The 115343-nt window shown below is 36.2% G+C and carries 100 protein-coding genes (2 of these 100 only partly in view); 38 read left to right on the top strand and 62 right to left on the bottom strand.

Annotated features, from left to right (window positions below):
* The 3 genes from ACM9HF_RS10620 to ACM9HF_RS10630 form a co-directional block, all read left to right on the top strand.
* Nucleotides 1-340: the end of a CvfB family protein gene (locus tag ACM9HF_RS10620; RefSeq protein WP_473607545.1), read on the top strand. It extends 491 nt beyond the left edge of the window; only the last 340 of its 831 coding nucleotides appear in the window; its start codon lies off the left edge, out of view; its stop codon occupies nt 338-340.
* Between the two features lie 33 nt (nt 341-373).
* Nucleotides 374-1279 (top strand): mechanosensitive ion channel family protein, encoded by a 906-nt coding sequence (locus ACM9HF_RS10625; protein WP_473607549.1) that lies wholly within the window; start codon nt 374-376, stop codon nt 1277-1279.
* 150 nt (nt 1280-1429) lie between these two features.
* Nucleotides 1430-2752 carry an IS4 family transposase gene (locus ACM9HF_RS10630; RefSeq protein WP_473607552.1) on the top strand — a complete coding sequence of 441 codons (1323 nt, stop codon included), beginning with the start codon at nt 1430-1432 and terminating at the stop codon, nt 2750-2752.
* 52 nt (nt 2753-2804) lie between these two features.
* Here ACM9HF_RS10630 and tldD read toward each other — a convergent pair whose 3' ends face one another.
* The 31 genes from tldD to ACM9HF_RS10785 all read right to left on the bottom strand — a co-directional run bounded on the left by tldD (nt 2805) and on the right by ACM9HF_RS10785 (nt 34153).
* Nucleotides 2805-4244, bottom strand: coding sequence for a metalloprotease TldD (tldD, locus tag ACM9HF_RS10635; RefSeq protein WP_473607555.1), 1440 nt, complete (start codon nt 4242-4244; stop codon nt 2805-2807).
* Entirely contained in the window at nt 4237-5106 is an 870-nt protein-coding gene (locus ACM9HF_RS10640) for a carbon-nitrogen hydrolase family protein (protein WP_473607557.1), read from the bottom strand. Before ACM9HF_RS10640 ends, tldD begins: the two co-directional genes overlap by 8 nt.
* Complete coding sequence (locus ACM9HF_RS10645) at nt 5099-9124, bottom strand: YhdP family protein (protein WP_473607561.1); 4026 nt, start codon at nt 9122-9124, stop codon at nt 5099-5101. Before ACM9HF_RS10645 ends, ACM9HF_RS10640 begins: the two co-directional genes overlap by 8 nt.
* A gap of 345 nt (nt 9125-9469) precedes the next feature.
* The gene (rng, locus tag ACM9HF_RS10650) at nt 9470-10948 is read right to left on the bottom strand and encodes a ribonuclease G (protein ID WP_473607565.1); all 1479 of its coding nucleotides are present in this window, start codon (nt 10946-10948) and stop codon (nt 9470-9472) included.
* Nucleotides 10945-11559 carry a Maf family protein gene (locus ACM9HF_RS10655; protein ID WP_473607567.1) on the bottom strand — a complete coding sequence of 205 codons (615 nt, stop codon included), beginning with the start codon at nt 11557-11559 and terminating at the stop codon, nt 10945-10947. Before ACM9HF_RS10655 ends, rng begins: the two co-directional genes overlap by 4 nt.
* A 23-nt stretch (nt 11560-11582) precedes the next feature.
* Nucleotides 11583-12062, bottom strand: coding sequence for a rod shape-determining protein MreD (mreD, locus tag ACM9HF_RS10660; RefSeq protein ID WP_473607572.1), 480 nt, complete (start codon nt 12060-12062; stop codon nt 11583-11585).
* Nucleotides 12062-12922: a rod shape-determining protein MreC gene (mreC, locus tag ACM9HF_RS10665; RefSeq protein ID WP_473607576.1), complete on the bottom strand. Its 861-nt coding sequence runs from the start codon at nt 12920-12922 to the stop codon at nt 12062-12064. The genes mreD and mreC overlap by 1 nt, the downstream gene beginning before the upstream one ends.
* A gap of 61 nt (nt 12923-12983) precedes the next feature.
* A complete protein-coding gene (locus ACM9HF_RS10670; protein ID WP_473607579.1) occupies nt 12984-14027 on the bottom strand; it encodes a rod shape-determining protein in 1044 nt (347 codons plus the stop codon).
* 322 nt (nt 14028-14349) lie between these two features.
* Entirely contained in the window at nt 14350-14784 is a 435-nt protein-coding gene (locus ACM9HF_RS10675) for a pilus assembly PilX family protein (protein WP_473607582.1), read from the bottom strand.
* Nucleotides 14774-15655, bottom strand: coding sequence for a PilW family protein (locus ACM9HF_RS10680; protein ID WP_473607586.1), 882 nt, complete (start codon nt 15653-15655; stop codon nt 14774-14776). Before ACM9HF_RS10680 ends, ACM9HF_RS10675 begins: the two co-directional genes overlap by 11 nt.
* Entirely contained in the window at nt 15655-16224 is a 570-nt protein-coding gene (locus tag ACM9HF_RS10685) for a prepilin-type N-terminal cleavage/methylation domain-containing protein (protein WP_473607590.1), read from the bottom strand. Before ACM9HF_RS10685 ends, ACM9HF_RS10680 begins: the two co-directional genes overlap by 1 nt.
* Nucleotides 16214-16744, bottom strand: a complete 531-nt coding sequence (locus tag ACM9HF_RS10690) for a type II secretion system protein (protein WP_473607594.1) — start codon at nt 16742-16744, stop codon at nt 16214-16216. Before ACM9HF_RS10690 ends, ACM9HF_RS10685 begins: the two co-directional genes overlap by 11 nt.
* 152 nt (nt 16745-16896) lie before the next feature.
* Nucleotides 16897-17424, bottom strand: coding sequence for a prepilin-type N-terminal cleavage/methylation domain-containing protein (locus ACM9HF_RS10695; protein ID WP_473607598.1), 528 nt, complete (start codon nt 17422-17424; stop codon nt 16897-16899).
* A gap of 33 nt (nt 17425-17457) precedes the next feature.
* Nucleotides 17458-18081: a prepilin-type N-terminal cleavage/methylation domain-containing protein gene (locus tag ACM9HF_RS10700; protein ID WP_473607601.1), complete on the bottom strand. Its 624-nt coding sequence runs from the start codon at nt 18079-18081 to the stop codon at nt 17458-17460.
* Nucleotides 18082-18184: 103 nt separating this feature from the next.
* A complete protein-coding gene (locus tag ACM9HF_RS10705; RefSeq protein ID WP_473607605.1) occupies nt 18185-18685 on the bottom strand; it encodes a hypothetical protein in 501 nt (166 codons plus the stop codon).
* 36 nt (nt 18686-18721) lie between these two features.
* Nucleotides 18722-19960, bottom strand: coding sequence for a type II secretion system F family protein (locus ACM9HF_RS10710; protein ID WP_473607609.1), 1239 nt, complete (start codon nt 19958-19960; stop codon nt 18722-18724).
* A gap of 8 nt (nt 19961-19968) precedes the next feature.
* Nucleotides 19969-21684, bottom strand: coding sequence for a GspE/PulE family protein (locus ACM9HF_RS10715; protein ID WP_473607613.1), 1716 nt, complete (start codon nt 21682-21684; stop codon nt 19969-19971).
* A gap of 2 nt (nt 21685-21686) precedes the next feature.
* Nucleotides 21687-22889 carry a tetratricopeptide repeat protein gene (locus tag ACM9HF_RS10720; protein WP_473607617.1) on the bottom strand — a complete coding sequence of 401 codons (1203 nt, stop codon included), beginning with the start codon at nt 22887-22889 and terminating at the stop codon, nt 21687-21689.
* Entirely contained in the window at nt 22886-23788 is a 903-nt protein-coding gene (locus ACM9HF_RS10725) for an ExeA family protein (protein WP_473607621.1), read from the bottom strand. Before ACM9HF_RS10725 ends, ACM9HF_RS10720 begins: the two co-directional genes overlap by 4 nt.
* A gap of 2 nt (nt 23789-23790) precedes the next feature.
* Nucleotides 23791-25512, bottom strand: a complete 1722-nt coding sequence (gene mshL / locus ACM9HF_RS10730; RefSeq protein ID WP_473607625.1) for a pilus (MSHA type) biogenesis protein MshL — start codon at nt 25510-25512, stop codon at nt 23791-23793.
* A 20-nt stretch (nt 25513-25532) separates the two neighbouring features.
* Nucleotides 25533-25844 (bottom strand): hypothetical protein, encoded by a 312-nt coding sequence (locus ACM9HF_RS10735; protein WP_473607629.1) that lies wholly within the window; start codon nt 25842-25844, stop codon nt 25533-25535.
* The gene (locus ACM9HF_RS10740) at nt 25837-26544 is read right to left on the bottom strand and encodes a hypothetical protein (protein ID WP_473607632.1); all 708 of its coding nucleotides are present in this window, start codon (nt 26542-26544) and stop codon (nt 25837-25839) included. Before ACM9HF_RS10740 ends, ACM9HF_RS10735 begins: the two co-directional genes overlap by 8 nt.
* Nucleotides 26537-27160: a PilN domain-containing protein gene (locus ACM9HF_RS10745; protein ID WP_473607636.1), complete on the bottom strand. Its 624-nt coding sequence runs from the start codon at nt 27158-27160 to the stop codon at nt 26537-26539. The genes ACM9HF_RS10740 and ACM9HF_RS10745 overlap by 8 nt, the downstream gene beginning before the upstream one ends.
* On the bottom strand, nt 27157-28056 hold the full coding sequence (locus ACM9HF_RS10750; RefSeq protein ID WP_473607640.1) for a hypothetical protein: 900 nt from the start codon (nt 28054-28056) through the stop codon (nt 27157-27159). Before ACM9HF_RS10750 ends, ACM9HF_RS10745 begins: the two co-directional genes overlap by 4 nt.
* Nucleotides 28057-28416: 360 nt before the next feature.
* The gene (rplI, locus tag ACM9HF_RS10755) at nt 28417-28869 is read right to left on the bottom strand and encodes a 50S ribosomal protein L9 (protein WP_473607644.1); all 453 of its coding nucleotides are present in this window, start codon (nt 28867-28869) and stop codon (nt 28417-28419) included.
* A 20-nt stretch (nt 28870-28889) separates the two neighbouring features.
* Entirely contained in the window at nt 28890-29117 is a 228-nt protein-coding gene (rpsR, locus tag ACM9HF_RS10760) for a 30S ribosomal protein S18 (RefSeq protein WP_076417170.1), read from the bottom strand.
* 9 nt (nt 29118-29126) lie between these two features.
* Nucleotides 29127-29447, bottom strand: a complete 321-nt coding sequence (gene priB / locus ACM9HF_RS10765) for a primosomal replication protein N (RefSeq protein WP_473607650.1) — start codon at nt 29445-29447, stop codon at nt 29127-29129.
* 6 nt (nt 29448-29453) lie between these two features.
* Entirely contained in the window at nt 29454-29864 is a 411-nt protein-coding gene (gene rpsF, locus ACM9HF_RS10770) for a 30S ribosomal protein S6 (RefSeq protein ID WP_473607653.1), read from the bottom strand.
* A 339-nt stretch (nt 29865-30203) separates the two neighbouring features.
* Complete coding sequence (gene rlmB / locus ACM9HF_RS10775) at nt 30204-30965, bottom strand: 23S rRNA (guanosine(2251)-2'-O)-methyltransferase RlmB (protein ID WP_473607657.1); 762 nt, start codon at nt 30963-30965, stop codon at nt 30204-30206.
* Between the two features lie 59 nt (nt 30966-31024).
* Nucleotides 31025-33433: a ribonuclease R gene (gene rnr / locus ACM9HF_RS10780; RefSeq protein ID WP_473607659.1), complete on the bottom strand. Its 2409-nt coding sequence runs from the start codon at nt 33431-33433 to the stop codon at nt 31025-31027.
* Nucleotides 33434-33535: 102 nt separating this feature from the next.
* The gene (locus tag ACM9HF_RS10785; RefSeq protein WP_473607663.1) at nt 33536-34153 is read right to left on the bottom strand and encodes a tetratricopeptide repeat protein; all 618 of its coding nucleotides are present in this window, start codon (nt 34151-34153) and stop codon (nt 33536-33538) included.
* A 220-nt stretch (nt 34154-34373) separates the two neighbouring features.
* On the opposite strand from ACM9HF_RS10785, the gene ACM9HF_RS10790 reads away from it, so the two are divergent.
* The gene (locus tag ACM9HF_RS10790; RefSeq protein ID WP_473607667.1) at nt 34374-35390 is read left to right on the top strand and encodes a DUF484 family protein; all 1017 of its coding nucleotides are present in this window, start codon (nt 34374-34376) and stop codon (nt 35388-35390) included.
* Between the two features lie 89 nt (nt 35391-35479).
* On the opposite strand, the gene ACM9HF_RS10795 is transcribed toward ACM9HF_RS10790, so the two are convergent.
* The 3 genes from ACM9HF_RS10795 to ACM9HF_RS10805 form a co-directional block, all read right to left on the bottom strand.
* Nucleotides 35480-36877, bottom strand: a complete 1398-nt coding sequence (locus ACM9HF_RS10795) for a M20/M25/M40 family metallo-hydrolase (protein ID WP_473607671.1) — start codon at nt 36875-36877, stop codon at nt 35480-35482.
* A gap of 496 nt (nt 36878-37373) precedes the next feature.
* Nucleotides 37374-37715 carry an iron-sulfur cluster insertion protein ErpA gene (gene erpA, locus ACM9HF_RS10800; protein WP_076417178.1) on the bottom strand — a complete coding sequence of 114 codons (342 nt, stop codon included), beginning with the start codon at nt 37713-37715 and terminating at the stop codon, nt 37374-37376.
* A 54-nt stretch (nt 37716-37769) separates the two neighbouring features.
* The gene (locus tag ACM9HF_RS10805) at nt 37770-38525 is read right to left on the bottom strand and encodes a DUF6776 family protein (RefSeq protein ID WP_473607678.1); all 756 of its coding nucleotides are present in this window, start codon (nt 38523-38525) and stop codon (nt 37770-37772) included.
* A 195-nt stretch (nt 38526-38720) separates the two neighbouring features.
* Between ACM9HF_RS10805 and ACM9HF_RS10810 the strand changes: the two genes are divergently transcribed.
* From ACM9HF_RS10810 to hemL, 4 genes are all read left to right on the top strand, one after another.
* Entirely contained in the window at nt 38721-40346 is a 1626-nt protein-coding gene (locus ACM9HF_RS10810) for a chloride channel protein (protein WP_473607683.1), read from the top strand.
* The gene (locus tag ACM9HF_RS10815; protein ID WP_473607688.1) at nt 40346-40777 is read left to right on the top strand and encodes a CopD family protein; all 432 of its coding nucleotides are present in this window, start codon (nt 40346-40348) and stop codon (nt 40775-40777) included. Before ACM9HF_RS10810 ends, ACM9HF_RS10815 begins: the two co-directional genes overlap by 1 nt.
* A 131-nt stretch (nt 40778-40908) precedes the next feature.
* Complete coding sequence (locus tag ACM9HF_RS10820) at nt 40909-41916, top strand: aspartate carbamoyltransferase (RefSeq protein WP_473607692.1); 1008 nt, start codon at nt 40909-40911, stop codon at nt 41914-41916.
* A gap of 16 nt (nt 41917-41932) precedes the next feature.
* Complete coding sequence (gene hemL / locus ACM9HF_RS10825; protein WP_473607694.1) at nt 41933-43216, top strand: glutamate-1-semialdehyde 2,1-aminomutase; 1284 nt, start codon at nt 41933-41935, stop codon at nt 43214-43216.
* 129 nt (nt 43217-43345) lie between these two features.
* Here the strand turns inward: hemL and ACM9HF_RS10830 are convergent, their stop codons facing one another.
* Together ACM9HF_RS10830 and mrcB are read right to left on the bottom strand one after the other, a co-directional pair.
* Nucleotides 43346-43759, bottom strand: a complete 414-nt coding sequence (locus ACM9HF_RS10830; protein ID WP_473607697.1) for a hypothetical protein — start codon at nt 43757-43759, stop codon at nt 43346-43348.
* Nucleotides 43760-44115: 356 nt separating this feature from the next.
* A complete protein-coding gene (gene mrcB, locus ACM9HF_RS10835) occupies nt 44116-46446 on the bottom strand; it encodes a penicillin-binding protein 1B (protein ID WP_473607701.1) in 2331 nt (776 codons plus the stop codon).
* Nucleotides 46447-46590: 144 nt separating this feature from the next.
* Between mrcB and miaA the strand changes: the two genes are divergently transcribed.
* Nucleotides 46591-47496: a tRNA (adenosine(37)-N6)-dimethylallyltransferase MiaA gene (gene miaA / locus ACM9HF_RS10840; protein WP_473607704.1), complete on the top strand. Its 906-nt coding sequence runs from the start codon at nt 46591-46593 to the stop codon at nt 47494-47496.
* Between the two features lie 6 nt (nt 47497-47502).
* Here the strand turns inward: miaA and hrpB are convergent, their stop codons facing one another.
* Nucleotides 47503-50163: an ATP-dependent helicase HrpB gene (gene hrpB, locus ACM9HF_RS10845; protein ID WP_473607707.1), complete on the bottom strand. Its 2661-nt coding sequence runs from the start codon at nt 50161-50163 to the stop codon at nt 47503-47505.
* Between the two features lie 257 nt (nt 50164-50420).
* Between hrpB and ACM9HF_RS10850 the strand changes: the two genes are divergently transcribed.
* The 11 genes from ACM9HF_RS10850 to panC all read left to right on the top strand — a co-directional run bounded on the left by ACM9HF_RS10850 (nt 50421) and on the right by panC (nt 63000).
* A complete protein-coding gene (locus ACM9HF_RS10850; RefSeq protein ID WP_473607712.1) occupies nt 50421-51086 on the top strand; it encodes an RNA polymerase sigma factor in 666 nt (221 codons plus the stop codon).
* Nucleotides 51087-51105: 19 nt separating this feature from the next.
* Nucleotides 51106-52158, top strand: a complete 1053-nt coding sequence (locus ACM9HF_RS10855; protein ID WP_473607715.1) for a FecR family protein — start codon at nt 51106-51108, stop codon at nt 52156-52158.
* A gap of 237 nt (nt 52159-52395) precedes the next feature.
* Nucleotides 52396-54885 carry a TonB-dependent receptor gene (locus tag ACM9HF_RS10860; RefSeq protein ID WP_473607720.1) on the top strand — a complete coding sequence of 830 codons (2490 nt, stop codon included), beginning with the start codon at nt 52396-52398 and terminating at the stop codon, nt 54883-54885.
* Between the two features lie 167 nt (nt 54886-55052).
* Nucleotides 55053-56537, top strand: a complete 1485-nt coding sequence (locus ACM9HF_RS10865) for a purple acid phosphatase family protein (protein ID WP_473607724.1) — start codon at nt 55053-55055, stop codon at nt 56535-56537.
* Nucleotides 56538-56793: 256 nt separating this feature from the next.
* Nucleotides 56794-57474, top strand: coding sequence for a DNA/RNA nuclease SfsA (gene sfsA, locus ACM9HF_RS10870; protein WP_473607728.1), 681 nt, complete (start codon nt 56794-56796; stop codon nt 57472-57474).
* 393 nt (nt 57475-57867) lie between these two features.
* Nucleotides 57868-58314 carry an RNA polymerase-binding protein DksA gene (gene dksA / locus ACM9HF_RS10875; protein ID WP_473607732.1) on the top strand — a complete coding sequence of 149 codons (447 nt, stop codon included), beginning with the start codon at nt 57868-57870 and terminating at the stop codon, nt 58312-58314.
* Between the two features lie 38 nt (nt 58315-58352).
* Nucleotides 58353-59252: a tRNA glutamyl-Q(34) synthetase GluQRS gene (gene gluQRS / locus ACM9HF_RS10880; protein WP_473607736.1), complete on the top strand. Its 900-nt coding sequence runs from the start codon at nt 58353-58355 to the stop codon at nt 59250-59252.
* Between the two features lie 124 nt (nt 59253-59376).
* Nucleotides 59377-60804, top strand: a complete 1428-nt coding sequence (pcnB, locus tag ACM9HF_RS10885) for a polynucleotide adenylyltransferase PcnB (RefSeq protein WP_473618288.1) — start codon at nt 59377-59379, stop codon at nt 60802-60804.
* A complete protein-coding gene (folK, locus tag ACM9HF_RS10890) occupies nt 60805-61296 on the top strand; it encodes a 2-amino-4-hydroxy-6-hydroxymethyldihydropteridine diphosphokinase (RefSeq protein ID WP_473607739.1) in 492 nt (163 codons plus the stop codon).
* A 42-nt stretch (nt 61297-61338) separates the two neighbouring features.
* Nucleotides 61339-62133: a 3-methyl-2-oxobutanoate hydroxymethyltransferase gene (gene panB / locus ACM9HF_RS10895; protein ID WP_473607742.1), complete on the top strand. Its 795-nt coding sequence runs from the start codon at nt 61339-61341 to the stop codon at nt 62131-62133.
* A 12-nt stretch (nt 62134-62145) separates the two neighbouring features.
* Complete coding sequence (panC, locus tag ACM9HF_RS10900; RefSeq protein WP_473607746.1) at nt 62146-63000, top strand: pantoate--beta-alanine ligase; 855 nt, start codon at nt 62146-62148, stop codon at nt 62998-63000.
* 455 nt (nt 63001-63455) lie between these two features.
* Here the strand turns inward: panC and ACM9HF_RS10905 are convergent, their stop codons facing one another.
* The 6 genes from ACM9HF_RS10905 to ACM9HF_RS10930 all read right to left on the bottom strand — a co-directional run bounded on the left by ACM9HF_RS10905 (nt 63456) and on the right by ACM9HF_RS10930 (nt 68751).
* Nucleotides 63456-63605 carry a hypothetical protein gene (locus ACM9HF_RS10905; protein WP_473607750.1) on the bottom strand — a complete coding sequence of 50 codons (150 nt, stop codon included), beginning with the start codon at nt 63603-63605 and terminating at the stop codon, nt 63456-63458.
* Between the two features lie 248 nt (nt 63606-63853).
* Nucleotides 63854-65485, bottom strand: coding sequence for a pyridoxal-dependent aspartate 1-decarboxylase PanP (panP, locus tag ACM9HF_RS10910; RefSeq protein ID WP_473607754.1), 1632 nt, complete (start codon nt 65483-65485; stop codon nt 63854-63856).
* A 423-nt stretch (nt 65486-65908) separates the two neighbouring features.
* Nucleotides 65909-66604: a tRNA (guanine(46)-N(7))-methyltransferase TrmB gene (gene trmB, locus ACM9HF_RS10915; protein ID WP_473607758.1), complete on the bottom strand. Its 696-nt coding sequence runs from the start codon at nt 66602-66604 to the stop codon at nt 65909-65911.
* Nucleotides 66605-66619: 15 nt separating this feature from the next.
* Entirely contained in the window at nt 66620-67393 is a 774-nt protein-coding gene (locus ACM9HF_RS10920) for an ABC transporter permease (RefSeq protein ID WP_473607762.1), read from the bottom strand.
* Nucleotide 67394: 1 nt separating this feature from the next.
* Nucleotides 67395-68342, bottom strand: coding sequence for an ABC transporter ATP-binding protein (locus ACM9HF_RS10925; protein ID WP_473607765.1), 948 nt, complete (start codon nt 68340-68342; stop codon nt 67395-67397).
* A gap of 76 nt (nt 68343-68418) precedes the next feature.
* On the bottom strand, nt 68419-68751 hold the full coding sequence (locus ACM9HF_RS10930) for a DUF2956 domain-containing protein (RefSeq protein ID WP_473607768.1): 333 nt from the start codon (nt 68749-68751) through the stop codon (nt 68419-68421).
* Nucleotides 68752-68882: 131 nt separating this feature from the next.
* Here ACM9HF_RS10930 and ACM9HF_RS10935 point away from each other — a divergent pair, with 131 nt between their 5' ends.
* Both ACM9HF_RS10935 and ACM9HF_RS10940 read left to right on the top strand, forming a co-directional pair.
* The gene (locus ACM9HF_RS10935) at nt 68883-69512 is read left to right on the top strand and encodes a dUTP diphosphatase (protein ID WP_473607772.1); all 630 of its coding nucleotides are present in this window, start codon (nt 68883-68885) and stop codon (nt 69510-69512) included.
* Nucleotides 69513-69708: 196 nt separating this feature from the next.
* Nucleotides 69709-70365: a response regulator gene (locus ACM9HF_RS10940; RefSeq protein ID WP_473618289.1), complete on the top strand. Its 657-nt coding sequence runs from the start codon at nt 69709-69711 to the stop codon at nt 70363-70365.
* Nucleotides 70366-70389: 24 nt separating this feature from the next.
* Here the strand turns inward: ACM9HF_RS10940 and ACM9HF_RS10945 are convergent, their stop codons facing one another.
* The 10 genes from ACM9HF_RS10945 to ACM9HF_RS10990 form a co-directional block, all read right to left on the bottom strand.
* Complete coding sequence (locus ACM9HF_RS10945; RefSeq protein ID WP_473607776.1) at nt 70390-73827, bottom strand: hybrid sensor histidine kinase/response regulator; 3438 nt, start codon at nt 73825-73827, stop codon at nt 70390-70392.
* 129 nt (nt 73828-73956) lie between these two features.
* Complete coding sequence (locus tag ACM9HF_RS10950) at nt 73957-74397, bottom strand: hypothetical protein (protein WP_473607780.1); 441 nt, start codon at nt 74395-74397, stop codon at nt 73957-73959.
* A gap of 99 nt (nt 74398-74496) precedes the next feature.
* Entirely contained in the window at nt 74497-76236 is a 1740-nt protein-coding gene (locus ACM9HF_RS10955; protein ID WP_473607784.1) for a sodium:solute symporter family protein, read from the bottom strand.
* Nucleotides 76236-76487, bottom strand: a complete 252-nt coding sequence (locus ACM9HF_RS10960) for a DUF4212 domain-containing protein (RefSeq protein WP_473618290.1) — start codon at nt 76485-76487, stop codon at nt 76236-76238. The genes ACM9HF_RS10955 and ACM9HF_RS10960 overlap by 1 nt, the downstream gene beginning before the upstream one ends.
* Before the next feature lie 427 nt (nt 76488-76914).
* On the bottom strand, nt 76915-77805 hold the full coding sequence (gene cyoE / locus ACM9HF_RS10965) for a heme o synthase (protein ID WP_473607786.1): 891 nt from the start codon (nt 77803-77805) through the stop codon (nt 76915-76917).
* A 136-nt stretch (nt 77806-77941) separates the two neighbouring features.
* Nucleotides 77942-78286: a cytochrome o ubiquinol oxidase subunit IV gene (gene cyoD / locus ACM9HF_RS10970; RefSeq protein WP_473607790.1), complete on the bottom strand. Its 345-nt coding sequence runs from the start codon at nt 78284-78286 to the stop codon at nt 77942-77944.
* Nucleotides 78286-78924, bottom strand: coding sequence for a cytochrome o ubiquinol oxidase subunit III (cyoC, locus tag ACM9HF_RS10975; protein ID WP_473607793.1), 639 nt, complete (start codon nt 78922-78924; stop codon nt 78286-78288). The genes cyoD and cyoC overlap by 1 nt, the downstream gene beginning before the upstream one ends.
* Nucleotides 78921-80909 carry a cytochrome o ubiquinol oxidase subunit I gene (gene cyoB / locus ACM9HF_RS10980; protein WP_473607797.1) on the bottom strand — a complete coding sequence of 663 codons (1989 nt, stop codon included), beginning with the start codon at nt 80907-80909 and terminating at the stop codon, nt 78921-78923. The genes cyoC and cyoB overlap by 4 nt, the downstream gene beginning before the upstream one ends.
* A gap of 2 nt (nt 80910-80911) precedes the next feature.
* Nucleotides 80912-81886 carry a ubiquinol oxidase subunit II gene (gene cyoA, locus ACM9HF_RS10985; protein WP_473607800.1) on the bottom strand — a complete coding sequence of 325 codons (975 nt, stop codon included), beginning with the start codon at nt 81884-81886 and terminating at the stop codon, nt 80912-80914.
* A gap of 294 nt (nt 81887-82180) precedes the next feature.
* A complete protein-coding gene (locus tag ACM9HF_RS10990; protein ID WP_473607804.1) occupies nt 82181-82594 on the bottom strand; it encodes a hypothetical protein in 414 nt (137 codons plus the stop codon).
* 504 nt (nt 82595-83098) lie between these two features.
* On the opposite strand from ACM9HF_RS10990, the gene ACM9HF_RS10995 reads away from it, so the two are divergent.
* The 4 genes from ACM9HF_RS10995 to ACM9HF_RS11010 all read left to right on the top strand — a co-directional run bounded on the left by ACM9HF_RS10995 (nt 83099) and on the right by ACM9HF_RS11010 (nt 88907).
* Nucleotides 83099-84943 carry a putative nucleotidyltransferase substrate binding domain-containing protein gene (locus tag ACM9HF_RS10995; protein WP_473607807.1) on the top strand — a complete coding sequence of 615 codons (1845 nt, stop codon included), beginning with the start codon at nt 83099-83101 and terminating at the stop codon, nt 84941-84943.
* A gap of 12 nt (nt 84944-84955) precedes the next feature.
* A complete protein-coding gene (locus ACM9HF_RS11000) occupies nt 84956-85645 on the top strand; it encodes an exonuclease domain-containing protein (protein WP_473607809.1) in 690 nt (229 codons plus the stop codon).
* Between the two features lie 154 nt (nt 85646-85799).
* The gene (gene acs, locus ACM9HF_RS11005) at nt 85800-87698 is read left to right on the top strand and encodes an acetate--CoA ligase (protein WP_473607813.1); all 1899 of its coding nucleotides are present in this window, start codon (nt 85800-85802) and stop codon (nt 87696-87698) included.
* Between the two features lie 144 nt (nt 87699-87842).
* Complete coding sequence (locus ACM9HF_RS11010; protein ID WP_473607816.1) at nt 87843-88907, top strand: DcaP family trimeric outer membrane transporter; 1065 nt, start codon at nt 87843-87845, stop codon at nt 88905-88907.
* A gap of 120 nt (nt 88908-89027) precedes the next feature.
* Here the strand turns inward: ACM9HF_RS11010 and ACM9HF_RS11015 are convergent, their stop codons facing one another.
* Nucleotides 89028-89663, bottom strand: a complete 636-nt coding sequence (locus tag ACM9HF_RS11015) for a hypothetical protein (protein ID WP_473607819.1) — start codon at nt 89661-89663, stop codon at nt 89028-89030.
* Nucleotides 89664-89828: 165 nt separating this feature from the next.
* Between ACM9HF_RS11015 and ACM9HF_RS11020 the strand changes: the two genes are divergently transcribed.
* The 5 genes from ACM9HF_RS11020 to ACM9HF_RS11040 all read left to right on the top strand — a co-directional run bounded on the left by ACM9HF_RS11020 (nt 89829) and on the right by ACM9HF_RS11040 (nt 94611).
* The gene (locus ACM9HF_RS11020) at nt 89829-90494 is read left to right on the top strand and encodes a DUF2726 domain-containing protein (protein ID WP_473607822.1); all 666 of its coding nucleotides are present in this window, start codon (nt 89829-89831) and stop codon (nt 90492-90494) included.
* Between the two features lie 203 nt (nt 90495-90697).
* A complete protein-coding gene (gene mtnN, locus ACM9HF_RS11025; RefSeq protein WP_473607825.1) occupies nt 90698-91423 on the top strand; it encodes a 5'-methylthioadenosine/S-adenosylhomocysteine nucleosidase in 726 nt (241 codons plus the stop codon).
* Between the two features lie 122 nt (nt 91424-91545).
* Complete coding sequence (locus ACM9HF_RS11030; RefSeq protein WP_473607829.1) at nt 91546-92409, top strand: cobalamin biosynthesis protein CobD/CbiB; 864 nt, start codon at nt 91546-91548, stop codon at nt 92407-92409.
* A 401-nt stretch (nt 92410-92810) separates the two neighbouring features.
* Complete coding sequence (locus ACM9HF_RS11035) at nt 92811-94061, top strand: glycoside hydrolase family 16 protein (RefSeq protein WP_473607831.1); 1251 nt, start codon at nt 92811-92813, stop codon at nt 94059-94061.
* A gap of 154 nt (nt 94062-94215) precedes the next feature.
* Nucleotides 94216-94611: a rhodanese-like domain-containing protein gene (locus ACM9HF_RS11040; RefSeq protein ID WP_473607835.1), complete on the top strand. Its 396-nt coding sequence runs from the start codon at nt 94216-94218 to the stop codon at nt 94609-94611.
* 63 nt (nt 94612-94674) lie between these two features.
* Here the strand turns inward: ACM9HF_RS11040 and ACM9HF_RS11045 are convergent, their stop codons facing one another.
* Entirely contained in the window at nt 94675-95265 is a 591-nt protein-coding gene (locus ACM9HF_RS11045; protein WP_473607839.1) for an outer membrane beta-barrel protein, read from the bottom strand.
* Between the two features lie 391 nt (nt 95266-95656).
* Here ACM9HF_RS11045 and ACM9HF_RS11050 point away from each other — a divergent pair, with 391 nt between their 5' ends.
* The 3 genes from ACM9HF_RS11050 to ACM9HF_RS11060 are packed head-to-tail and all read left to right on the top strand — an operon-like array spanning nt 95657 to nt 99752.
* A complete protein-coding gene (locus ACM9HF_RS11050; RefSeq protein WP_473607842.1) occupies nt 95657-96106 on the top strand; it encodes a hypothetical protein in 450 nt (149 codons plus the stop codon).
* On the top strand, nt 96084-97283 hold the full coding sequence (locus ACM9HF_RS11055; protein WP_473607846.1) for a hypothetical protein: 1200 nt from the start codon (nt 96084-96086) through the stop codon (nt 97281-97283). The genes ACM9HF_RS11050 and ACM9HF_RS11055 overlap by 23 nt, the downstream gene beginning before the upstream one ends.
* A 48-nt stretch (nt 97284-97331) precedes the next feature.
* On the top strand, nt 97332-99752 hold the full coding sequence (locus ACM9HF_RS11060; protein ID WP_473607850.1) for a putative bifunctional diguanylate cyclase/phosphodiesterase: 2421 nt from the start codon (nt 97332-97334) through the stop codon (nt 99750-99752).
* Nucleotides 99753-99894: 142 nt separating this feature from the next.
* On the opposite strand, the gene ACM9HF_RS11065 is transcribed toward ACM9HF_RS11060, so the two are convergent.
* Complete coding sequence (locus ACM9HF_RS11065; RefSeq protein WP_473607853.1) at nt 99895-100500, bottom strand: nitroreductase family protein; 606 nt, start codon at nt 100498-100500, stop codon at nt 99895-99897.
* Nucleotides 100501-100627: 127 nt separating this feature from the next.
* Here ACM9HF_RS11065 and ACM9HF_RS11070 point away from each other — a divergent pair, with 127 nt between their 5' ends.
* Complete coding sequence (locus ACM9HF_RS11070; RefSeq protein ID WP_473607857.1) at nt 100628-101524, top strand: LysR family transcriptional regulator; 897 nt, start codon at nt 100628-100630, stop codon at nt 101522-101524.
* A gap of 7 nt (nt 101525-101531) precedes the next feature.
* Here ACM9HF_RS11070 and ACM9HF_RS11075 read toward each other — a convergent pair whose 3' ends face one another.
* Nucleotides 101532-101855, bottom strand: coding sequence for a ribonuclease E inhibitor RraB (locus ACM9HF_RS11075; protein WP_473607860.1), 324 nt, complete (start codon nt 101853-101855; stop codon nt 101532-101534).
* 93 nt (nt 101856-101948) lie between these two features.
* Complete coding sequence (locus ACM9HF_RS11080; RefSeq protein ID WP_473607864.1) at nt 101949-102521, bottom strand: TetR/AcrR family transcriptional regulator; 573 nt, start codon at nt 102519-102521, stop codon at nt 101949-101951.
* Between the two features lie 135 nt (nt 102522-102656).
* Between ACM9HF_RS11080 and ACM9HF_RS11085 the strand changes: the two genes are divergently transcribed.
* Complete coding sequence (locus ACM9HF_RS11085; protein WP_473607868.1) at nt 102657-103301, top strand: peroxiredoxin-like family protein; 645 nt, start codon at nt 102657-102659, stop codon at nt 103299-103301.
* Nucleotides 103302-103473: 172 nt separating this feature from the next.
* Entirely contained in the window at nt 103474-104679 is a 1206-nt protein-coding gene (locus ACM9HF_RS11090) for a hypothetical protein (protein WP_473607872.1), read from the top strand.
* Between the two features lie 260 nt (nt 104680-104939).
* Here ACM9HF_RS11090 and ACM9HF_RS11095 read toward each other — a convergent pair whose 3' ends face one another.
* Nucleotides 104940-106451 carry a tryptophan halogenase family protein gene (locus ACM9HF_RS11095; protein ID WP_473607876.1) on the bottom strand — a complete coding sequence of 504 codons (1512 nt, stop codon included), beginning with the start codon at nt 106449-106451 and terminating at the stop codon, nt 104940-104942.
* A 119-nt stretch (nt 106452-106570) separates the two neighbouring features.
* Entirely contained in the window at nt 106571-109429 is a 2859-nt protein-coding gene (locus ACM9HF_RS11100) for a TonB-dependent receptor (RefSeq protein WP_473607880.1), read from the bottom strand.
* Nucleotides 109430-109909: 480 nt separating this feature from the next.
* On the opposite strand from ACM9HF_RS11100, the gene pulA reads away from it, so the two are divergent.
* A complete protein-coding gene (gene pulA / locus ACM9HF_RS11105) occupies nt 109910-112687 on the top strand; it encodes a pullulanase-type alpha-1,6-glucosidase (RefSeq protein WP_473607884.1) in 2778 nt (925 codons plus the stop codon).
* Nucleotides 112688-112977: 290 nt separating this feature from the next.
* Here pulA and ACM9HF_RS11110 read toward each other — a convergent pair whose 3' ends face one another.
* Complete coding sequence (locus tag ACM9HF_RS11110) at nt 112978-113658, bottom strand: Fe2+-dependent dioxygenase (RefSeq protein ID WP_473607888.1); 681 nt, start codon at nt 113656-113658, stop codon at nt 112978-112980.
* Nucleotides 113659-113672: 14 nt separating this feature from the next.
* Nucleotides 113673-115343: the 3' portion of a TonB-dependent receptor gene (locus tag ACM9HF_RS11115; RefSeq protein ID WP_473607892.1), read on the bottom strand. Its footprint extends 678 nt past the window's final position; the window shows 1671 of its 2349 coding nt (coding positions 679-2349); its start codon lies beyond the right edge, outside the window; the stop codon is at nt 113673-113675.

The raw sequence follows: 115343 nt of genomic DNA on the forward strand, positions 1-115343 counted from the left end.
TATTAATAATTTACATTGGGGTTTATTGTACGATAACGAAATTTTTCAGCCATTAAGAATTGGTAAAAAAATTACCGGTTATATCAAACAAGTACGTGAAGATGAACGTATTGATTTAAGCTTATCTCGTCCTGGCGAAGGCAAAGTAAAAGACTTTAGCCAAAAGCTTTTAGATTATATTGCTGAGCATAATGGTATAAGCCCGTTACACGATAAAAGCGCCCCTGAAGACATTCAAAAAGCATTGGGCGTCAGTAAAAAAACCTTTAAAGCAACCGTAGGTAATTTACTTAAAAAAGGTAAAGTAAAAATTACACCTGAAGGCATAACCCTTATTTAAATAGACCCCTAGTAACTGAAATAGACATAAATAATGACAGAACAAGTAACCGATACAGCAAGCACATCACAAAAAGTGGTAGAAGTTATTAATCCCGCTAATTTATTAAAAAATGAAATAGATCAAATGGCGCATATTTATCAAATCGTCATTGATTTCTTTACGAATTATAGCTTCCAAATAGTGGGCGCTATCATCATTTTTATTATCGGCTATATTTTAGCGGGTAAAGTAGCAGGCATGCTTTTACGCGTGTGCGAACGTCATAATCTTGATGTAACACTAAGCCGTTTTATTGCGAATAGTAGCCGTATGATACTTGTACTCATGATTGCTATTATCGCCTTAGGTAAATTAGGTATAAGTGTTACACCATTTATAGCCGCTATTGGTGCTGTGTCTTTAGGTGCAGGATTAGCGTTACAAGGTTTACTATCAAATTATGCAGCTGGGTTTAATATTATTATTACGCGCCCTTTTGTAGTTGGCGATACCATTATTGTAAAAGGTGTTACAGGCGTTGTTAAAGAAGTACTGCTCGCGCATACCATTATTTATGATGAAGATAATGTAAGAATAACGATCCCTAACAAACATATTGTAGGCGAAATATTACAAAACTCGCTTCATGATTCGTTATTAGAATTAAACGTAGGCATTGCCTATAGCGAAAATCCTATTGAAGTTATTGAGTTACTAAATAAAGTCATTTTATCTACAGGTGTCGTGAGTGAAACACGTGAACCACAAATAGGGATTGATGAATTTGCCGATAGCGCTATTAATATTTCTATTCGTTTATGGACACCTACAGTCAACTTATACACAGCCAAGTTTACCGCTTACAAAGCTATTTACTTAGCCCTTGATGAAGCTAACATTCAAATACCGTTCCCACAACGCGATGTTCATATGATTCAACCTGAAACTAAGGTTTAAGGCTTACCTAAAGTTGTTTTGTATTAAAATAATTCATTAAAAAAGGCGCTTTGGCGTAATGCCGATCAGTTAAGAAATGTTTAACGATCCATTGACCGATCTTCTGGTTAGTATATAAAGGCTTCTGAATTTATTCAGGAGCCTTTTCTTTTGCAACTCTCTACCGCCTTATCACAAGTTTCACAAAATAGTTTTACTGAATTTACAGGATTAAGTGAATTATTAGACCCAAGCATCGTTGATGAAGCGTTGGCTCAGTCAGGTATTGCGACCATAAGGAAGCGCAAGCTTCCTATGGAGCAAATGGTGTGGGCTGTTATTGGTATGGCTTTATTTCGTAAAATGTCTATCCGCCAATTAGTTAATCAGCTTGATATCATTCTACCTAACGGTGACCCCTATGTTGCACCTAGTGCCGTAACACAAGCAAGAAAGAAACTTGGTCATAAAGCAATAGAATCTATTTTTAATAAAACACAATCGCTATGGCATGAGGAGTCTACTCACCCAACATGGTGTGGGTTGACACTATTAGGTGTTGATGGCGTTGTATGGCGAACACCTGACTCAAAAGAAAATAATGAATATTTTGCACGTACAGGAAACTCTCATGGCAAGGCAAGTTACCCCCAAGTGCGCATGGTATGCCAGATGGAATTAACAAGTCATTTATTAACACAAAGTGCTTTTGATAGTGTTGATATTAACGAAATGAAATTAGCTGGCTCGCTAGTTGAAACAACACCAGATCATAGCTTGACACTATTTGATAGAGGCTTCTACTCGCTTGGATTACTTTATCGTTGGCAATCCACGGGAATATCACGTCATTGGCTGATACCGCTAAAAAAGAACGTACAATATGACATTGTTCGTTCATTAGGACGCCAAGATAAAATAGTTCGTTTAACCGCCTGTCCCCAAGCACGAAAGAAGTTTCCTGAATTACCTGAATCAATTGAAGCTCGATTAGTATCGAGAAAGGTTAATGGTAAAGCGTGCGAAGTGTTAACGTCTATGACGGATGCAATGAAGTTTCCTGTCGCTGATATTGTCGATTTATACGGACATCGGTGGGAGATAGAACTTGGTTTTAGAGAAATGAAGCAGTCACTACTTGATAGCCAATTTACCTTGCGTAGTAATCAACCTGAGCTTATAAAACAAGAGTTGTGGGGGATATTACTCGCTTATAATCTGATCCGTTATCAAATGGTATTAATGGCGAAGTCACTCGATTCAATACATCCAAACCAATTAAGTTTTCATGGTGCTTCAATGCACATAATTTATCAACTGACTATGTTGCCATTTTGTTCGCCAGGAAATGTGTCAAAATTTGTTATGGATATAACCAAAAGTGCCAAACAGTTTGTATTGCCAGCACGTAGAGAGCGGAGTTATCCGCGAGAATTGAAGTGTTCTAAGAATAGGTACCCTGTTAAAAAAAGAAATGCCGCTCACCTTAAGTGAACGGCATTACGCTTTGGCGCCTTTTTGTTATCTATAACTCAAGTTAATCGTATTACTGAGTTCCACCAACTGTCATTTCATCAACCTTTAATGTAGGTTGACCAACACCAACGGGTATACTTTGTCCGTCTTTACCACACACACCAACACCTGCATCAATAGCTAAGTCATTACCTACCATACTCACTTTCTTCATAGCTTCTGGTCCACTACCTATTAACGTTGCGCCTTTAACAGGAGAAGTAATTTCACCATTTTCAATTAAGTAAGCTTCTGAGCTGGTAAATACAAATTTACCTGAAGTAATATCTACTTGTCCGCCAGCAAAGTGTGGTGCATAAATCCCTCTTTTAACTGACTTAATAATATCTTTTGGATCATGCTCTCCGGCAAGCATATAAGTATTTGTCATTCTAGGCATAGGTAAGTGAGCGTATGACTCTCTTCGTCCGTTACCAGTAGGTTTAACACCCATGAGTGATGCATTATGCTTGTCTTGCATGTAACCTTTTAAAATGCCCTTTTCAATAAGCACATTATACTGACCTGGTGTACCCTCATCATCTATGTTGATAGATCCACGGCGATTAGCCATCGTGCCATCATCAACAATAGTACAATGCTCAGATGCTACTTTCTGTCCTACTTTGCCAGAAAATGCTGACGATCCTTTACGGTTAAAATCACCTTCTAAACCATGACCAACTGCTTCATGTAATAATACGCCCGGCCAACCTGCACCTAATACCACAGGGAAGTTTCCAGCTGGTGCTTCTAATGCTACAAGGTTAACTAAAGCTTGGCGTACGGCTTCTTCAGCATAATTTAAGTATCTAGCTTGTTTCCCTTCCACTTCAAAAAAGTAGCTATAATCGGTTCTTGCTCCGCCGCCAGAACTTGCTCGTTCGCGCTTACCGTTGTCTTCAACCAACACAGAGCAGTTAAGACGAATTAATGGGCGAATATCGGTTGCATAAGTACCGTCTGTTGCTGCAACAAGAATTTTTTCAAACACACCAGACAAGCTAACAATAACTTGTTTTACACGTTGGTCAATTGAACGCGCATGGGCTTCAACTTCGTGCAATAAATTGATTTTTTGCTCTTGCCCTAAGCTATCTAAAGGATCTACACCTAGATAAATTTCAGGTTGAGTTTGACGGCTAAAGGCTTTTACTGAGCCGCTTTGTTCTGCTTTAGTAATGCCTTTTGCGGCATCAGCTGCTTTTGTAAGAGCAGCGGGTGAAATATCATCAGAATAAGCAAAACCTGTTTTTTCACCTGAAATAGCTCTAACACCTACACCACGCTCTATATTGTAAGAACCTTCTTTTACAATACCGTCTTCTAACATCCAAGATTCGTGTCGACTTGATTGAAAGTATAAATCGGCAAAATCAACGTTTCGTTGCACCATGTTATGTAATGTTTGATTTAAAAAATCGGTGTCTATTTGGCTATCTGCCAAGAGCTCGCGCTCAATATTATTCATATGGGGTCAACTTAGATGTAAATTTATTATGTTCGGTTACTGGCATAGCTTGTCGCACTTTTGCCAGCGCTTCTGGTGAATAGGTTGTGGTAATTACGCCCTCACCATCAGGTGCACACGCTTGAATTTCACCCCAAGGTGAAATAATCATACTGTGCCCCCATGTTTCTCTTCCGTTTTCATGTGTACCTTGCTGACCTGCAGCAATAATATACACTTGATTTTCAATTGCTCTCGCTTGTAACAAGGCTTGCCAATGTGCTTTACCTGTAGTGGCAGTAAAAGCACTCGGCACAGTAATAATATCAGCGCCCAGTAATCTTAATTGGCGATATAATTCAGGAAAACGTAAATCATAGCAAATACTTAAACCAATATTAGCGTTTTTAGTTGCAGCAATGCTTAGTTTATCACCACCTTGAGTATGTGTTGACTCTAAATATTGCTTTTGACCATCGCTAACTTTCGCATCAAATAAATGGATTTTATCGTAACGTTGAATAAGCTCTCCTTCTGGAGAAAAGACCAAACAAGAGTTAGTGAATTTTTCGCTACTGCTGTTTTGCTTTTTGTTGTCCGAAATATCATTATCAACTAGCAGGGGTAAACTGCCAGCAACAAGACAAACATGATATTTTTTAGCTAAAGCTGATAAGCCATTTACGGCAAAGTTACTAATGTGATTTTCTTTAGCAAGGTTTAATTGATCTTTCTCTGTACCACCAAAAAACAAACAACATTCAGGTAATACCACAATATGCTCATCTGACTCAGGTAAGGCTTTAAGAAAAGCGTCAATTGTATTTAAATTATTTTCTACATTAGGTTTGGAGCATAACTGTATAGCTGACAAACTAACCATCTATTTCACTCTTTTTTGGTAATTCGCTCGATTCGGAATTGTTGTTTTGTGTTTCACTTGTAGGAGTAACGATAACATCTTCAACTATTTGAGGTGGTGTTGTTTTTCCAACACTGATATTGCGAGTTTTACGATTTACGTCTTTAAAAATAGGTTGAGACATGTTGCCTGTTAATTCAAAGTTCATTTCGTAATACACTTTTGAGGTGATCACTTCTTCAAGCGCAATACCCGCTAAAAATGCAACAGGGTTTAATGTAGCTATCCACGCAAGCGCTGGTAAGCTGGAAGTAACATTAGGTTTATAAGACATACGAAGATCAAGTAACTCTTTGCCTAAATCGGTATTTCCTTTAACTTCTAAATCTCCTGCTGCACCTTTCATAAACAAATTGTCGGTATACATAATACCGTCTTTGAGCTGAAAATCCCCGCTAATACTGCTGTAGAACATACCATCAGAAAAAATATCTCTAAAATCGAAGCTTAGTTTTCGTACCAATGATTGCAAACTCAATACCGAGAAAACCCTTGCTTGATCAGGTACTTCCGCTAAATAGCCATCGTCTAATTTTGCATTAAACTGGCCATTTAATTTGGCAACATCAAACTCGTAAGGACTTGCTTGCCAATTAAAAGCAAACTCGCTACGTAAACCACTGTCTTTAATTGTTGGAGTATAGCCAAGCTTTTCGGTTTCTTGTTCAAGATCTTTTGTATCAATAAAACCAGTAAAGCTACTTGTATCTATACCGTTTTTTTGACTCCAAGCCCCGTTTAACTCGATAGCAAATTTATCTCTTGATGCCTCAAATTTATTCAATAAAATTTGGTTTTCGCTATTTCGCTCAATAGCAAAGCTCACTTTGCCTAAATCTATATTATCAATAATACAGCTACCACACTGAAGCATCAGTGGAGGTAATTGTGTATACATTTTTTGGTTAAATAAATTGGCGTCTTGTTGCTCTGCTTGCAGTGTATCTTCAGAAGTTAGACTAGCTGCATCAAGGTTATCATCAGGTTCTTCTTTAGTGAGTTTAGCTAAGTGAATAAAGTCAGCATTTACCTCTATGCCTTTTTCAGCTATATCATTATGAATAGTGACCTGAGTTCTGACTTCTTTAGAATTAATATCGAGTAACCAAGACGTTTCATTACTATCTAAGTTAAAAATCATACTAGATAAAGAATAATCACCGTAAAGTAACGAACCTATTTCCCCTCTTATGCGCTCAGGTTTTTCTAATAAAGGCACTTTTTGAGGTTTACTATTATCGCTAACAGTATTCGCTACATTACCGGTTAATTTAATATCATCAGATGTATTAATCGATTCTATAATGTCAAAAATAAAAGGTTGCCACTCCTCAACATCAGCTTGAGCTAACTTAGTCGTGATATGAAAACCTTGAGTAGGTAAAAGCATTTCTTCAGCACCTAATACTAAATGCGCCTTTGAAAAAGAAATATTGTCATGATTAAGTACACCATAAAACTGCAACTGTTCGCCAACTGAAGCATTAATCGTCGTATTATATGTTTGACCTGTTACATGAGTTTTTAGCGCAAGCACTTCCCCTGCTTTTTTTGTATAAGGCGAAGGTAAATTAAGTTCTGTTTTATCTAAAGTTGAATTAATATCCAAATCATAAGTAAACCCACCTTCATGGTACATGTTTAGCGATAACAAGCCTTGCCACGCCAAATTACCCGAACCATATTCCTGCAAGACTTCAGGTAATTGTTTTAACCATTCTTTACTTTCCCAATTAGCTTCAAGACTAATATTGGTATCAAAAAACATAGCTTTATCTTTTGCATTAACGTCTAACTTTAAAGGCATACCACGCCACAACAAGGTTACGTTGTCAGCATTTATTTTATCGTTGTTATAGGCTAACTGGCCATTAACTTGAGTAAATAACATATTAGGTGTTTGTAAGTTAACGGTATTGTTTTTGAATTTAACCGTCCCTTTTGCCACCGCATTTTCAGGTTTATTTAAAGGTAAATCTAATGAAAACTCTCCTGAAATAGGTTTACTTATTACTAGTCGGTTTAAAGTATTGCCTACCGTTTTCTTAAGGGGACTTTTATTCATTAAACGAGTCACTAACCCCGGATTTGTTTGATTAAACGCGGCCTTTACCTTTAATACTTGTTCGTGTGATAAATCTTCAATTTGGGCTGTTACGCCTTTAACATCAATCCCATCTAAATCCCCTTTACGACCTGTAATGAGCATACTGTTATTATTAAAAGTTAGATTGGCATTAAAGTTTTTAATTGCGGGCCAGTAAGGATCAAACTTAAACTCGGCCTCACTTAATTCAGCATCTACATTAAAAACACCTTCATTGTTTTTAAAAGGAAACTTATTAAGAGGACCATTAAATAGCACTTGCGCTTGATCAATCTTGCCATTAACAATTGCTCCATTAAGATAATTAACTAAATCTTCTCCCATTAAAATATTCGGAAAATAATGATTCGCTAATTCAGCTTTACCATTAATAATACTGGCTAAAAGCGACATTTTGGTGTCTTCTTCTGGGGTTTTATCAACACTTATAGCCGCTGATAATGTTAGTTCATCTGAGGAAAACTCAATATTATCACTTTCTAGGTTCCATGCTCCTTCCCCAAAGTTAAACATTAAGTCGGTAGAAAGTACGCTATAAGGAATAGGTTTAATAAAATGTTCAGCAAAATCAAGTGCACCATTTTCAGACAGTAAACTCAGCTGAGTAGTATTGTTTTTAAAAACAAGTTCGCCATTTATATTTGAAACACCAGGAATTCCAACAAAGGGATGAGTCGTTATTCCTTTAATGTCTGCGACAACAGCTTGATTATTTTTTGACACCTGTAAAAATAGATCTTTAATAACGCCTACAGGGCTTGTTTGTTCTAATAATTGAGCAACATTTTTGTCGCTAGTAAATAAGGGCGCAATATCAGTTAACCCTTCGATACTCAAATCACTGATATAACCGCTTAAAATACCAGATACTTTTGAAAATTGAAGTTGAGTAGGTTGCCAAGACTTTTTATTAGTAATAAAAGTTAACGGGCTAGAAAGAATATTAAAGGCTTTCAAACCTTTATTATCTTGCTCTTTAACAAAGCGCGTTAATATTTGCCCTTGGTTAACACTAAAAAATTGATGCTGCTTACTATGAGTCCAACTGATTTCGTTATTGCCTAACGACACTTGTAATTCTGTAGGGAATCCATTATCAATGGTTAACCATCCATCAAAATTAATAGCTGAATGCGTGTCTTTATTATCGATAGCAAAAATAGTATCTAACCAAGGTGTTATATTTAACTGATTCGCTTGTAAGTACACTTGCCCATCAAGTTCTTCAATTTCGTCACCATGTAGATCTAATATCACTTTAATATTGTTAGAGGTTAGTCCATCAACAATAACGTAGCCTTTACCTCTATGGCTATCGCCTTCGTTTAGCCAATCAAGTTGATTGATAAGTAACAATTTTTCCGTTTGACTGGTTTGAAAAACAATTTGGCTATTCAATAAAGAAAATCTACCGATCCTATCTAAAAAGATTTCGGCTATTCGAGCAACAAGGGGAGCATCTTTATCTTCGTTTTTTGTTTTTGCTGAAGTGTTAAAATTTTTAATAAAAACTTGAGCACCATCGAGGGTTACATCTTGGGTGATAATTCGACCTTTAGCTAGGCTTTGCCAAAAATCTAAATGCACATGAATTTTATCGATGAAGATATCTGTAGACTGGGTTTCGAGCAGACTGACTTGTTTTATTACGATAGACGGACCCAGTTTTTCCCAGTCCATACTAAGTTCACCAATGGTTATTTGGCTATCATTAGTGGTGTTAATTAAATTTTGAACGTGCTCTCTATAATTATGTGCATAAGGTAATAACAAGCGAAAAGCACTAATTAATACAGCAAAAAGCACCAACAAAATGGCAATGCTTTTATAAACTCTGTTTAACCAACGGTTAATGACGCGAGAAGTACTCATTAATTTTTACAATATCACTTATTAATTAAATCATTATATACCCGTAACCATTCAAGATGCAGGTTTCAGTGGGAACTAAAAACAATTTAGGCGAGGCATTAAGTTTATGTCATGGTTATTCCCTTACTAAAGTTAATAACGCTGCATACATTGTTTTTAGACCCATCGAAGAAGCACTTGAGCAAAATCACTTCTTCGTTAATGCTTTTTATAAGGGAGCGACCATTATTACAAAGCATTGCCTTGAATTGATATCGCTCAAGTGCTCTGAAATAGCCTCTTGATTGGTAACGGGTATAAACCTGAACGTGTAACGGATTAATTCATTTCAATTAACCCAAAAACCTACATCATCACAACATCAAACTGTTCTTGATTATACATAAGTTCTGTTTGTATTTTAATGTCTTTACCAATAAAGACTTCAAGCTCAGCTAAATTATGATATTCATCATTAATTAACGCTTCGCTTACCGCTTTAGATGCATAAACAATAAATTTATCCGCATCATGCGCTCTGTTGACTCGCACTATTTCTCGTAATATTTCATAACATACACTTTCGCATGTTTTTAAATGACCACGTCCTGCACATACGGAACATTCGCCACATAAAATATGTTCAAGGCTTTCTCGTGTTCGCTTACGGGTCATTTCAACTAGGCCTAAAGCAGAAAAGCCACTGATGCTAAACTTAACGTTATCTTTCGCCATGGCGTGTTCTAAACTTGTTAATACACGACGTTGATGGTCTTTATCATTCATGTCGATAAAATCAACAATAATAATGCCACCTAAGTTTCTTAATCGTAACTGTCTTGCTATAGATTGCGTTGCTTCAATGTTGGTATTAAATATTGTTTCTTCGAGATTACGATGCCCTACAAAAGCTCCTGTATTAATATCAATTGTAGTCATAGCTTCAGTTTGATCAATAATTAAATAACCACCTGACTTCAAGTTGATTCTACGATGCAGCGCTCTTTGTATTTCGTTTTCAACATCAAACAGATCAAAAATAGGACGTTCGCCTGGATAGTACTCAAGTCCATGACTCAAATTAGGTGCAAACTCTTCAGTAAATTCAACAACTTGATCATAGGTTAATTTTGAATCAATGCGAATGCGCTCAAGATCAGTTCCAACAAAGTCTCTTAACACTCTAAAAATCAATGATAAATCTTGATATATTGCGGTTTTAGTTACTTTTCTTTTTTTTCTTTTTATAACTTTAGACCATACTCTACGTAAAAATTCAGCATCTTGCTTTAATTCTTGTTCGTCGGCACCTTCGGCAGCCGTTCTGACAATAAAACCATGCTCTTCATCGCAAAATGGCGAAATGATACGTTTTAGTCGGTTACGTTCTTTATCATCTTCAATACGTTGTGAAATACCAGCACGAGCAGCATTAGGCATTAAAACTAAATAGCGTGCAGCTATGGTAATATCTGTGGTTAATCTTGCCCCTTTCGTACCTAAAGGATCTTTCACCACTTGTACCATTAAATATTGACCTTCTCGTACTAAGGTTCGAATGTCAGGCACTTGATCATTTGACGAATCTTTTGTCGATTCATCTTCATTGAGAATAAGTTTAGAGTTAATATCGGAAGCATGAAGAAAAGCAGCTTTGTCTAAGCTAATGTCAACAAAAGCGGCTTGCATACCAGGTAATACTCTGATGATTTTTCCTAGGTAAATGTTACCCACAATGCCACGTTTTGCTTCGCGCTCTACATGCACTTCTTGTAGTGTGCCATTCTCAATTAACGCAACCCGAGTTTCGCTAGGTGTTACATTAACCAGTAATTCACCGCTCATAAATTTTCCTTCGAGTTAAGTTGTATTGGCGTATTAACCCCAAATTTTGAAAGTAATTGCGCAGTCTCGAACAAAGGTAAACCAACAACGGCTGAATAACTACCCATTATTTTAGTTACAAACTGCCCTGCAATTCCTTGAATACCGTAAGAACCTGCTTTATCTTGAGGTTCGCCCGTTTCCCAGTATCGCGTGATTTCGTCTAATGTAAGTGTTTTAAATGTAACTTCTGTTGTCACGACTTCAGATAAAACTCTATCTTTATCTATTACCGCTATAGATGTTAACACTTGATGAGTCTGTCCAGATAACATTTGCAGCTGAGCTATGCATTCATCGAGGTTAGCGGGCTTGCCTAAAATACAATGGTTATAAACCACACTAGTATCGGAACCAAGTACAACGACATCATTATTTTGAGGTGCCCCAATAGAGTGATACGTAACTTGTGCCTTTTCAATCGCTAATCTTTGTACGTAATCAACCGCACTTTCATTTTCTTTAATATCTTCATTGATATTGGCAGGTTTACAGGAAAAGACATAACCAATTTGAGCAAGTAACTCTTGCCTACGGGGCGATTGTGAAGCTAAAACCAAAGATAATGTCATAAAAATGCTTTTTTAATATAGGATTATTTAATTTGAAAATGCCGACGTATTTTTCTTAATAATAGCAATGCCCAAGGCCACAAAATAATAGTGGTAATTACAGGGTATAAATAACTAGGTAAAAACACCACGTCGCTTATAAAGCGCTGCATCCAAAAGACAAGCAAATGATATAAAGCGGCAAGTACTCCAACAATAATAGATTGTTGCCAAATAGAAAAGTTTCTAATTTTCTGAAAGTTTTCAGCAATAATAAAAACAGATATAGCTAAGGCTGCAGCATGCACACCCAATATAGAACCTAACAATACATCGAGTATGAAACCAATAACCCATGCAGTAATAACATTAACACGAGACGGTAATGCCAAACACCAGTAAATTAACACCACTAAAACCCAATCAGGTCGAAAAGCATCAACACTTAATGGCATAGGAATAATGGTTGCTATTAACGCTAACAATAAGGTTAATAAAATAATAATACCATTATGAGCTAACACTATTGTTGCTCCTCTTCATGAACAATAGGCTTAACATTCTTTGTGTTGGGCCATAAGAGTAACAAATAGCGTAAACGATCTATTTTTGCTACAGGTTCACTAATTACTTGAGCAAAAGCTCTTGATTCATCTTGATTAACTTTCAATATGGTTGAAACAGGATAACCTTCAGGGTATTTACCACCTAAACCTGAAGTCACTAGTACATCTCCAGGTACAACATCAGTACTATGCGGAACAAAGTTATTCACGAGCCTATCTATTTGCCCAGTACCTGTGGCAATCATTCTGATACCATTACGACTTACTCTTACTGGCACAGCATGAGTAACATCAGTAATCAAAATAACTCGACTACTTATTGTACCTACATGTTGAATTTGTCCTACAATACCTTGGTCATCTAAAACTGCTTGCCCTTCATAAACGCCATCATTCGCGCCTCTGTTAATCACTATTTGGTGAGTATAAGGATCACTATCAACAGCGATAACTTCTGCTACCATCTTCTTCGTTTCTTCACGTAAAGGAGAGGATAATAAAGAGCGTAGTCGATTATTTTCTTTTTCCAGATCAGAAAGATGCATTAACTGTTCGTGTAAAAGCAATTCATTAACTTTATAACTTTGATTTTGTTCGATTAAATCTTGGCGTGAGGTAAGGTTTTCAGCCGTCCAAATCATCATTCGTTTTGGTGCTGTCGCTAAGTACTGTAGTGGGCTTACAAAAGATTGAAGGTAGCCTCGAGCGGTTTCAAAACTGCCTATATGGTGGTCAAAAAAAATTAAAAGCACAGAACAAAACAGCACCAACAAGAGTCGGTGCTGTGCAGACGGGCCGTGTTTAAATATTGGGCTCATAAATATAGCTTTATTATTATCTAATGCTGCTTAATATTAAGGGGCTAGAATAATATAAATATTATTCGTAAGAAAATAAATCACCGCCGTGCATATCAATCATTTCTAATGCTTTTCCGCCGCCACGTGCAACACATGTTAGAGGATCATCAGCAACAACCACAGGAATACCTGTTTCTTCCATTAACAAACGGTCTAGATCTTTTAATAAAGCCCCGCCGCCTGTTAGTACCATACCTCTTTCTGAGATATCTGATGCTAATTCAGGTGGTGATTGCTCTAAGGCAACCATAATAGCACTTACAATTCCTGTTAAAGGCTCTTGTAGTGCTTCTAAAATTTCATTGCTGTTTAAGGTAAAACTACGTGGAACGCCTTCAGCTAAGTTGCGGCCTCTAACTTCTATTTCAATTAACTCTTCACCTGGGTAAGCTGAGCCAATTTCGTGTTTAATGCGCTCAGCCGTTGCTTCACCAATTAAGCTACCAAAATTACGACGTACGTAGTTGATAATAGCTTCATCAAATTTATCACCACCAATACGAACTGACGATGAATAAACAACACCATTTAGAGAAATAATACCAACTTCTGTCGTACCACCACCTATATCAACAACCATAGAGCCAGTAGCTTCTGATACAGGCATACCCGCACCAATTGCCGCAGCCATAGGTTCGTCGATTAAATACACTTCACGAGCACCAGCGCCTTCTGCTGACTCTTTAATTGCTCTACGCTCAACTTGTGTTGAACCACATGGAACACAAACCAGAACTCTTGGGCTTGGACGTAAAAAGTTATTACTGTGAATTTGTTTTATAAAATATTGCAACATCTTTTCAGTTACAAAGAAATTTGCAATAACTCCGTCTTTCATTGGACGAATAGCTTCTATATTACCAGGTGTTCTTCCTAGCATTTGTTTTGCAGCAGCACCTACTGCAGCAACACTTTTTGATCCACCGGATCTATCTTGTCTAATCGCAACAACTGACGGCTCGTTTAGCACGATGCCCTGATCTTTAACATATATCAGCGTGTTAGCTGTTCCCAGGTCTATTGATAAATCATTAGAAAACATGCCGCGTAATTTTTTAAACATACGATGAAAATGTCCTTTACAAATCGCATAAGAAAATACTTATGCCGTATTTACGTTTGTATTTTTAAACTCATATAAACATAAACAAATAGAATTAAATTTTTAGCTGCTAATCATACCGCAGTATAAGAGAAAGTGTCTTACCTTTTGTGAAAAAAACAGTATATTTTTACTTTTTTATAATATTTAAAAAGAGCTAGAGCTAAAACGGTAAAGATGATGTTTAAAAAGAGGAAGATAGTTACTATTTTTCACATCACATGTTAGATAAATCAAATTAGGTTAAATAATTGTTTTATGATTAGAACGATTAAAACCCAAATTAATTCATACTTTTCGCTTGTACTTCAACGACTCTAGAAGTCACCTCACCGTTGATTTCACATTGTCCTGTGCTGGTGATAGTAAAATAACTTACATTGTCATGTTTTACTTCTAAACAATCAACTTCCACTGAGCAGTAATCTAAACCTTCAATATTAGCCAAAGAAAAAGTATCGCCGATAGTACACATAGTACTATCTAGTCCAGTATTTAATGGAAAAAGTTGTTGTAATTTCCGTTGTGCACCTGTTTGTGCAGCATTATAGGCTCGAGTACCTAGCACTTCATAAGCGTAAGTTTCTTCATTAGTCGTCATCATTCTAAGTAAAGCGGCTCCAAGTAAAGACATAACCACTAAAATAAAAATAGCTAGAACGAGTGAGCTACCTTTCTGTGTATTTTTAGCTATTAAAAATTTTTGTTTAAGGAGCATTAGGAATATGAACCTCACTATTGAAAACAACAACTTCTTCGTTTTTGTTAAATCTTAACTTGATTAACGCTGTCGCATTTCTAAATTGGGTTGCTTGCGATACCTTAAAAGGAAAGTCATTACCTGAAAAATTCGTGGGGGTATAAGATAAATCTTCAGCCATTAATACACCGTCATCCCTAAATACAGCTATAGCACTGCTTAAATTATTTTGATCATTAGGATTGTCACCAACAAAACGTTTTAATTCATCTCCCTGTACACAATAACTCACTTTTGTATCAATAAAATATAATCTAGCTGTTGGTGAATCCGTAGGAAATGAAACATCATTAGTAAAGTTGATATCCCATCGGTTATTTGTTGGCGGAGTAACATGCGTAGTATTGTCGATAGTCGCATTTTCTAATGTTCTTATTCTTATATTTTGATATACATGATTGAGGCTAGTAGGATAAACCGCTACGCGATAATCAACTAAACCATTTAAAGCACTTGTATTAAAATCAACAACTGACAATGTTTTAGCTGTTTCATTTTCACTTTCCGTTGGAATATCTAAATAATTGGCTGTTGTTAAAATAGGAACATACTCAATACATTGAATATTAGTCAGATTGCCCGATTGATCTGTTAACGTAACTCTCACACTATTAGGTAAAGCAGTTCTTAATTCTCTATTTAATCGCTCTATCGCAAATCGGGCAGTAGCAACAATTTCAGAACGGTTTTTTACATCTACAAATATTTGAGAGCCTAACTTGAGGAAGCCGCTGATCCCTACCGATAATATGCCTAATAAAACAATAACAATAACTAATTCTACAAGCGTAAAACCTTTATCACCTTTATTGCTTAATAAGTACTTCATTAAAAGTTAGCCTTGTAACTTGCAAACGTTACCGATTCACCCTCAGCACTCGTAACAGTAACTTGGATCAACTTTGCGATGTTGTTCGTTGTATCGCACACACCGTCATAGTTACTATCGTTACAAACAAAAACATTCACACTAAAACCTATATATAACGAATCTAAATCTGCATCGTTATTATCATTAAGTGAATCTTCAACAATGGAATAATTATTATAGTCATCAACATCATTGTATAAGCTTCTATTGGTTTCTCCAGCATCAGAACCTAGGTCATTATTAGCAGTACACGTATCGATAGCGCCGTCTAAATCAGTATCTTTCCCCTCACCGCAACGATTCATTCCGCCCATCATATCTGAGTGTTCATCAAAAGCTTTACCCATAATTTCATTCATCATCGCTTGCCCTAGTTCTGCGGCTCTAACTTGATGAATTTGAACCGCACTTTGCGTTGCGGTAGGTAATATCATGGTAAAAATAATAGAAAAAGATAATGATAGAACCACAATACCAATAACAAGTTCTATTAAAGTAAAGCCTGAAGCTTTGCGATTAAATAGCATGAATATAACCTTGTGATTCGATTCTAACGGTAAGCGTATCACTACCTATAATTGTTATATTACAAGGGGGACTACAATTAGCAGGTATGCCATTTGAGTCGAAAATAAAAGAGTTACCCGTCATTCCTGATGTTACAAAAGTCACGTTATGATCTTCATCAATTTTAACGTCTAAATCATTTAAGGCTTGGTCATTGGCGTTTTTTTTGTTAACAGCGCAACTTCCTCCTACTGTCAAAAGTTTTGTTGAGACAATGACGGTATGACAAGCATTTCCTCCCACACTGGTTTGCTGCATCGCTCGTAATTGAATACTACGTAAAGTGGCAATAACTTCAGCTTGATAGGTATGCTCTTCAAAACCATCTGAACCGAACATTTTAGGGGCAACGGTAACAGCTAAAATACCCATAAGAACAATAACCAGCACCAACTCAATTATTGTAAAACCTCGCCCAGCTTTATAACTAAAGCTAGCTAAATGTTTACTTTTTAGTAGAGAATGCGTTTTATTATTCATTATAAAAGAGTACTTCAGTAGTTTTTAAAACACTATTAGTAGAATAGTACATAAATTATCATTTAAGATCAGCTAACTAATTTATTGTGTATCAACAGATAAAAAAAATGGAGAGCTAAAGCTCTCCATTATAAGATTGATTTTATCAAAAATTAACAACCATCTGGAATTACATCAATCACTGGTTTTATGTTAGAAGAGGAGCTTTCGTTATATATAACATAACAATTTTTAGCAATCGCTTGAGCAGTTGTTAAATCAGATGCTTCACGTGGGTACCATACAACAACACCATCAGTTCCTGTCGTTCCACTAGTGGCAATTGCAAATGGAGAAGTTGAAGTTACAACATCAACATCTAATATTTCTCCCCATGTAGCAGCTTCATTATTTGGCCAACCATTAGTTACACCAACATTATTAGTACCACCATTAACATTTAGATCTGCTTGTCCTACTTTCTCTCCTGCAATTAAAGCTTTAGCGTGAACAAGAGTAGTTGCACTTTCAACAGAAGCTCTAACAGCCTGAAAAGTAGAAGCTTTTGCATCACCCGTTAAATCAATAAATTTAGGTGCTGCGGTCGCGGCTAAAATACCTAAAATAACAATAACAACCACTAATTCAATGAGTGTAAAACCTTTTTGAGTATTCAGAGGTGATTTATTAATTTTTTTCATAAGATTACCTAAAGTTAATGTGCTAAATAAGGGTTAAATGTTTATATAAACTATAATTTGACTCGTTGCTGGTCGGTAAGTAAAGCTATTACCTACGCCTGTTAATGTGCCTGTTGGTGCAAGAAAGTCACCTGATGCATTTTTGTTTAACGTTTCTTTTAAAAAGTAATGACATAATGTAGTCGCTCCAGAACCTGAAGTCGTAGTGTAATAATCCATACCATTGGTATTGTTTAATACACTAATATCACTCGTTAACCCTGGTGGTTGTTGTAAAATACTATTCCATATATCAACACAATTACTTGCACCAAACCCACCACCTAAAGTTGCTCCATCATTATCACCTGTTAAAGATGCAACAATATAACCACCACGAATACCGTTGGCTTTATTTTCAGTGGTTAATAATACATCCGTGCCGTCATAATCAATAACGTTTCTATTAGTTGCGTCTGTAGGGCGTGCTTCGGCTTCCCATTGTGCACGCGCAAGGGATACACCTGTTGCAAACCCACCAGCCATACCTTCAATATTAGCTTGTTTTGCTTGGTCAGTTAAATTAATAAATTTTGGAATAGCGGTGACCGCTAAAAAACCCAAAATAACAACCACTATCACTAATTCTATTAGCGTAAAACCCGACTGTTTTCTCATAACAACACCATAACTTTCAAGATTATATTAATTGTAACAAGCATTTAGTTACAACACTACGTTACCTTAAAGTGAAACACTCTTACTTTCAACAACAAATAGTTTAAGGGTTAACGTTTTTTAATGATATTTGGCTTACTTTGCCATTTTCTGAACTGTATTCAAAATATTCACCTGACGGTAATTCAAAACGACAAACACGACCAACAACAATGTTGGCTGTTCTTATCTCCACTGCTGACACCGGGGAGTTCATAAAGTACATAGGCCCCATAATGACAGTTTTCCAAATATTGGCACAAGCATTTTCATTGTCTAAAGTATCAATCCAGCCACGTCGATTAACATGTATACGCTGGTTTTCTTGAGATAGCGATAAAACGATGTAATCAGGCTGTTTATCCATAAACCACTGTGCGTGCACTGCTGTAACTTTAGTAGAAAAATTTTGGGCTAAACGACTATAAGCAACCTCAGTAAATTTTTCTTCTTGCTTAAAAAACGAAACTATAAAACTCATCATTAATAGCGCTAATACTAAAACTATTATCACCATTTCAACTAATGATCTTTCTTTTTTATCAGACGCCTTAGGATTAAACATAACGTATAATTCAATTATTCGTTAATAAATTCATTATTATTTACCTTGAAATGCGGACATCATGTCCCACATTGGCGTGAAAATACCTAATGCTAATATAAGCACCATACCCGCAACAATTGATATCATTATAGGTTCAATTTTAGCGGTTAAATTACCTAGCTCGTAATCTACTTCACGTTCGTAGTATTCACCCACCTCTTCTAATAGTTCGTCAACTCTTCCCGTTTCTTCACCTACAGCCACCATTTGTAATACTAGAGAAGTAAACAACTTACTGGCCACTGCTGATCTAAGTAAGCTTTCACCACTTTCAATAGACTTCCGCATAGTGAGAATTTTTTCTTTCATGTAACTGTTATCAACGGCATCTGAAACTAAGTTTAGCCCCGATGTCATCGGTACACCTGCTCTTAATACTATAGCAAAGCTGTGGGAAAACCTTGAAAGAATAGAACGCTCAATAATACTGCCAACTATAGGTAAGTTCACTTTTCTTTTATCCCACCAATAGCGCCCTTTATCGGTTCTAACGTAATTACGTATAGCAAAGAAAGCAAATACACAACCAATCAACATATGAGGCCAAAACTCTAAGAAAAAATTTGAACTCGCAATAAGTATTTTAGTCGCTGCTGGTAAATCGGCACCTAATTTTGTAAACATATCAGCAAAGGTTGGAACAACAAATATGTTCAATATAACCATAGCGATAACGATAGCGCCAAGTACAAAAGATGGATAACGTAACGCTGTTTTTATTCGTTTTCGAGTTTCTTGTTCTCGGTCAAAATAACTCGCTAATTTAGCAAAAGCATCGTCTAATTTACCGGTATTTTCACCTACATGTATTAAAGAAACAAACAAAGGAGGAAATATTTTAGGGTACTGATTTAGCGCGGTTGATAGTGTATAACCACCTTCTAACTGACTTGAAACCCCAATCAAGGCTTCTTTTAATTTAACTGATGTCGTTGACTCAGCCATACCATTAATAGCTCGTAATATAGGTACGCCAGAACGCATTAGTGCATACATTTGACGACAAAAAATAATCAAGTCGTCTAATGTAACTAGAGCAAAACCTAACAGCTCGTTAATATCTATTTGAGCTAAATTGCTGTCTTTTTGATCACCTTTTAACGCTTCAATAGAAATGGGTATAATTTGTTGGCGAGAAAGTTGCTCTGCTGCCGCAGCCGAATTACTAGCTTCTAACTTTCCTTTAATTTGAGAGCCTTTGGTATCTCGTCCAATATAACTATACGCTGCCATTTTATTTATTACCCTGTAACGTCAACCGTTTCAACTAAGCGGAGTACTTCTTCTATACTTGTAATACCTTGAGTAGCATAATCAAATGCCGCTACGGCTAATGGCCTAAATGTAGGGTTAGCTTTGGCAAGCTTAGCAAACTCTTCAGGATCATCTCTTTTAAGTGCCGCCATCATGCCTTCATTCATTTCAAGTAATTCAAAAACACCAATTCGGCCTTTATATCCTGTATATTGACATGTTTGACAACCTTTACCTTGCTTAAATCGATGCGATGTTATCCCTTCACCCATCAAGTTTGTTAACCACAATTTTTCTTGGCTATTCGGTTCATGATCTATTGCACAACTCCCACAAACTTTTCTTACAAGTCGCTGAGCAATAACAGCCCTGAGCGAGCTACCTACTAAAAATCCAGCAGCCCCCATATCAATTAAACGAAGTGCACTCGTTATAGCGTCATTGGTATGTAGTGTTGATAACACCAAATGCCCCGTTAATGCGCCTCGTAAACCAATTTCAACCGTTTCTTTATCACGCATCTCACCAATCATAATAATATCGGGATCTTGACGTAATGCCGTTCTTAGCACTGAGGAAAAGGTAAGATTAATTTTACTGTTTACTTGAACTTGATTAACCCGTGGTAAACGATATTCGACAGGATCTTCTGCGGTAATAATTTTTTTGCTTGATTGATTTAATTCACTTAACGCTGCATATAAAGTCGTTGTTTTACCACTACCTGTAGGTCCTGTAACCAAAACCATACCATGTGGACGACTAATTTGATGGCGTATTCTTGCCACTAAATCGCTAGGCATACCTGTTTCATCTAAGGTAAGTAAGCCTTCAGTTTGATCAAGTAAACGCATAACAACAGATTCGCCATGCTGAACGGGCATGGTTGACATACGAACATCTACATTATGTCCACTAATTTGCAAATTAAAACGACCATCTTGAGGTAAGCGCTTTTCAGAAATATCTAGCCCTGCCATTAGCTTTAAACGTAACACCATAGCCGATGCAATTTTATTTTCTTTAAGAATATTTTCTTGTAAAACACCATCAATACGCTGACGAATACGGAGTTGATTTTCATCAGGTTCTATATGTATATCTGAAGCGCGCATTTGAATGGCATCTTCGAATACTGATTGTAATAATTTACCAACGGTTGCATCACCGCCCTCATCGCCAAATGAAGAGCCCAAGTCAAAATCAGCCGTTTGGTCGTATTCTTCTTCTAATTGACTTGCAAAAGACTCTATATCCGCTGTTTTTCGATACAAACCATCAAAAGCCTCAAAGAGTTGCGACTCCATAACAACAGCAAGTTTTAACTGCTTAGGGGCAAGCATTTGCTCAAGTTGATCTAAGCCGCCTAAGTCAGCAGGATCACTCATGCCAATAAGAACAGCATCACCTTGGTCTTCAATTATTAATGCTCTTAGGCGCCTTGCATGTACTTCAGGTAATAATGAGGCCACTTCTGAAGGTATGCGCCTTTGGCTAATATCAAGAAATGGCACACCAAGTTGTTGAGCTAAAAATTCGAGTAATTGCCTTTCACCAATATAGCCTAGCTCGATTAGCGTATCACCTAGCTTGCGTCCTGTAGATTTTTGACTATTTAATGCCTGCATTAACTGTTCGTTAGTTACAATGTGTTCATGCACTAACAAATCACCTAACCGCATTTTTAATTTAGGTGCTGCCATTATTATTCTCCTAACTCTGTCATTCTTTGTCTGATAAATTGCGCTGAATTACTAGATAAGCTTCCTTTAGACAAAGCCATTCTATATGCTGTTTTTGCTTCTTCAAATTGGCTATTTCGATCTAGAGCTACAGCTAATCCCATCCACCACTTACCTTTATAGTCTTCTATAGTGGTAAGTTGCTTATAAGCTAAAATAACACTGTTTACGTTTCCTAAAGATTGCGCAGTATTGGCTAATAACAGTTGATACTCTACGTTCTGTACAGTAGAAAAGTCATTTAATACATTAAATGCTTCTTTGCTGTTATTTTGACTAATTAAAATTCTGGCTTTCATCAGCCTGAAATCAATATCGTCAGGGTATATGTTCATGCCTTGTGATAATAAATTTAGTGCAGGCCTATAAAGTCTACGACCAAACCATAAAGCGGCTAATTGCTTGCGTGCGCCTTTATTTTCAGGCTGAATAAGTAAAATATCTTCAAACAAGCGCTCCGCTATAGGTATTTCATTATCAATTATAGCTCGTTCAGCTTTTTTCAGTTTATTTTGTACAACACGTTCGGGCGATAATTTACTTCTAGAAATACTAAGAGATGATTTTATTTCTGGTTCTTGAGTTACTTCAGCTTTCAAGTTTTCTTCTAAAATCTCAGGTTCCATCATATCATCAAGTGGTGTAACTACCGTATTGCTGTATTCCACAGTTTGCAGGTTTTGAGCTTGTTGACTACTTACTTTAGTTATCGTCTTAGGTTGTTCAATATTATTTTCGTGGACTAATATGAGTTGCTTATTTGTTACCGGACTTATAACTTTAATGGATTGTTGTTGCTCAGTAATTTGATGAATTGTAGGTGTGTTTTCTTTTTTAAATTCTGATATTGCTTCGACGGGCTGATTTTCTAATATTTGCTTAGTATTAACAGGTGTTTCAATTGTTGATTGATCATTCGAAGCATTTGTATTAGAAGAGTTATTACTCGTCACATTTACAGATGTTTTAAGCGCTTTATTTTCAGAATACAAATTCCATGTATAAATGCCCAATACATTAACAACAATAATAAGAAGAGCAATAAGCGCTATTTTAATAGCAGATAAGGGCTTATTATTTCCATAGCTAGTATCAAAGCGACTATTACCTGTCGATTGCTCATTTCGTTGTTCAAGCTCTTTTAGCATTTGATTAATAACACTCATCCTTGGAAACTCCAATAGAAATAAGCACCAACGAACAAAGTAACTAAAATGACACTTGTAAAAATCCATCGAAAATCAATTATGGGTAATTGTGTATCTTCGGTGTCTTTTATTGCGGCTTTTAAATGGCTTGTATTAATTTGAAAGTGTCCTTGACCATATGTGAGCATAAGCATTTTGTGGCATAAAATATTAACTAATCTTGGAATACCTTGAGTTGCTTTGGATATTTTTTTACAAAGACTAGTGTTAAATAATAAGGCACCTTTATAACCCGCTGTTTTTAAACGATGTTCAATGTAACGCTCAACTTCAGTGCTTGTCATTGCCCTTAACTTATAAGAAAAGGTGATCCGTTGCCTTAGTTGACGAAAATTAGTTTGGCTCAATCGTTCATCTAGTTCTGGTTGTGCGAACAACACAACCTGTAAAAGCTTTCTTGTTTCTGTTTCAAGGTTGGTAAATAATCGAAGAGCCTCTAAACTTTCTTCAGGTAAAGCTTGCGCTTCATCTAATATAAGTACAACCGAACGACCTTCTTTGTGTAAATCAATGAGCTTTTGTTGAATACGCTGTGTCAGTAGCTGAACCGACATTCGTTGTGCTTGTTTTACACCTAGTTCAATAGCTACAGCCCTTCTTAATTCATCTGGCTTTAAATAGGGGTTGGGAATATAAGCAGTAACAAAGTGTTTAGGTATTTCGTTTAATAATTTTCGGCATAACAAAGTTTTCCCTGTACCAACTTCACCAATGACTTTAATGAAACCCTCACCTGTTTGCAAAGCCGTAATCAGCACTGCTAAAGCCTCGTTATGAGGCTCTAGTCCTAAAAAAAAATGCGTATTTGGTGTCAGCGTAAAAGGTAATTCGCGTAAGCCAAAGTGGTACAAGTACATTTTTACTGTTCGCTAGTTGTGTTTTCAACTTCTTCAGGAAACCATTGCTTTAATAATGCTCTTGCGTCTTGTAATTGTGTTTTCCAGGTATTTTGATCAACAACAATCGGCTTAAGCATGATAATAAGTTCTTTCTTTTGGGTACTTTCCGTTTTACTTTTAAACAACTCACCAAATAAAGGAATGTCACCAAGTAGCGGGGTTTTAGATTCTTGATCAACCTTACGAGATTCAATCAAACCACCAATAACAACTATCTCTCCCGACTTAGCGCGAATAATGGTATCTGATTCACGAACGCTACTTTGCGCTAATGGTAATGAAAAGTTTTCATCGCCTAAACGTATCGTTTTAGTTTGCTCGTCGGTAATAGTAACTGACGGATGAACATGTAAAATAACTTCTCCATTTTTATCTATTTGCGCGGTAACATCTAATGCAATCCCAGAGAAAAAAGGCGTTAATTGAATTTCAGGAGTTGTTGTAGTTGCGGTGCCTGTAGTAGTAGTACTTGAAATTTCAGTAACAAAATACTCATCTTCACCTACTTTAATTACAGCTTTTTGATTATTTGTTGCTGTAATTCTAGGACTAGATAATATTTGGACATTACCTTGTGTCGAAAGTAAATCTATAACACCTGAAAAATCAGCATTTTTAAAACTAAGACCGGTTAATCCTCCCACAGATGCCGAAATAACATTACCCACAAGATTTCCTGTAGTTTGAAAATTAATATCTGTAGAGCCAACATGACCTAAAACATTTTCCCACTTAACCCCTTGTTGATAATCATCGTTAAGCGTAACTTCCATTATTTTTGCTTCAATAATAACTTGTCTACGTAAATGTTCTTGTGAATCAGATAAGAATTTTCTAACTGATGCTATTTCATTGGGTAATGCGCGTACGGTAACCAAGCCCGCTTGAGGAGAAACAATAACAGAGCGACCTTCACCACCTTCAGCCTTAACACCAATTAAAGAAGATAAATTTTCTTTTAATTCTTCCCAATAGTTAGATTCATTACTTGTGTAGATATTTGTGCCGCTACTACCATTACTGTTCTGGCTATTTTGATCATTATTATTTTGATTATTTGAATTACCAGAGTTTCGATTAGAGCTACCACTCGAGCGATTTCCTGAAGACCCTCCAGAATTTGGATCGTTTTCTGATACACCACCAGAATTAACCCGAGTGCTAGAAGATCCCCCTCGCTTAACAAAAAGGTAATCTAAAGGAATAGTTTCAGTACGCATACCTGCCGCATACACTTGAATAACATTTCCTTGGCGACGGATATCATAACCATACAATTCTGCTATAACATTAAGAGTTTCTTGAATAGTTACCTCTTTTAAATTCAATGTTATAGAGCCAGATACATCTGGATGTACTGCAATACTATAAGAAGAGTCTTCTACCAAGGCAGCAAAAAAGTCTTGCGCTTTTACATCACTAGCAGCAATTTCTAATCGCTTTTCAGCCAATAAACCATTTTTAGCCGTTTGTATGCTTTGTTGCATTAATTCTTGTTGAACAGCGTTAGGTAATTGAGTTAACGGCTTAGGAGTTTTGGGTTTTGTTGATTCTTCAATGGCTTTATCTAACTCATTATTAACAACTGTTGGTTGGTCAGGCACCGTTTGACAACCCACTACAGCGAGAGATAAAAAAGAAATTACACAGCTATTTATTAGACTCAATTTTGATAGTTTCATATGATTATTTCTTTTCATTATTATTTAGTTACAACATTAGAAAACATAGACAGCTTTAAACGTTCGTCGTCAGATCGTAATATAACACTTGAGGAGTTTACTGTGATTAACTCATGCTCTCCAATATAATCACCTACTTTCATAAGCTTACCACTTATAATTGCAGATTTATTTTTACTACTATAGATAATGGTTTCAAGCACTAGGCCCTTTTTAATATTTTCAATGCCTGCACTATTCGATATTGACAATGGTTTTGTAGGATCAACATCTTGCGCATAGTTATGAAGAGAAAATACCGATAACAATATGATTAATATAAATTTATACACCAATAAATTCCTCATTAGTACTTAAACTATACATCTCAATTTCTAATTCGCCCAATGGATATTTTTTAATTTTATATCTAAAATCTTTCCAAAAAAACTTCCATGGCATAGCCTCTAATTGTGATAAATAGTCACGTAATTGAAAATATTTACCCGTTAATTTTAATCGAATACCATGCTGGTATAGGTTTATATTCCCTTCAACTGTATCGGTGCTAGCTAATTTAGGTTCTTCTTTTGTATTTTTTTCATCATCGGCTAAATCTCCCTCTTCTCCCATTAAAGGCCTAGCACCTAGTAATTCGAATGAGATAAGTGAAACGCCTTTTTGAACTTTAAGCATATCAATCAATGCAAATCTCATTTGAATAGGATCAATGAGTTCTGAAGTTAATAACAATAGTTTATCGTCTATCTGTTTTAGCTGTTTCTCGTAAGCAGATATTTGTGTATTTAATGCTACATTAGGATCTTTAGCTAAAGCCTCTTCATAAATTGAAATAGAAGATCGAATCGATTTATTTTCTATTACTAGACTCGCTGATTGTTCTTTAATATTTTGGGTTTTTGCTAAGCTCGGATCAAGAAACAAGCTAAACGAAATAAAAACAACCGCAACTAATCCCGTAATTAAAATTAAGTATTGCTCTCTAGAACTGATATTTTGAAACTTATCTGAATACTCTTGCCATTTACTCATAAGAAAAGTCCTCAAGATTCACTTTAGAACTTACAGCAAATTGAATTTGTTGTTTTTCGTTTTCTTGCATAACAAAATTAATAAACTTTTTACCCGATAAAAAAGTAGAATTTTCAAAGCCAGCCAACCAAGAAGGAACTGCTTGAGGATTTTTAGTAACACCAGCAAAGGTCATATCGTCGTTATTAATTTGTACAATAGACAAACTAATACCTTTATGATGATTTTCAGATAATTCGGTCATTGATTGAGCAAAACCTGCAACCCGAGTTTTACTGGTATCGGTGAGTTCTGCATGCAATTGTGTTTTATTATTTAAAATTAACGCGAGTAAATCTATTTTTTCTTTCAGTCTATTATTCGGTTTATGAGCTTCTAGCTCATTTTCTAACTGAACGAGTTTTTCATTTAAAGCTATTTTTTCATTGTTCAATTGAGTAAAACGTTTATTTTCCTGTACAAGTTGATTTTGGCTTAGAATAATCCACGATAACATCGCTAAAAGAATTACGCCCCAAACAATAATCACTCTTTTTAAAGACCATAGTGGTTTTACTGGCGTTAGTTCAGGCTGCAATAAATTTATACTATGCTTACCTACCACTACCTCTGTCATACACTTACCCCCATGTTAGGTAACATAGAAGCACCAACCGCACATGGAAAATTACGATATTGTTCAAAACCTTCAGGCATTGATAAAAGATTTACAGGCACATTGGTATTTTCTGAAATTTTACGAACTAAAAAGGCTTCAGTTGCCATAGGAATAATGACCTGAATTTCTTTAATTGGTGCTTGTTTTAATTGTCGTTCAAAATAATCTGTTGAGCGTTGTATTTCTAGGCTCAACATATCTATCGAACCCATAGTTAACTCTTCTTCAGTTTTTTGTGATATTTGAGATAAGCCTCGAATACGACGCTGAAAAAAGATCTTACCTTGCTTAATAATAAGAATTAATAATTCTTCATTAGCATGCTGACAAACAAGTAAAATAGCTAATTCACTTTCTGGTATTAATTGAGCAAAAGCAAACTCTACCGTTGTAATTAATGCAATATCTAATTGCTTTTCACTCATATTTTCAACGATCGCTCTTAACTCAGTTAAGTCAGCACACACTACATTGATTTTTTCTACATTCATCGACAATTGAGGCACATCAAAATAATCAACCACCATATTGTCGGGTTTAAATGGTACTAGATCTTTCACTTGCCATTTTAATGCCGCATTAATTTCTGTATCAGGCACCTTGGGTTTATCTACTTGTACGATTTGATACTGACTCGAGGATAAAACAATATGACACAAGCCTTTCCCATTAACATTATCAGCTAATTTAGCAATAGATGCTGAGGTATTCGGTTTGGTGATTTTTTGACAATCTGGAGAGGCATTTATAGGTCGATAACAATAAGATAACGAGTCAGGCTGTAAACTCACACCAATAATGTCATTCGATTTTTTTTTAGAAAACAGTTTATTAATTTTAGGTATAAGTGACATATGTCTATTTTATTGTTTATTTATAACGAATTACCTAAATTCCATTATCCTCTATTAGTAAATTGACGCAAGTTTTTAATCAAAAATTTGTGTCTCTGTAAATAAGAATAATTAAAAGATAATTTACATGTAATTCAAAGAACTTACATTAACTGTAACGTAAATTCATCAAACAACCAGATATTTAATGAATAAAATTTAGATTTATACCAAACGCATTAATGAATTATCTATTTTGTACAGAGGAAATTACCACAGACAAGAGTTGGATACATACTTTTTTGTAGGCAATAAAAAACGCCGTATTATCAATTAATAATACGGCGTTTAAAAATTTATAACTAAATAATTAGTCTAAATTTATGCTTCAGCGATAACAACAACTTTGATGTTAGTATCAACATCATTGTGTAAGTGAATAACGATATCGAATTCACCTGTTTCACGGATAGCACCTAATGGTAAACGTACTTCAGCTTTAGTCACTTCAACACCAGCTTCAGTAATTGCATTAGCGATATCACGAGTACCAATTGAACCGAATAATTTACCTTCGTCACCCGCTTTTGATGCGATAGTAACTTCAGCTAATTCAGCTAATTTAGTAGCACGAGCTTCAGCTGCTGCTAAAGTTTTTGCTAATTGAGCTTCTAATTCAGCACGACGAGCTTCAAAGTGCTCAACGTTAGCCGCAGATGCAAATACAGCCTTACCTTTTGGTAATAAGTAGTTACGTGCATAGCCAGACTTAACTGACACCTTGTCACCAAGGCCGCCTAATTTGGCGATTTTATCAAGAAGGATTACTTCCATTTTCAAAACCCCTTATTAGGTTACTTATGTAAATCTGTATATGGTAACAATGCTAAATAACGAGCACGCTTGATCGCACGACCAAGTTGACGTTGATATTTAGCAGCTGTACCAGTAATACGGCTAGGAACGATTTTACCACTTTCAGTGATATAGTTTTTTAGTGTTGCAATATCTTTATAATCGATAGAAACAGCACCTTCTGCAGTAAAACGGCAGAACTTACGACGTCTAAAAAAACGAGACATGGATTTCTCCTAATTAATCATTTCAATCTGTTGAGCATGTAATACAAGAAGTGGATTACCATTTCTCGATTCGTGCCGGTTGATAAAACCAGTCACTTTTACATTACAGCCCTCAGTTAAATCACGAGTTAAGTTTTGTGACATATCACCTGTTGCTACTACTTGTATTCGAACAAACGCTTGTCTGTTCATGCCTGCTTCATTTTGAATAGAATGATGATCTATTGAAAACTGACAATGCTGAATACCCGCTGGGCTTGTTGATATTTTAGGTCGTTTAATAACCGTTCCTACCAACACAAGGCAATTCTCTGCTAAAGAGATTGTCACTGTTACTTATTCTTCGCCTGCAACTTCTTCAGCTGGAGCTTCTTCAGCAGCAGCTTTAGGCGCTTCTTCAGCAACATCTTTCTTAACTTCACGACGTTCTTCAGAAACAGCCATAACTGAAGCTTCAGTTACTGCATCTTTAGTACGCATGATCATGTTACGAATAATAACATCGTTGTAACGGAAAGAAGTTTCTAGTTCATCAATAACTGATTGAGGCGCTTCAATGTTAATTAAAACATAGTGTGCTTTGTGCAGTTTATTAATTGGGTATGCTAATTGGCGACGGCCCCAGTCTTCAAGACGGTGGATTTTGCCTTCAGCAGCATTGATCAAGTCAGTATAACGCTGGATCATGCCAGGTACTTGTTCACTCTGATCAGGGTGAACCATAAATACGATTTCGTAATGACGCATTACGAGCTCCCTACGGTTGTAGCCTCTTATCTGGCTCAGCCAACACCAGTGTTGAGACAAGGAACAAAAAGTTCTAGCTGAATTAAGGTCGCGTAGTGTAGATAAAATCGACATCAAAGGCAAGCGTTGATTGTAGGGTGGACTAAGGGGATTTTTTAAACTGTTATGGTTGTAAGTTTCAATAAATTATCTAAGACATTTACATATTCTGAACCTAGGTATAAACAAATACATTTTAACCTTTAAAATCAAAACATTGAATCAAACACAAGATGTAAAAAAAGAGCAATTAAAGCTCTTTTAAAAATGATGCTATAAAAATTATAACCGCAAAGGTATTTAATTTTTATTTAACCGCTGCCTAACTATTTCAAATAAACAAATACCTGTTGCTACTGAAACATTTAAACTTGAAACACTACCAGCCATGGGTAACTTAACTATTTGATCGCAATTTTCGCGCGTTAAACGGCGCATGCCTTTCCCTTCAGCGCCCATAACAAGAGCCATTGGGCCTTCAAACTTAACATCGTACAAATTGGTATCGGTTTCGCCAGCAGTACCTACAATCCAAACACCTAAATCTTGTAACTGTTTCATGGTTCGAGATAAGTTAGTTACTTGTACAAGAGGAACTGTATCTGCAGCACCTACAGCTACTTTTCTCACTGTTGCCGTGATGCGTGCAGCATTGTCTTTAGGTACAATTATCGCGTGTACACCTGCAGCGTCAGCATTACGCAAGCAAGCACCTAAGTTGTGTGGATCGGTTACACCATCCAGTATTAAGAAAAAAGGTAATTCTTCTTTTTTATTAGCCGCTGCAACTATGTCATCAAGATCAGATTCTGTATATATCTTGCCTGCTTTTACACGGGCTAATACACCTTGGTGTTGCTCACCTTCACTTTTCTCATCGAGTACTTTTCGATTCACTAATTGTGTTGGTATACCGTACTTTCTTGCTAAATTAATAATAGGTTTTAAACGTTCGTCTTCTCGACCTTTTAAAAACCACAATTCAACAAATAATTCAGGTGCTCTCTTTAACATTGAATTAATGGCATGAATGCCAAATACTACTTCGTCTTGCTTTGCCATGTTAGTTACTTATCTATTTATGTTTCAAATTTGTTTTAGCTATCTAATTAATGAGATAACTATTTAGCTTTTAAGCGTGCATTCTTTCCTGGGCGCGGCTTTTTCACTTTTTTCTTTTTAGACTTCGCTTTTGGTTTTGTTTTTTCAGATGATACCGCCCCAGCTTTTGCTTTAGGCCCTTTTTTCACGACTTTGTCACTCGCACTATTCTTTTTAATACCTTTGCGAGGAGAACGTGTACGTCGTTGATCTTTTTCGTCAACAACAACTCCGTCAATCATCAAGTCTATTTTTTTCTCGTCTAAGTTAACTGCTGCAACTTTAACTTCAATTGCATCACCTACTTTGTATTTAGTTCCGGTATTTTCACCCGTTAAACACAATCTGACTTCGTCGAATCGATAATAATCACGACCTAATGAGTTAATATGAATTAAACCTTCAATACCTAAATTAGCGAGTCTTACAAATAAACCAAAGTTAGTAACGGTTGAGATAACACCATTAAAACTATCACCAATATGATCTTGCATAAACTCACACTTCAGCCAGTCAGATACATCTCTTGTTGCATCGTCAGCTCTGCGCTCTGTCATAGAGCAATGTTCGCCAAGCTCGATAACTTGTTCCGATGTGTATGTATACTCACCATCGTTAGCGCCAGTTAATTTCTTATCTGCTTGCTTCTCTAAAATAGCTTTAATAACACGATGCACTACAAGATCAGGATAACGACGAATAGGTGAAGTAAAGTGACTATATGACTCAAGTGCTAAACCAAAATGACCTAAGTTATCACTTTGATACACGGCTTGTTTCATTGACCTTAACAGCATGGTTTGAATCAGCTCTTGATCGGGCCGGTCAGCAATACGTTTTAATATTTGGCCATAATCAGCAGGTGTTGGCTCTTCTTTTGCTGGAGTTTCAATACCTAACTCTCGTATATAGGTAACAAAATTATTGTATTTATCGCCACTTGGCTTTTCATGTACTCTGAATAAACCGTGAGCTTTATGCTTTTCAATAAACTTAGCAGTAGAAACGTTCGCTAAGATCATACATTCTTCAATAATTTTATGTGCGTCGTTACGTACGAGTGATTCGATAGAAGCGATTTTCTTATCAGCATTAAAAATGAATTTTGATTCTTCTGTTTCAAACGCAATAGCACCACGTTTTAAGCGTGAATCATTTAATGCTTGATACATGCTGTTTAAGTTTTCTAAATCAGGTACTAATGCTGCATATTCAGCTTTAAGTGCTTCGTCACCATCAAGAATGGCTGCCACTTTTGTATAAGTGAAACGTGCATGAGAACGCATTACAGCTGAGTAGAATGTTGAATCGACTAACTCACCTTGAGCATCAATCGACATCTCACATACCATACACAAACGATCTACATTTGGGTTTAAAGAACATAAACCATTAGAAAGTTTTTCAGGCAGCATAGGAATAACTTGGCTTGGGAAGTAAACAGAGTTACCTCTTGATATCGCTTCGTCATCTAACGCTGTTTTGTCTCGAACATAGTAGCTCACATCGGCTATAGCAACCCATAGTGTCCAACCACCCTTTTCGTTAGGGCGACAATACACTGCGTCATCAAAATCTCGAGCGTCTTCACCATCTATAGTAACTAGTGGTAAATCTCTCAAATCTTTCCTGCATGCTTTAGGCGCTTCTTCTACTTCATCAGAAAGAACACTGACTTCTTCCATAACCTCTGCAGAAAATTGATGGGGTAAGTCATGCTCTCTTAAGGCAATTTCAATTTCCATACCTGGGGCCATATGCTCGCCAAGTACTTCAACCACTTTACCTACAGCATTTGCACGTTTAGAAGGTCGCTGTGTTACCTCAACAACCACTACTTGACCGTGCCTAGCTCCCATACGTTCACTAGGTTCGATTAATATATCTATTTTAATTCGAGCATCATCTGGCTTCATATAAACAATGTGTTTTTCAACGAACAATCGCCCAACAATGCCGCTCTTTCTCGGTTGAATAACATCAAGTATACGAACTTCTTTGCGACCTTTACGGTCAGTTCTATCAACTAAAATAGCTTCTACAATATCGCCATGAATAACGCGCTTCATTTCATGAGCTGAGATGTATAAATCTTTACCCGGCTTTTCTCCTGAAGCAACATCAGGAATAAAGAAGCCAAAACCATCTCTATGGCCGCTCACTCTACCCGTTAGTACACTATTTTTAGGTGCAATCGCGTATTGCTTAAATTTATTAAATATTATCTGTCCACTGGTTTCCATTGCACGTAAACGTCGCTTCAAACCTACTTTGTTATTTTCATCGGTGTAGTTAAAGGTTTTGAGTAGTGCATTGAAAGTGGGCGGGATAGGAGCATCTTGAATTACAGATAAAATAAGCTCTCGGCTTGCGACCGGTTGTTCGTATTTTTCTGCTTCACGTTTTGAAAAAGGGTCTTTTAAAGTCACAGTATAAGTTCAATAATATTTTTGTTTATTATACGCAATTGCCCTAAATTAAGCGAATTAATGAGCATTAATTTCGCTTTCAACATAAAACCACACTATAAATCAATATTCGGTAACTTTTGCCGCATTAATCACTCGTTCTGGCATTTTATCGGCAAGTTTTAGTAGTAACATAGATATTTGTTTATGCTCTTTTTTATCGTCTGTAACGGCATGATGAAGTTGAGAATAAAGTGCGGGAAAATCTAACGGACTGCCAAAGCCTTGGTCATATATTTGCGCTAATCGAATTTGAGCTTTTAAGTTTTTTAGGGTTGCAGCTTCTTTTAGGTAACGAATCGCTTTATCTACATCCACCTGAACAAACTTTCCTACATGGTAATATCGGCCGAGTTGTTCAAGCCCTTCAGCTAAACCTTGGTCAGCAGCTTCTTGCATGTAGTAAAGTCCTAATTCAACGTCTTTTTTCACACAAACACCATAAGCCAGCATATCTCCCCATAAAAACTGGTAAGAAGGCATTTTTGATTTAATCGCCCTCGCTTCAATGTCTTGTACAAGCTGACAATCATCTAAAACAACTTGCCCTAAATGTTTATTTTCTTTAATTAGATCTAATAATTCATTATCCGTATATATTTGTACCACTTTTAATGTTTCAGCAGACGACAGAAAAGAAATAAATATGAAAAACAACAGTGAGAAAAAAGATAACTTCATAAGACAACCTATTAATATTTAAAAGTAGTATGACTTAGGTCAAACATTATGTTTATTATCGACCATTAAACAAAAATATTGAGCATACTAGTAAAACTTTATTTAACTATTACAACTAACAAAGCAATTTTAATACCATAAAATGGCCATTGAATGCTTGCACAATAGTTAGGTTCATATAACAATGTTCCTTTAAAGTATTTTTAAAAGAGTTAATTAAATGTCTGAACTAGAACAATTAATTGAAAATTCTAAAGCTAATGAAGCTATTTCTAAAAAACTATTTGAAATTGAAACAGAAGTTTTAACGTCAAATTCTAGTGATGAATTGCTACAACGTTTATTAAACTCTATCAAAACTAAATTCAATTTAACCAATATCCGTTTGTTGTTAGTTGACCCTACACCTATCTCATTTCTTATTAATGAAAATATAAAATCATATTGGTATCAACAAAACACAACCAGCGTTACTCACAACCAATTAAAAAAATATCACCTCAACAATCAACCTTTCTTAACTGACAATATTCAAGAGTTGTTAGTAAACTTTTCTCAAGAAACATTAGGTTCAGGACAATCTTTTGCGCTAACGCCTTTAATTCTTGAGAATAAGCTTTTTGGTAGCCTACTATTTACTGATATAGATAAAACACGCTTTACCCCAAGTTTAGGTACCTTTCATTTAGAACAACTCGCGGTAAAAGTAAGTTTATGTTTATCAAATGTATTGGCTAGAGAACAGTTAGAATATATTGCCAATTACGATAGGTTAACAGGCGTTGCTAATCGTAGATTAATGGAAGCATCAATTACTGAAGAGTTAATTAGGCAACAACGATATGGTGTTTCATTTGCCGTACTTTTTATTGATTGTAATAAATTTAAGAAAATTAATGATACCTATGGTCATGATTGTGGTGATCAAGTACTCATTTATGTTGCTCAACAACTTAAACACTTAATTAGAGAAAATGACCGTTGCTTTCGCTATGCAGGAGACGAGTTTGTCGTAACATTAGCAAGTCAAAACTATAATGAAGCATTGATGGCCGCTAAAAGGCTCTGTCAGCATTTTATCGACAACCCTATGCCATACGAAAATAAACTTTTACCTATTACAATAAGCTGTGGAGCAGCAGTCAGTGACGGTGAATCAAGTATGAATGAGTTATTAAAAAAAGCTGATCAGCAACTTTATATGAATAAGAAAATGAGTGAATTTGAAGCGGAGTAAATAACGTAATCAATAAATATCAGGTTCAACTTAAAAACAATAAACACTTTTAAATTGAACCCTACTCAAACTAAAAAAATCCCAACCACCTAATGGCTAAAGTCAACGCCAGATTGAGCCGCAAAGTAAGCAAACATAGTATAAATTGCAGTGTTATGCTTTAACGCTTTAGCATCTACCTTATCTAGCGTATCGTTTTCTGTGTGATGATAATCAAAATACAAGCTACCATCAGGCGCAAAATTTACACTAGGCATACCTGCTTCACTCATTAAACTCATATCAGATTGTGCTTTAGCTGTATTCGTTTTACTCACACCAACACCTAAAGGCTTAAGGTACTGTGCAAATTCATGTAACGCTGGCAGTGATTTTTTACCCACACCAGTTCTCATTTCATAAATAGGACCTACGCCAAAATCCCATTCAGCGCCAATAACATGGCCTGTCATATCACTTTTACGCTTTTCAACATACGTTTTTGCGCCAACTAATCCTATTTCTTCAGCCGCAAATAAAATAACGCGAATAGTACGCTTAGGTTTAACCGCTAATTGTGCAATATGATGCACTGTTGCCATCATCATACCGACACCAATACCATCATCAACAGCGCCTGTTCCAACATCCCAACTATCAAGGTGAGCACCAAGCGTTACATATTCATTTGGAAATTCACTACCCGTTAATTCACCAATAACGTTAGCTGTTTTGGCTACCACCTTAGGATCGCTATGAGAGGTTAGTTTTAAGAAAAATTCTACATCATCAGAACGTTTTAATTGATTAAGTAACATATCGGCGTCTGGATTTGAAATACTTGCTGCGGGTATTGCTTTACCACCTTCGTCATAACGTACAGACCCCGTATGAGCTAAACGATTGTTGTCTGTACCAATTGAGCGGATAATAATAGCTGAAGCGCCTTTTTTAGCGGCAACTGCTGCACCATTTTTACGTGCTGCCACTGCGGGTCCATATCCTTTACCATCAATATGTCTTTCCATACGGTATGAGATAAAAACAACTTTACCAGTTAAGCTATTATCTGCGGCAGCTTCTAAATCTTTGAATGTATTAAAGTGAGCTATTTTACCTTTAATACCCTTATCACCGGTACCTACGCTACCACCTAAGGCAATTGCAACGACTTTATGCGGATAAGGAGCAATAACTTTCGCTTCTACTTCTCCTCTATGCCAATAGGTTGCTGTTACATCTTCAGTCCACACTTTATCAAAACCGAGTGTTTTCATTTTATTAACAGCCCAAATTATTGATTTTTTATCGCCTTCAGATCCAACTAAGCGATGACCTACTTCGGTTGTTAAAGATTCAATTAAGTTATACGACAAATCAGACGTTAATGCCGTTTCTTGCAACGCCATGAGTTGCTTTTGTTCGTTAGTATTAAGCACATCAGCACTTACCGCTGTACTCAACAAAGTAATTGAAAACAGCCCTATTTTTAATAAATTATTAAACATTGAAGTTCCTAAACGTTAATTATATACCCGTTACCACTCAAGAGGCTATTTCAGAGTGCTTGAGCGATATCAATTCAAGGCAATGCTTTGCAATAATGGTCGTTTCCTTATAAAAAGCATTAACGACGAAGTGATTTTGCTCAAGCGCTTCTCCGATGGCTCTAAAAACAATTTATGCTTCGTTATTAACTTTAGTCAGGTTCCTACACGGATGTAGGACATTAGGGTAACGCAGGAGCAGTTACCGAGAATAACCATGACGTAAACTTAATGCCTTGCCTAAATTGTTTTTAGTTCCCACTGAAACCTGCATCTTGAATGATAACGGGTATAATTCTACAGTATTCATAATAACTAGACGACATGCAAACGTGTTGAACGAACAAAAGGGGCAATTAAACGCAGAAAAAATATTGAAGAGTAATGAGGTAAACTTTATTTTCAGTTTAGATAAAAGTTTACCTAAACTGAAAATAATACTGAAAAAGTCATGGTATTAGATAGAAAAAGAAGAACCACAGCCACACGTTGTAGTTGCATTAGGATTATTAACTAAGAATCGACTACCTTCTAAGCCTTCAACATAATCAACTTCACCGTCAACTAAATACTGAATACTCATTGGGTCAACTACCATAGTGACGCCTTTTTTCTCAATAGTCATATCCCCTTCATTTACTTTTTCGTCAAAAGTAAATCCATATTGAAAACCTGAACAGCCACCACCTGTTACATAAACACGTAACTTAAGCTCTGGATTTTCTTCTTCAGAAATTAAAGCAAGTACTTTGGTTGCTGCTGCGTCTGAAAATTTGATTGGTAATTCTGGGCTAGACATAATTCTCTACTTGATACATTGAAACTGTGGGTGATTATCTTAAACTTGACTGTTTTAGTCAAGTATTATAGGGATCGATTTAGCGAAACGACCTAATTTAATATTCCATTTATAACTTTCTTCTAAGCGGTGGTATTTCTGCCAACGCCCTTTCGGTAAAGTAATGATAATATTTATTTTTTCTGGCGAGAAATCTTCTGGCAAAGAGAATACACCTTCAAGCACTTGAAAAAACTTAAAACTAAAAGAAAGATCTTTCTGAGTGAGTTCTGATATATCGCTCAGGTTTAACACGATGGTTTTATTTTCCAAACTGCCTGAAATTTTAATATCAACAAAACCTTTGGCATATCTTTTTTGTAATAACTGGTGAACTAAAAATACTCTAAAATTATATCGATTTTCTGTTTCGGTTTTTGACACAATAAAGTCATCAAGCACAACACCATCAGCTTGCTTTTCAGGGGCCATAATTTTTTCATAAAAAGCCAATTCTTTTTTCAGCTGATAATGTTCATTTTCCACATCTTTAAGTAAAGCTAATGACCTTTTAGCCGCCATCTTTTCCACTTCTAATTCAGCTTCTAAGGTATTTATTCTTTTTATTTGTTCCGCTTCTTGTTTATACAAAAGCTCTAATCTTTTTTTATGATAAGATAAAGCTTGTGATTGATACCCATGAAAATAATTACCAATTCGATAACCAACAAAAATACACGTGATTATCAAGGTCATCAACAATAACGATGAACGAAAGACACCTAATTTATGCACAAAAGCATTAAGATTTATTTTTGCTAACCAATTCATTTAAAAAGTATTAATATGTTAAACATTATAAGGAACTATTTTTACATCATATGCTGTTAATGAATCTTTTACTAAGATTACTTTATCAATGCATATTAATGTAAATAACAACTACCGCTTTATGATTTATTAATAATGATATTATTTTCATTAAAAAAACGTTTATCGCTCCCAATAACCTCTTGGCAACTTTGCATGCTCGCAACTATAGGTGGCGCACTATCAGCGCTACTTATTGTTGGCTTTACAATCACAACAGACGCTTTACAGCTACTATATTTAAGCGAAAAGGACAACTATAACAGCTTAAGTAAAGCAAGTCGTTTCATAATGCCTATAATTGGCGCGATAATTATATTATTAGTTTCTTGGGTTACTGGGTATAAATACTTACGTACCGGCATCCCCTTTGTTTTGCACCGTTTAAAAGTCGCTTACGGTGAAATCCCCCTACGTAATACTATCAACCAATTTATTGGTAGTGCCGTTGCTTTAGCTTCAGGGTTTTCTGTAGGGCGCGAAGGCCCCGCTATCCACCTTGGCGCCGCATTTAGTAGCTATTTAGGTACATTATTAAAATTACCTCATAACAGTATTCGTACCTTATGTGCTTGTGGAATTGCAGCAGCAATTTCAGCAAGTTTTAATACACCACTTGCGGCCGTTATTTTTGTTATGGAGGTTATCCTTCGCGAATACAAAGTTCATATATTCATTCCTATAATGATGGCATCTCTTGTCGGCTCTATGATCACCAGTAGCACTTTAGGCCCAGCTCATGAATTAGAATATTTTAATAATATCGCCTTGGAGTTCGCACATTACCCTGTACTCATTGTATTTGCTATTGCAATTGGTATTGTGGCTTTTGTTTTTAATCGCTACTTAGTTTTAATTATTAAACACTCAGAAAAATTTCACATTGTTAAGCGCCTACTTTTAGCCGCAATAATTACGGGTGCTCTCAGCTATGTTATTCCTCAAGCAGTAGGCACCAATATAAATGCTATTAGCTTTTCTCTTGGAGAAAACTCTTCTCTAGTTCTCATTACGGGTTTGTTAGTTGCTAAAATAGTGATGACAATATCAGCGTTAGGTTTAGGGATACCAGGAGGCGCTATTGGCCCTATTTTAGGTATAGGGGCAATAGCTGGAAGTTGCGCCGCAATAATAGTGCAATTATATTTCCCCGAAGCTCATTTAACTAATGACTTAGCTTTAATGGGAATGGCAGGCATGATGGCTGCAACATTAAATGCGCCATTAGCCGCATTAATTACGGTTGTTGAGCTATCAAATCAATTAGAAATTATTGTACCGGCTATGGTAGTGATTGGAACTGCATGTGTAATCTCTGGACAATTTTTTGGTAATCGCTCTTTATTTGTCATGCAGCTTGAAGTTCAAAATCTGACTTACCGCAAACCTCCCTTAGAAAAGTCATTACAGCGCATCGGTGTTTTAGGATTAATGAACGAACATTTCACCATTAGTCACAAACTTTCAGAACAAGAAAAAGCAGAACATTTAGAGCAAGCCAACGAGTACGGTTTACTATTAGATAGAATTGATAATAACAACGCAGAAAATAGCTTATATTATTGGCTTCAAAGAGATGATTCAGACCCTAACAGTCAAGTAATTACTAATCACCTATTACTACCATTACATGCGCAATCAACTCTAGTAGAAGCCTATTTACTCTTGGTTAAAAAACGTAAAGGTGGTGTTTATATTTATGGTGAGAATATAGACGACGTTTTAGGAGTTATTACTTTTGAACAAATAAGACGCTTTTTAATTGAAGGAAAAATACGTTAATGACAACTTTATTATGGCTAAAGGCTTTTCATGTTGCTTTTATGACAGCATGGTTTGCTGGTGTATTTTATTTACCACGCCTTTTTGTAAATCATGCTGAAACACAATCAAAAGAAGTGGCTGAACACTTAAAAGGAATGGAAAAGAGATTACTCTATTTTATCACTCCTTTTGCTTTTCTCACTATCGGCTTAGGGATTGCGTTAATTAATTATTATGGAATAGATTGGTTTATTGCTTCCAAATGGCTGCACGTAAAACTTAGCTTAGTAATTTTAGTAGTTATTTATCACATATATTGTTTTAAGTTAGTTAACGACTTTCAAAATGATAAAAATACAAAGTCAGGCCGTTTTTATCGCTTGTTTAACGAATTACCTGTTTTCGCCTTATTTGGTATTATTATTCTTGCCTATGTGAAACCTTTTTAGTTCAAAAGCGGGACACGATTACCGTAATTTTCGTTATCTTCAATAGTCTTTTATGCTATATTCCCGCTCGTTCTTAATGAATGTACAAGCAAGCGCTCCTTACAAAACCAACTACATTTAGGTATATCAACATGATGAAATTTGAAGGAAGTCATATACTTTCTGTATCACAATTTGATCGCGATGCCATCTCTCGCATTTTAGAAATATCTTCTCTTATGGCGCCTTATGCTATGAGAAAAAAGCGTTGTACCGTGCTCGACGGGGCTATTTTAAATAACTTATTTTTTGAACCAAGCACACGTACTCGTGTAAGTTTTGGTGCGGCATTTAATTTATTAGGTGGTTTTGTTAGAGAAACTGTTGGTGAAGAAAACTCATCATTAAGCAAAGGCGAATCGCTATTTGACACCGCGAGAGTTATTAGCGGTTATTCCGATGTTATTGCCATGCGCCACCCTAAAATGCATTCGGTTGAAGAATTCGCACAAGGCAGTAGTGTTCCTGTAATCAATGGTGGTGACGGAGCAAATGAACACCCAACGCAAGCCTTACTTGACTTATTCACTATCAAGTCTGAAATGGCTCCGTTTAACAAAAATTTAGACAATTTAAATATTACCCTAATGGGTGATTTAAAACATGGCAGAACCGTGCATTCTTTATCTAAACTCTTAAGCTTATACAATAATGTAAAAGTGACTATGATATCGCCAGATGCTTTAAAAATGCCAGACAGTGTAATATCTACATTGACGAATGCGGGTCATGAAGTTATTCAAACAGACAAAATAGAAGGCAATCTCGCGTGCGATGTTATTTATCAAACACGTATTCAACAAGAGCGTTTTGCCAGTAAAGATGAGGCTGATTTATACCGAGGCCACTTTAGTTTAAATAAAGAAATTTATCTTCAGTATTGCAAAGAAAATACGGTAATTATGCACCCTCTACCAAGAGATTCTCGCCCTGATGCAAACGAACTTGATAACGACCTCAATGATCTAAACAACCTCGCCATTTTCAGACAAGCACAAAACGGTGTATTAGTGCGTATGGCGCTTTTTGCACTAACACTTGGTGTTGAAAATAACCTGACCAAATTTGAAAAGCCAGTGACTTGGCATACAGCGAAATAAATATTGGAACGACAAAATGAATAAATCTGAACAACTTTTTGAAAACGCACAACACATTATTCCTGGTGGCGTTAACTCTCCTGTAAGAGCTTTTAACGGCGTAGGCGGCACACCCTGTTTTATTAAACGCGCAGACGGCGCCTATATTTACGATGCCGACGATAATGCCTACATTGATTACGTAGGCTCATGGGGACCTATGATTTTAGGTCATAATCACCCTGCTATTTTAGAAGCTGTTATTTCAACAGCAAAAAATGGTTTAAGTTTTGGCGCCCCAACCGAACTTGAAATTACCATGGCTGAAAAAGTTAAAGAACTTGTGCCATCAATGGAAAAGCTTCGTATGGTAAGTTCAGGCACAGAAGCAACCATGAGCGCTATACGTTTAGCTCGTGGTTATACAGGCCGAGATAAAATATTAAAGTTTGAAGGTTGTTATCACGGTCATGCCGACTCGTTACTCGTTAAAGCGGGTTCTGGTGCATTAACCATGGGTGTACCTAACTCTCCTGGTATACCTGCTGATTTTGCTAAACATACACTGACCGTTAGCTTTAATAATATTGAAGAAGTAAAAGCAATTTTTACTGAATATAAAGACGAAATCGCCTGTATTATTGTGGAACCCGTGGCAGGAAACATGAACTGCATTCCTCCTGTAGAAGGATTTCTTGAAGGTTTAAGAGAAGTTTGCGATCAACACAACAGTGTCTTAATTTTTGATGAAGTTATGACTGGATTCAGAGTTGCACTCGGCGGTGCTCAAGCTCATTATAATATTGTTCCTGATCTTACAACGTTAGGTAAAGTTATTGGTGGCGGCATGCCTGTTGGCGCCTTTGGTGGTAAAACAGAAATAATGGATTATATCGCTCCTGTAGGCCCAGTTTATCAAGCAGGCACCCTATCAGGTAACCCAATAGCGATGGCAGCAGGTTTAGCGTCGTTAACTGAATTGTCTCAGGGCAATAAACACCAACAGTTATCTGAAGGCACTAAAAAACTAGCCCTTGGATTAAAAGCGATGGCTGAAAAAAATAATATTGCACTAAGCGTAAACTACGTAGGCGGCATGTTTGGATTTTTCTTTACTGATGCAAAGGAAACCATTACAACTTATGCGCAAGCAACGGCATGTGATAGCGAAAGATTTCAAAAATTCTTCCATTTAATGTTAAAAGAAGGTGTTTACTTAGCGCCATCAGCCTTTGAAACGGGCTTTTTATCAACGGCTCATACTGATGACATTATTGATAAAACATTAGCTGCAGCTGATAAGTGTTTTGCTCAATTATAATGAGAATTAATACCTGTCATTCGTGATATTGGTACGGCTCTCCTCAAAATAAAAAAGGTAGATATGCATAACATATCTACCTTTTTTATTAGCTAATTAATGTAATTGTTATAACTTGAACGATGCTTTTCAATCATCCGATAAATTTGATTTAGCTTTTAAGCTTTCCATTTCATGTGTAAGCCAACTATGCGCTTCTTGCCAGCCCATCTCTAATCCAGAAAATATTTTAACATTCCAATCATCAACTTTTCTTAATTCAATCAGCTTTTCAATTTCGGTTTTATTATTTTGATTATAATAAACAAACGCAATCGCTTTTAATTGTTCATGCGAGGCCATAGTTAACTTAGCCTCAAATGTCATTTCAAATTGGTGAATATTGTTAATCAATAACGCGAAACAACTCGTCATCGCCTCCTTCAAAACCTGATGGCTTTCTTCAACCATTTCTAAGGTTAGTTCGATACCATCATCAATAACCACTTCAATAATATTGTTTGGTAATACGGTAAGATATGCAAAATCTAAGCGTTGTTTCATATTTACCTCTGCGTGACTTTATTTTACGTCAACTTATAATCTGTATGAAATATGTAATAAATATAGCTTCCTGTGCTGAAGGTTTAGCTAACGCTTTACGTTAATTAAACCCTATAAAACATAAATAAATACGCGAAAAACTCATTTAATTTTCTATTCACAATTACTAACATAGAAATATCATAGGAGCAAAATGTATAAAGATCCGATATTGATGCTTAATTGTTAGAGTAAATTTTTTAAAACAGCGAGTTATATTTCCTCTTGTAATATAACACCCTATAAATAACTTATTATTAACAAATTGTATACAATTAAACAACAGCATTTAACATAAAAATTTGAATAAAATTTTTCTAATTCCCAAACAATTTATCCAGCCATGAGCGTTTTTTAGATGATGGACGAGTACACGTTTCCAGTTTTTGAAGATAGTTGCTATTCGCTGGCAAAGATATTGTTTCACTACAGTTATCTGATACAGCATTACCCGTTTCTTTTTCAAAAGTTACAAGCTCAATTCTGTCAGGCGGATTTAAGTGCTTATTGCTAACACCTTGTTTATTCATATAGTCAGCAAATAAAACCAAAGCTCCGCTGCTTCCTGTTAGCTTGGTCGGTTTATTATCATCTAAGCCAACCCAAGACGTAACAAGGTGTTGATTATCAAAACCAACAAACCAGCTGTCTCGTTGATCATTTGTTGTACCTGTTTTACCTAAAATCTCTTTACCTTTAAGGCGCCAAGTTAAGGATTTAGCTGTACCCTGTTTAGTTACTTTAGATAATGCATAATCAAGTAAGTAAGAGGCTTGCGACGAAAACAATTGTGTATCTACCGCTTCAAACTCCCATAACGTTACGTCTTGAGAAGAAATAATACGCGTAATAGCATGACCTTGCTTGCTAAAACCATTAGATGCAATAGGCAAGTAAAACTGGTTCACTTCTACTGGCGACATATTAATTGAGCCTAATAACATAGAAGGCCGTACGGTAATATCTTTATCAAATCCTAATACATGTAAAGTATCAGCAATATTAGTTAAGCCAATCGCCATACCTAAATTAACGGTAGGAATATTTAATGACTCAACCAGAGCATCAATTAAATTAACTTTTGTGCGATACTTGCCATCGTAGTTTTTAGGACTCCATTGTGTGCCTTCATCAGAAGTAAGTGTGATTGGTTTATCTTCTAATACCGTCGCTAAAGAATACTGTTCATAGCGTTCTAACGCCGCTAGATAAATGGCAGGCTTTACTAAAGAACCAATAGGTCTATTCGAATTTATCGCTCGGTTAAAACCGGCATAACCACTTTTTTTACCACCGACAATAGCTTTTATTTCACCCGATTTTATATCACTTACCACCATGGCGGCTTGTAGCTCTCCAGTAGTATCAAGTTTAGGGAGCCGCTCTTCCACTGTTTGTTCTAACAACTGTTGGCTATAATAAGAAAAACCAGTAAATACAGAAATACCTGACTTTTGATCGTATTCGGTCATCAATTCAGCAAGCTCTTGCTTAACCAACTGCACATAACTTGGAAATTTTTGACGAGAAAACCTGCGTGCTTCTCTAACCGTTAATGGCGATTCTATCGCTTTAACAAATTCAGGTTTTGTTAGAAACTCTTTTTCAAACATCAACTTTAAAACTAAATCGCGTCGAGCTTTTGTTTTATTAGGTTTACGCCATGGATCGTAATAACTCGGCCCTTTAACAATTCCTACCAACATAGCCATTTGTTCTGGGGTTAATTGTTCAATACGTTGGCCAAAATAAAACTCAGCGGCTAAACCAAAGCCATGAATTGCATTAGCGTAGTTTTGCCCCAAATACACTTCATTTATATAAGCCTCTAACAAAAGATCTTTGCTGTAGCGATACTCTAAAATTAACGACATTATGGCTTCATTTGCTTTGCGCCATAAGGTTTTATCTCGGGTTAAAAACATATTTTTAACCAACTGCTGCGTAAGTGTACTGCCCCCTTGAACCGTTCTACCCGCTAAAATATTACTGTAAAGTGCTCTTAATATACCTAACGGAGAAATACCTTTATGAAAATAAAAATTGCGGTCTTCAACTAATAGCAAGGTATCAAGCAATAACACCGGCACATCGCCTATAGGAGTAAGTACACGGTCTTCTTTACTTGAAGGTAAAATACGGTCCATTAATATAGGCTCCATTCGAACCAAACTTACCGACTGATTATCTATGTAAATTTTACTTACGCGACCATTACTTACATCAATTTGAACCTTATTTGCCGCCTGCATGTCATTATCAAAACTAAAAGCTCGACGATAAACCACAATACGTGAGCCCGACATAGCATATTCGCCAGCCTTAGTTACTTTACTCACTCGCTTATAGCCAGAAAACTGTAGTGATGAAGATAAAACCACTAAATTGATCGCTTGTGAACGTTTAAACGGTTCAGCTTTGCCATACACTTGAATAGGTACTTCCCAGCGTTGGCCTTCAAACTTGTTTCTTACTTTTCCATCAAGATAAATGCTATAAATCACAAGAAAAAACACAAGAATAAATAGCACTTTAGCAAACGTAATTGCGCCCCAAACTAGCACTCGCCTCGTTTTTGAAACGTTATTTTTTGCTTCAGATGTTGGTGATGATTCTGGTGTTTTATCTTTAGCTTTTTTTACAGACATAAATAGTTTGAATTACATGGTTATTTTTGGAGAAACTTAATATTCGCATTATATACATAACCCTCATCAAATGTAGTAAATTCTAGCCCTGACAATTGCTATACAGGTATAATAATCACGTTTATTATATTAATTGGAAACCCTATGTCAGCTTTCAACCTACTCGTTATTCTCGGCTCTACCGCTTCAGGTAAAACTAAACTTGCAGTGGATCTTGCTCGTTTACTTAATGGCGAAGTGATGTCGGCTGACTCAAGACAAGTATACAAAGGTCTTGATATTGGCAGCGGGAAAGATCTTCAAGAGTATCAAGAAATTCCCTATCATTTAATTGATATTGTAGAGCCGGGTTACGAATATAATATTTTTGATTTTCAACGCGACTTTATTCGCGCGTTTGAAGATATAACTAACAGAAATAAACTGCCTATTTTAGCGGGGGGATCAGCTTTATATGTTGATTCAATAATTAAAGGATACCGATTAGTTGAAGTACCTGAAAATCCTGAATTACGCGCAGAACTCGCAAATCAAAACCATGACATTTTAGTTGAACGACTCAAAACACTAAAACCTAACCTGCATAACACCACTGATTTAATTGATACTCAACGATTAATAAGAGCCATTGAAATTGCTGAAGGTGAAAAAAGCACACCTGAAAATATTGCTTACTTTCCCAAATTAACACCTTTTATTACCGCGATTAATTGGGAAAGAGAAATAGTTAAACAAAGAATAACTCTCCGCTTAAAAGAACGATTAGAACAAGGATTGATTGAAGAAGTAGAACGACTTCATCAACAAGGCGTATCGTGGGAAACATTAAACTTTTATGGTTTAGAATACCGTTTTGTGGCGCAATATCTACAAGGTCAACTCACCAAAAACGACATGTTTCAAAAGCTCAACAGCGCCATTCATTTATTCTCTAAGAAACAAGCTACATGGTTAAGACGATTAGAAAAAAATGGCACTAAAATTCATTGGCTTGATGGTAATCAACCAATCCTTGAGCAAGCCATGAAGAAAATAGCGCAAGCGACTTAAACTCACTTAGCTCAAATCTTCATCCTTCATCATGTGTCGTTTCGTTTGGCGTGTTGCCTTTGCATTCGCTGGGTCATCAGGCCAGAAATGGCGTGGATATTGCGATTTCATATCCTTTTGAACCGCCTTGTAACTCCCCTGCCAAAAAGCAGCTAAATCTTGAGTTACTTGAATAGGCCTTTTTGCTGGAGATAGAATTTCTAGCAATAGCGGAATACTATTCTGACCGCCTTGCTCGTTATTATCGGTGCCTATTGATGGCGTAACTGTTAAACCGTAAAGCTCTTGCATCGGCATAGACACAATGGGCGAACGCTCATCCGTATAGCGAATAGCACAACGCCTTTTTGTTGGGCCAATAAAATATTCAGGTGCGGCTTTCACTAAGGTTTGTTGCTGTTGATAGCTTAATAAGGATAAAAACATTTCAGAAAAGTCACATTTATCTAACTGTTTTTTACTTTTAATGTCGCCAACAAAAGGTAAAAACCAGGTATCTATATTTGCCAACAAATTAGCTTCATCACTACTTGGTAAATCTATCGCCTTACTGTGTAAAGTTAACCAACGCCATCTTAATAAAAGTGCTTGATCTTTCTCTTTTAAAGGCAAAAAACTTAAACCTTGTTTAGTTAATTCTTTTGCCCATAATTGCGCAACTAACTCGCTATTTAATTGTTCAGGGGAAGCTCGTTCATCAATCACTAAGGCGTTTATTTTAGTTAACTTTTGCGCTGTAATACGATCGACCTTGGCGTTGTAGGCCGTATCGATTTCAGTACTGGTTTGCACAATATTCCAATCGATAAGCTGTTCAATATCAACAGGTGCCGCAAGCTGGACTATTAACCCTTTTTGCCCAGCTCGAGATTCTCCAGTTCTCATTTGAACTTCGCTTACTTGAGCCGCAACAATATAAGTTTCTCCCAAGAGAGCATCGTCTTGATTTATAGTGATACCTTTTCCGGCTGTTGTTAGATACTCGCCTGTTTGCTGGTTGCTAGTCCCTTTGTTGCCGCTCTGGGTAATATCGTCATAACGATATTTAGCAACACGTTCAGGGTACGCTAAGGCAAGTAATACGCCAGTGTAATGAACGGGGAATTGGCTGCGTGCTTTTACGCTGCTACTAAATTTTTTAGCGAGTTGATCCGCTTGTTTAAATACTTGATGCGCAACATGACCACGAACTTTCTCATGTAATAACGCATCAATTCTATGGGTTAAATTACAATCAAAGCGACTTTGTTCGCGGGTAAATACATCTCGCTCTTCTAACAATACAGCAATTAAACACGCTAAAGATAATAGGCCTTTAACGCCATGCTTTTGTTCTAACGACTTTGCCATAATAATCATATGAGCAAAACGTGGATGAGATGCCACAACAGCAACCGCTTTACCGTGAGAAGTTAACTGATTTTGATCCGTAACAATATTTAACGAACGTAGCTCTTGCCAAGCTTGTTGTTCTTTAATTTCTGTGGGTAATTCAATTAGTGGTAAGTCAGATAGTTTAGTTACTCCCCAACGCGCAGCTTCAATTACAAAAGGTAATAAATCAGCCTGCTGAATTTCACTTTTACTGTTTTCATCGCGTCGGCTAAAGTCTTCTTGGCTGTATAAACGTAAACACTTACCTGCACTTAAACGCCCAGCACGGCCAGCTCGTTGTATAGCTGAAGCTTTTGAAATAACTTGTTGCTGTAATTTATTGGTTAAGGTTTTAGGATCATAAATGGCTGTTTTTTCGAAGCCACAATCAATCACTAAGGTTACACCTTCAATGGTTAAACTGGTTTCAGCAATATTAGTCGCCAATACCAATTTACGTTCGCCATTCGCTGATGGAGCAATCGCTTTTTGTTGTTCAGAGATAGAAAGCTCTCCATATAATGGACACAATTGAATAGCAGAATTGATGAGCTTATCGGCTAAGTTTTGACACAAGTATTTAATATCGGCAACACCCGGTAAAAACACAAGAATAGAACCATCATGTTCAACGGCTTGTTGTGCAATAACTTTTAAGGCATGTTCGCGCCATTGATTCGCTACTGAGTAATGTTGTTGTAAACGTTTTGAAGTTACATTGGGTACATACTCAACATCTACCGGAAAACTTCGTCCTTCACTCGCGAGTGTAATCGCATCAGGTAGCTTTTGTGTTAATGATTTAATCGCCAGCGTTGCCGACATAATTACTAGTTGTAAATCTTCTCTTAAAGCCTGCTGAACATCTCTTGCCAAAGCATAAGCGAGATCACCATGCAATGAACGCTCGTGAAACTCATCTAATATAACTAAACCACAATCACTCAGTTCAGCATCGTTTTGAATAATTTGCGTTAAAATACCTTCGGTTATCACTTCTAATCGTGTACTCCTGGAAACTTTCGATTCATTCTTTAATCGATAACCAATAGTTTGCCCTACAGGTTCGCCAATTTGCTGACTTAAATAACAGGCAATATTTTTAGCGGCGACGCGACGAGGCTGTAATAAATAGATTTTTTTATTTTTATATTGCGCTAACGACAACAACCACAAAGGCAAACGTGTTGATTTACCCGCACCAGGAGGAGCCGTTAATATCAAAGTATTATGTTGTTTTAAAGCAGAAAGAAATTCATCTTTAATCGCATCTATCGGAAAGTATTGGGTCATAAAAGTACAGCTAAAATAACGTTAAGGGCGTTATATCCTATTTAACCTAAGTTCTAGATAAGTCATTCTACCTGACATAGCCCTTAACGTCTTACATCTTGTTTAAGTAGAGCTTTAGATCATTTTTAATGACAAATTCTTGCTCATAATATTAAATTTTTATGAAACTTTATAATTTTAAGTTTGCTGTCATCTTAGTGTTGTGATCACTCGTTACTATTCGCCCGATTTTTCTAGTTGTTAGCGAGTGAATACCAATGAATAAAGTGGTACATAAAGCCCCATTGTTTTTTATTAATTCCTATTTGAAAGAATCAGCACCTAAATCAAATACAACTTATACACAAAATAACAATGTAACTCACCACCAAACTATCGATAAACTTTTTCGTAATCACTGGCGTGATGTTTGTCGCTTATTACATAAGTGTTATGGCTCAGGGCCACCTGAACCTGAAGATGTTGCCCAAGAAGCTTTTAGTCGATTTGCTCAAATGAAAGACACTTCTGAGGTACAAGATCCAAAAGCTTATATCATTAAAATAGCCATAAATATCACTTTAAAATCGATTGGCCAATTAACTAAGAATCGTAATTTTTTGGCTGAGCAACTTCAGCTCAATGAAGATCAGTTAGATGATGTGTGCCCTGAAACAATTTTACAAAATGAGCAACGCATTGCAGCTTTACAAAAAGGCACTGAGCAACTCACTGAAAAACAGCGCGATATTCTGATGCGAGTGCGTATTAAAGGACAAACCTATGTTCAAATATCTGCAGATACTGGCTGGAGCTTAGCCGATATTAGTCGTCAATTAAACTCAGCAATGGCAATTTTAGAAAGTGTCGATACCGATGCCCAATTTACACATACAAACACCAAAACACACTTAAACAAAACCAATTGTCGTACTGCCTACTAATTTCTTAAGAGTTGAATACATGAAGCAACAAAACCCAAACGCCAAAGGCGAACTAATTATTTTGCACCCTTCTAATAGTTCGACTAGTGATACGCCACAAGCACAAGCCAGAACTTGGTTAGCTTATTTTTATTCTGGTGATATAAGCCAAGAAAAACGTGAGCAATTTGTACAATGGCTAAACCACAAGAATGAAAATCGTCAAGCATTTAAACACTCACACCAAGTTTGGCAAACTATTGGCATGACAGACTCAGCTGTCGATTGGTTACAAAATCACGCAGATGAAGAGCAGGATCGAAGCAACAAAAACTTTTTCACTAAATCAGCCATGTATATTAGTGCTATGGCTTCATGTGTCGCGTTAATTGCAATATTCACTTTATTTCGTAATACCGCGCCCACCATCATTGCAACACCTGAAGTCGCATTTAACTCGCCCATTGGAGAAAACTCTTCATTCACTTTAGATGACGGCTCTAAAGTCACATTATCAGGTGGTTCCAGCATCCTTGTAGCCATTAACCAAGAAGAACGCAAAGTAAAACTGGAACAAGGCAGTGCTTATTTTGATGTAGCTCATGATCCATCACGCGTTTTTTCAGTAACCGCGCAGCAAACTCAAGTACGGGTAAGAGGAACCGCCTTTGAAGTTAAACAAGGAACGAATAACGCAATAAAAGTTTCAGTTGAGCGAGGTTTAGTGGACGTAGCTGATTTACCAGAGCAAGGAACAAAGGATGAACAAGTACAGCGCTTAACTGCTCATCAGCAAATACGGGCGAACATTCATGGCGAATTTACCTCTGCTGTTTCTCCCTTTGACCCTGAAGCTGAATTTTCTTGGTTAAACGAGCGCCTAATATACGATAACGTGCCATTACAAAGTGTCATCATGGATATTAATCGATACGCCAGTAAACCTGTGGTTATATTAAATGACAGTATTAATAACCTACCTATAACCGCTTCTTTTACTTTCAAGCAAATAGATCAAATGCTGGCTGGTTTAGCTGCCGCGTATTCAATTACCTTTATTGAAGAAGAAAATCGTAATGTGCTCACAAAGTAATCTATACATCTCAATTGTAAAAAAATTAACAAGCTTAATTTCGAGAAAAAATAATTTTATCGCTTTATTTTAGTTCAATAAATAAAACAAGGTAACAAACTGAATTTAAAAGATTTAAACAACAAAAAATGAACTATCAAATATTAAGCTTTTATTAAACAACCTATTTTCATGAAAAAAATTTTAACTCTATGACTCTTGTAGCGAACCCACATTAATTAACTTGGAAAATACAAAATGAAAACATTGAGTCGTTCTATCAAGTTCGCTTTATTTGGTGGAGCTGTTGCCACTTTGGCACCTGTTCATGTTCTAGCACAACAAACTGAAATCAATATTGCTATTCAGCCATTAGGCCAAGCATTAAATCAACTGTCTCAACAAACAGGTACAGTGATTATTGCACCGAGTCGTCTTGTTAGTAATAAACAAGCGGTTGCCACTACAGGTAAATTATCAACAATTAAAGCAGTTGAACAATTATTACAAGGTAGCGGATTAAAAGCTCACGAAGAGCCAAGCGGTGCCATTGTTATTAAAAAAATAGAAACAAGTTCGTTAACACAAAATAAGCGCGCTCCAAACTATCAAGCACCAATGGATGAGATTGTAGTAACCGCATTAAAACGAGACAGTAGTTTACAAGACGCACCTGTAGCAATTTCAGTATTAGGTGGTGAAGAGTTAAAAGCCCAAGGTGTTACAGATTTTACAGACTTGATTGATAGCTTGTCGGGCATTTCAATCAACTCAGCTTTTGGTGGCCCTGAAAACAGCTTTATTACCATTCGTGGTATTGGTGGAGCAGACGATTATAAACCCAATGGTAATCCTTCAGTTGCTTTACATGTAGATGGTATTTACCAAACATCTAACGCTTATTTAAGCATGCCACTTTTTGATTTAGCGCGTATCGAAGTATTAAAAGGTCCTCAAGGAACACTTTATGGACGCAATACAACAGCGGGCTCAATTAACGCTATAACAAACGCTCCAGGTGAGGAAGTTAATGGTTATGCTGATATTGAATATGGTTCTTACGATTACGTATCAGGAAGCGCAGCCATTGGCGGACCAGTATCTGACAACTTAGGTATTCGTGTTGCTGTTTTAATGAAGCAAGGCGGTGGGTTTATGGACGGAGCAGGTGCCGGTAACTTTGCTGGTTTTGTTCCTGAAGGTGGTGAAGGAATCGTTCCTCCGGTAGCAGATCCAGGTAAACGTGATGGCTTTGGCGATGCTGATTTATTCGCTTTTAGAGGTACAGCGGTTTATGACTTTGATGATGTAACCTCGTTAACGCTTCATTATTTTTCTAGCCAAGACCGTGGCGATACTCGCCAGTACGACCGTATTGCTTTTAGTGAAGATAACCCATCACGCAACGCAGGTGAAAACAACGACCCATACGAGTTTTATACTAGCGAATATTACTCACACGAAATTGATGTAAGTGGTTTTTCTGGTGACTTTAGCCGCCAGCTTAATCCTAATTTAAACCTAGATGTATTATTTGCTATGCAGAGTAGTGAACGCAATGTAAGTGGAAATGGTGACGGTACTTCGTTCCCTCGATACCAATACAATTTCGACGACAAACTCGACCAAAAGTCATTAGAAATTCGTTTAAGTGATGCAACCGGTGGTGATTTTGACTGGATAGCCGGAGCATTTTTTATTAGTGATTCAGTAGACTTTACCAGCAACTGGACAAGCTACGCTGTATTGTCGGAATATAGCTCTCCTTATAATCAACGTCGAGGCAGTGTTGCTACTTTTGCCAATGTAGATTGGAACATATCAAACGACTTAGTGATTAGCGGTGGTTTACGTTATACCAAAGACACAGCTAAATTCAGCGGTAAAAATATTGACTCAGATCCTTGGGGATTATCTAAATTTGAATCAACATTTAATACTCAAGCCAATTTTTCATGGGATCGTGAGTTTGATGACAGCAACGTTTCAGGAAAACTAGCTGTTCAGTACTTCTTAAACGATAACTTAAACGTATTTGCGTCAGTAAGTACTGCATATCGTGGTGGCGGATTCGATGGCACCTCTATCTTCTCAGAAGAAGAAACTTACTCTTTTGATTCTGAAGAAGTACTCGCTTATGAAGCTGGCTTACGTTACGTCACTGAAAACCTGAATCTAACATTCGACGTATTCTCTTATGATTTTGAAGAGCTACAAGCAACAGCTCGTTTAGCAAATGATACTAACGGTAGAACCAATGTTGGTGAAGCCACAGTTCAAGGTGCTGAAGCTTCAATCGCTGTAACCTTGCTAGAAACTAACAATCATAAAATAAGCTTAAATACCGCGGGTACATACCTAGATACTGAAATCACCGAATTTAGCTCAAACCGAGTGAATGATGTGATTAATACCATAGGTGATCCGTTACCAGGTTCGCCTGAATGGAGTCAAACAGCATCACTTAGCTACCAAACATCGTTAGCTAACAATACGCTAGTTGATGCCCGCCTTAACTATAGCTATCACGGTAAAGAGTCAAATCGTTTAAATGCAGGTGAAGGTAACACAGCACCTTCATACTCATTATTAGGTTTACGAGTAGATGTAACCTTTAACAATGGTTTGAATGTATATGCTTATGGTCGCAATATTACTGACGAAGTTTATTTTCTTGAACTAAACGATGGTGCTCGCTTAGTTGGCGCACCAGCTACATTTGGTGGCGGAGTAAGTTACGCGTTTTAAGTCATATAAAACAAACTAGGCACAACTTTAAAGTGCCTAGTTTTACCTTTTCATTACCCATGAAACTGCATTTAATTTAAGAATGCCAATTCAATGAAGTGGGAATGTAATATTTAAGATCTACATTGCTTATCTAGATCTTAACTTTTAACGTTTAGGAAATACCAATGAAAACATTTTGGATAATCTCTACATATCTACTTGTTATCTTTTCAGCTACGGTTCATAGCCATTCAGAAAAAGCAGCTATCACCCCATATTTTGATGCTTCTTCTTGGCCTGATCGCATCGTAGTTACAGCCACTGAAACACCCTACAATAGTTTTTCAGTTACTTGGCGAACAGACACTAGTGTAAATGAGCCTCTAGCTGAAATTGTAAAAAATACCGCTGATGCTCGCTTTGATATTAATGCGCAGTCATTTACTGCAAATACGGAAAACACACCACTACGTTATGGCTTCAATAAGCCTCAAACGACAAAATTTAGTTATCCTGCCAATGCAGAACTCAATCCTGTTAACTATCACTCCATAACCTTTAAAGGGTTAGAACCCGATACAGAATATAATTATCGCGTCAGTGGTAAGTCTGGCCACTGGTCTCCTTGGCAAAGAATAAAAACTTCCGCTGAAACACCAAGCGATGACTTTGAATTTCTCTATTTTGGCGATGCCCAAAACGGTATTTATTCGCACTGGCCTCTGGTATTAAAACGCGCTTGGCAACAATCTCCAAAAGCTGAATTTGCCATATACGCAGGCGATTTAGTTAACGAGGGAGCTAACGATCATCAATGGTCGAATTGGTTTAATGCCGGTCAATTTATTCATAGCATGTTACCGGCTATTGTCGTTCCGGGTAATCATGAATACGACTGGAAGATACAAAACAATAATGAAAAACAGTGGGCGCTTTCTGACCTTTGGCAAAAACAGTTTACTCTACCAGCAGTTGCCACTTTACCTATCGAATTGTCTGAAACCGTTTATAGCGCTAGCTACCCTGATTTAGATATTTTTGTTGTAGATTCAGAAGCTTTAGGTAGCCAAGAATTATTACAAGCACAGGCCAAATGGCTTGATGAAAAATTACAAAGCAGCAAAGCTAAGTGGCATATAGTAACTATGCACCACCCCATTTTTTCAAATTGCGGTATGCCTTTAAATACTGCAGGCCAAGATGAACCGGAAATTAGAAACGCCTTTTTACCCGTTTTGCTCAAACATAATGTCGATTTAGTATTACAAGGTCATGATCATAGCTATTCAAGAGGCAGCATAGGCACTAATAAAGACATAAATCTGATCGCTAGTCCTAATACAGCGAAAAAAGTAAAGTCGGTATTTATCACTTCGATAGCAGGGCCTAAAACCTATCCGCAAAAATTGACTCTTTGGCAAGAATACAAAAAGTATGGGGTAACTCTAGAAAGAACCGGAGAAAATACACCTACATATCAAGTTATTAAAAAAACAAAGAATCAACTGATTTATCAATCCTTTACAACAGACGGAAAACTATACGACAGTTTTAAGCTAAAGAAAAATGGCACAGGAGAAAAAACCTTAAAGGTTGAAGATAACTTACCGGAACAACGCACTTTTAAAAATACCGGTACTTATCAAAGTCATCATGATTTAGGAGAATAATGTAGCGAAATGATCATGATAGGTAGAAATTCATAATTCTAAAATTTTAACAATCGACTCAATTGGTTAACCTCTCACGACAAACTCATTACTTAGCATACTATGTGATTTCAAAGGTTAACCTATGAGCTTAAAGCTAGATCAATATTCAGCTTTGACTTCAATAAATTTCCCCATCAATAATCTAGATAAAAACTTTCATTACCATGGCCCTTAAGGCAGAATCGTTAACCTCTTTCAGTAAGCATCAAAAAATATGACCCAAAAAATATCATTACGTAAAGCCACATTAATTAAACGTTATAAGCGTTTTCTTGCTGATGTAATTTTAGAAAACGGTGAAGAAACTACCATGCATGTTGCAAATACAGGCGCTATGAGCGGTTGTGGTAGCCCAGGTGATACTGTTTGGTATAGCACGTCTGAAAACAAAAAAAGAAAATATCCCTTTAGCTGGGAGTTAACAGAAAAAGCTAATGGCGATCTTATATGCGTTAACACTCACCAAGCCAATGTGTTTGTACAGACAGCCATAGAAAAAAATGAGATCCCAGCTTTAGTTGGCTTTTCAGCGCTAAAAAGAGAAGTAAAATACGGCGAAGAAAACAGTAAAATTGATATTTTATTAACTTACACAGACAAACCTGATCACTACGTTGAAATAAAAAGCGCAACCCTATTAGAAGATGGGCAAGGTTATTTTCCCGATACTACAACAGTGCGCGGACAAAAACACTTAACAGAGCTAACAACAGTTGCAGCAAACGGTGAAAGAGCTGTTCTTATTTTTGCGGTAATGCATTCAGGTATCAAATCGGTGTTACCGGCAAAACACCTAGATGCAAAATATGCTGAGTTATTTGAACAAGCTAAACACAATGGCGTAACAATAATTGAATATCATGTACCTTTACTTGATTTTTATGAGTTTAATTAAGCTAATATCCCAAAAACACAAGATATTTACGATTAAATAAATAACAACATAGTGAATATTATTAGAATTTTTGAATAAACATCAAATTTCGTTTAAACCCCGTTTATATGGTATAAAAGGTGAAAAAGATTGACTCTGCACAGTAAAGGCTGCTACAAGGTCATGTTAAAAATTAGCTACAAGTATACAGTTTTCAACTTTTCTACCTTAAGTGTTTGATTAAATAAAATTATTTTTATTTTTTAGATAAAAACCTTGTTTTTACGCAAGTGAAACACCATATAGTTGGGATATTTAATGCCTACGAATAGGCAGTAATAATTTAAGTTGTTGTGAACTAATGCAAGTATTATTCACTTCAATATAAAGTTAAGTCGCATTAGGAGATAAAGCATGCCAAACAGCGCAAATAAAGCATTAGGAATTCTGGCATTAGCTGGCGTAAAGCCATACCAAGAAGAACCTAACGAAGAGTACATGGGTACGCCCCAACTTAAGCATTTTAAATTAATTTTAGAAGCTTGGCGTTCTCAATTGCGTCAAGAGGTCGATCGTACCGTTACTCACATGCAAGATGAAGCTGCGAACTTCCCTGATCCTGTAGATCGCGCAGCTCAAGAAGAAGAATTCAGTTTAGAACTACGTACACGTGACCGTGAACGTAAGCTTATTAAAAAAATTGAAAAAACATTACAACTAATTGAAGAAGACGATTTTGGTTTTTGTAAATCTTGTGGTATTGAGATTGGCATTCGCCGTTTAGAAGCTCGTCCTACTGCTGATTTATGTATTGAATGTAAAACCCTTCAAGAAATAAAAGAACGTCAAATGGCAGGCTAATCCCTGCTTAATTACTTGAAATATAGTTTGGTTTACTTATGGTAAATCTTGACAATAAACGACCACAGTCATTATATCGTGGTCGTTTTGCTCCTTCCCCCTCTGGTTTACTTCATTTTGGTTCTTTAGTTACTGCTCTTGCGAGTTATTTAGACGCAAAACATAATAACGGCACTTGGCTTGTACGTATTGAAGATATTGATCCACCAAGAGAATTGGCAGGTGCGAGTAGTGAAATTTTAAAAACCCTCGAGTCTTATGGATTACATTGGGACGAGAGTGTTTTATATCAAAGCCAACAAACACAAATTTATCATCAAACCCTAAACCAACTCGCAAAAAATCAACTTATTTATTACTGCCAATGTACTCGAGCACAAATTAAAAAGTTTGGCGGAATATATCCTTCAATTTGTAAAACCTTAAATTTACCTTCATTGAATAATGCCACTCGTCTTATAAACAATGCAGGTGTTTATGAATTTAACGATACAATTCAAGGTTTAATTACTGGCGATAAAAAAGTTGCGGCAGAAGATTTTACATTAGTAAGAAAAGACGGCTTATTTGCTTATCAATTAGCCGTAGTGGTTGACGACATTTTTCAAAACATTACCCATGTAGTAAGAGGCTGTGATTTATTAGAGCCCACTTTACGGCAATTAAGTTTTTTCGAAATATTAAATACTCAGGCGCCTATTTATAGTCATATTCCATTAGCGGTAACTAAAGAAGGCTATAAATTAAGTAAACAAAATAAAGCTCCAGCGATTAACAATCAAAAACCTCAACCCGCACTAATTTCCGCATTGCATTATTTAGGGCAAAATCCACCTGAAGAACTTAGGTTTGAATCAGTAGAAAACATTATAAGTTGGGCAATAAGTCATTGGTCGATGAGTAAAATCACCCAAAAGCAAGAAATAGTTATACAATAAGCGACTGAATGTTGGAAAATACACTGTTTTCATTCTATTTTTAAACACTGTGTTATATCATTAGCACTATAATCAAGAACTCAAATTTAATTATTTCCTTTATCCACTTTCTAAGGCCTGCACTATCAAAAGCGTTATCAATTTATGCAAACGAGTACTTAAAAAAAGTACGACTAAAAAATCTAAAACACCGCAAATAACAAAGCCGGTAGTATTAACGAGAGATCAGCATCCGGTATCACGCAAGCTGATGAGTACTAATGCCCTAAAGGTTCTGTATAGATTAAATAGTGGTGGTTACGATGCATACCTAGTCGGTGGTGGTGTTCGCGACATATTATTAGGTGTTATTCCAAAAGATTTCGATATTGTCACTAATGCTACGCCTGAAGAAATTAAGGGGTTATTTAGAAACTGTCGTTTGATCGGTCGTCGATTTAGATTAGCTCACATTGTTTTTGGCCGTGAAATTATAGAAGTTGCCACTTTTAGAGGACATCACGATTCGACTAAAGACGACAAAGCTTCCAAAGTGTCTAAGCAAAGTGACGAAGGTATGCTGCTTCGCGATAATATTTACGGTTCTATTGATGAAGATGCAGAGCGTAGAGATTTCACTATAAACGCACTTTATTATTCTGCTAAAGACTTTACCGTTCACGACTTTGCCAATGGTATTGCGGATATAAACGCGAAACAAATTAGATTAATTGGCGATCCAGAAACACGCTACCGAGAAGATCCGGTTCGCATGTTAAGAGCAATACGTTTTGCTACAAAACTTAATATGGAAATAAGTGCTGAAACGAAAGCGCCTATAAAAGCATTAGGTTCATTATTAGACAATATTCCTCCGGCTAGAATGTTTGAAGAGTTTTTAAAATTATTCATGTCAGGTAAAGCCGAAGCAAACTTCGAACTTTTGAGAGAATATGATTTATTTCAATATTTTTTCCCGTTAGTTGATCAAATACTGAATCAAAACTCTGAACCTTATTTATACCCGTTTATCAAGCAAGCATTAAAGAACACAGATAAACGCGTTAATAACGACCAAAGAGTTACCCCTGCATTTTTATTTGCAGCCATGCTTTGGTATCCATTACAAAAGCAAATAAAACAATTAAATGCAACCGCACAACTTACTCCACAAGATGCCTTTTTTGCTTGTATGAGCGAGATTATGGCTGAGCAACAACGTAGCATTGCTATACCTAAACGCTTCCAAGCAGTAATGAAAGATATTTTAATCCTGCAAGATAAGTTGTCTCGTAGAGAAGGCAAAAAGGCTTATAAAACTTTTGAACACCTTAAGTTTAGAGCCGGATACGACTTTTTAGTTTTACGTGCAGAAATAGAAGCAGCAAATTTAGATAAGTCGAATGGCCTGTCTGACTTAGAAGAATTAGCAAAATGGTGGACAGACTTTCAGGTTACTCCTCCAGAAACAAGAGAGCTGATGATAAAAAGCGTTATACATAACCGTTCAACGGCTAAGCGTTCACCTAGAAAAAAACGTAAACCTAGAATTAAAACAACAGAAAACTCATAAATGGTTACAGTTTACATTGGCTTAGGCAGTAATTTAGAAAACCCTAAGCAGCAAATTATAAATGCAGTAAAAGCAATAAAATCGATAGAAAGCACGGTGATGTCGGGTATTTCCTCTCTTTATTATAGTCGTCCTATGGGTCCTCAAGATCAACCTGATTATATGAATGCCGTTGCTGAGTTAACCACCACATTATCTCCACTTGCTTTACTTGATGAGCTTCAAAAAATTGAAAACCAAGCAGGCCGTGTAAGAAAGGATGATCGATGGGGACCACGTATTTTAGACCTCGACATACTTTTATTTGGTAATAGCATAATAGATTCAGAACGATTAACTGTTCCTCATTACGGACTAAAAAATAGAGAATTTGTACTATTACCTCTTCACGAAATAGCCCCAAAACTATGTCTTCCTGACGGCGACAGTATTGAAAATCTGAGCCAGAACATTCCTGCAAACGGGCTAAAAATCCATAGTCAATTAAGCTAATATTGTCTTAATTGTTCACTACTTATTTTACTGGAAAATCTTATGGCTAAGATCACAACTTCAACCTTGATCAAAATGAAACAGCAAGGCGAAAAAATTTCAACAATTACCGCTTACGATGCAAGTTTTGCTAAATTATTTGACCAAGCAGGTATTCACGCTATTTTAATAGGTGACTCACTAGGCATGGTTTTACAAGGCGAAGACGATACTCTACCGGTAAGCATTGACGATATGGCCTACCATACTAAATGTGTGCGTAATGGCGTTGAAAACACGCTTGTTATTGCCGACATGCCCTTTATGAGTTACGCCACAACCGAGCAAACTTATATAAACGCAACTAAACTTATGCAAGCGGGTGCTAGCATGGTTAAAATTGAAGGCGGAAGCTGGTTAGTTGACACCATTAAAGGTTTAGTTGAACGTGGTATTCCTGTTTGTGCTCATTTAGGCTTAACACCTCAATCAGTGAACGTGTTCGGTGGCTTTAGAGTACAAGGTCGTGATAAAACAAAAGCATTAGAAATGATTGAACACGCCAAACAATTAGAACAGGCAGGTGCGCAATTATTAGTATTAGAATGTATACCTGACAGCTTAGGTAAAGCGATTACGGAAGCCGTTACTATTCCAACTATAGGCATTGGCGCTGGTAAAGGTACTGATGGACAAATACTGGTAATGCACGATGCTTTAGGAATCTCATGTAGTTATATGCCTAAATTTTCGAGAAACTTTTTAATCGATACTGGCGACATAAAGAAAGCGATAGAGCTTTATATTAAAGAAGTATCTTTAGGTAACTTCCCTGGTCAAGAACACATTTTCGAATAGTTTGGGACTATAATGAAAACAGTTGATAACATAAATGATTTACGCCAAATAATTACAGATTGGCGTCAACAAGGTTTAAAAATTGGCTTTGTGCCAACTATGGGTAATTTACATGCTGGTCATATTTCCTTAGTGACTGAAGCTCATAAACATGCAGACAAAATTGTTGCTAGCATATTCATTAATCCAATGCAGTTTGGTGAAAACGAAGATGTTGATAGCTACCCAAGAACCATGAACGCTGATAAGCAAAAGCTTGAAGCAGAAGGTACTGACTTATTATTTACACCAACCCCTGAAATTATTTACCCTAAAGGGCTAGATAAACAAACCTACGTTGAAGTACCTAATGTATCTGAAGGTTATTGTGGTGAAAGCCGCCCTGGCCATTTTAGAGGTGTTTCAACCGTAGTGTGTAAGCTGTTCAACTTAGTACAACCAGACATTGCTTGTTTTGGTTTAAAAGATTATCAACAAGTACAAGTTATTGAAACTATGGTAGATGATTTATCAATGCCCATTGAGATTATTCCTGTTGATACGGTTAGAGAAGCTTCTGGTTTAGCATTAAGTTCTAGAAACGGTTATTTAACTGAAGAAGAGCTTAAAATAGCCCCCGCATTAAGCCAAAATATTCAATGGCTAGCTAATAAATTAAAAACCGATAATGACTTTATTGGTTTAGCTAAAACAGCTGCGTCGTATATAGATAATGCAGGATTAAAAACTGATTACATTCATGTTTGCCATGCAAAAACATTACAACCCGCCAGTGAAGATGATACAGATATTGTTATATTAGCCGCCGCTTTTTGTGGTAAAGCACGCCTAATAGACAACTTAAGATTTTCTTTAAAATCAGCGTAATACTCAAAAATTAAATAATTAAAATAAAAAAGCAGAAGTTTAAATAACTTCTGCTTTTTTATTTTCTTAAATATTACCTATTCTCTTAGTTTAATTAGCCTATATACCCGTAACCATTCAAGATGCAGGTTTCAGTGGGAACTAAAAACAATTTAGGCACAGATTTCACGTTCCAAACGAAATCTAAGTACATACATCCATGTATGCAAGGCATTAAGTTTACGTCATGGTTATTCCCTTACTAAAGTTAATAACGCAGCATAAATTGTTTTTAGACCCATCGAAGAAGCGCTTGAGCAAAATCACTTCGTCGTTAATGCTTTTTATAAGGGAACGACCATTATTACAAAGCATTGCCTTGAATTGATATCGCTCAAGTGCTCTGAAATACGCATCTTGATTGGTAACGGGTATATACACAAAGGAAAAATAAACAGATCCTAGTGAAATTGGTATTATTCGTAAGAACGAGTAGACCACTCAAGTTCATATTCTAATTCTTCAATTTTTTTATTCGCCTCAAGCAGCTGTTGCTCTATTAACGCATAATTTATTTGTTCATTGGCTACCGATTGCATTGCGACGCTGTTATTAAATTGTTCCATAAATCACCACCTAATATAATTGTAACTAGGACTGTATTATTACAGTATGGATTACATAAATCAACAAATAAAACACCAAAACGAAATAAAGTCGAAACATAATCGAAACAACTTCGTAAGACAAAAGTTAAACATTGAATGTGTAAATAACAAAAACAAAAAGACAATACCAGTAATATATTGTCTTTAAAGGATTTTAGGTTTATTTAGATAGGAGATGGAAATAAATAATTAATGGATATACAAAATCAACCACAAATACTATGTAACTCAGGAAGAAAGGTTACACTTTCATTTGCTAGAACAGCTTGTTCTTCAAGAATACTGTGCAATATTTTATTTGATGTGAGCGGATTTGCTAGTACCACTCTAAAAACCAAAATTTTCTTACCCTGATAGCGAGATACTTCTATACGTGTTCTTGAAACAAACGACTTACCATTTTCACGCTGACGTTTTTGAACAAACTTAGTTAACTTATCTAACAGATCATTTATTTTATCTTGCTGCTCAAGTGTTGCTGTAGCAAGATATTGTTGAATAATTTTAGGTACATAACGATAGGTTAACAAGCAAAGTTCAGGTCGTGTTATGAGCTCGAAATCATCATGTTCATCAATGGTATTAGCAAAATAATTAGCCTTTTCAATACTATGATTAATCAATAATTCATAACCTGGACGGCTAATAATATGTAAACTAGCATACACAAGCATAGCCATACCAGGACGTGAACCTTCAAGCGTATGACTACCTAAATCTTTAGATCCCTTACGAATGATATATTCAGCATGATGCTCAATAGAAGCAACAGCTTTAGGGTTTTTAAAAACAACCAACCCTGCCCCCATAGGAATATACATTTGCTTATGGGCATCAATAGTTACTGAGTCTGCACGCTCTATACCGCTAAGGATCTTACGGTATTTATTTGATAATAACGTGGCTCCACCCCATGCAGCATCAACATGAAAGTTACAAGAAAACTCTTGTGCAATATCAGCCATATCATTGAGAGGATCAACGTTACCAGTTTCTGTGGTACCTGCCACTCCAACAATACTAAGTACTTTAATATTTTTATTCGCGAGTTCTTGGCATTTTTCACGTAGTTTTACACAGTCAATTTTATTGTATTCATCGGTCGGAATTCTGATTACGCTTTCTTCACCAATACCTAAAATATCTGCTGATTTTTTGAGAGAGTAATGGCCACGATCTGAAACCAAAATGGCTAAGCCTTTATAAGCATAGTGGGTAAGCGCATTAAATAAACCTTCTTTTGCAACCCCTTTAAAATTACCATCAGGCTTTAAAAGGTTATTTCGAGCAACCCAAAGCGCGGTAATATTAGCAACAGTACCACCAGAACAAAAAGCGCCTAAAGAATGATTTGGGCTATGCATCCATTGCTCATAAAAAGATTCATCGTCTTGATAAACTAAACGATGCATCATACCTAACACTTGGCGTTCGAGCGGTGTAAATGCTTTAGATGTTTCAACTTTTACAAGGTTTTGATTTAATCCCACCATTAATTTAGACAATGGCAAAATAAAATAAGGTAAAGCTGAAGTCATATGCCCTATGAAACTAGGGCTTGACGTATGAACTGATTGAGAAACCAACTTATCTAATAAATGACGCATATGATCAGAAACAAAGCTAGGCTCTTCAGGAATAGTAGAACCAGCAAAATCTTTCTCAATATCGGTTAACGCTTGATTGGTTGCCACAATGTGGTTACCAAGAAAACCAGCAAGGTTTTGAGACATTTCTTTTTCAATAGCACCTAATGTTGAATCAGGGGCTTCAGGAATAGTAAAAATGCGGTGTAGAGATTTGTGAGTTGCTTTAGCTTTGCGCTTATTCGCTGTCATACTTATCACTTATTCTAAATATAACCTGAACTCTGGTTAATATAAGTTTGATTCTTTATTATTGCGGCACTTTAATAAATATTAACCTAAAAGTCTCTACTTTTTATAAGTGAGCTTTACGTTAAACCGCTAGATATGTACATAAAACTTAACTCTACAATCAAAACACAAATAAGAGAATAGAGGAAAACTTGTTTTTTTATCTTGCTAATCATACCGGATCCTATTTTTTATTATGAATAAGTAAATAGAATTCAAATATCGCACCAAAAATAACTAACTGATATTATTAAATAAAATATAATTGTTATTTCATAGAATATAAAAAATTGTTAATTTCGCCAATAAATGTAACTTTTCACAACGATATGAGTATAGAACAAAAATCAAAATGTAATAACAAATGGAAACATTCTTTTGTCATTACTTTATTTTAATGGTTAGTTGAAAACATTCTTGACCGCTTGCACGATATTTAGCTTCAAAAGGAGTTAATGGTTCACTGTCATCAACCGTAGCAAATTTTCCAGTTAAGTTTAAAAGAGATACAGCAAAATTAAATTCTTCTAAATATAAACGCCAATTGCTACGTAAGATCATGGTATCCCCTATTTTAAGCATATCAGGAAATACCGCACTACCGTGCCAACGACGTTGCACATGTTTAGATTTAGGCCAAGGGTTTGGATACAACACATAATGCTGAGTAACAGGCCATTTAGCTGCCAATACCAAACGATAAAAATCGTTCAAATCAGCTCGAATTAAATAGAAGTTATCAACCTTCTGACAACTGTCTTCGTTAACCAACTCATCAACATTGCGGTTGATACGATTAGCCGACTTATCTACCCCTATAACTAAAGCCTTGGGGTTTCGTTTTGCCAGCAATCGCGTACTTTGTCCAACACCACAGCAAGAATCTAAAATGATCTCACCATCAAATGCTTGCACCACTTTATCTATTTCATCGAAAGCGTCTTGTGTATGTTGTTGATACGGTTTTTTAAATGGATGTTTTATATGTTTTAAAACAATCTCTTCAAGCTTTTCATGAATACCGTTTTGATTAGTAACAATTGCTTTAGAGTCGCCCATTTTTTCTATTTGTTCTTTCATTAACTTCGCCATTTATTAACTTCGTAAGCCTACGCCTTTTGTAATTAACACCATAGCAATAGTAAATAAGCTAACAATAAAAATACCTAATACGGAAAAAGCTAAAGTTAAACTCACATCAGATATACCTAAAAAACCATATCTAAACGCATTTACCATATAAACAATAGGATTAACTTGTGATACGCCCTGCCAAAATTCAGGTAACAAGCTAATAGAATAAAATACCCCACCTAAGTAAGTTAAAGGAGTTAAAACAAAGGTAGGGATAATTGAAATATCATCAAAACTCCCGGCAAATATTGCGTTAATTAAACCACCTAAAGAAAACGTGGCTGATGTTAAACAAACGGTTGCAATAATAATCCAAATATTATGAATTTGAATATCAACAAATAATAACGAAATTAGCGTAACAATAAGGCCAACTAAGATACCGCGTATCATGCCGCCACCTACATAACCAGCAACAATAACCCAATTAGGTACAGGGGCTACTAGCATCTCTTCAACATTACGCTGCCATTTAGCACTAAAAAAAGATGACGCGACATTGGAGTAAGAATTAGTAATAACACTCATCATGATCAAACCTGGAACAATAAACGACATATAATCAAAGCCGCCCATTTCACCTATTCTTGATCCAATTAATTCGCCAAAAATAACAAAATATAAACTAATGGTTATTGCCGGTGGTACAAGTGTTTGTACCCATATGCGCATAAAACGGTGAACTTCTTTATATAAAATACTTTTTAACGCAATAAAGTTAACAGACGAACTCATGTTATTGCTCCTGTGTTTCTGTTTGAGGTTTTTTACCTATCAAGCTGACAAACAGCTCTTCTAAACGGTTACTTTTATTGCGCATACTTTTAACATTAATATTTAACGCAGATAATTGACTAAACACTTCGTTAATCGTTTGAGATTTATCAACGTCAACTTCTAACGTGTGTTCTCCCACTAATCGGCTGTTAAAGTCTTTAAGATCGATAGCTGCATTATCACCTAAGCTTTTAGCATCTAAATCGAGAATAAAAGTTTCAACATTTAACGTGGCTAATAATGATTTCATATCGGTATTTTTTACAATAATACCTTTATCAATAATCGCGATGTTTCTACATAGCATTTCAGCTTCTTCAAGGTAATGCGTGGTTAAAATAATCGTAATACCTTGTTGATTTAACTCTCTTAAAAACTCCCACATTGAACGGCGTAACTCAATATCTACGCCTGCTGTGGGTTCATCTAATATCAATACTTTAGGTTCATGCATTAAAGCGCGAGCGATCATCAAACGCCTTTTCATACCGCCAGACAACATACGAGATGCGTCGTTACGTTTATCCCAAAGCTCTAACTTTTTTAAATATTTTTCAGTTCTTTCGTGTGCTGTTTTACGATCAACACCATAATAACCCGCTTGATTAACCAAAATAGTGGTTAATGTTTCAAACATATTAAAGTTAAACTCTTGTGGTACTAAACCTAAATAACTTTTAGCGGCTTCTAGCTCTGTATCAATACTTTCACCAAAAACTTTCACCGTGCCCGATGATTTATTTACTAAGGAGGTAATAACCCCTATCGTTGTAGATTTGCCGGCACCATTAGGCCCAAGTAAAGCAAAAAAATCACCTTCATCAACCGTTAAATCAATGCCTTTAAGTGCTTCAAATCCGCCTTTGTATACTTTTTTCAAGTTAGATATTTCTAACGCTTTACGCATAATTTAATCCTGATTAAGTCCTGATTACCGATAATGATGATGCTATAGATGAGGGGGTTATTGGATTTTTCAATGATCATTTTAGAATATAAAATACAAAGAGTATCCAACTTACAATAAGTAAAAGCCAAGGAATTAGTACCTTACTTGTTACTTTGTTTAACTTTGTTGATTCATTTGCGTTTTCTTCACGATTATCTTCCGTAGCACTTTTAGCTTTAAGCTGCTGTTTTCGCTGTTTATCGCGTTCTCGCGCTTTTACTTTTTGCTGCTTCTTATATTCACTAATGCCTTTTTCGATACCTTGTGCAATAAGCTTGGTTTGCTCTTTAGTTTGCCCTGGCTTTTGAATAGATTTAGCCACTTTAAGTGCATCTTGTTGTGTTTCTTTGGAAGCTGTTTGATTCATAAATAGTTATCGTAAAATTGAAGAAAAATTATCGCGAATAATTAAACTATTATACTGATTTATCCAGTAAATACTTGTAGGATATCGCCTATACAACAGAATATTAATTAAAATCATTAAAGAGACAATGCATGAGCAACTTATCTACTGCAACTACACAAATTACACAAATGTTAACTATGCAAGATGCAATGAATTCTCGCGTTAGCGAAACGTGGAGAGATAATAACTACGAATGGTATCGCGCAATCTGGGTTGAATGTGCTGAAATGCTTGATCACCACGGTTGGAAATGGTGGAAACATCAAGAGATTGACGTACCTCAAGTACAATTAGAATTAGTCGATATTTTTCACTTTGGTTTAAGCCTACGCTTAATGACAGGCGCTTCAGTAGAAAGTATTACAGCTGAATTAGCTCAAGAGTTAACAGAAAAAACATCTGAAACAGATTTTAAAATAGCATTAGAAAATTTAGCCTCTGCGGCGGTTTCAAATAAAGCGTTTGATGCTGTTGCGCTTGCTGATTGTATGCGATTAATGAATATGGATTTAAACGAATTATTTCGCCAATACGTAGGTAAAAACACCTTAAACTTTTTCCGCCAAGATCATGGCTACAAAGAAGGCACATACATTAAAATATGGAATGGCGAGGAAGACAATGAAGTATTAGCCAATATTGTCACTACCCTTGATCCAAGCGCCGCTGACTTTCAACAACAATTATATGCAGCATTAGAAGCCAAATACCCTAAATAAACTGCATACAAATAAAAGAAAAAGCCAATCGTTAACTAGATTCACGATTGGCTTTTTCGTTTCTAAAAACTGTTAATTACTATTAAGTGAAATAAATGTAAAGTTTCACCACAATTTATTTTTTTTAGCCTAAAGTCTAATAAATACTTTCCTGAAAACCGTTTATACTGAATACGAGATATTTCTAAGGAACTCTATTATGATTCAGCCAGAAAAAATAATAATAGCTGATGATCATCCTTTATTTAGACAAGCTTTATTGGGGACATTAAAGTCAAAATTTATTACTACAGGTTGGTTAGAGGCACAAACGATCCCTGAACTCGAACAATTACTCACTAATCATAGTGACTGTGATTTGCTTCTACTTGATTTAAACATACCTGGCGCACATGGTTTTAACACCTTAATTCATGTAAGAACTCATTATCCACAAATACCTGTGGTTATTGTTTCAGCTCACGAAGATCAAGATACCATTAGTAAATCTATGGAGTATGGTGCAGCAGGTTTTATTCCTAAATCGACACCTATTGACCTTATTTTTACAGCAATACAGCAAGTTTTATTGGGTAATGTTTGGGTACCAGAAGCTTTTGAAGCCTCAGAAAATGATGATACGAGCATTGATATCTCTGAGCGTGTTGCCAGCTTAACCCAACAACAATATAAAATTTTATTAATGTTTGCCCAAGGCATGTTAAATAAGCAAATAGCGTATGATTTACATGTATCTGAAGCAACAATTAAAGCACATGCTACCGCTATTTTTCGTAAGTTAAATGTACGTAATCGTACGCAGGCAGTTATTGCTATTGGACAATTAGATATTCCAGAACTTAATTTAGATTAAGATCAGTTGACCCAGCTATAACCTCTAAGATAAATAATTATTTTGTAGGTTTTTTGATAACTTAGCACTCATCATTGCACGCAATGCTGCTGGTTTTACCAACTTTCTCATAAATCCTACATCCGCTTCAGCAGCCTTCAGGTCAACATCGCTTTCAGTGGCAGCAGTAATTAATATAGCAGGTAAATAATGCTGACATTGTTCACGTAACATTGCGATTAAGGTTAGTCCGTCTTCGTTATTGTTTAGTTGGTAATCCACTAATAATAATTGTATAACCTCCCCCTCCTTAGTAAATATTTTTTGTGCTGATGCATATGAATCAGCGGTTAGTACATGACAGTGCCAAGCTTCTAAAAGCGCCACCATTCCGGCTAATACGTCAGGGTCGTTATCAATACATAATACGGTTACATCTTTAAAGCCTGAGCTAACAATAGGGGCACTAATTTTTTTAGCATGCCCTTTAACTGCCTGAGCAACAGTCAATGTAAATTTACAACCTTGATTAACCTTCGATTGAAGCAATAATGTGTGTCCTAACAATTGTGCAAGACTTTGCGTTATATTTAAACCTAATCCTAAACCTTGATTAGGTTTTGTTGTTGCCGTATCCAATTGCGTAAATTGCTCAAAAACCAATATTTGTTTATCTTCAGGGATCCCAGGGCCATTATCTAACACTTGAATTTTTACCTCGCCTTTTACCACTCTAGCACCAAGCAGTACTTTACCTGAACTGGCATACCTGAAAGCATTGCCAATCAGGTTTTGCAATATACGTCGTAATAATCGCTTATCTGACTTTATCCATACTGAAGTAGAAACCACCCTAAAATCTACCTCAGCCTCTACCGCTGAAGCTGAAAATTCTTTTGCTAAATTATCAAATAACTCCTTCACTGAAAAAGTCTCTATTTGAGGTTTAATATTGCCACTTTCAATACGTGCAATTTCACTTAAATCAGACAACAAATCGCTAGCTACTTTTAATGAGTGATCAATATTATTAACTTGACGCTCTTGTAATTCATTAAGGTTTTTCTGGTCGGCCAGTGCTGAAGTAAAAAGCCTAGCAGCTTCTAATGGTTGCATTAAATCATGACTACAAGCCTTTAAATACTGACTTTTATTAACATGTGCTTGCTCAGCTTTATATCGAGCATTTGCTAAATCTTGATTGGCTTCTTCAAGCTTTTGAGTACGTTCTTGTACAATAGTTTCTAGATCTTGATTTGCCTCTTTTAATACCTGTTCGGCTTTTCTGTATGCTGTTACATCAGAAAACATCATGACAAAACCACCGTCAGGCAAAGGATTCCCCTCTATACGAATAGCTTGCCCATTATTGTATTGTCGTTCCGTTGAGTGAGGACTCCCCTGACGTAAATATTCGAGTCGTTTCGTTACTTCTTTATTTACATTACCCGTACCAAACAAACCTCGCTTAGCGTTATAGCGCAGTAAACTTTCTATAGGGCAACCTACGTAAACTAACTCTTCAGGGTAATTAAAAAAGTCGATATATTTTTTATTCCATGCCATTAGTTTTAAATCAGCATCAATCACTGAAAAGCCTTCACTGGCATTTTCTATCGCACTTTGTAATAAATTTTGGCTGTATTTTTGTCTATGGTTTGATGCTTCTTCAACTAACACCGTTAACTCATCAAGTGCGATATCGCGCCCTTCTAGCGCTGAATAAAGTACTAATCTGGCTGAAGATGCTCCCATAACACTGGCTAACGTATTTTCAGTATGTTCCAGCAATAGTTGATTATAGGTGTTATTGCCTACCTTCTTTTGAAGAGTTTTCTGCTGAAATTCACTAAAACTATGACTGGCTTTAGGTTCACCTACAAAACGTGAAACTAACAGTTCTAACTCACGAAAATCAAGATGACGATATTTTTGTGAGGTTAATACTTTAGGAGATTGCCATTCTAAAAATATGGATGCTTGCACACGTTCTTGCACACTTTGTCGGCTCACTTGCGACAAACTCCAAATCACAAATATATTAACCACTAAACTCAAAAGGGTTGCCATACTACTAGCCGGAATAATACCGTCAGAAAAAGGCGGAATATATAAACCAAATTGCGGTAAAAAGTTAAACATTAGCCACAACATAAAGCCAACTAATATACCGGCATACACTCCAGTTAATGTAGCCCGTCGCCAATAAAAGGCAGCAACCAATGCAGGCGTTAGCTGCGCAAAAGCGCCAAAAGCAACTTCACCTAATGAAGATAAAGTTTCTGACGGCAACATTAACGAAACACCAAAGCCTAGCAATATAACGCTAAAAACTAAAAATTTTCGGATATGAAGTAAGCGTAATCTGAAGCTGTCGTAATCAACATGACTTGATTTTTTAGTGCCATATAAATGAGGGAAAACAATTTCGTTACTCAACATGGTACTTAAAGCAATTGCAGCAATAATCACCATAGAGCTCGCAGACGAAATAGCACCAAGAAAAGTTAATAACGTTAGCCAAGTTTGATCTTTTAAGCTGGGTAAAAACAGTACGTAAGCGTCTGAAGGTACGCTATCACCTAATAATAATTGTCCCGCTAAACCTAATGGGATAGCAAAAACGGCAAATACAAATAAATATAAAGGAAATAAACGTCGGCTAAGATAGATGTTTTTTTCTTCTTTTAACTCTACCACCATCACTTGAAACTGGCGTGGTAAAGACAAAAAAGCCGCCATCGTAATCACTAACATAGCAAGCACTGACGCAATACTCGGTAAGCTGAATTGTTCTTCTAACTTAATAGTTACACTGGTTTGCTCCCATAAATCAGCAGGTGAATCGAAGAGGAAAAAGATAGTAAATAAACCAACAGCTAAAAATGCAAACAACTTAACTAACGACTCGAACGCTATCGCCAGCATAATACCTGGATGACGTTCAGTCACATCAATATTTCTAATACCAAATACTATGGTAAACCCCGCTAACACTAAGCTAATCGCTAAACCTAATTGCCAATCATTAAAGTTTTGTTCAGCTTGTAATTGTGTAAACGAATAAACAATAGCTTTTAACTGTAAAGCGATATACGGCATGGTGCCAACTAAAGCAACTAGAGTAACTAAAACAGCGAGCTTATGAGATTTACCATAACGAGCCGCCAACAAATCAGCAATAGAGGTTAAATTTAACTTTAAACTAACGCGAATAATGCGTTGTATAAAAGGCCAAGCAAAAAAGAAGAGAAAAATAGGACCTAAATAAATAGGTAAATGAGAAAATATATTATTGGCGGTTTGCCCTGTTGTTCCTAAAAAACTCCACGAAGTACAATAAACCCCAAGTGTTAAAGCGTAAATACTTGATTGGTAACGTTCAAGAAGTTTGTTGCGATATTTGTCTCCAACGTAAGCAATTAAAAATAATAAGCAAATGTAAAAAAAGCTTAATGTTGTTAATTGCCAATTGGGAAACATAGGTATTCTCTTGTAATTATCGGGGTAATATGTTTTTTAAACGCGTTCTAATCTTAATTGATTTAAAACCTTAATCTACTTTACTCGTTGTTACTACATCAGGGTATGTTTTGTATCAAAGTTCATCCGTTATTTAACGGTATGCGTTGTAAATTCACTAATGTATTGACCACCTTTAATATTAGCAATTAAGCGTAGCTTATATTGCGCACCTTGAGTTGATACAAGTTGGTGTAGTGCAGTAGAGCTTTTCCAATAATAAGCACTATCAAGCATACCTAGCGGATAAACGGTAACTTCTTCATTTTCACTCACCAAAAACAAGGTTGCGCTATCAAGCGGAAAAGTTGAATTAACCGTAGTAATTCCTTCTTCATCATAAATATTTACTTCAAATTCACCCGATTTCAAAATACAACTTTTGTTAATAACATCGCAATTACCTGTTGGCTCTAGTTGAAAAACACGTGTTTTTTCTGCTTGATTTTCAATGTATAAGTCAGAAGCAATATATCCGCCTAAAATAAGGAAAGGGGCAACTAATAAAGCAAGTTTAGTGTGTTTATTCATAAAATAATAATGCTCTTTATTTGAATATTAAAAGATTAAAAAGTTAAAAAATAAAAGGCTAGACGATAATATCGCCTAGCCTCATTTTAGCCTGAAACATTAGTGATCGTGTGCAGTTTCAATTTTACCATAAGGGCTACGGAAGTTATCAACCATATCCTGGATATGAGTTGGAGCTGGACCAGTAAATCTTACCACGATAAATGCTACCGCGAAGTTTACAAGAGCGCCAACAGCACCAAACGCATTAGGTGAAATACCGAAGAACCAATCTGGGCCCATATCACCTAAGAACGACGTACCCGGAATAAACATGATGCCTTTATGTTGGAATACATACAACATAGTTACACCGATACCAGAACACATCCCCCATACAGCAGCAGTACCACTCATTTTCTTAGCGAATATACCCATCATTAATGCAGGGAATATTGACGAGGCAGCCAAACCGAATGCTAAGGCGACGGTTCCGGCGGCGAAGCCAGGAGGATGCAGCCCGAGATAACCGGAGATCAGAATAGCAATTGTCATTACAATCCGCCCCGCGAGTAACTCGTTTTTATCAGACAAGTCTGGTGTTAACACCCCTTTCATTAAATCATGGGAGATAGAGGAGGATATCGCCAACAATAAACCTGCGGCGGTTGATAGTGCGGCAGCTAAACCACCAGCAGCGACTAGTGCAATAACCCAATTAGGTAAGTTAGCAATAGCTGGGTTAGCAAGTACCATAATGTCGCGGTCAACTTTAACCATTTCATTCTTTTCAGCGTCTGCTACATAAGTAATTTTGCCATCGCCGTTTTTATCTTCAAACTTCAATAAGCCCGTTGTTTCCCAATCTTTAAACCATTGTGGACGTGCTTCGTATTCAAGGTTTTGACCCGCAGCAGGTTCAATAGTATTCATTAGGTTTAAACGCGCCATTGCACCAACAGCTGGAGCAACTGTGTAAAGTAATGCGATAAATACTAACGCATAACCGGCTGATGAACGTGCAGCTTGCACAGACGGAACCGTGAAGAAACGCATGATTACATGAGGTAAACCCGCAGTACCGATCATTAACGACATAGTATAGGCGAACATGTTTAACGTGCCGCCCATGTTGTCAGTGGTGTATTCTTTAAAGCCTAAATCAGTAACAACCATATCAAGTTTATCAAGTAAATAAACACCACTACCGTCAGCAAGTGTAGAACCTAAACCTAATTGTGGAATGGGGTTACCTGTTAATTGTAATGAGATAAATACAGCAGGAATGGTATAAGCAAAAATTAATACACAGTATTGAGCAATCTGCGTGTAAGTAATACCTTTCATACCACCTAGTACCGCGTATACCCAAACTACAGCCATACCTATACCTAAGCCCAAGCCGTAATCAACTTCTAAAAAGCGAGAGAAAGCAACACCTACACCTTTCATTTGACCAATGATATAAGTTAACGAAGCGATAATTAAACAAATTACAGCAACAATACGTGCTGTTTTTGAGTAGTAACGATCTGAAATAAATTCTGGAACCGTAAACTTACCGTGCTTACGCATGTAAGGAGCTAAAAGCATGGCGAGTAATACATAACCGCCCGTCCAGCCCATTAAAAATACTGAACCACCGTACCCTAAAAAAGCAATTAAACCTGCCATTGAAATAAACGACGCGGCGCTCATCCAATCGGCACCAATTGCCATACCATTTTGTAACGGTGTTATGTCTCCCCCTGCAACATAAAAATCACTGGTAGAACCCGCTCGCGCCCACCAAGCAATAGCAAAATATAAAGCAAATGAGCCAAATACAGCGATATAGGTATATAGTTTTAACTCATCCATTACGACTCCTCCACCTTATATTTTTTATCAAGAGCATTCATTTTTGATGAATACCAAAAAACTAAAGCAACAAATGTATAAATTGATCCTTGTTGTGCAAACCAAAAACCTAGTTTGTATCCGCCTAATCGAAATTCATTTAACTGTTCGACAAGTAATATGCCCAAACCAAATGAGACGACAAACCAAATAACAAGACTAATAAATATTAAGCGCAGATTTTCCTGCCAATATGTAGTTTCACCTTCCATCATTTTCTCCTAGCGATTGAGCGTTTATTATTTTTGTACGCTTAGTTAACAGCTTATGTATGTTGAGAAAGGTCAAAGATTCATAATTAGCTCCTAATGAGTAACTCATTAAAGTCAGGTGAATACTAAGCCTATCTATGTTCAACACTAACAAGCTTTTTTCAATTGGAGTATTACACTTTAGTCTAAACCCTATGGATTACTGTTGGTGAGCGGATACCAATAAAACTCATTTATTGCCTAATACTGCGCTGCATGGCTAATAGACACGCTGATTTGCTTAATAAAAATAGACTTAAATACAAATGGAATTATTTGATAGGAAATAAAATATGAACAACAAATTAGCCGACATAGGGAGGTTGAGTTAAAAATGAAAGCTAAGAGCAGCCCCTCTAATTCAAAATAAGGGACTGTGAATCTTAATTTATGAAAATGTGATTAGGGCAATATTCGGTACCATTATTTGATAATCCACCGCCATCGCAATACTCAAGGCTGTAATATTTACAATCGAAAAAGCAAACACTTGTCGTGCCCAGCCAATAATATCAATATCACGGCGATAACCGCGTAATGCCATTAATAACCACCAAAAACTCGTGGTACAAGCAACCGCCATAAATGCCATTCCTGTATAACCACCAATTGGCAGCAACATTACAACTAGCGCGTAAATAGCAATGTAAAGTACGATATGACGTTTGGCTTTATCAATTCCCTTTGCCACAGGTAACACGGGAATATTAGCTGCCTGATAATCTTTAAAACGAAAAATAGCAATCGCATAAGAGTGTGGCATTTGCCATAAACTAAACATAACTAATAATATTAAAGCTTCCATATCAAATTGCCCCGTTACCGCACAGTAACCAACAACAGGCGGCACAGCACCAGATAAACTACCAATAAGCGTACCGTAAATAGAATGTCGTTTCATGTATAGACTATAAACTCCAACATAAATAACATATCCAAATAGGGCAAAAAATACCGCAGCTGATGTGGTATAAGCCATCAGTAAACCAAAACCGATTATCCCCAACACAATCCCGTAACATAAAGCCGTCATCCCAGATATTTCGCCAGTTACTGTCCCCCTCTTACGAGTACGCGCCATTTTAATATCGATATCTCTATCAATCACATTATTAATGACGCAACCCGAGGCAATCACAAAGGATAAACCTAATAAAGTAGCCACCATTAGCCATGTGTCGATCTCACCACGAGAAGCCAGTAAAAATCCCCCCGTAACACTAATAAGGTTCCCCATAATTATGCCGGGTTTGGTTACACTCCAATAACAACGAAACATCTTTAACCTCTTATTTACCAATGTATTAACAAGCATCGACCTTGCAAATATATTTTTATCGCAAGGTATATACCCGTAACCAATCAAGAGGCTATTTCAGAGCACTTGAATGGTTATGAGTATATTATCCATTAAATTAATACATCATCATTGCGTTTGATTCGTATATGATCCAAACCGATAAGCCAACGACCATAACAATAATCAAGGCACTGAATAAAAATGAAAAGCTACTTGCTCTCCCATCTTCAGTTATAAAATTAAGATGTAAAAAGTATTTTAAATGCACTCCAATTTGAACAATAGCTAAAGTTACAATACTCCATAGCGTTGTCATCTTCGAAAAGTCGCCACTCATTACCATATAAAATGGAATAGCCGTTAAAATCACAGATAAAACAAACCCAATGAGGTAAGTTTTTACACTACCGTGTGATGCGCTATGGTGTGCTTCATCATGGTGTATTTCGTTATAGCTCATTACATTGCTCCCATTAAATAAACAACAGTAAATACACAAATCCACACAATATCTAAGAAGTGCCAAAATAGGCTTAAGCAACTTAAACGCGTTACTGTTGCTTTGCCTAAGCCACGTTTAGAAACTTCTATCATCATTATGGTCATCCAAATTAGACCTGCTGTTACATGTAAGCCATGTAAGCCAACTAATGAGAAAAAAGAGGTTAAAAAAGCGCTTTGTTGCGGGCCATTCCCATGTACAATTAGGTGATGAAACTCGTACACTTCCATACCAATAAACACCGCACCTAAACAAAAAGTAATCACTAACCACATTAAGGTTAACGCTTTCTTTTGCCCTTGAGCGGCAATCATGGCAAAACCAAAAGTAATACTACTCACCAGTAATGCGGCTGTTTCTACTGCCACAAAATCGAGTTCAAAAATATCTTTGCCCGAAACACCACCCGCAGTATTCATAAACAACACAGCATAAGTAGCAAAAAATGAAGCAAACAATAAACAATCCGTCATGAGGTATAACCAAAAACCAAAAACGGTGTCACCAGAGGTATCATGGTGTTCATCATGAGTGAGTGACTGTGATTCGCCACTTACTATATTTACAATCTTTAAATCTGCAGCAAGTGTACTCATGCTTTTACTCCTTCACGACCACTTAAGTTATAGGCTTTTTCTGTTTCAGCTATCTCTTCAGGTTGCACATAATAATCAACATCATTGCAGTAACAACGTTTAATAAAAATACCAATAGCACTCACAAAGCCAACAATAGCTAACCACCATATATTCCAAATCATCGCAAAACAAAAAGCTGTTAAAGCCGCACCCATGAATACTCCTGCAGATGTATTTTTAGGCATATGAATTGCGCTATAGCTTTCTTTAGATTGGTAGGCTTGCCCTTTTTCTTTCATCTCAGTCCACATATCAATATCATCAACATGTGGAATTTGTGCGAAGTTATAAGCCTGTGGCGGTGACGATGTTGCCCATTCAAGGGTATGACCATTCCAAGGATCACCTGTTTTATCATCAAGCGCTTCACGATCTCTAAAGCTCACGTACAATTGAATAACTTGGCAAATAATACCGAACATAATGATCACTGCACCACCTGCTGCAATGTATAACCAAATATTCCAATCAGGGTTATTGGTTTGATTTAAACGACGTGTCATGCCTAAGAAGCCCAATACGTAAAGCGGCATAAACGCAACAAAAAAGCCAATAATCCAGAACCAGAAAGAGGCTTTCCCCCAACGTTCATTAAGTTTAAAACCCATTGCTTTAGGGAACCAGAATGCGAAACCAGCCAAGTAGCCAAATACAGCACCACCAATTATGGTGTTATGGAAATGCGCGATTAAGAACAAACTATTATGTAAAACATAATCAGCACCAGGAATTGCTAACAGTACACCAGTCATACCGCCTACGGTGAAAGTCACCATAAAACCTAATGTCCATAATACTGGGGCTGAAATACGTAATCGACCTCGATAAATAGTAAATAGCCAGTTAAATAGTTTCACACCAGTGGGTACGGCTATCACCATAGTCATCACACCAAAAAAGGCATTCACATTAGCGCTCGAACCCATGGTAAAGAAATGATGTAACCAAACAATAAAACCTAAAATTGAAATAGCGCCACTTGCATAAATCATTGATTTATAACCAAACAAACGTTTACCAGTGAAAGTAGAAATAACTTCAGAAAAAATTCCAAAAGCAGGTAAAACTAAAATATATACCTCAGGATGGCCCCATGCCCAAAACAAGTTGATATACATCATGGCATTACCGCCACCATCATTAGTAAAGAAGTGAAAACCAAGATAACGATCCAGCGTTAACATCGCCAATACAGCAGTTAAAATAGGGAAGGACGCAGCGATTAAAATGTTGGCCCAAGTACATGTCCAAGTAAAAATAGGCATTTTCATCAAGGTCATACCTGGCGCTCGCATTTTAAATACAGTCACTAAAAAGTTAACTGCCGTTAATAACGTACCAAGTCCAGATATTTGTAAGGCCCAAATATAATAATCGACACCAACCCCAGGGCTAAAAGAAAGCTCCGAAAGTGGTGGATAAGCAACCCAACCTGTTTTAGCAAACTCACCAAAAACAAGTGATATATTAATTAAAATGGCGCCACTGGCTGTTAACCAAAAGCTTAAATTATTTAAAAATGGAAAAGCAACATCACGCGCGCCAATTTGTAATGGCAGAACAATGTTCATTAAACCAATCATAAATGGCATCGCCATAAAAATAATCATGATAACGCCATGAGCGGTAAAGATTTGATCATAATGCTCTGGTGGTAAGTAACCTGCGGCACCATTAGTAGCCAGCGCTAATTGCGAACGCATCATAATAGCATCACTAAAACCACGGAATAACATGATTAACGCAAGTAATATGTACATAACACCTAAACGTTTATGATCAACAGAGGTGATCCAATCGCGCCACAATACTCCCCATTTTTTATACTTGGTAATTAACCCGAAAATAATAAGTCCGATTAATATAATGCCCGTTATAGTCACCATAAGAATCGGCTCATGGAATGGAATGGAATCTAAAGATAATTTGCCTAAAAATGACATTGTTATTCCTCGCCTTGAGTAAGAGATGATGTTGAATGTGCAGGCATTGCCATTGAATCCATTGATTGATGAGATATAGCTTTATGAGATTTAGATTCATGTGAAGTTAGCGCTTTAGGCATACCTTTCATCCCCGACATATCCTCCATATATTTCATCATAACGGTATGAAATAACCCTTCATCGACATCGCCATAATAAGTTACAGGATTATTTTTACTGGCTTTAGCTAGTTCGTAATAATTCTCTTTCGTTAATTTGTTGCCATGCGCTTTAATATTACTGACCCATTTATCGAAGTCTGCCTGAGTAGGTGTTGCAATAGCATCGAACTTCATTCCAGAGAAACCAGCACCACTATAATTTGCCGAAAACCCCTCAAAAGTACCGGCTTCATTAGCAATCAAATGCAACTTGGTTTGCATTCCAGCCATGGAATAAATTTGACTACCTAATTGCGGAATGAAAAACGAGTTCATTGTGCTTTCAGAGGTGATTTTATATTCCACAGGCACATTCGCTGGAAAAACCAATTCATTCACCGTTGCAATACCTTGCTCAGGATAAATAAATAACCACTTCCAGTTTAATGACACCACCTCAACAGTCAGATGCTTACCTTTACCTTCAATAGGTTTATAAGGATCCAAGCTATGCGTAGATTGCCAGGTAATCACACCTAAAATAACAACAATTACAATAGGAACAGCCCAAACAACAGCTTCAATTTTGCTGGAGTGAGCCCATTTTGGAGCATAAATTTCATGAGTTTGTGTGTCTCTGTATTTCCATGCGAAATATACAGTCATCACAATAACGGGGATCACGACAAGTAACATAAGCACAGTTGCTATGATGATTAAGTTTTTTTCATCAATGCCTATTTGTCCTTTTGGATCGAGTATTCCACCTTTACAGCCAGACAATGTCAGTACTGTACTAGCGATAGCAATATTACAAAAGTTTCGAATTAACAATGGACTATCCTATTAATACCCATTCACATAACAAGCAATCAGAACAGCTCATTACAATGAGCAATTCTTAATCTTTAATTAAGTAAATTGATATAACCTAAATTTAAAAATGTGTTGTTTTTAAATTTAAAAAAAAACAACAAGTTATAAAAAATTTTCAAATAAATCCCATCATTAACTACAAAGGTTAATGATTAAAAAAATAGAAAATTTAATTAGGTTGAGTAAATCGCAATAACACGAATATCAAAGTAAAGATATGCAGAAACTAAACAGCTAAGTGTCAGTTTGCGATTAACCCTTTATTTGAGGAGGGGCACGAGATCCATGAGGACTAAAAAAAATAAAAGATTGTAAGATTTCGCAGAAAGCAAAAACCGTTTTACGTAATACAATCCCAGCACGACGTGCGGGGAAAAATAAAAAGACTAACCAGCATAAACCAATGAGTAATTGGCTCGGCATTAATGAACTACCAAAAAAACTGACTATATTAACGAGAAGCGACTCAGATAAAGCCTCATCATTTAATAAGTGAGTTAATTCGTTAATATTTTCAAAAAAAATATTAAAAAACATCAAAGTAGAAATAAGCAAAATTGAAAAGGCAGATATTAATTTATCTTCAACAACAATTGAACGCATACTAAAACGTAATCCACTGCTCGTAGATTCCGATTTTCCTTGCAGATAATGTTGTAAACTCAAACGAGAAAACCTTAATGATTAGATAACCAGCCAAATATAATTCGTTCTATCGCATTCGTTAATGATTTTACACAATAAAGAACAATAAAAACGATGATAATGCAGTAAGCATAAAATTTGCTGCGATATTATAGCAAAGTCATTTTCAACAACAAGTAAAATAACCACCTTCAATACAAATAAATAAACGCCAAATTGGCGATAATATTGATGAAAATTGCTTTATCCAAAATACTAGGGTCTGTTGATCTTTCTACATCGTTATAGTGATTTTATGTGGAACGACCACACATCCATCACTATGTCTCGTATAAAAATAAAATCAAACAGACTGCTGCAAATCATATCTTAAAGGTCAACAGACCCTAATAAGAGCTTTGTACTATACAAACAAAGCTTTTTTCAATTGGAGTATTACACTTTAGTCTAAAGCGGGTGGATTATTGTTGACTACGTAGAGCTACTGCCCTAAAACATAGGTAACGTTATCTAGGATAGTATAATATGAGCAACGAACTCGCCGATATTTGCGGATTTATTAAAGCGATACCGCCCTTTGACTTACTACCTGACACTCAGTTAGAGATGGTCGTAAAAGAAATAGATATTTGTTATTTACGCAAGCAAGAAGACATAACACCCGATACGTTAGACACTGAAACCTTATTCGTTATAAGAAAAGGCGCTTTAAGTTATTACTCAGCCAGCAATGAACTACTCGGTATGTTTAGCGAAAGTGATATTTGTACGCTTTACTGCCATTCTCAAACCAGTATAAATATAAGACTATGCAGTAAAGAAGATACGTTATTGTATGCATTGTCATATCCTGTATTACAAGAAATGTTGCATGCGTTTCCTGATGTTATTGCTTTTTTTGAGCAAAGTGCCGAACAGCGTTTACACAAAAAAATGAGCCGAGTTAATGAAGACGCTATTATTTCTTCATCATTAACAAATACCCCTATAACACACTTTTATCACACGCCAGTGGCTAGTATTTCTCATAAAAGTACCATTCAACAAGCCGCAATTAAAATGACAGATCTCGGCTACTCTTGCTTGATCGTTTTAGATAACGACAATTTTATTGGCATAGTGACCGATAAAGATATTCGTCGGCGCTGTGTTGCTCAAGGGCTACCTTTTAGCCAACCTATTACCGATATTATTACCCAAAACCCAATCACTATTGATATAAATAGCAATGCCTACGACGCGTTAATGGTTATGACAAGTAAACATATCCATCACTTACCCGTAACCAATAAAGGCCAACTTGAAGGCATGGTAACCGTGACCGACTTAATGAATTACGAAGGCCAAAACGCCGTTAACTTAACCAGTATTATTCATAAAGCGACTACCGTAAGTGAACTGGCTAAAATAAGTAAAATGCTACCTAAACTACAAATACGTATGGCTAAACTAGGTACAACATCCGATCATGTGGGTAAAAGTATTAGTGCTATTACCATGGCTTTTACTATTCGTTTAATTGAAATGGCTGAAAAACTATTAGGTCCTCCTCCTGTTCCTTATGCATGGTTAGCGGCAGGTTCGCAAGCACGCCAAGAACAATTTGCTCATTCAGATCAAGACAATGCTTTGATCATTTCAGACAACATGAAGCACGAAGACGAATTCTGGTTTTTTGACTTAGCCACTTTTGTTTCTGATGGCTTAGCCGCCTGTGGCTTTATTTATTGCCCTGGCGATATAATGGCTACCAACCCAAAATGGCGGCAACCTCAAAAAATATGGCATCGTTATTTCGACAAATGGGTAAACACACCAAGTTCAGAAGCCTTATTAAACGCCAGCGTTTTTTTTGATTTAACCACAGTGTATGGCGATGCGTCGTTATTAGAAAGCGTGCGTAATAGCATGTTAGAACAAACCAAACGCAGCACCCTATTTATCGCTCATTTATCAAAAAATGCCTTAAGATTAAAACCACCTCTAGGTTTTTTTAGAGACTTTGTTTTAAAACATGACGGAGAAAATAAATCGGTACTTGATCTTAAACATAACGGCATAGCGCCTATTGTTGACCTTGCTAGAATTTATGCGTTAGCAGAAGGCGTTAGTGCAACAAACACCATAGAACGATTAAAAAAAGTAGCCGGTTCACGGTCATTAACAAAAGAATCTGCGGCAAACCTAATTGATGCTTACGAATTTATTTCTATGCTACGTATGCAAAACCAATCAACACGAATGCAAAATAACAAAAAACCTAATAACTTATTGCCACCCAAAGCGTTATCTAAATTAGAAAGAGAGCATCTTAAAGACGCATTTAAAGTCATAAAAACCATGCAAGACGTTAGACAAACGTCATATTAGGGGCTTGAGTTAATGATTTTCAACAACATATTTGGCTATGAAGCAAAAAGAAAACGCCTATTAAAACGCACGCCTGCAGGACCTTTGCATGATTTTTTATCTGTCCCCTTTCCTGATGAAAAACAATTATTTGTAGACACCCCTATTTTATCCGTCGACTTTGAAACAACCGGTTTACATACTAAAAAAGATAAATTATTAAGTGTTGGTTTTGTCGATTTATTTGCTAATAAAATTCCACTAAAAAGTAGTTATCATCAAATAGTTCGCAGCAAAGGTCGATTAAAATCAGACAATGTCACTATTCATCAAATTACCGATAGCCAAAAGGATCAAGGTGAGCCACTTAGAGTGGTTGTTGAAACATTATTAAAAGCACTTACAGGTAAAGTCATGTTGGTACACTTTGCCAGAATTGAACGTGAATTTTTACAACAAGCTTGCATAAACCTTTATGGCATCGCCCCCGTGTTTCCAATGATAGACACCTTAATGGTGGCAAAAAAACGATTAGATAACCGAGACGTTGCTTACGATCCTTCCACCTTACGTTTATCGGCATTACGATATCAATATCAACTACCTGAACACTATGCACATAATGCCTTAAACGATGCTATAGCCACTGCTGAACTACTTATGGCACAAGTTAATGCTATGGCAAGCCCCAATAAAGTAACACTGTCTGACCTATTACTTTAAACCCCCTAATTGATTTGCTATTAGACTAAAGTCATAGCCCCTTTTATGAAATTGTAGACTTAGGTCTAATATTCAATTGCCAAAGAAATGTTTAGTTTATTGGGTAATTTCAAACTATTCATTAGCTAAAATTTTAGCGGTAAAGGGGCAACTCATGAACGAGTTAAATAAATCTGACATTTTTTATCCAAGTGAAGAAGTTATCGCTCAAGCAAACGTAAGCGATTACGAAGCTATGTATAACTATTCAATTAACGATCGTGAAGGCTTTTGGGCTGAACAAGCAGAAACCCTAGACTGGTATAAAAAATGGGACAGCGTATTAGACGACAGCAACGCGCCTTTTTATAAATGGTTTGATGGCGGAGAAATAAACATTGTACATAACGCTGTAGACCGCCATCTTGAAAATGCTAACCGCAACAAAATGGCCATTATCTGGGAAGGCGAAAACGGCCAAGTACGTAACTATTCATACAATGGTTTAAACCGCGAAGTTTGTCAGTTTGCCAATGTATTAAAAAGTATGGGTGTAGAAAAAGGCGACATCGTCACTATCTATATGCCACAAATTCCAGAGCTTATTTTTGCTATGCTTGCTTGTGCCAAAATTGGCGCTATCCATTCAGTAGTTTATGGAGGATTTAGTACCGATGCTCTGGCATCTCGTATTGACGATGCTCATTCTCGCGTATTAATTACGGCTGATGGAGGCTGGCGCCGAGGTAAACAAATCAATCTTAAAAGCATTGCTAACGATGCAATGGAACGTACCCCATCAATTGAAGTATGTATTTGTGTAAAAAATAACAAACTTGATGTAGAAATGGAGCCTTCTCGCGATTTTTGGTTGCACGACTTACAAGCCTTACCTATCGCTAGCCCTAAATGTGAAACAGAAAAAACCTCAGCTGAAGATCCACTCTTTATCCTGTACACATCAGGCACAACAGGTAAACCTAAAGGTATGCAACACACTCATGGTGGTTACGCTGTTTATACCTCTACTACCCATCGCATGGCCTTTGATATAAAACCTCAAGATCGTTGGTGGTGTGCTGCAGATCCAGGTTGGATCACAGGTCATAGTTACATTGTGTATGGTCCATTAATTAATGGCGCAACCATCATGTTATACGAAGGAGCACCAAACTATCCTTACCCGAATCGTTGGTGGCAAATTGTTGAAAAATACGGCATCAATATTTTATATACATCACCAACAGCCATCCGTGGTTTGATGCGCTTTGGTGAGCGCTGGCCACAAAAACACGATCTATCAAGCTTACGTTTATTAGGTAGTGTGGGCGAACCCATTAACCCTGAAGCATGGCGCTGGTATCACCATGTTATTGGTCAAGACAAATGTCCTATTATTGATACTTGGTGGCAAACCGAAACAGGTGGTTTCATGATTTGTCCACTACCTATTACCCCTCTTAAACCGGGCTCTGCAACCAAACCTTTCTTTGGTAACGAAATATCAGTAATGGACGACGACGGTAATGAAGTTGCACCTAATGAAGAAGGTAAACTTATTATAAAAAACCCGTGGCCAGGTATGGCACGAACCATATTTAAAGATGATCAACGATATGCAGATTTGTACTGGACCCAAAAAGAAAATGGCGAATGGCATTACCTTGCGGGTGACAGCGCAAAAATAGATGAAGACGGCTATATCTGGGTTATTGGTCGAATGGACGAAGTACTCAAAGTCAGTGGCTACCGTTTAGGCACGTCTGAAATTGAAAGTGCTTTAGTGAGTCATCCAAAAGTTACCGAAGCAGCAGCCATTGGCCTACCGCACGAGCTAAAAGGTAACGCTATTCATACCTACGTAATTTTGCAAGAAGGTGTAATCGGTGATCAAGCCCTTGAACAAGAACTACGCGACCATGTTGGCACCGAAATGGGGAAAATCGCCATGCCTGAATGTGTCAAATTTATCGATTCTTTACCTAAAACACGCTCAGGTAAAATTATGCGTAGAGTTTTAAAAGCTCGTGCATTAGGACAAGACGAAGGTGATTTAAGTACCTTAGAAGAATAATTAATTAAACTGAGCACACCATGTGGAGCACTAGCTCCACATAAAACATAAACAGCAATACCTTTAAAATACAAAACATTACACATTATATAAATTAGCCAAAAGATACTAAGCATCGTCTTTAACGCTAAATAAGGGGATAAAATGTTCAACGTAAATAAAGTATTAATCATGAGTGGTTTATTAGCTATAACCAGCAGTGCAAATGCAAGTTATGAAATAAAAACAGGCGAAAATAGTAAGCTTATTTTTGGCGGTTATATCAAAGTAGATACGCGATATACTGATGGTAATATTCAAGCTACTGATTACTGGTATGGCGGTGGTACCGTATTGGCAGAAGATAGTTCTAATTTTGGTATTTCAGCAAACGAAACCCGTATTAATACGAAATATGTACACGGCGATGTTACCGGCTTTATTGAAATGGACTTTTACGGCAACGGTGTATCAGGTGGTGGTAATGAAATTATTTCTAACTCATCAAAACCACGCTTACGCCACGCGTTCATAAAATACAAAAACATTTTAGTTGGCCAATACTGGACAACATTTCAAAACACCAGCTCTTTAGCTGAAGCTGCTGACTTTGCTGGCCCTTTAGTTGCTTCTGCATTTATTCGCCAAGGACAAATTCGTTACACCATGGGTGGATTACAAGTTGCAATTGAAAACCCAGAAACCTACGGCGGTAATAACATTACCCAAGGTGGCACAGCAAATGATGGCACACCTGACGTTATCGCTAAATACACCTTCTCAGGTGACTGGGGTAATGTATCGGTGTCTGGTGTTGCTCGCCAGCTAGAATCAGCTACAGGTAATACCGAATCAGCATTAGGCTACGGGGTTGCGGGTCGTATAAACACCTATGGTAAAGACGATTTCCGCTTTCAACTTCATGGCGGTAATGTAGGTCGTTATGTAGGTGTAACCGCATCAACAGACATGGTGGGAGAAGAAGTAGAAGATACGACCTCGATTATGGTTGCTTATCGTCATTTCTGGACAGAAGACACACGTAGCTCAGTTTTTTATGGTAACACCACTACAGACGAGTCTGACCGTGATAGAACTCATTGGGGAGTTAATGTATTTAAAGACTACACCAAAGAGCTTTCTTTTGGCTTAGAGGTAGGTAATTTTGAAATGGAAGAACTAGATGCCGACTCAAATTACTTCCAGTTTTCAGCCAAATATACGTTGTAGTTAACGTTGTAATTAACAAATTAAGATAAAAAGTAAATTTATCTGCTCGTTTACTTAGCCAACCTCTTGATAGAGTTGTTTTTGGGAAGCTAACGCTTCCCTTTTTTTATTCTTTAATTTTTAATAAGTTGAACCGACTGAAATACCGAAAACCGTATCAATAGAATCACCACTAAGATACGTTTTAGCGTGAAATCCAATATTTACAATATCTGTATCTTTTACTAAACCTACTTTTAAAAATACACCGCCATCAACATCAATATCTTCAGAATAGCAGTCATCACAAAACCCAATTGAGCGTTCAGAATACACCATAAAATCAGCACCAAGTTGTCCATAAATAGCGACATCACTTGCTTCACCAAAAAAATGAATACGTCCTATCGCCGCACCTAATAAAACGCCGCTAGCATCTGAGGTTTCATTTGATTTATCGCCTCTATTTCCAAATCCTTTACCGACAACTTCTTGGCTAAATTCCCAATTATCATCATAGGCAAGGTAGCTTGCCGACAGAGTTGTTATCCAATTACTTTTAATATAATCAACATCAACACTAAATCCTAACGCTGAATCTTCAATGCCGTAAAACCTTACATTATTATCAAAATTTGTTTGATTAACTGAAATGCTCCATTCCCATTGGTTATCTACTACATAGATATTTTCTGCCTCGGTTACAATTTCTGTTTCTTCAAAAGCATGTAGTTGAAAAGATAAAACGAGTGATAAAGCAGCAATGATTTTTTTCATGAAAAGTCCTTTTATATTAAATATTAAGAAGCCTAGAGATATTTTCACAACAATATAAATTAAATGCCCTTTATTAGCAAAACAACAAGCTACTTTTTGGCATAAATAGTGCTTTAGTCAATACATAAAATAAACCGTCAAACATTTGAATTCTTGGAGAAGCTTATGGAATTAATATTATTTGCCATGGTAAGCCTTGTTGTTATTGTTGCCCTACTCGCTAGTCGATTAAATGATAATAGCTTTCCTTTTCCATTTGATCGTAAAAGTGCCATTTTTACGCCAGCCGAAAAAAACTTTCAAAACTTAGTTGAACAAGCCATGGGCTCAGATTACCGCGTACTTAATCGCGTTAAACTGTCTGATATTTTAACTATTCGAAATGGTGTATCGAGTAAAGCAAGTCAAGCAGCAGCTAAAAATGCTGACAAAAAATATTTAGACTTTGTTCTTTGTGACCGAAACTCAATGAAGCTTTTAGGTGCGATAGACTTAGTTGATACTCAAGGCAAAGGCTATAAAATTAAAAAAGACTGGTTTGTAAGTGGTGCGCTAGAAGCCGCTTCAATTCCTCATTTAAGGATTAAAGTAAAAGCCAATTACACCGTTGAAGAAATACGTTCATGCATCAACACACGTTTAATTGGTACACCTCAACCCGAGCCTAAAATGAAAGGCAGTGTGATCCCAGCCCCGATGGTACGCGTAAGATCTAAAAACACAGCAGGTGTATTAACTCCAGCGGCTGCTCGCTCTCAATTAGAAGCCATAAACAAACCTAAGTCAGCAAGACAAATACCCGCTCCCAACGTAGCTGCTTTACCTCACTAACTTTTTATATACCCGTTACCACTCAAGATGCGTATTTCAAAATCTTAAATGGTAACGGGTATAGATAACAACTCACCTGCTAAGTTGTTATCGCTATTTACCTGCTTGTATCTAATCTTCTCCCTTAAAAATACTCCCTGCTTTTCCTTAACATTACCGCTATAATTGCCCCAATATTTCGAAAAAATTAACGGAAACATCTAATGAAAGCAGGAATTATTGGCGCAATGGAGCCTGAAGTTGCCATTTTAAAAAGTAAGCTCGAAAACTGTGTAACCACTGAACACGCAAGTTATACATTCTACGAAGGTTCATTAAACGGTAACGATGTGGTTATTGTACAGTCAGGTATAGGTAAAGTTGCTGCAGCATTAGCCACGGCTTTTTTAATTGATAAATTCAAACCTGATTATATCGTCAATACGGGTTCTGCAGGTGGTTTTGAGCAGTCATTAAAAGTGGGCGACATTGTAATAAGTAACGAAGTTAGATATCACGATGTAGATGTTACTGCGTTTGGCTACGAAGTAGGTCAATTACCTTCTAACCCTCCGGCTTATATACCTCATACTACGCTAGTAGAAGCAGCGCAAGAAGGCGTAGAAGCACTAAGTTCAACATTAGAGACCCCCATACAAACCTTATTGGGTTTAATTACAACGGGTGATACTTTTATGACGGCGGAAAACGATATAGCTAAAGCGCGTAAAAACTTTCCAACCATGGCAGCCGTTGAAATGGAAGGTGCTGCTATAGCGCATACCTGTCATCAACTAAACGTTCCTTTTGTTGTTATTCGTTCAATGTCAGATATTGCAGGTAAAGAGTCTCCTTCGTCATTTGAAGCTTACTTAGAAACCGCATCAATCAACTCGTCTCAACTTGTTTTAAATATGCTAAACGTATTAAAAAATAAGTCATTAACTTAAATAAATAGATCGTATACATGAATCATTTTTTACTAGACAATCCTTTTGTTTATCCCCTAACAATATTTGTTGTGGTTGTTCTAGTAAAAATATGCCTCTCCATATTCTTTATTAAAGAACCCATGCACCTCTTTCGTTTTTTTTGCATTCAGTTCGCAAAAAAAGTGAATAATCAAAACAACAACGCAAACCAGCAAAAAATAGCTGGATTAATGGCAACATTAATCACCCTATCGCCTTTACTGATTATTCTCTGGTTATTTGAAAGTTTCATTGAAGTAGACTGGCTTTGGCAAGGATTTTTATTATATTTTGCTTTAGGATCCTTCGGTTTAACTCGCACCTCACTTAAAACAGCTAAAGCCTTGGTAGCCAAAAACACTTACGACGCTAAACAATTCATTGCACCTGTTACATTAAGAAACACCGACAAATTATCTTCTTTAGGTATAACCAAAACCTGCATTGAAATGCAGTTATTACAAACCATTCAACAATGTTTTACTGTAGCTTTTTTATATTTTTTATTAGGGCCTTATGTCGCATTAGCTTTCAGGTTACTACTCGAAATGCACTACAGTTGGAATATAAAACAGCCGCAATATAAAGCCTTTGGAGCCTTTGTAAATAAGTGTGTTCATTTATTGCAATGGTTACCTACTCGACTTTTTGTTTTCTTTTTTATGTTAGGCACTTTAGGGCAAAACTTTATTTTATTTTGGCGACTGATCACAAAACATTTCTTCGCCCTTAATAACTCAATTGCGGTTTACGCGCTAGCACTTGCTATAGGTAAAAAACTCGGTGGTGTTGCCATGTATAACGACACTAAGGTTAGGCGTTTAAGTTTTAACGACAGTGCATTAGAGCCAGAACCTAGTGATATTATTTATGCAACAAAACGTATTAACCAAGTACTTTATTTTTCGTTTTTATCTATTGTTTTTTCAATCACACTTTACTTAATTTTGACCATAAAAATTTAGGCTTTGGCTGATAACAAACCGTTAAAATTAAGATTAAAAAACGTACCTAGAATAAAAGCAATTATTACAATACACTTGTTCAACTCAACGATGTTATTTGTGCTTATTACTATTTTCTTATACAGCAACATGGATGAGCAACTTACCAAACCCACTGAAGTTTGTGAGAAAAAACAAACATGGAGATTAAGTAACCTCAGCTCGGGATAAGCAAAGTTACTCAACAAGCTATTTTTATGCCTAATATAACTTAGGAAAACAACGATACAGATTAAGATTTTGATAAATAAGAATTTTAATTCATTATCTAACATTCATTAACCCGAGTTGAGGTTAAGTAACCTGAACTCGGGTTAAGTAATCTCTTATAACAAAAATCATAGGATAGATAAGGTATAAAAATGAAAAAACTGATTATTAGTTGTTTATCAACCGCAGTTATCATAGGTTGTGTTTCAACTAAAAAAGAGTCACAAGTGACAACTGTTGATCTTCAACCTAATGTTGTTTCAGACAATTTTCAGCCGTCAAACTGGCAATTAGCATGGCATGATGAATTTGACTACGTTGGTGAAAGTGGTGCCAAAGAATTGGATAAACGCTGGGATGCTCACCACGGACCAAGCCATCATATTCTTTCTAGCCGCTGGCGTGAGAATGTTGAAGTAAATGAGGGCGCTTTATATCTTGTTAATCGTAAAGAAAAACGCGCTGGACAAGAATGGACATCAGGCAGTATTCGTACGAAAGAACAATTTAGTTACGGATATTATGAAGCACGATATAAATATGCCGCATCAAATGGTACGAATAACTCTTTCTGGTTAATGTCATATCCGCTGGGATCACAACCACCAAAAGGTAAGTTGTTTGAAATAGATATTAATGAAGGCCATTACCCCAATGAGGTGAATACCAATATTCATAATTGGAGCGATATTACGGTAAATGAAAAGGGTAAAAAAACACATCCATCTGATTCACGAACCTCTACTTACGGTGCAAAACATAAATATAATTATCCATTAGAAATTCCTGTTACTACTTCAAAAATACGCTTCAGTTCTAATAATTTTAAACCTTTTCATATCCGCGATTTTAATGTTTTTGGCACCCATTCATCAGCAACAGCCACAAGTAATTTATCACAAAGTAAAGACCTAAAATTAACAGGCTCAAAATCTAACAATTTACATAACTTGTTAGATAACAATATTAACAGCAGTTGGGTATCACAAACTGAAGGTGAAAAATGGTTTGAGCTTGAATGGAAAACACCGAAAACTATTTCTGAAATCGAGTTTATCAATGGTTGGTTGTATAAAGGTAAAAGTTGGTCTGGCTTAATTACCGATTTTAAAGTTCAATATGAAACACCCAACGGTTGGCGAGATATTGCGACTTTAGATATTACAAAATCAATTAACTTTGCTGAGCAATATCACACTTACGGTTTAGAGTGGAATGAAGATGAATTGATATTCTATTTTGATGGAGAAGAAATTCGTCGCGAGAAAAACGAAATAGCTCACAGCTTAACACCTATTTGGTTAAGCCTTGCCATTATTAAATGGGATGGTCCTGTAACAGATAAAATAGATGGAACCAGTATGAAAGTAGATTATGTTAGGTACTTTAAACCTAGCAAATAGCTTTACTATTCAAAAAACAATATTAAAGCCTGCACCATTTAGCAGGCTTTTTCTTTTTTATCTGCTATTATTTTAATCACAATTTATACCATAAAAAGCTAAGGTCTATTAAACTTTATAGGTATTAAATCAATCGCTTTCCATCGGAGCACTTATGTTTATTAAAAAATTATTATCCTTCGCTTTATTTAGCCTGCTGTCATTGAACGTATTTGCAGAGCAAACAGCTACAATTTCTCAAGCTGAACTTGTGAAATTATTAACGCAACCAAACGACTCTAGTTTTATTGTATTAGATGTAAGAACACCACAAGAATTTAACGAAGGACATATCAAAAATGCGATTAACATCAGCCACAATACCGTTAAAGATAACTTGTCTGTTTTAGATAAATACAAAGATAAAATGGTGGTTGTACATTGTCGTTCAGGTAAAAGAGCACTAATCGCTGAGCATGTACTGAAAGAAAATGGTTTTTCGAATCTTCGTCACCTTGATGGCGACATGTTAGGTTGGGTTGACGCTAAGTTACCTTTAGTTAAAGAGTAACCTAGCCCCTAAATTATATATCCAAACAACCAAACTTCGTTGCATAATACGCGCTTAAAAACATTAAAATGCGTAGCTTATTCCTACATTTAAGGTGCTTGATTTTAAGTCATTCATTTTATGATATTGCAAACCAGCATTCATACCAATTCCCATATCCCAACGATATTCCCAACCGGCTTCTAACATAAAGCCAACGCCATCTTCATCAGCAATTTTCTCTTTGTTTAACTCAATCTCATAGTTGTAATAACTTAAACCTGCTTTAGCATATAACTTGTTACGTTTTGATAAAGACAAGTCAGTTTTTAATGCAACCACTACAGCATTTAATTCAAGATCATCTGCTGCTAAATCAAACAAGTCGTGTCTGTCATCGTCAGAATAACATTCCCACTCACCCGACCTTTTTTTACAATCCCAATCCGCATCAGTGCCACCTAACAAACCCACTTCTACTGAATAAAAAGGTGCGAATTTGTAATTGTAAAATAAATAAGATGTGCCGTAAGCCTCTCCCTCTTCACCTTTATATTCCATATTACCACCACCGAGTTGAATACCTACACTGTGAGGTGTTTTAGTTTCAGCAAATACTGCTGTAGAAATGGTTAACGCTATAATGCTTGTTGCTAATGAAGTGAATAGTTTCATGTTTAATCCTTGTAAAATCATATTTATTTAAGATGAAACTATTATCGAGGATTAGTTCAAACTAAGCTGTTTGAGAAGTGTTTTCAAACTGTTTGAAAATGTAATAAATTGATAAAAAGATAAACACTCATATTAAACTTTGTAAGTATGACCGTTTTGAGAACTTCAATCAGCAATACCGCCATTAAACTTACGCTGAAATACATTTATTAGTGTATCAAACCCGTTAAATACTCAGTTCAAAAGCATAAATTAAATTCATCTAATTATTTTTTAATTTATATTACAATATGTTAACCATATTTTTTATAGGGAATTTTATCAATTAATTGGTGATTGATTTAAAGTGTGCCACACTACTATATATCTTAGCTCTCCGTATTTATTTAATATGAAACTTAGAAAACTCATCATTTACATGCTATTTCATCTAACATGTTGCTACACAACATACGCTGTAGCTGAAGATAAAAAACTTATTATACTAGCCAGTAATAACATTGAAACGATTAGCCTTGAAGCTATCAGTAACTTGTATACTTTTAGACAAAAATTGATGCCTAATAGCGAAAGAGTACAGCTGACCTCCTTACCCCTTAATTCAGAAGATACGATAGACTTTACACAAAAGTTTTTTAATTATTACCCATACCAATTAAAGCGTATTTGGGATCAGGCTATTTTTTCAGGTAAAGCAAGAAGGCCGAAGTCATTTGATAATGCAGAAGACCTATTATCTTTTATAAAAAATAATGATAACGCCATTGGTTATTTGATTATTAAAACCTCAGAACTGACACAATTAAAGGAGATGTATAATGTTATTGCGATTATTGGTTAACATTGTTTTTCTTCTGTTTTGCGTTAATGCTACAGGTAAAACTACAGATGATATTTATATTAATGCTTATGTAGGCATAGGTTATGTTTATGAATCAGATAACAATTTTATTCATTCAGAAAAAGATAGTAATAAATTAATTGAAAGTGCGTTAAATCTAACCTACGAATACAGCAATAATATTTCGTTTGCAGGACAAGTAGCTTATCGTGAATTTGGTGAATACTTTACGGATAAAACACTAAGAATTGACTACGCTAATTTAAACTATACCGATAGCTTTATTAGCGACTCTGAACAGTCGCTATCAATTGGTCGCATAAAGATACCCAGTGGTGTGTATAACTCGTCGCGAGACACACCCATTACACGTCCTAGTATTATTATGCCTCAATCAGCCTATTTAGATTTATTTCGTAATCTTTGGCTCAGTACTGACGGTGTAATGTTATCTTCTTCACACCAACTAACACAGGGCATCATTAATTTAACAGCAGGTTACGGTAAATTATATATTGATGATAATTTCAATGATGTTACTTTAGGTTCTGAAACTTCAGGTGATTGGGTAGAAGGTAACATAACAGTATTTGATCTACGTTATAATTCAGGCGACCTCTTATTTGGTCTTTCATATAATCATGTTCATCCTGAATACCTGAAAGTCTCTAGCGATACATTACCTATTTACCCTATAGGAAATAAAATACCTTCTATAAGTAATGGAGATGTAGAAGTAAGTACTTACGTTGCATTTATCCAGTACAACATAAATCGATTCGAGATAACGAGCGAATATACATATCGAGATGTTGTTGTTTCTGGTTTTACTCCAACCCCGCCTAATAGCCGCCCAATGGAAGGTTATTACGCACAACTAAAATATGCAGCAACTTCATCACTCAACCTTATGTTAAGACATGAGAAATTTTATCGCTTTGCTGAAAGCAAAAATGGCTTAGAAACACTAATAGGCATAGATCCAGCGTGGTATAATAATGCGACAACTTCCTCAGTAGGTTTTAATTACAATATTGACGAACATTGGAGTGTTATTGCAGATATACATTATGTAGAAGGCTCGGGGTGGCTTCCTCCTTTTTCATATCAAGTACCTGAATCCGTGGAGAAAAAGCACTGGACACTGGCTGCTTTTGAAGTTGTTTATGTATTTTAGTTTGATATTATAAATGTATATAAAAATAGATTATTGAAGGGCTAAATATTGAAAGGATTGTTCAAAGGGCTATTATTTAAATCCGTTACCGTATTTTTTTCAATTGCTTTGGCTACCTTTTATTTAAGCTATTTATATACGAATTACAGCCAAGAAATTGGTATTAAGAATGAACTTAATCACATAAAAAGCCAAGTTGACCAAGCGTTAAATGTATTACTTCACCAAAGAGTTGAACAATTAACATCTCTTGCTGAAGAAATGTTTTTATTAAAAGAAAATAGTACTAAGCAAACAAAAAGTTCGTTAGACCATTTAAAAAATATATGGCCAAAAGTAAAAATTAATCGTTCGCTTACCAGCCTTTATCTTGATTCAGAAAAAGAGTTATTACTTGGCAAACCTCTACCTGAATTTTTAATACAACAAGGGATGAAAGCCAGACAAAACCTGCAACCTTTTCATCAAATTTATTGTGGTTTGTCTTGCGAAATTGCAATATCTATTCCTATTTATATTCATGGTAAAACAGCCTCTCTCACCCTAACTTCAGAACTATTACCTGCAATTGTTTATGCCAGCGAATCTTTAGATCTTGATATTGGCCTTATTAACCAGACAGAATTATTTAAAAACAATGATATAAGTCAAACCTATCCTTTTGAAATATTAACAAACATCAAAGATAACGCGCCGATAATCAATCAAATGGCGAAGCAGAAAAAGGAGTTAGCAACACTTAAAACGGGTTACCTTTATCATAACGAAGTAACAGATAAAAACATTTACTTTTGGGGGAAAGCTTTTGGCGAAAAAGGCAATGAAGCCACTTTTATTTTCCTAAAAGATGTAACTCTCACTATGCACAAGTATCAAACTCAAAAAAAGAGCATACTATTTCACAGTGCTGCTATTTCATTTGGTATCATCATTGTTATTGTTATGTTAGTTTTTTTCCCTTTAAAAAGATTACACCTATTAACCGATGTGATTGAAGCCATTGGAGTTAAAAATTATAATCAAGCGAAAAAAATATTAGGAGACCTTAAAAGCTCAAACAGTAATGATGAATTAAGCACCTTATCATTCGCTATGAATAAAGCGCTACACCGTATTGAAGGTTACGAAAAAAAAATAGTCGCCAACCAAAAAGCATTTAAACAGCAAGCCACTGTAGATAGCCTCACAAAACTTTTAAATAGAAATGCTTTCATTCAAAATTTAACAGAATTACAAGAAGACCCACAACATAATGAAATTGCATTAGCCCTTATTGACTTAGACGGATTTAAACCCGTAAACGACAACCTAGGCCATGAAGCTGGCGATGATGTATTAAAACAAGTAGGTCAACGGCTAAATAACATTTCTATCGATAAGGTGGTTGCATACCGTTTAGGTGGCGACGAGTTTGTTGTGAGCATTGAAAACATAGCCAACAAACAACGTTTATATGACCAATTACTATCACTATTTAATGATAACTTTATTGTTAGCGGTACAACCATAAAAATAACGGCGAGTATTGGTATTGCAATAGGTCATTTATCAACATCATCCCATAGTGAATTACTTCGCCAAGCTGATATTGCAATGTACGAAGCTAAAAAACTCGGTAAAAATCGATTCTGCGTATTTGAATCTTCGATGATGGAGTATTCAAATTTACGTTTTACCATAACTAATGACTTTATAAGCTCCCTTAAAAATGGCGATATTTATCTTAATTTTCAGCCCATTATTGATCTGAAAACACAAAAAATAATGAAGTTAGAAGCACTGTCTCGCTGGAATCATTCACAAGTTGGTTTTATCAGACCCGATATTTTTGTTTCCATCATTGAGGGAACCTCTTATATTCAAGACTTAAGTTACTGGCTTATTAGGCAATGTATATTACAACTTGTTGAACTGAGAAATGGCGGCTTTGACGATATTATTATTTCAATAAATATCAGTGCCGCACAAATTTCTGATGATAACTCAATAGGATTTATTAAAAATGAATGTGATAAGCACACTGTGCCTTATCATTTAATCGAATTAGAAATAACAGAAACCTCACTAATTTCCAACTTTAAAGCCGCTAAAGACTGGATTAGTAATGCCCAAAACATAGGTTTTAAAGTATCTATTGATGATTTTGGTACCGGTTACTCATCACTATCCTATTTAACGCTTTTTCCTTTTAATACAGTAAAAATAGATCGTTCTTTAATTAAAAATATTCCTGAAGATTTAAACCAACAAAAAATAGCTAAATCGATTATTAGAATGCTACAAGAGCTTGAAGTTGACGTGGTTGTTGAAGGTGTTGAACATGAAGCTCAGTTTGATGTAATTAAAAAATTAGGCGCAGATATGGTACAAGGTTATTATTTCTCAAGACCATTAAACAAGAAAAGTTTAAATAAGGTTTTAGATGATTATAAAACTAACCAATGCATATTTCCTCCTTGTAAAGATTAAATTCAACGAGTAATACATTTTAGGTTTTACTTTATTCGTTTTACATAAAGTTAATACATGTAATAACTAAACAATCATAGTTTAAAAACGATGATTGTTTAGTATGAAGTAAGTAACCTGAACTTAGATAAGTAATAAAAATCTAAGTAAATGTGTTTTCAATAACCACTTGGTTTAAAGGTAACTGCCCGCCCCTTGGAAAAGCCGGTTTTTCAGCTTTACCAATCGCCACAAACATACTAATCACATGGTCTTCAGGTAACTTGATTAATTCAGCGACCTTATTAAAATCAAAACCATCCATAGGGACCGAGTCATATCCCATAGCTTTTGCACTCAGCATTAAAGTTTGTGCTGCCATACCACAAGACCTCATGGCTTCGTCACGCTGAACACTGTCTTTACCTTGATAATATTGCTCAATCATAGGCAATAAAAATTGCTGTGTTTCTACGGGCGCATTTACCCAATAACGTTCAGGTTGCTTTTTCCAAGCATTTAAATCAGCGCAAAGCACAATAAGTACCGACGCATCAGTCACTTGAGCTTGATCCCAAGCAGCAGCTCTTAACTGTTCACGCAAGGCTTTATCTTTTACCACCACAAACCGCCAATTTTGTATGTTATAGGCAGTTGGCGACAAAACAGCTAACGACAATAATTGCTCTAATTCATGATCAGGTATTTGATAATCTTTTTGATAATGTTTAATTGAACGTCGTGCAGTAATTGCTTCTAATGTATTCATAATAAAATCCTCATACTAAGTTGGACTTATTATCTACTATTGCAACCTTCAAGATAATAACTAAAATATAACAATATCTTTTGCATAAAGTGCAACAATAAAAATTCAATCTAAGTAGCTCATTCTCATGTTTAACAAATTAAAAATATTTGCCAAGGTTATTGAATGTGGAAACTTCTCAAAAGCAGCAAAAGCCCTTAATACCACTACCTCTTCCGTGTCTCGTCATATTGATGCATTAGAACGAGAATTAGAAATAACACTGCTAAACCGCAGTACTCGCCATATAGGTTTAACCGAAGCAGGTGAAAAGCTACTAGATAGATCTAAAAAGCTCATTGCTGATTTTGACGACACCATTAACATTATTAAACCCACAACAAGTGAACCTGAAGGGCATTTAAAAATATCGGTATTCGAAAGCTTTGGTCGACTTTGTATTTGCCCGTTGTTACCAAAATTTTTAGCTAAATACCCAAAAATTAGCATAGATATCGCGTTAGAAAATAAAATGACTAATTTGTACCGTGATGAAATTGATTTAGCCATACGCATTGGCGAACCAGAAGACTCAAGTTTGATCATGAAAAAGCTGGTAAATAACCGCGTGGTTATTTGTGCGACCCCAACATATTTTGAAACTCACACCTCACCTAAATCTCCTAACGACTTAACTAGTCATAATTGTTTAACGGTAAAAACTAACAATCATGGCAGGTTTTGGTATTTTAAAAAAGCAAAGCAATGGTTAAAAATCCCTATTGCTGGCAACTTAGTATCGCAAGGAGGATCTCCCTTATTAATAGCCGGAAAGCAAGGCGCTGGAATTTTATTATTATCACATTGGATGGTAAAAAATGAATTAGAACAGAACGAACTGATTGAAGTACTCGCCGACTGGCAAGCATCTTTGTATGAAAGTGGAAATGGTAATATTTATGCGGTTTTCAAAAGTAACAAATACATGAAACCCGCATTAAGAACGTTTATTGATTATATTGTAGAAGAGTTATCAGGAATGTAAGCTCACGCTAAGCTTCAATACCCCAGCCATCGTTATAACCGTTAAACTTCGTAGCTATTTGCTCAAACTGCGCTTCTTGAGCCACAATAGCATCGTAGATAGGTGTTATGTTTATTGAACAGTCTAAATCCCAAACATTAGGTGTTTCGTCAGGATGAATATCGCACGTAATGTCTGGTGCTACTTCAGCAAGATGAGCAGCCATCGCTTCTGCATCTTCTTTTTGTGCAAATAATTGAAAAAAAACAACGTTATGCACAATCGTTAAATCAATACCTGCTTCCTGCATTTCTGCCAATACTTGGCCTGTTTCATCGTTTGGAAAGGTCATGGTGCTACAAAGCTCTATAAAATATGGCTATCGCCTGAAATAATTAAAAGCATTATAAACGCCAATATTTTAAATGGATATAAAACTCATCAATTAATGATCAAAGTTACTCCACGGTAACCAATGTAAACCTAAGCGTAAGCTATTAACTATTTGTGCTTCGCTGTTTGAATGATATCCGTAAACACGCAGTCCAAAAATATGAAGCATAATACTTGCGGCTCTTTGATTAGCTTCATCTTCGCTATAAATGGTTGCAAGCTGCTCCGCATATATACCTTCAATAGTTGCTAAATAGTTTGAAATATATTCTCTCAAATCGCTTTGTTCATCTAACTCGAGTTGGCTTTTTAATAAAAAACAACTGCAATAACCAGCTTGTGCTGACTCTTCTACAAACGAAAGCAAAATCTCACAAATGGTTTGTTCAACACCTTGTTTTTGATTAAATTTATCCTTTAAGTTATCGATTGAACTTTGAGCATAAAAATCAATAGACTCTTTAAATAAACCTTCTTTGTTACCAAAAGCTAAATAAACACTCCCAGGTTTTAAGCCGGTTACTTCAAACAAAGCCTGCATCGACGTTGCACTATAACCTACTCGCCAAAAAAGAGATGTGGCTTTATCTAAAACGCTTTGTCGATCAAATTGTATTTTTGCCATGTTCCAAGTTACTCACACTTTGCACTATGAAGAGCATATTACAATAAATTGAATATTTGTTCAAAAACAACTTGAACGATCATTCAAAAGATGATTGAATGAACATTCAAGATGAATTAACGCTTAGGATCAATCATGTCTTTAACTGAAACAATTAACGAATATAAAGTGGGCTTTAAAGAAAAAGCACCAAAAAATGTACAAGAACTTATGCAGCAAGCTACACAAGCACTTGCTGACTCAGGTATTACTTTAAAATCACCTAAAACAAACGACACTATGCCAGCATTTACTTTACCTAATGCTCAAGGCGATAACGTTTCATTATCAAGTTTATTAGAAAGTGGCCCAGTGGTTGTTACTTTTTATCGTGGTGGCTGGTGTCCGTACTGCAACTTTGAATTACGTGAATATCAAAAATCATTAGCAGAAATAAAAGCATTAGGCGCAACCTTAGTTGCTATTACTCCTGAACTACCTGATGCATCGCTTACAACCTCAGAAAAAAATGAGCTAGAGTTTGAAGTACTAACAGACGTAAATGCAGAATACGCAAAAAGCTTAGGCTTAGTGTTCTCTCTACCTGAAGCATTAAGACCTATTTATTTATCATTTGGTATTGATGTAGAAGCACACAATGGTGAAGGTCAATTCGATTTACCACTGGCTGCAACGTTTGTAATAGCAAAAGACGGCACAATAGCCAGCGCTTTTGTTGATGCAGACTACACAGCAAGACAAGAACCAAGCGACGTAATAAACACGTTAAAAAGTTTGTAAGCTTACTAACTAAAACTAAACAAGGCGCGGCAATAGCGCCTTTTTTTGTGTTTGATGATGTATAACTATCACCGTGAACAAAATTTGACAATCTAAAATCATTTTTTGTATTCGCATACTTTGTCAGATAAAGTAATGACGTTTATTTAAAGGAATAAAATAAAGAATATATATGCTCTCAGTAACCTACCCTCAAATATTAGCTTTAGTCGAAAGTTTTCCTATTGGTATAATGCCTGTGTGGTTAAATGTCGATAATATTCCAAAGCTAGTTGTAAAAGCTCCAAAAGAGGCTATTTTAGCAGCCAAGTTAGATAAAGGATTTAGTATTTATACGGTACCGTTAAACAGCAACGGAATCCTGACATATGCTTTAATATCGGCATTTTTTGATGATGCTGATGAACCTTTAGTTATTTATACACCTATGTTTAAAGAGCCTGGTGTAGAAACCCTTAAGGATACTATTCTTACTAAAAAGTTAGATGTTTATTTTTTTGATGACTTAAATCGAGAATTACTTGGTTATAAGGCAACTTTAGAATGTGATCCGATAACACAAAAATTTATCAAAGATACTCCGCTAGCACCATTTAGTAATGAAACTGCAAAAATTCTACATACAAAAATGAGTAATTGGTTTGGTCGTAGGACTGAAAAAGACGACTCATTAGCAATCAAAGTAACGTTTAATGAAGCATTATTCACAGAAGATTTGTTTATTCAAGATATGAGACCTGAAAATCACAGCTATCAAGGGAGTAATTCAAGTAGCTATAGCCAACTAGTTAGAGATGAGCCGGGAGAGTTTCAAGAACGAGATATAGCCCAATCACTCCGTAGAATATTTCGATCTAATTGTATCTATTTAAATCCATTACGAGTTCAAGATAAAGAAGAAATTGCTGACTTATTAGTAATCACAAATAAAAATATTCTCTTTATCCAAGCAAAGGATAGTCCAAATATAGAGCGGGTATTGAAAAACTCAATATCTCGAAAAAAATCGACTACTCAAAAATCACTAAAAAAGGCTTGTAAACAATCTAAAGGCGCTATTAAGTATGCTAAATCAACTTCTTCAATGAAGATGATTATAGGAGGAGATGAAAAAAGTATTTCACTGGAAGGCCGAGAGATAAGAGTCTTGATTGTTGTTAAAGAGCTATTTAATGATGAATATCCAGTTTATAGTGAAATCCTTTTAGCATTAGCCAACGAGATTAGGACTCCCTGTATTGCAATTGACTATAATGAACTATTGATGTGGACATCAAATTTAGAAAGTGAAAATGCATTTTATTCAACTTTTGATCAAGTTTTTATTCGTGGAGTTAAAGATGGTAAATTCACAAGATTACCTCGTGGACTCATATAAATACCTGGATATTAAAATAGGTTAGTTGATTAACTATCTTTTGACTAATAGTTAATACTCCAATAAATAACACTAGATTATTAGTTCATAGTTAATGACAGCAAAACAATAAAAATTAGCCTTCATAAAAATAATAATTACAGTTTTTAGCTTTTCATGTCTATCTAGACGTTATTCAATTAAAGTCGGATACTCACCCAAAATTCAACGCACAACCCTGTAAAAACTGCTGAATCTTTTTCTCTTTATAAAGGTCGCCTTTATTGGGCTGATTTTGAGCGAGATGAGGAAATAAGCGCTGCTTTTAAGAATTCATCGTGGCTAGGTAAAGACGATACGGGTTCATGCTTTGCGTGTTTAACTTTAGCCAACATCTCGTTTAACGCGGCTTCTGAAACACTGTTTGCTATAGGGTGATAGTCTTTAGGTATTATGCCCTGCCCTACCATAACTTGTAACCAAGAACTGTCTTGAAAAAGACCCTCTTGCTCTTTAAATAATCGACCATTTTCTGCAAACAATTCAATTTTATGAGCTAGGCTGTCAGGTACATTCATCGTTCTCATGTCTTGCCAAAAACGACTGTCGGTACGTTGATTAACGTGGTAATGCAAAATAATAAAGTCTCGAACTTGTTCAAACTCTACTTTTGATTGCTTGTTGTATTCACTCACTAAAACATCGCTAATTCCTTGATGTGGAAACAAGTGTATTAAACGCGTAATAGCTGATTGAATAAGGTGAATGCTAGTTGATTCAAGCGGCTCTAAAAAGCCACTTGATAAACCGATAGCGACTACGTTTTTATTCCATTGCTGGCGTCTGCGCCCGGTGTTAAAACGTAATAACTTAGGATCAGCTAAAGGTTTAGTGTCTAAATTAGCAAGCAGTAAGTCTTGCGCCTGTTGGTCGCTATAATAACGGCTGCTATACACTAAGCCATTGCCGTTACGATGCTGTAAAGGTATGCGCCATTGCCAACCAGCAGAATGTGCAATTGAGCGAGTGTAAGGTAAGGTGCTTTCTAAGCGTTCTGAGGGAACAGCAATAGCGCGATCGCACTGTAACCAATGACTCCAATCTTCGTAACCGGTAGCAAGTTTTTCTTGAATCAATAAACCTTTAAAGCCTGAACAATCAATAAATAAGTCGCCTGCTATTTGGCGGCCGTCGGTTAGCTGTAATGCTTGAATATAACCTGACTCTTGGCACTGTTGCACATGCTGAACCATGCCTTCAGTTCTTTTTACGCCTACTTTTTCGCTAAACTTTCTTAAAAACTGAGCATATAATCCTGCGTCAAAGTGATACGCGTATGGCATGTCGTAAATAGGATCTTGGCTGTTTATTTTGGCGAACTTGCCCGCTTCAGCGCACAGGTAATTTAAATCGTATTGCCACAGATGTTGGTCGTTTTCTAATTGATTAACGCGCTTTAATAAATGATGAAATTGGCAAAAAGCTAAACTGCGATTAGCAGCACCAAAGGTGTGGTAATAACTGTCACCTTGGCTTTTCCAGTTTTCAAATTTAATAGCAAGCTTGATGGTGGCTTTGGTTTCACGTAGAAACTCAGCCTCATCAATGCCTAACACACTGTTAAAAAGTTTAATGGGTGGAATAGTCGCTTCACCAACGCCTACCGTACCTATTTGTTCTGACTCAACTAATTCAATTTCAACAGCACCAATAAGCCTTTTAATCATAGCTGCCGACATCCAACCCGCTGTGCCACCACCTAAAATTACAACTTTTTTGATTACTTTATCCACTTTATTGCCCACTCGTTATTGATTTATAAAAAAACAAAACATATTCAGGTAAAAAAAAACCTGCCAGTTAATCTGACAGGTTTTATTTTACTTGCTAACTACATAACAATGCATACGGCTTAAAATTTATAATGCATGCCTAACTGATAAGTAGCACCAAAGCTCTGATACTGATTAATATTGCCGTTTGCATCAAGTTGAACGGTATCTTCACCTGTAATGTTTTGCCCAGAGAAGAATAAACTTAAACCTTCAAGCTGTTCAAAACCACCTTTACCAAAGTCATAACCTACTTGTGCATCCCAAAGTTCTGCACCCTCATCATCAATTTGTGTAAGAGCTAAACTTAAACCACGAGTTTCTGTTGCGAAACGGTCACGTTTAGTACCAGTAATACGGGCTTCAAAGCCGTTCATTTCATAATACCCAGTAAAAGAGTAACTTTCCTTAGAAAGACCTGGAACATCCGTACCGTCTTCAAATTCACCATCAATAAATGTTGCACTACCAGTAAAGCCAAAGCCTTCTAACATGTCGTCTATTAAACGAAGAGGAACACTTGCTTGTATTTCATATCCACGTACAAATCCAGTTAACCCATCTTCACGAAATGTTGTAGCACCTGTGAATTGAACAGGAGGTAATGGACCATCAGCAATACCATCATTATCTAAGTCATGTTCACCATTTGATTGGTGGTATCCTGGGACATAAAATTCACTAAAGTCAGTTGCGACGATACCGTTACGATGCCAGTTAGTTAAATCTTTATAATAAAAGCTTGTTGCAAAAAAACCATCATCTGCAAAGTAGTATTCAAAAGATAAATCAAATTGATTAGCTTCTAATGGTTTTAATTTTGCGTTCCCTGAAGACCCCGACCAAGGGCTTCGATCAATTTGATTACTCAGTACAAAACTATTGTTGAAATTGAATGACACTTGATTGTTTGAACGCATATCATCTAATCGAGCTCTACTCATAACTTTTGACGCGGCTGTACGAATAAATACGTCTTCTGCAATTTCAAAACTTAAGTTAAGTGTAGGTAATACATCAGTATAAGTATCTCCATCAATCACTTCAGAAGAAACTACAGTAGTATCTTGACCAATATAAACATCATATCCAGCAGATTGCTGATCTACGTCTATAACTTGAAGTCCAAAGTTACCAGTAACGTATACATCACCAATTTCACCTTCAATATCTAACTTAACAAATGCCGTTATAATTTCTTCTTTAACAGTCCAACTAGTACCTAAACGATCTGTTTGAAGCTCTGAGGCATCGTGAGCTGTATAAAATCCATTTTCAAACAATGAAATAGCGTTATAAGCTAGTATTCCGTTAATACCAATAAAGTCTAAATTTGCTACACCTAAAGGATTGTCAATTGGAGCTGATGCAGGCCAATTAGGAGCCGTTAGGTAATACCCTGTATTAGAACGTGTTTTTTCGCGGTCTGAAAAGTTTACGCCAGCAGATATACCTTTCACATATTCGTAATCAAGTACACCTTGTACTTCTAAACGAAGACTATTTAATTTCTCGTCAGTAATCGGTTTGTTTATAAAACCATCTTGGGCATGATTAAAGTTTAAGTTGTCATCAACAAATCTATCTGCGATTGGTGCCAGACCACCACCCCACGCTTGTGGGCCAGCTAATTGAATAACACTAGGATCAGTCAAATCTACGCCTGATATACTTGGGTGGTCGCTAAACATTACACCTTTAGATGTCATTTCCCATGAACGAGCGGCTAAAGGACGTCCATCAATACCAGCACGACCAACGCCCGAATATGATTCCATATTCGTTATAGAACGCTCTACATCACCTGTTGAAAAGTCAGCAATACCAATCCAGTTATCAGAAATTTGGTACTCTAAGTTAAGCCCAAATGTTGTTAGCTTAGCATCGGTGTTGTTTACATCGTTACGAACAATAGAGTGGAAACCGTCTGTATAACCTGAAGTCACAACACCGTTTTCTACACCTGTAATGTTGTAATCGCCAGTGCCCCATTCAGCCATACCTTCTTCAATACCACGACGATTATCTTCCTCTTGGAAATCTATATACAATGCATCAAACTGAAATTTTAAATCATTGCTTGGTGCCCATTCAATAACTGCTGCAATAGAATCACGTTTCAGTAATCCCGAACGTACATATGAATCATGTCCACCTAATACAACGGTACCAGCTGGAACATCAACAGTATCAGTAGCTCTTCGCGCTGAATCAGTATTTACATTCGCGTAACCCCATGAACGAAATTGCTCTTCTTGAGCCGGAGATTCTATAGAGGAAATAACCAACGCGACACCTAATGTATCGTCAGCAAACTTTTCAACCATGTTGAATGCTAATTTATGACCTTTATTGTCATAATCTGGATTAGCTGAATCCATAGAGTTTTTTTCAAATACAGCATTAATTGCCATAGACTCTTCTGTAACTAACGGACTTACTGTTTGTAAGTCGATGCTACCACCAATACCCTGAGTAATCATTCCTGCCACAGGTGTTTTAGCGACTATAAGATTGGTAATAATTTCTGCTGGATATAAATCGAATTCAACACCGCGGTTTTCACCCATTCCGAGTAATTCACGGCCGTTTAATGTAGTACCAATGTAGTTTTCGTTAAAACCACGAATAGAAAGGCCACTTACACGCCCGTTACGGCGTTCACCTGTAACACCAGGTAAACGAGCTAAGGATTCTGCGATACTTGTCGATGGTAATTTACCAATATCTTCTGCTGAAATAGCTTCTACGATAGAGCTAGAGCTCATTTTAATTGCTTGAGATTTTATTAAGCTGCCTCGAATACCGGTAACTTGAATAACTTCTACTTCTTTTTCTACCGCTTTTTCTGTTTCTGCCGCATATGTTGGGCTGCTTAGTGCAACAAGTCCCGTTGACAATATAGCTAACGCAACTTTACTTGGTTTAAAATTTAACATAATTATTTATCTCCCCCATTCGTCCCTGCTTTAATTATTGTCAGTATTCCTTAACTGATGCATTAAGTGTATGTTCATGATCCGCGCTTTTCATCGGATGAAACTAATATAGAGTGCTGTTTTACCGATGAACATATGCTGCATACGTATTCATACACGGAGAGAATTTTGGCTTTTGCATAACTTATCTATACAAAAAATGATGGATAGATCATAATAGCTTAAGTAATTAGACACAAAAAAACCACCAACAAAATTATTTATTTTTCTTTTAAAAACAATAATTAAAAATAAAATCAACGTATAAAATATTGGCAATAATTTATACGTTTTTAAACTGTGAATTTAAAAAGCTTAATCCATCTTCACCTATAAATCCCAGTGTTGAATACGTATGTATTGGTATGTTTAAAAACCCAAAAACAAGTAAATTTAGCTCATCTATAATGTAACGACCTGAATTGGGTATACGGATGAATAATGGTTAAATTGATCACCACGGTATTGTGCTTGTTGCTAATATTATCTTGCCAAAAAAATAACAACATACCTGCCACAGTTAATATTTCACTTGCAGAGGCTTCAACGATACCATCAGACTATTCAAGCCACTGGATATCTCCAAATCTTATTTTAATACCTAAAATCAACGCGTTATTTAGTTATAAACTCGGTGTTTTAAATGATGAAAAAATAGAATATATCCCTTTAAGCAAGATTGCAGTACCAGAGTCGGTAATAGCAAAACATCCCCATTTAGCGTCTTTTCAAGGCCTTTCGTTTGTTAATAAAGCCAATATAAACCAAGCAAAAATAAAGCAGTGGTTAAAGGCACCGCTTGCTGTATTGGCTTTTGACTCAAAATCAAAACTTGTACATAAGGCTTATGTACAAACAGGCGTGTTACTTGATGTTTTATATACCTCATCAGAAAACGATGCTAACGAAGTGACTGACTTAGGTGCTACACTTTCACACACAAAAACCACATTCAAAATTTGGGCGCCTACAGCCAAATCCGTAGAATTACTGCTATTTAATGATGATAAATCACCTTATAAAACCGAAAAAATTAACCTAATCGAAGATAAAATTTCAGGTATATGGTTTGCTACCGTAAATGAAGACTTAACAGAAAAGTTCTATCAATATACCCTAAATGTATTTCATCCCAAAACCAATAAACAGGAGCAAATTACCACAACAGATCCGTATTCTTTAAGCCTTTCAACAAATAGCGAATATTCTCAAGTAGTTAACTTAAATGCCGCTAATACCAAACCTACACATTGGGAGTTACAGCAAGATGTTGTTATTGGCGCTCCGGAAAACAATATTTTTTATGAAACTCATATTCGCGATTTTAGTGCTTCTGATAAAGCCATTACAAATAAAGCGATTAGAGGTAAGTACATAGCATTTACCCTTGATGACTCTTTTGGTATTCAGCATTTAAAAGCTCTAAACGCCGCAGGTATTAACAACATTCATTTACTGCCAACGTTCGATATTGGCACCGTAAACGAAAACAGTAACGAAGTGATCAGTTTAGATAACAGCCTAGCTGAAGCTTGTAAAAAAACATCAATAATGGCTATTTGTGAAATTGATGCCGATAAAAGCATGAGTATTGGCAGCTATTTAACAACACTGTCACCTTCCAGCGATAAAGCCCAAGCTATTGTTTCAGCATTGAGAGAATACGACAATTACAATTGGGGTTACGACCCATTTCATTACACGGTTCCTGAAGGAAGCTACGCCTTAAACCCTGATGGTGTTAGCCGTATTATTGAGTTTAGAGAAATGGTGCAAAGCATTCATAACCTTGGCTTTAGAGTAATTATGGACGTAGTTTATAACCATACCCATAAAGCAGGATTAGCGCCTACTTCCGTACTCGACAAAATAGTACCTAACTACTATCAACGTTTACATCCGTACACCGGTGAAATAGAGCAATCTACCTGTTGCGACAATACCGCAACTGAACGAACAATGATGGCAAAGTTGATGACAGATTCGTTAGTTGTATGGGCAAGAGACTATAAAATAGATGGCTTTCGGTTTGATTTAATGGCGCATCAACCCAAAGCTTTAATGCTAGCCGCAAGAGAAGCCGTTAAAACAGTTGACCCTGATACTTATTTTTATGGTGAAGGTTGGAATTTTGGTGAAGTTGCGAATAATCAACAATTTGTACAAGCCAGCCAGCTTGAACTAGCAGGCACTGAAATAGGCACTTTTACCGATAGATTACGTGATGCTGTTCGCGGTGGCGCCTTTAACGCCGTTGGTGAAGGACACAGAAAAAGTCAAGGAATTGGCAACGGCCTTGCTAGCATTCCTAACGAGTTACAAACTAACGACCTTGCACAATACTATGTAATGATGGACCAACTCCGAATTGGTTTAGCGGGCAATTTAGCAAACTATCCTCTTATTAATCGCCATGGAGATACAGTTATTGGGAAAGATATTCCTTACGGAGATCAACCCACAGGCTACGCTTTAGATCCTGCCGACACCATTAATTACGTTTCTAAACACGATAATCAAGCCTTATGGGACAACAACCAATATCGTATCGCCTACCATGTTTCAACTGATGATCGCGTTCGTATGCAACTACAAAGTCTTTCATTTACTATATTAGCGCAAGGCATACCCTTTTTGCATATGGGCAGTGAGTTACTCAGATCAAAATCATTTTTACGCGATAGTTACGATTATAGTGACTGGTTTAACCGTGTAGATTTTAGTAAAGCAACAAACTTTTATAATGTTGGACTGCCACCAAAAGACAAAGATGAAGAAAATTGGAGCATGATCACCCAGCTATTAAAACAAAACGATGGTAAAGATCACGTATCAGCTAAGCATATTAAATTTAGTGCTAACGTATTTATGGATTTTATTAAACTGAGAATGAGCACGCCATTATTTAGATTAACCTCTGCACATGACATTATCGATAGGTTAACTTTTCATAATACCGGTAAAGAGCAAAAAATTGGCTTAGTGGTAATGCAAATTTCAGATGATGATAACCCTGTTCAGCTAGACGAAAACATTAATAACCTTATGGTAGTTTTCAATACAAACTCAACTGAGCAATTCGTTCCTTTTGAAGCAGCAAACACCTATCAACTTCACCCTATTCAACAGAGTGGTGCTGACAAAGCAGTGAAACAAAGTCGTTCAAATACCAATGGTTTTTATGTACCAGCATTAACAACTGCTGTGTTTATTAATTAACCTCAGCTCGGGATAAGCAAAGTTACTCAACAAGCTATTTTTATGCCTAACTTCGTTGAATTTATTACTAATAGCCAGCTATTAGATAGAAAAATTAGCCTTGTTATACACAAAAATATCAATGTTGAGAGACTAATATAACTTAGGAAAACAACGATACAGATTAAGGTTTTGATAAATAAGATTTTTAATTCATTATCTAACATTCATTAACCCGAGTTGAGGTTAATTAACTGTAGGTTTTAATATGAAATGGGTAGCTTTATTTTTTTCAACGCTAAAGGGATACTTTACAGCTGAGTAAACTGGCGTATTAAGTTGTGATAAACGTTATGTAGGTTATCTAACTCTGTTCTTGAGGTTTTACCTTCTTGAATAAGCGTTTGAATAGTTTGATCTAGCTGATACAAATTTTGACGTATGCTCGATTCTGAGATCATACTTTGCATCCAAGTAATCGCAGCTACGCGCTGGCCTTTAGTTACAGCGGTTACTTTATGTAAACTGCTTGACGGATAAACAACGGCATAACCTGCAGGAAGCTTGATTGATTGTTGACCAAATTCAGTAGAAATAATGAGTTCGCCGCCTTCGTATTCATCAGGCTCACTTAAAAATGTGGTCATTGATATGTCGCTACGAATTACTTCATTAGTATCTGGAATTCGCATTACTGCGGCATCTACATGATAACCATACTCTTCAGTTTCACTATAACGATTAAAACAAGGTGGAAATATTTTGTGAGGTAAAGCAGCTGATACCAGTTTGGGTGTTTCGCCAATGCGCGACAATAGCTGATTAGCTAATTGACGCACATGAGTATTACTGGCATCAGCTTGATTGTTATTTTTTACCGAAGCTGCCATTCCCATAGCTGTTTTACTACCGTCGTTCCAAGGAGCGTTGGCGAGTATCTCTCTATAAGTATTTACTTCTTCAGTTGATAAAATTTTATCAATAACAATCATTTATTTTCTCTAAATTAAAATTCGTATGTTGCTGTTAGTTTAGTATTAGCAGCATTACCAAGATACATAAACGAACCAGAGCGATATGCTGCAGTGTAGTATGTTTCATCGAATGCATTACCAATATTTAATCTAAACGTTAACGCTTCAGTGGCATAGTAGTTAGCAAATAAGTTAACAACTTGGTAGCTAGGAACAACAATGCTGTATTGGTTGTTAACAAAATCGTAACCAGCAGCAGTATCAGGTTGACCAGCATACATTTCGCTTTGGTAAGCGTAATCACCACCTACTACAAATGAGTCGTTTATTTCATAACGTAACTGTAAGTAAACACTCTTTTCAGCAAAGTTACTTAATGCTAAACCAACATTACTATTCTCTGTAGGATCTGCAATTTCTGGATATTCAGTATAAGAGTCTGTTACTTCAGAATCCATAATTGTTGCAGAAAATTGTACGCTTAATGCATCAGTAATGTTACCAACTAAACCTACTTCAATACCTTTTACTTTGTTTTCACCCGTATTTAATGAACCTAGAGCAGAATAGTCATCTTCACCTAAGCTTTCCATTACGTCAGATTTAGTAATTTGGAAAATTGACGCTGAAAGTAAGTAATTGTCATCAATCATTACTTTAGTACCAATTTCAAAGTTTTGTACACGCTCTGGTTTTGAATCTTTTACTTGTGAAGGGTCACCACAGATACCACCGTAACCACAGTTTGCACCTAAGTCTGACTCGCCACCGTTAATGTTAGTTGCAGTACTGTAGTTTACATAAACGTTAACATCTTCAGAGAAGTCGTAAATTACGCCGATGTTACCATTGTACATAGTGTCTGAATAAACATAAGGAGTTGCAACACCATCACTTATCGTTTGACCATCAAAATCAAAGCTATCAGCTCTAAGTCCGTAATATACGTCAAGTTTATTAGTTACATGTAAAGTATCGATCATATAGAAAGAAACCGTTTCAATATCGTTAATTGAATCAAGACCTTTATCTTCGTATGTTCTACCCATTACTTGATTAATGTTTTCTATGAAATCACCTGCACCATCAACAATACAGAAACTATCAGATGCCCCACGACGACCATTTGTTACACAATTAGTTGCGTTTGAGTAACCTAGGTTATACGCACCGTTTTTAACTGTTTCATCTGTATATTCAAAACCAAAAACAAAGTTATTCTCTAAACCAAATAGTTCAGTGTTTAAAAGTAAGTTGAACTGAGTGCTAACATAATGAACATCTTGGTAACCATTATGAGAACTTAAAGATACAGTCTCTGCACCTGGAGCAACTGGGTCAGAATCCGCACGCGAAGTGCCACTTGCACCTGTAGTAATGTAACCATTACTTGTTTCGCCATAACGCGTTGCATTGTAGATTGAAACATTATCGTTTACTTCATATTCAGTTCTTAACGTAAATGTTTTTACTTTAGATTTTAAGAAATCTTCGTCTTGAGCATAAACAGGAATATCTTCAACAGGTTCACGCGTATCACGATTAAAGTAGCTACCTAAGTCAGAAATATCTTCAGCGTCTAAATAGTAACCATCAGCAATAAACGATAAGTTAGCTGTTGGTAAATATACACCTGATAATTGCACACCATTTCGTTCACTTGATGCACCTTCACGACCTGGCTTATCTTTATCTGATGTTAA

Source organism: Colwellia sp. RE-S-Sl-9, assembly GCF_048296855.1.
Taxonomy (GTDB): Bacteria; Pseudomonadota; Gammaproteobacteria; order Enterobacterales; family Alteromonadaceae; genus Pseudocolwellia.

Excerpts from the sequence above, each read along its gene's own strand:
- ACM9HF_RS10680 (WP_473607586.1), bottom strand. The coding sequence starts at position 15,655 with ATGAAGTACTTATTAAGCAATAAAGGTGATAAAGGTTTTACGCTTGTA.
- ACM9HF_RS10675 (WP_473607582.1), bottom strand. The coding sequence starts at position 14,784 with ATGCTCCTTAAACAAAAATTTTTAATAGCTAAAAATACACAGAAAGGT.
- rpsR (WP_076417170.1), bottom strand. The coding sequence starts at position 29,117 with ATGTCTCGTTTTTTTAGACGTCGTAAGTTCTGCCGTTTTACTGCAGAA.
- panP (WP_473607754.1), bottom strand. The coding sequence starts at position 65,485 with ATGACAGCGAATAAGCGCAAAGCTAAAGCAACTCACAAATCTCTACAC.
- ACM9HF_RS10655 (WP_473607567.1), bottom strand. The coding sequence starts at position 11,559 with ATGACATTATCTTTGGTTTTAGCTTCACAATCGCCCCGTAGGCAAGAG.
- pulA (WP_473607884.1), top strand. The coding sequence starts at position 109,910 with ATGGTTAAATTGATCACCACGGTATTGTGCTTGTTGCTAATATTATCT.
- mrcB (WP_473607701.1), bottom strand. The coding sequence starts at position 46,446 with ATGTCTGTAAAAAAAGCTAAAGATAAAACACCAGAATCATCACCAACA.
- ACM9HF_RS10810 (WP_473607683.1), top strand. The coding sequence starts at position 38,721 with ATGCTCGCAACTATAGGTGGCGCACTATCAGCGCTACTTATTGTTGGC.
- sfsA (WP_473607728.1), top strand. The coding sequence starts at position 56,794 with ATGACCCAAAAAATATCATTACGTAAAGCCACATTAATTAAACGTTAT.
- ACM9HF_RS10690 (WP_473607594.1), bottom strand. The coding sequence starts at position 16,744 with ATGAATAATAAAACGCATTCTCTACTAAAAAGTAAACATTTAGCTAGC.
- ACM9HF_RS10725 (WP_473607621.1), bottom strand. The coding sequence starts at position 23,788 with ATGTACTTGTACCACTTTGGCTTACGCGAATTACCTTTTACGCTGACA.
- trmB (WP_473607758.1), bottom strand. The coding sequence starts at position 66,604 with ATGAAAGAACAAATAGAAAAAATGGGCGACTCTAAAGCAATTGTTACT.
- mshL (WP_473607625.1), bottom strand. The coding sequence starts at position 25,512 with ATGAAACTATCAAAATTGAGTCTAATAAATAGCTGTGTAATTTCTTTT.
- ACM9HF_RS10625 (WP_473607549.1), top strand. The coding sequence starts at position 374 with ATGACAGAACAAGTAACCGATACAGCAAGCACATCACAAAAAGTGGTA.
- panB (WP_473607742.1), top strand. The coding sequence starts at position 61,339 with ATGGCTAAGATCACAACTTCAACCTTGATCAAAATGAAACAGCAAGGC.
- ACM9HF_RS10795 (WP_473607671.1), bottom strand. The coding sequence starts at position 36,877 with ATGTTTAATAATTTATTAAAAATAGGGCTGTTTTCAATTACTTTGTTG.
- ACM9HF_RS10700 (WP_473607601.1), bottom strand. The coding sequence starts at position 18,081 with ATGAGAAAACAGTCGGGTTTTACGCTAATAGAATTAGTGATAGTGGTT.
- mtnN (WP_473607825.1), top strand. The coding sequence starts at position 90,698 with ATGAAAGCAGGAATTATTGGCGCAATGGAGCCTGAAGTTGCCATTTTA.
- ACM9HF_RS10955 (WP_473607784.1), bottom strand. The coding sequence starts at position 76,236 with ATGGATGAGTTAAAACTATATACCTATATCGCTGTATTTGGCTCATTT.
- ACM9HF_RS10790 (WP_473607667.1), top strand. The coding sequence starts at position 34,374 with ATGTCTGAACTAGAACAATTAATTGAAAATTCTAAAGCTAATGAAGCT.
- ACM9HF_RS10855 (WP_473607715.1), top strand. The coding sequence starts at position 51,106 with ATGAAGCAACAAAACCCAAACGCCAAAGGCGAACTAATTATTTTGCAC.
- ACM9HF_RS11045 (WP_473607839.1), bottom strand. The coding sequence starts at position 95,265 with ATGAAACTATTCACTTCATTAGCAACAAGCATTATAGCGTTAACCATT.
- ACM9HF_RS10750 (WP_473607640.1), bottom strand. The coding sequence starts at position 28,056 with ATGTCACTTATACCTAAAATTAATAAACTGTTTTCTAAAAAAAAATCG.
- miaA (WP_473607704.1), top strand. The coding sequence starts at position 46,591 with ATGTCAGCTTTCAACCTACTCGTTATTCTCGGCTCTACCGCTTCAGGT.
- tldD (WP_473607555.1), bottom strand. The coding sequence starts at position 4,244 with ATGAATAATATTGAGCGCGAGCTCTTGGCAGATAGCCAAATAGACACC.
- ACM9HF_RS11100 (WP_473607880.1), bottom strand. The coding sequence starts at position 109,429 with ATGTTAAATTTTAAACCAAGTAAAGTTGCGTTAGCTATATTGTCAACG.
- ACM9HF_RS10720 (WP_473607617.1), bottom strand. The coding sequence starts at position 22,889 with ATGAGTGTTATTAATCAAATGCTAAAAGAGCTTGAACAACGAAATGAG.
- mreC (WP_473607576.1), bottom strand. The coding sequence starts at position 12,922 with ATGAGCCCAATATTTAAACACGGCCCGTCTGCACAGCACCGACTCTTG.
- cyoC (WP_473607793.1), bottom strand. The coding sequence starts at position 78,924 with ATGAGTACACTTGCTGCAGATTTAAAGATTGTAAATATAGTAAGTGGC.
- ACM9HF_RS11030 (WP_473607829.1), top strand. The coding sequence starts at position 91,546 with ATGCACCTCTTTCGTTTTTTTTGCATTCAGTTCGCAAAAAAAGTGAAT.
- ACM9HF_RS11090 (WP_473607872.1), top strand. The coding sequence starts at position 103,474 with ATGCTCTCAGTAACCTACCCTCAAATATTAGCTTTAGTCGAAAGTTTT.
- acs (WP_473607813.1), top strand. The coding sequence starts at position 85,800 with ATGAACGAGTTAAATAAATCTGACATTTTTTATCCAAGTGAAGAAGTT.
- ACM9HF_RS10945 (WP_473607776.1), bottom strand. The coding sequence starts at position 73,827 with ATGTTTCCCAATTGGCAATTAACAACATTAAGCTTTTTTTACATTTGC.
- ACM9HF_RS10645 (WP_473607561.1), bottom strand. The coding sequence starts at position 9,124 with ATGAGTACTTCTCGCGTCATTAACCGTTGGTTAAACAGAGTTTATAAA.
- ACM9HF_RS10905 (WP_473607750.1), bottom strand. The coding sequence starts at position 63,605 with ATGGAACAATTTAATAACAGCGTCGCAATGCAATCGGTAGCCAATGAA.
- ACM9HF_RS11075 (WP_473607860.1), bottom strand. The coding sequence starts at position 101,855 with ATGACCTTTCCAAACGATGAAACAGGCCAAGTATTGGCAGAAATGCAG.
- ACM9HF_RS10960 (WP_473618290.1), bottom strand. The coding sequence starts at position 76,487 with ATGGAAGGTGAAACTACATATTGGCAGGAAAATCTGCGCTTAATATTT.
- cyoD (WP_473607790.1), bottom strand. The coding sequence starts at position 78,286 with ATGAGCTATAACGAAATACACCATGATGAAGCACACCATAGCGCATCA.
- ACM9HF_RS10670 (WP_473607579.1), bottom strand. The coding sequence starts at position 14,027 with ATGTTTAAAAAATTACGCGGCATGTTTTCTAATGATTTATCAATAGAC.
- ACM9HF_RS10685 (WP_473607590.1), bottom strand. The coding sequence starts at position 16,224 with ATGCTATTTAATCGCAAAGCTTCAGGCTTTACTTTAATAGAACTTGTT.
- panC (WP_473607746.1), top strand. The coding sequence starts at position 62,146 with ATGAAAACAGTTGATAACATAAATGATTTACGCCAAATAATTACAGAT.
- ACM9HF_RS11055 (WP_473607846.1), top strand. The coding sequence starts at position 96,084 with ATGTTATTGCGATTATTGGTTAACATTGTTTTTCTTCTGTTTTGCGTT.
- ACM9HF_RS11020 (WP_473607822.1), top strand. The coding sequence starts at position 89,829 with ATGGAATTAATATTATTTGCCATGGTAAGCCTTGTTGTTATTGTTGCC.
- ACM9HF_RS10930 (WP_473607768.1), bottom strand. The coding sequence starts at position 68,751 with ATGAATCAAACAGCTTCCAAAGAAACACAACAAGATGCACTTAAAGTG.
- ACM9HF_RS10805 (WP_473607678.1), bottom strand. The coding sequence starts at position 38,525 with ATGAATTGGTTAGCAAAAATAAATCTTAATGCTTTTGTGCATAAATTA.
- ACM9HF_RS10705 (WP_473607605.1), bottom strand. The coding sequence starts at position 18,685 with ATGTTTAATCCTAAGGCGTCTGATAAAAAAGAAAGATCATTAGTTGAA.
- ACM9HF_RS11050 (WP_473607842.1), top strand. The coding sequence starts at position 95,657 with ATGAAACTTAGAAAACTCATCATTTACATGCTATTTCATCTAACATGT.
- ACM9HF_RS11040 (WP_473607835.1), top strand. The coding sequence starts at position 94,216 with ATGTTTATTAAAAAATTATTATCCTTCGCTTTATTTAGCCTGCTGTCA.
- ACM9HF_RS10785 (WP_473607663.1), bottom strand. The coding sequence starts at position 34,153 with ATGAAGTTATCTTTTTTCTCACTGTTGTTTTTCATATTTATTTCTTTT.
- cyoE (WP_473607786.1), bottom strand. The coding sequence starts at position 77,805 with ATGTTTCGTTGTTATTGGAGTGTAACCAAACCCGGCATAATTATGGGG.
- hrpB (WP_473607707.1), bottom strand. The coding sequence starts at position 50,163 with ATGACCCAATACTTTCCGATAGATGCGATTAAAGATGAATTTCTTTCT.
- ACM9HF_RS10715 (WP_473607613.1), bottom strand. The coding sequence starts at position 21,684 with ATGGCAGCACCTAAATTAAAAATGCGGTTAGGTGATTTGTTAGTGCAT.
- hemL (WP_473607694.1), top strand. The coding sequence starts at position 41,933 with ATGAATAAATCTGAACAACTTTTTGAAAACGCACAACACATTATTCCT.
- ACM9HF_RS11000 (WP_473607809.1), top strand. The coding sequence starts at position 84,956 with ATGATTTTCAACAACATATTTGGCTATGAAGCAAAAAGAAAACGCCTA.
- ACM9HF_RS10860 (WP_473607720.1), top strand. The coding sequence starts at position 52,396 with ATGAAAACATTGAGTCGTTCTATCAAGTTCGCTTTATTTGGTGGAGCT.
- ACM9HF_RS11080 (WP_473607864.1), bottom strand. The coding sequence starts at position 102,521 with ATGGCAAAAATACAATTTGATCGACAAAGCGTTTTAGATAAAGCCACA.
- ACM9HF_RS11035 (WP_473607831.1), top strand. The coding sequence starts at position 92,811 with ATGAAAAAACTGATTATTAGTTGTTTATCAACCGCAGTTATCATAGGT.
- ACM9HF_RS10695 (WP_473607598.1), bottom strand. The coding sequence starts at position 17,424 with ATGAAAAAAATTAATAAATCACCTCTGAATACTCAAAAAGGTTTTACA.
- ACM9HF_RS10925 (WP_473607765.1), bottom strand. The coding sequence starts at position 68,342 with ATGCGTAAAGCGTTAGAAATATCTAACTTGAAAAAAGTATACAAAGGC.
- ACM9HF_RS11015 (WP_473607819.1), bottom strand. The coding sequence starts at position 89,663 with ATGAAAAAAATCATTGCTGCTTTATCACTCGTTTTATCTTTTCAACTA.
- erpA (WP_076417178.1), bottom strand. The coding sequence starts at position 37,715 with ATGTCTAGCCCAGAATTACCAATCAAATTTTCAGACGCAGCAGCAACC.
- ACM9HF_RS10640 (WP_473607557.1), bottom strand. The coding sequence starts at position 5,106 with ATGGTTAGTTTGTCAGCTATACAGTTATGCTCCAAACCTAATGTAGAA.
- rpsF (WP_473607653.1), bottom strand. The coding sequence starts at position 29,864 with ATGCGTCATTACGAAATCGTATTTATGGTTCACCCTGATCAGAGTGAA.
- rlmB (WP_473607657.1), bottom strand. The coding sequence starts at position 30,965 with ATGGCAAAGCAAGACGAAGTAGTATTTGGCATTCATGCCATTAATTCA.
- ACM9HF_RS10920 (WP_473607762.1), bottom strand. The coding sequence starts at position 67,393 with ATGAGTTCGTCTGTTAACTTTATTGCGTTAAAAAGTATTTTATATAAA.
- ACM9HF_RS10820 (WP_473607692.1), top strand. The coding sequence starts at position 40,909 with ATGATGAAATTTGAAGGAAGTCATATACTTTCTGTATCACAATTTGAT.
- gluQRS (WP_473607736.1), top strand. The coding sequence starts at position 58,353 with ATGGTAAATCTTGACAATAAACGACCACAGTCATTATATCGTGGTCGT.
- ACM9HF_RS11085 (WP_473607868.1), top strand. The coding sequence starts at position 102,657 with ATGTCTTTAACTGAAACAATTAACGAATATAAAGTGGGCTTTAAAGAA.
- cyoB (WP_473607797.1), bottom strand. The coding sequence starts at position 80,909 with ATGTCATTTTTAGGCAAATTATCTTTAGATTCCATTCCATTCCATGAG.
- ACM9HF_RS10830 (WP_473607697.1), bottom strand. The coding sequence starts at position 43,759 with ATGAAACAACGCTTAGATTTTGCATATCTTACCGTATTACCAAACAAT.
- ACM9HF_RS10815 (WP_473607688.1), top strand. The coding sequence starts at position 40,346 with ATGACAACTTTATTATGGCTAAAGGCTTTTCATGTTGCTTTTATGACA.
- rng (WP_473607565.1), bottom strand. The coding sequence starts at position 10,948 with ATGAGCGGTGAATTACTGGTTAATGTAACACCTAGCGAAACTCGGGTT.
- ACM9HF_RS10950 (WP_473607780.1), bottom strand. The coding sequence starts at position 74,397 with ATGAATAAACACACTAAACTTGCTTTATTAGTTGCCCCTTTCCTTATT.
- ACM9HF_RS11110 (WP_473607888.1), bottom strand. The coding sequence starts at position 113,658 with ATGATTGTTATTGATAAAATTTTATCAACTGAAGAAGTAAATACTTAT.
- ACM9HF_RS10740 (WP_473607632.1), bottom strand. The coding sequence starts at position 26,544 with ATGAGTAAATGGCAAGAGTATTCAGATAAGTTTCAAAATATCAGTTCT.
- ACM9HF_RS11070 (WP_473607857.1), top strand. The coding sequence starts at position 100,628 with ATGTTTAACAAATTAAAAATATTTGCCAAGGTTATTGAATGTGGAAAC.
- dksA (WP_473607732.1), top strand. The coding sequence starts at position 57,868 with ATGCCAAACAGCGCAAATAAAGCATTAGGAATTCTGGCATTAGCTGGC.
- ACM9HF_RS10710 (WP_473607609.1), bottom strand. The coding sequence starts at position 19,960 with ATGGCAGCGTATAGTTATATTGGACGAGATACCAAAGGCTCTCAAATT.
- ACM9HF_RS10850 (WP_473607712.1), top strand. The coding sequence starts at position 50,421 with ATGAATAAAGTGGTACATAAAGCCCCATTGTTTTTTATTAATTCCTAT.
- ACM9HF_RS10745 (WP_473607636.1), bottom strand. The coding sequence starts at position 27,160 with ATGACAGAGGTAGTGGTAGGTAAGCATAGTATAAATTTATTGCAGCCT.
- ACM9HF_RS10995 (WP_473607807.1), top strand. The coding sequence starts at position 83,099 with ATGAGCAACGAACTCGCCGATATTTGCGGATTTATTAAAGCGATACCG.
- ACM9HF_RS10935 (WP_473607772.1), top strand. The coding sequence starts at position 68,883 with ATGAGCAACTTATCTACTGCAACTACACAAATTACACAAATGTTAACT.
- ACM9HF_RS10865 (WP_473607724.1), top strand. The coding sequence starts at position 55,053 with ATGAAAACATTTTGGATAATCTCTACATATCTACTTGTTATCTTTTCA.
- rplI (WP_473607644.1), bottom strand. The coding sequence starts at position 28,869 with ATGGAAGTAATCCTTCTTGATAAAATCGCCAAATTAGGCGGCCTTGGT.
- ACM9HF_RS11065 (WP_473607853.1), bottom strand. The coding sequence starts at position 100,500 with ATGAATACATTAGAAGCAATTACTGCACGACGTTCAATTAAACATTAT.
- folK (WP_473607739.1), top strand. The coding sequence starts at position 60,805 with ATGGTTACAGTTTACATTGGCTTAGGCAGTAATTTAGAAAACCCTAAG.
- ACM9HF_RS11010 (WP_473607816.1), top strand. The coding sequence starts at position 87,843 with ATGTTCAACGTAAATAAAGTATTAATCATGAGTGGTTTATTAGCTATA.